The sequence below is a fragment of the Bacillus sp. EU55 genome (assembly GCF_038005925.1).
GTDB lineage: Bacteria > Bacillota > Bacilli > Bacillales > Bacillaceae > Bacillus > Bacillus velezensis.
Map to the genome: position 1 here is coordinate 287,844 of NZ_JBBOUE010000001.1, position 115,343 is coordinate 403,186.

86 protein-coding genes and 2 pseudogenes (2 of these 88 cut by a window edge) are annotated in these 115,343 nt (G+C 48.5%); 58 read left to right on the forward strand and 30 right to left on the reverse strand.

Features of this window, described 5'->3' with window-relative positions:
• The 4 genes from NYE50_RS01560 to NYE50_RS01575 all read left to right on the forward strand — a co-directional run.
• A protein-coding gene (locus tag NYE50_RS01560) for an MFS transporter (RefSeq protein WP_045508657.1) crosses the window boundary here: on the forward strand, positions 1–575 show its 3' end. Its footprint begins 628 nt before the window's first position; only the last 575 of its 1,203 coding nucleotides appear in the window; its start codon lies off the left edge, out of view; its stop codon occupies positions 573–575.
• 381 nt (positions 576–956) lie between these two features.
• Entirely contained in the window at positions 957–2,213 is a 1,257-nt protein-coding gene (gene opuAA, locus NYE50_RS01565) for a glycine/proline betaine ABC transporter ATP-binding protein OpuAA (RefSeq protein WP_003156640.1), read from the forward strand.
• Positions 2,214–3,062, forward strand: a complete 849-nt coding sequence (gene opuAB, locus NYE50_RS01570) for a glycine/proline betaine ABC transporter permease subunit OpuAB (RefSeq protein WP_003156639.1) — start codon at positions 2,214–2,216, stop codon at positions 3,060–3,062.
• Positions 3,062–3,943 carry a glycine betaine ABC transporter substrate-binding protein gene (locus tag NYE50_RS01575; RefSeq protein WP_045508655.1) on the forward strand — a complete coding sequence of 294 codons (882 nt, stop codon included), beginning with the start codon at positions 3,062–3,064 and terminating at the stop codon, positions 3,941–3,943. The genes opuAB and NYE50_RS01575 overlap by 1 nt, the downstream gene beginning before the upstream one ends.
• A gap of 35 nt (positions 3,944–3,978) precedes the next feature.
• Here NYE50_RS01575 and NYE50_RS01580 read toward each other — a convergent pair whose 3' ends face one another.
• Positions 3,979–5,100, reverse strand: coding sequence for a M20 peptidase aminoacylase family protein (locus tag NYE50_RS01580; RefSeq protein WP_224988824.1), 1,122 nt, complete (start codon positions 5,098–5,100; stop codon positions 3,979–3,981).
• Positions 5,101–5,235: 135 nt separating this feature from the next.
• Here NYE50_RS01580 and NYE50_RS01585 point away from each other — a divergent pair, with 135 nt between their 5' ends.
• The 4 genes and pseudogenes from NYE50_RS01585 to NYE50_RS01600 all read left to right on the forward strand — a co-directional run bounded on the left by NYE50_RS01585 (position 5,236) and on the right by NYE50_RS01600 (position 10,663).
• A complete protein-coding gene (locus NYE50_RS01585; protein WP_224988827.1) occupies positions 5,236–6,669 on the forward strand; it encodes a YfcC family protein in 1,434 nt (477 codons plus the stop codon).
• 91 nt (positions 6,670–6,760) lie between these two features.
• Positions 6,761–7,249, forward strand: a complete 489-nt coding sequence (locus tag NYE50_RS01590) for a DUF6773 family protein (protein ID WP_014416849.1) — start codon at positions 6,761–6,763, stop codon at positions 7,247–7,249.
• Positions 7,250–7,481: 232 nt separating this feature from the next.
• Positions 7,482–9,461, forward strand: a pseudogene (gene amyE, locus NYE50_RS01595) (alpha-amylase).
• Positions 9,462–9,709: 248 nt separating this feature from the next.
• Complete coding sequence (locus NYE50_RS01600) at positions 9,710–10,663, forward strand: L-lactate dehydrogenase (protein ID WP_014416851.1); 954 nt, start codon at positions 9,710–9,712, stop codon at positions 10,661–10,663.
• Positions 10,664–10,704: 41 nt separating this feature from the next.
• On the opposite strand, the gene NYE50_RS01605 is transcribed toward NYE50_RS01600, so the two are convergent.
• On the reverse strand, positions 10,705–12,237 hold the full coding sequence (locus NYE50_RS01605; protein ID WP_003156627.1) for an MDR family MFS transporter: 1,533 nt from the start codon (positions 12,235–12,237) through the stop codon (positions 10,705–10,707).
• 111 nt (positions 12,238–12,348) lie between these two features.
• On the opposite strand from NYE50_RS01605, the gene NYE50_RS01610 reads away from it, so the two are divergent.
• The 3 genes from NYE50_RS01610 (at position 12,349) to NYE50_RS01620 (ending at position 14,329) form a co-directional block, all read left to right on the forward strand.
• A complete protein-coding gene (locus NYE50_RS01610; protein ID WP_032872770.1) occupies positions 12,349–12,810 on the forward strand; it encodes a MarR family transcriptional regulator in 462 nt (153 codons plus the stop codon).
• A gap of 63 nt (positions 12,811–12,873) precedes the next feature.
• Positions 12,874–13,503 carry a LysE family translocator gene (locus NYE50_RS01615; RefSeq protein WP_172869365.1) on the forward strand — a complete coding sequence of 210 codons (630 nt, stop codon included), beginning with the start codon at positions 12,874–12,876 and terminating at the stop codon, positions 13,501–13,503.
• Between the two features lie 64 nt (positions 13,504–13,567).
• Positions 13,568–14,329, forward strand: a complete 762-nt coding sequence (locus NYE50_RS01620; protein WP_038456905.1) for a YqcI/YcgG family protein — start codon at positions 13,568–13,570, stop codon at positions 14,327–14,329.
• Here NYE50_RS01620 and NYE50_RS01625 read toward each other — a convergent pair.
• Positions 14,296–15,660, reverse strand: coding sequence for an amino acid permease (locus NYE50_RS01625; protein WP_224988829.1), 1,365 nt, complete (start codon positions 15,658–15,660; stop codon positions 14,296–14,298). The two genes, NYE50_RS01620 and NYE50_RS01625, sit on opposite strands and share 34 nt — an antisense overlap.
• Before the next feature lie 124 nt (positions 15,661–15,784).
• Between NYE50_RS01625 and NYE50_RS01630 the strand changes: the two genes are divergently transcribed.
• The 3 genes from NYE50_RS01630 (at position 15,785) to NYE50_RS01640 (ending at position 19,070) form a co-directional block, all read left to right on the forward strand.
• Positions 15,785–16,381: a DUF1989 domain-containing protein gene (locus tag NYE50_RS01630; RefSeq protein WP_011996295.1), complete on the forward strand. Its 597-nt coding sequence runs from the start codon at positions 15,785–15,787 to the stop codon at positions 16,379–16,381.
• Between the two features lie 134 nt (positions 16,382–16,515).
• Positions 16,516–17,334 (forward strand): ammonia-dependent NAD(+) synthetase, encoded by an 819-nt coding sequence (gene nadE, locus NYE50_RS01635; protein WP_007409061.1) that lies wholly within the window; start codon positions 16,516–16,518, stop codon positions 17,332–17,334.
• Positions 17,335–17,501: 167 nt separating this feature from the next.
• Complete coding sequence (locus tag NYE50_RS01640; protein WP_340762868.1) at positions 17,502–19,070, forward strand: IS1182 family transposase; 1,569 nt, start codon at positions 17,502–17,504, stop codon at positions 19,068–19,070.
• Positions 19,071–19,187: 117 nt separating this feature from the next.
• Here the strand turns inward: NYE50_RS01640 and NYE50_RS01645 are convergent, their stop codons facing one another.
• The 3 genes from NYE50_RS01645 to NYE50_RS01655 form a co-directional block, all read right to left on the reverse strand.
• A complete protein-coding gene (locus NYE50_RS01645; protein WP_007409062.1) occupies positions 19,188–19,472 on the reverse strand; it encodes an antimicrobial peptide LCI in 285 nt (94 codons plus the stop codon).
• 179 nt (positions 19,473–19,651) lie between these two features.
• Positions 19,652–20,245, reverse strand: coding sequence for a tunicamycin resistance ATP-binding TmrB (gene tmrB / locus NYE50_RS01650; protein ID WP_224988783.1), 594 nt, complete (start codon positions 20,243–20,245; stop codon positions 19,652–19,654).
• A 54-nt stretch (positions 20,246–20,299) separates the two neighbouring features.
• Positions 20,300–21,088, reverse strand: coding sequence for a sugar phosphate isomerase/epimerase family protein (locus tag NYE50_RS01655; RefSeq protein ID WP_224988779.1), 789 nt, complete (start codon positions 21,086–21,088; stop codon positions 20,300–20,302).
• 219 nt (positions 21,089–21,307) lie between these two features.
• Between NYE50_RS01655 and NYE50_RS01660 the strand changes: the two genes are divergently transcribed.
• The 9 genes from NYE50_RS01660 to NYE50_RS01700 all read left to right on the forward strand — a co-directional run bounded on the left by NYE50_RS01660 (position 21,308) and on the right by NYE50_RS01700 (position 32,064).
• A complete protein-coding gene (locus NYE50_RS01660; protein WP_127070165.1) occupies positions 21,308–22,618 on the forward strand; it encodes an MFS transporter in 1,311 nt (436 codons plus the stop codon).
• Positions 22,619–22,743: 125 nt separating this feature from the next.
• Positions 22,744–23,304 (forward strand): shikimate kinase, encoded by a 561-nt coding sequence (locus NYE50_RS01665; protein ID WP_003156609.1) that lies wholly within the window; start codon positions 22,744–22,746, stop codon positions 23,302–23,304.
• 140 nt (positions 23,305–23,444) lie between these two features.
• The gene (gene cah / locus NYE50_RS01670; RefSeq protein ID WP_095061466.1) at positions 23,445–24,401 is read left to right on the forward strand and encodes a cephalosporin C deacetylase; all 957 of its coding nucleotides are present in this window, start codon (positions 23,445–23,447) and stop codon (positions 24,399–24,401) included.
• A 65-nt stretch (positions 24,402–24,466) separates the two neighbouring features.
• Positions 24,467–25,252, forward strand: coding sequence for a nucleotidyltransferase domain-containing protein (locus NYE50_RS01675; protein WP_159353753.1), 786 nt, complete (start codon positions 24,467–24,469; stop codon positions 25,250–25,252).
• A 187-nt stretch (positions 25,253–25,439) separates the two neighbouring features.
• Complete coding sequence (locus NYE50_RS01680) at positions 25,440–26,351, forward strand: proline dehydrogenase family protein (protein ID WP_159354690.1); 912 nt, start codon at positions 25,440–25,442, stop codon at positions 26,349–26,351.
• Positions 26,352–26,368: 17 nt separating this feature from the next.
• On the forward strand, positions 26,369–27,916 hold the full coding sequence (gene pruA / locus NYE50_RS01685; protein ID WP_224988778.1) for an L-glutamate gamma-semialdehyde dehydrogenase: 1,548 nt from the start codon (positions 26,369–26,371) through the stop codon (positions 27,914–27,916).
• Positions 27,917–28,007: 91 nt separating this feature from the next.
• The gene (gene putP, locus NYE50_RS01690; RefSeq protein ID WP_023356697.1) at positions 28,008–29,462 is read left to right on the forward strand and encodes a sodium/proline symporter PutP; all 1,455 of its coding nucleotides are present in this window, start codon (positions 28,008–28,010) and stop codon (positions 29,460–29,462) included.
• A 157-nt stretch (positions 29,463–29,619) separates the two neighbouring features.
• Positions 29,620–30,855, forward strand: a complete 1,236-nt coding sequence (locus NYE50_RS01695) for a PucR family transcriptional regulator (RefSeq protein WP_021494194.1) — start codon at positions 29,620–29,622, stop codon at positions 30,853–30,855.
• 198 nt (positions 30,856–31,053) lie between these two features.
• On the forward strand, positions 31,054–32,064 hold the full coding sequence (locus NYE50_RS01700) for an NAD(P)/FAD-dependent oxidoreductase (protein ID WP_224988777.1): 1,011 nt from the start codon (positions 31,054–31,056) through the stop codon (positions 32,062–32,064).
• A 55-nt stretch (positions 32,065–32,119) separates the two neighbouring features.
• Here NYE50_RS01700 and cobA read toward each other — a convergent pair whose 3' ends face one another.
• From cobA to nirB, 5 genes are all read right to left on the reverse strand, one after another.
• Positions 32,120–33,559 carry a uroporphyrinogen-III C-methyltransferase gene (cobA, locus tag NYE50_RS01705; RefSeq protein WP_224988776.1) on the reverse strand — a complete coding sequence of 480 codons (1,440 nt, stop codon included), beginning with the start codon at positions 33,557–33,559 and terminating at the stop codon, positions 32,120–32,122.
• 66 nt (positions 33,560–33,625) lie between these two features.
• A complete protein-coding gene (nirD, locus tag NYE50_RS01710; RefSeq protein WP_007409365.1) occupies positions 33,626–33,946 on the reverse strand; it encodes a nitrite reductase small subunit NirD in 321 nt (106 codons plus the stop codon).
• Positions 33,947–33,966: 20 nt separating this feature from the next.
• Positions 33,967–36,384, reverse strand: coding sequence for an NADPH-nitrite reductase (gene nasD / locus NYE50_RS01715; RefSeq protein ID WP_021494197.1), 2,418 nt, complete (start codon positions 36,382–36,384; stop codon positions 33,967–33,969).
• 119 nt (positions 36,385–36,503) lie between these two features.
• On the reverse strand, positions 36,504–38,636 hold the full coding sequence (gene nasC, locus NYE50_RS01720) for an assimilatory nitrate reductase catalytic subunit NasC (RefSeq protein ID WP_224988775.1): 2,133 nt from the start codon (positions 38,634–38,636) through the stop codon (positions 36,504–36,506).
• A complete protein-coding gene (nirB, locus tag NYE50_RS01725; protein ID WP_159353759.1) occupies positions 38,629–40,956 on the reverse strand; it encodes a nitrite reductase large subunit NirB in 2,328 nt (775 codons plus the stop codon). Before nirB ends, nasC begins: the two co-directional genes overlap by 8 nt.
• A gap of 181 nt (positions 40,957–41,137) precedes the next feature.
• Here nirB and NYE50_RS01730 point away from each other — a divergent pair, with 181 nt between their 5' ends.
• The 6 genes from NYE50_RS01730 to NYE50_RS01755 all read left to right on the forward strand — a co-directional run bounded on the left by NYE50_RS01730 (position 41,138) and on the right by NYE50_RS01755 (position 47,320).
• The gene (locus NYE50_RS01730; RefSeq protein WP_014416869.1) at positions 41,138–42,343 is read left to right on the forward strand and encodes an MFS transporter; all 1,206 of its coding nucleotides are present in this window, start codon (positions 41,138–41,140) and stop codon (positions 42,341–42,343) included.
• Between the two features lie 189 nt (positions 42,344–42,532).
• Positions 42,533–43,735, forward strand: a complete 1,203-nt coding sequence (locus NYE50_RS01735) for a GTP-binding protein (protein WP_159353760.1) — start codon at positions 42,533–42,535, stop codon at positions 43,733–43,735.
• Positions 43,736–43,799: 64 nt separating this feature from the next.
• A complete protein-coding gene (locus NYE50_RS01740; RefSeq protein ID WP_052827030.1) occupies positions 43,800–44,936 on the forward strand; it encodes a zinc-dependent alcohol dehydrogenase in 1,137 nt (378 codons plus the stop codon).
• A gap of 14 nt (positions 44,937–44,950) precedes the next feature.
• On the forward strand, positions 44,951–45,385 hold the full coding sequence (locus tag NYE50_RS01745; protein ID WP_014416871.1) for an RDD family protein: 435 nt from the start codon (positions 44,951–44,953) through the stop codon (positions 45,383–45,385).
• A gap of 116 nt (positions 45,386–45,501) precedes the next feature.
• Entirely contained in the window at positions 45,502–45,780 is a 279-nt protein-coding gene (locus tag NYE50_RS01750; RefSeq protein WP_263612330.1) for a YckD family protein, read from the forward strand.
• A gap of 103 nt (positions 45,781–45,883) precedes the next feature.
• Positions 45,884–47,320, forward strand: coding sequence for a glycoside hydrolase family 1 protein (locus tag NYE50_RS01755; RefSeq protein WP_224988774.1), 1,437 nt, complete (start codon positions 45,884–45,886; stop codon positions 47,318–47,320).
• Between the two features lie 40 nt (positions 47,321–47,360).
• Here the strand turns inward: NYE50_RS01755 and comJ are convergent, their stop codons facing one another.
• The 4 genes from comJ to hxlA all read right to left on the reverse strand — a co-directional run bounded on the left by comJ (position 47,361) and on the right by hxlA (position 49,737).
• On the reverse strand, positions 47,361–47,759 hold the full coding sequence (comJ, locus tag NYE50_RS01760) for a competence protein ComJ (protein WP_007609299.1): 399 nt from the start codon (positions 47,757–47,759) through the stop codon (positions 47,361–47,363).
• A gap of 20 nt (positions 47,760–47,779) precedes the next feature.
• Positions 47,780–48,217, reverse strand: a complete 438-nt coding sequence (locus NYE50_RS01765) for a NucA/NucB deoxyribonuclease domain-containing protein (RefSeq protein ID WP_003156588.1) — start codon at positions 48,215–48,217, stop codon at positions 47,780–47,782.
• Between the two features lie 330 nt (positions 48,218–48,547).
• Positions 48,548–49,105, reverse strand: a complete 558-nt coding sequence (hxlB, locus tag NYE50_RS01770) for a 6-phospho-3-hexuloisomerase (RefSeq protein ID WP_021494205.1) — start codon at positions 49,103–49,105, stop codon at positions 48,548–48,550.
• Positions 49,102–49,737: a 3-hexulose-6-phosphate synthase gene (gene hxlA / locus NYE50_RS01775; RefSeq protein ID WP_014416875.1), complete on the reverse strand. Its 636-nt coding sequence runs from the start codon at positions 49,735–49,737 to the stop codon at positions 49,102–49,104. Before hxlA ends, hxlB begins: the two co-directional genes overlap by 4 nt.
• 231 nt (positions 49,738–49,968) lie before the next feature.
• Between hxlA and NYE50_RS01780 the strand changes: the two genes are divergently transcribed.
• The 6 genes from NYE50_RS01780 (at position 49,969) to NYE50_RS01815 (ending at position 78,511) form a co-directional block, all read left to right on the forward strand.
• On the forward strand, positions 49,969–50,331 hold the full coding sequence (locus NYE50_RS01780; protein WP_007409352.1) for a winged helix-turn-helix transcriptional regulator: 363 nt from the start codon (positions 49,969–49,971) through the stop codon (positions 50,329–50,331).
• Positions 50,332–50,921: 590 nt separating this feature from the next.
• Positions 50,922–61,676 (forward strand): surfactin non-ribosomal peptide synthetase SrfAA, encoded by a 10,755-nt coding sequence (gene srfAA / locus NYE50_RS01785; RefSeq protein ID WP_224988773.1) that lies wholly within the window; start codon positions 50,922–50,924, stop codon positions 61,674–61,676.
• A 21-nt stretch (positions 61,677–61,697) separates the two neighbouring features.
• Positions 61,698–72,458 carry a surfactin non-ribosomal peptide synthetase SrfAB gene (gene srfAB, locus NYE50_RS01800; protein WP_445661851.1) on the forward strand — a complete coding sequence of 3,587 codons (10,761 nt, stop codon included), beginning with the start codon at positions 61,698–61,700 and terminating at the stop codon, positions 72,456–72,458.
• A 34-nt stretch (positions 72,459–72,492) separates the two neighbouring features.
• Positions 72,493–76,329, forward strand: a complete 3,837-nt coding sequence (srfAC, locus tag NYE50_RS01805) for a surfactin non-ribosomal peptide synthetase SrfAC (RefSeq protein ID WP_224988772.1) — start codon at positions 72,493–72,495, stop codon at positions 76,327–76,329.
• 18 nt (positions 76,330–76,347) lie between these two features.
• On the forward strand, positions 76,348–77,079 hold the full coding sequence (gene srfAD, locus NYE50_RS01810) for a surfactin biosynthesis thioesterase SrfAD (protein ID WP_016937291.1): 732 nt from the start codon (positions 76,348–76,350) through the stop codon (positions 77,077–77,079).
• 121 nt (positions 77,080–77,200) lie between these two features.
• Complete coding sequence (locus NYE50_RS01815; RefSeq protein ID WP_016937289.1) at positions 77,201–78,511, forward strand: aminotransferase class I/II-fold pyridoxal phosphate-dependent enzyme; 1,311 nt, start codon at positions 77,201–77,203, stop codon at positions 78,509–78,511.
• 34 nt (positions 78,512–78,545) lie between these two features.
• On the opposite strand, the gene NYE50_RS01820 is transcribed toward NYE50_RS01815, so the two are convergent.
• The 6 genes from NYE50_RS01820 to NYE50_RS01845 all read right to left on the reverse strand — a co-directional run bounded on the left by NYE50_RS01820 (position 78,546) and on the right by NYE50_RS01845 (position 83,293).
• On the reverse strand, positions 78,546–79,220 hold the full coding sequence (locus NYE50_RS01820) for a 4'-phosphopantetheinyl transferase family protein (protein WP_021495133.1): 675 nt from the start codon (positions 79,218–79,220) through the stop codon (positions 78,546–78,548).
• A gap of 98 nt (positions 79,221–79,318) precedes the next feature.
• Positions 79,319–79,930: a YczE/YyaS/YitT family protein gene (locus NYE50_RS01825; RefSeq protein ID WP_014416881.1), complete on the reverse strand. Its 612-nt coding sequence runs from the start codon at positions 79,928–79,930 to the stop codon at positions 79,319–79,321.
• A 117-nt stretch (positions 79,931–80,047) separates the two neighbouring features.
• Positions 80,048–80,791 (reverse strand): cystine ABC transporter ATP-binding protein TcyC, encoded by a 744-nt coding sequence (gene tcyC / locus NYE50_RS01830; RefSeq protein WP_121984539.1) that lies wholly within the window; start codon positions 80,789–80,791, stop codon positions 80,048–80,050.
• Positions 80,792–80,803: 12 nt separating this feature from the next.
• The gene (locus NYE50_RS01835; protein WP_172869974.1) at positions 80,804–81,508 is read right to left on the reverse strand and encodes an amino acid ABC transporter permease; all 705 of its coding nucleotides are present in this window, start codon (positions 81,506–81,508) and stop codon (positions 80,804–80,806) included.
• A complete protein-coding gene (gene tcyA, locus NYE50_RS01840; RefSeq protein ID WP_020955311.1) occupies positions 81,495–82,292 on the reverse strand; it encodes a cystine ABC transporter substrate-binding lipoprotein TcyA in 798 nt (265 codons plus the stop codon). Before tcyA ends, NYE50_RS01835 begins: the two co-directional genes overlap by 14 nt.
• A gap of 128 nt (positions 82,293–82,420) precedes the next feature.
• A complete protein-coding gene (locus NYE50_RS01845; protein ID WP_172869975.1) occupies positions 82,421–83,293 on the reverse strand; it encodes a LysR family transcriptional regulator in 873 nt (290 codons plus the stop codon).
• Between the two features lie 93 nt (positions 83,294–83,386).
• On the opposite strand from NYE50_RS01845, the pseudogene NYE50_RS01850 reads away from it, so the two are divergent.
• From NYE50_RS01850 to NYE50_RS01865, 4 genes and pseudogenes are all read left to right on the forward strand, one after another.
• Positions 83,387–83,988, forward strand: a pseudogene (locus tag NYE50_RS01850) (UbiX family flavin prenyltransferase).
• Positions 83,989–83,990: 2 nt separating this feature from the next.
• Positions 83,991–85,412, forward strand: coding sequence for a phenolic acid decarboxylase BsdC (gene bsdC / locus NYE50_RS01855; RefSeq protein WP_172869976.1), 1,422 nt, complete (start codon positions 83,991–83,993; stop codon positions 85,410–85,412).
• Between the two features lie 17 nt (positions 85,413–85,429).
• The gene (locus tag NYE50_RS01860) at positions 85,430–85,657 is read left to right on the forward strand and encodes a non-oxidative hydroxyarylic acid decarboxylases subunit D (RefSeq protein ID WP_007410250.1); all 228 of its coding nucleotides are present in this window, start codon (positions 85,430–85,432) and stop codon (positions 85,655–85,657) included.
• On the forward strand, positions 85,657–86,118 hold the full coding sequence (locus tag NYE50_RS01865) for a hypothetical protein (RefSeq protein WP_021495129.1): 462 nt from the start codon (positions 85,657–85,659) through the stop codon (positions 86,116–86,118). The genes NYE50_RS01860 and NYE50_RS01865 overlap by 1 nt, the downstream gene beginning before the upstream one ends.
• A 65-nt stretch (positions 86,119–86,183) precedes the next feature.
• Here the strand turns inward: NYE50_RS01865 and NYE50_RS01870 are convergent.
• Both NYE50_RS01870 and NYE50_RS01875 read right to left on the reverse strand, forming a co-directional pair.
• Positions 86,184–87,334, reverse strand: a protein-coding gene (locus NYE50_RS01870) for an IS3 family transposase (protein WP_099721935.1) whose coding sequence is annotated in 2 segments (ribosomal slippage) — positions 86,184–87,061 and positions 87,061–87,334 — 1,152 coding nt in all. Because the reading frame shifts where the segments join, the coding sequence is not laid out codon by codon here.
• A gap of 116 nt (positions 87,335–87,450) precedes the next feature.
• Positions 87,451–88,929, reverse strand: a complete 1,479-nt coding sequence (locus NYE50_RS01875) for a peptide MFS transporter (protein WP_012116786.1) — start codon at positions 88,927–88,929, stop codon at positions 87,451–87,453.
• A 278-nt stretch (positions 88,930–89,207) separates the two neighbouring features.
• Between NYE50_RS01875 and NYE50_RS01880 the strand changes: the two genes are divergently transcribed.
• Entirely contained in the window at positions 89,208–90,953 is a 1,746-nt protein-coding gene (locus tag NYE50_RS01880) for a right-handed parallel beta-helix repeat-containing protein (protein ID WP_172869093.1), read from the forward strand.
• A 91-nt stretch (positions 90,954–91,044) separates the two neighbouring features.
• Here NYE50_RS01880 and NYE50_RS01885 read toward each other — a convergent pair whose 3' ends face one another.
• Complete coding sequence (locus NYE50_RS01885; protein ID WP_007410254.1) at positions 91,045–91,266, reverse strand: hypothetical protein; 222 nt, start codon at positions 91,264–91,266, stop codon at positions 91,045–91,047.
• Between the two features lie 121 nt (positions 91,267–91,387).
• Between NYE50_RS01885 and gerKA the strand changes: the two genes are divergently transcribed.
• The 10 genes from gerKA to NYE50_RS01935 all read left to right on the forward strand — a co-directional run bounded on the left by gerKA (position 91,388) and on the right by NYE50_RS01935 (position 102,175).
• The gene (gerKA, locus tag NYE50_RS01890; RefSeq protein WP_172869090.1) at positions 91,388–93,028 is read left to right on the forward strand and encodes a spore germination protein GerKA; all 1,641 of its coding nucleotides are present in this window, start codon (positions 91,388–91,390) and stop codon (positions 93,026–93,028) included.
• Positions 93,015–94,241: a Ger(x)C family spore germination protein gene (locus NYE50_RS01895; RefSeq protein ID WP_224988908.1), complete on the forward strand. Its 1,227-nt coding sequence runs from the start codon at positions 93,015–93,017 to the stop codon at positions 94,239–94,241. Before gerKA ends, NYE50_RS01895 begins: the two co-directional genes overlap by 14 nt.
• A 24-nt stretch (positions 94,242–94,265) precedes the next feature.
• Positions 94,266–95,384 (forward strand): GerAB/ArcD/ProY family transporter, encoded by a 1,119-nt coding sequence (locus NYE50_RS01900; RefSeq protein WP_025853768.1) that lies wholly within the window; start codon positions 94,266–94,268, stop codon positions 95,382–95,384.
• Positions 95,385–95,552: 168 nt separating this feature from the next.
• Entirely contained in the window at positions 95,553–96,878 is a 1,326-nt protein-coding gene (locus NYE50_RS01905) for an LLM class flavin-dependent oxidoreductase (protein ID WP_094296447.1), read from the forward strand.
• 13 nt (positions 96,879–96,891) lie between these two features.
• Entirely contained in the window at positions 96,892–97,383 is a 492-nt protein-coding gene (locus tag NYE50_RS01910) for a GNAT family N-acetyltransferase (RefSeq protein ID WP_003156352.1), read from the forward strand.
• 28 nt (positions 97,384–97,411) lie between these two features.
• Positions 97,412–98,203 carry an amino acid ABC transporter substrate-binding protein gene (locus tag NYE50_RS01915; protein WP_172869087.1) on the forward strand — a complete coding sequence of 264 codons (792 nt, stop codon included), beginning with the start codon at positions 97,412–97,414 and terminating at the stop codon, positions 98,201–98,203.
• Positions 98,204–98,225: 22 nt separating this feature from the next.
• Positions 98,226–98,900, forward strand: coding sequence for an amino acid ABC transporter permease (locus tag NYE50_RS01920; RefSeq protein WP_007410261.1), 675 nt, complete (start codon positions 98,226–98,228; stop codon positions 98,898–98,900).
• Between the two features lie 13 nt (positions 98,901–98,913).
• Positions 98,914–99,663, forward strand: coding sequence for an amino acid ABC transporter ATP-binding protein (locus tag NYE50_RS01925; protein ID WP_224988909.1), 750 nt, complete (start codon positions 98,914–98,916; stop codon positions 99,661–99,663).
• 17 nt (positions 99,664–99,680) lie between these two features.
• Positions 99,681–100,832 carry a M20 peptidase aminoacylase family protein gene (locus NYE50_RS01930; RefSeq protein ID WP_224988910.1) on the forward strand — a complete coding sequence of 384 codons (1,152 nt, stop codon included), beginning with the start codon at positions 99,681–99,683 and terminating at the stop codon, positions 100,830–100,832.
• Positions 100,829–102,175: an MmgE/PrpD family protein gene (locus NYE50_RS01935; RefSeq protein ID WP_159353773.1), complete on the forward strand. Its 1,347-nt coding sequence runs from the start codon at positions 100,829–100,831 to the stop codon at positions 102,173–102,175. Before NYE50_RS01930 ends, NYE50_RS01935 begins: the two co-directional genes overlap by 4 nt.
• Before the next feature lie 103 nt (positions 102,176–102,278).
• Here the strand turns inward: NYE50_RS01935 and NYE50_RS01940 are convergent, their stop codons facing one another.
• On the reverse strand, positions 102,279–102,962 hold the full coding sequence (locus NYE50_RS01940) for an ABC transporter ATP-binding protein (protein ID WP_022552585.1): 684 nt from the start codon (positions 102,960–102,962) through the stop codon (positions 102,279–102,281).
• A 14-nt stretch (positions 102,963–102,976) separates the two neighbouring features.
• Positions 102,977–104,410: an ABC transporter permease gene (locus NYE50_RS01945; protein WP_224988911.1), complete on the reverse strand. Its 1,434-nt coding sequence runs from the start codon at positions 104,408–104,410 to the stop codon at positions 102,977–102,979.
• A gap of 212 nt (positions 104,411–104,622) precedes the next feature.
• On the opposite strand from NYE50_RS01945, the gene NYE50_RS01950 reads away from it, so the two are divergent.
• The 4 genes from NYE50_RS01950 to NYE50_RS01965 all read left to right on the forward strand — a co-directional run bounded on the left by NYE50_RS01950 (position 104,623) and on the right by NYE50_RS01965 (position 108,130).
• Positions 104,623–105,306, forward strand: coding sequence for a response regulator transcription factor (locus tag NYE50_RS01950; RefSeq protein ID WP_022552587.1), 684 nt, complete (start codon positions 104,623–104,625; stop codon positions 105,304–105,306).
• A complete protein-coding gene (locus tag NYE50_RS01955; protein ID WP_224988912.1) occupies positions 105,293–106,720 on the forward strand; it encodes a sensor histidine kinase in 1,428 nt (475 codons plus the stop codon). Before NYE50_RS01950 ends, NYE50_RS01955 begins: the two co-directional genes overlap by 14 nt.
• A 158-nt stretch (positions 106,721–106,878) precedes the next feature.
• On the forward strand, positions 106,879–108,027 hold the full coding sequence (locus NYE50_RS01960) for a response regulator aspartate phosphatase (protein WP_159353775.1): 1,149 nt from the start codon (positions 106,879–106,881) through the stop codon (positions 108,025–108,027).
• Positions 108,011–108,130 (forward strand): PhrC/PhrF family phosphatase-inhibitory pheromone, encoded by a 120-nt coding sequence (locus NYE50_RS01965; RefSeq protein ID WP_003156334.1) that lies wholly within the window; start codon positions 108,011–108,013, stop codon positions 108,128–108,130. The genes NYE50_RS01960 and NYE50_RS01965 overlap by 17 nt, the downstream gene beginning before the upstream one ends.
• A gap of 149 nt (positions 108,131–108,279) precedes the next feature.
• On the opposite strand, the gene NYE50_RS01970 is transcribed toward NYE50_RS01965, so the two are convergent.
• Together NYE50_RS01970 and NYE50_RS01975 are read right to left on the reverse strand one after the other, a co-directional pair.
• Positions 108,280–108,390 carry a YjcZ family sporulation protein gene (locus tag NYE50_RS01970; RefSeq protein WP_395606235.1) on the reverse strand — a complete coding sequence of 37 codons (111 nt, stop codon included), beginning with the start codon at positions 108,388–108,390 and terminating at the stop codon, positions 108,280–108,282.
• Positions 108,391–108,469: 79 nt separating this feature from the next.
• Positions 108,470–109,834: an aspartate kinase gene (locus NYE50_RS01975; protein WP_159353777.1), complete on the reverse strand. Its 1,365-nt coding sequence runs from the start codon at positions 109,832–109,834 to the stop codon at positions 108,470–108,472.
• Positions 109,835–110,247: 413 nt separating this feature from the next.
• Here NYE50_RS01975 and NYE50_RS01980 point away from each other — a divergent pair, with 413 nt between their 5' ends.
• From NYE50_RS01980 to NYE50_RS01995, 4 genes are read left to right on the forward strand one after another with little or no spacing between them, the layout of a single operon-like run.
• Positions 110,248–111,201, forward strand: coding sequence for an ABC transporter permease (locus NYE50_RS01980; RefSeq protein WP_015239156.1), 954 nt, complete (start codon positions 110,248–110,250; stop codon positions 111,199–111,201).
• Positions 111,191–112,138, forward strand: a complete 948-nt coding sequence (locus tag NYE50_RS01985) for an iron chelate uptake ABC transporter family permease subunit (RefSeq protein WP_014416905.1) — start codon at positions 111,191–111,193, stop codon at positions 112,136–112,138. The genes NYE50_RS01980 and NYE50_RS01985 overlap by 11 nt, the downstream gene beginning before the upstream one ends.
• On the forward strand, positions 112,132–112,890 hold the full coding sequence (locus tag NYE50_RS01990; protein ID WP_022552588.1) for an iron ABC transporter ATP-binding protein: 759 nt from the start codon (positions 112,132–112,134) through the stop codon (positions 112,888–112,890). Before NYE50_RS01985 ends, NYE50_RS01990 begins: the two co-directional genes overlap by 7 nt.
• Positions 112,891–112,911: 21 nt before the next feature.
• A complete protein-coding gene (locus NYE50_RS01995) occupies positions 112,912–113,856 on the forward strand; it encodes a siderophore ABC transporter substrate-binding protein (RefSeq protein ID WP_021495116.1) in 945 nt (314 codons plus the stop codon).
• A 41-nt stretch (positions 113,857–113,897) separates the two neighbouring features.
• Here NYE50_RS01995 and NYE50_RS02000 read toward each other — a convergent pair whose 3' ends face one another.
• Together NYE50_RS02000 and NYE50_RS02005 are read right to left on the reverse strand one after the other, a co-directional pair.
• Positions 113,898–115,322 (reverse strand): MDR family MFS transporter, encoded by a 1,425-nt coding sequence (locus tag NYE50_RS02000; protein WP_017419270.1) that lies wholly within the window; start codon positions 115,320–115,322, stop codon positions 113,898–113,900.
• A gap of 17 nt (positions 115,323–115,339) precedes the next feature.
• A protein-coding gene (locus NYE50_RS02005; protein WP_022552589.1) for a TetR/AcrR family transcriptional regulator crosses the window boundary here: on the reverse strand, positions 115,340–115,343 show its final stretch. The gene runs 872 nt beyond the window's last position; only the last 4 of its 876 coding nucleotides appear in the window; its start codon lies off the right edge, out of view; it ends in the stop codon at positions 115,340–115,342.

The following is a 115,343-nucleotide window of genomic DNA, read 5'->3' on the forward strand; positions in this document are numbered from 1 at the left end:
AACCGTATATCCGGCCGACGGTGCTGCTGTCTGTCGTTTGGTTCTGCGTCGTCTTTTCATATTACGGTATGTTTTTATGGCTGCCGAGCGTGATGCTGATGAAAGGCTACAGCATGATTGAGAGCTTCGAATACGTCCTTCTGATGACACTTGCCCAGCTTCCCGGATATTTCTCTGCGGCGTGGCTGATCGAAAAAGCGGGCCGGAAGACCATCTTAGTCATCTATTTGCTCGGAACGGCGGGCAGCGCTTATTTCTTCGGTGCCGCGGATTCATTGGCCATGCTGCTCACAGCGGGCATGCTGCTGTCCTTCTTCAATCTCGGCGCATGGGGCGTGCTTTACGCCTATACACCGGAGCAGTATCCTGCGGCGATCCGTGCGACCGGTTCCGGCACAACGGCGGCTGTCGGCAGAATCGGCGGCATTTTCGGTCCGCTTCTCGTCGGATCGCTTGCAGCCCGGAACGTTTCGTTTACTGCAATTTTCGCCGTCTTTTGTGCGGCCATCCTGGTTGCTGTCATCACGATTCTTATTCTCGGAAAAGAAACGAAACAGACAGAGCTTGCGCAATGAGCACCCTTTTGGGGTGCTTTTTTTAGTGAGCTGTCTGTTGGCAGACCTATATTTTTCCTTAATATTCCTTATTTTTAGGAGGGGAAAACTTCTTTTTCCGGGACAATGTCGCAAAAAAATTCTTGTATTTGTAAAAAAAGGATAGGAAATCAGTTTGCAGCACATTCGATGGAAACGTTCTCAAGCCTGATAAAAGCCCGGTTTCCTTTATAATTTATCCTCAATAAGGAGGATTAGAGAGTATTTAGAAGCATACCAGAGGAAAATAAGACACAGGGATGTTTTTAAAGTAATGATACAAAATAAAAGGGATTATGATGTTTGTTTGACTTATTACAAACGTGTTACGGTATTAAAGATTGCTTATTATGGAGGGAAAATATGAATTTGGATGAGAAACCAATTAAGATAAAAGTCGAAAATGTATCTAAGGTTTTCGGAAAACAGACAAAAAAAGCCATTCAGATGCTGTCCAGCGGAAAAAACAAAAAAGAGATCCTGAAAGCGACCGGATCAACCGTTGGTGTCAATCAAGCAAACTTTGATGTATATGATGGGGAGATATTTGTCATCATGGGTCTATCGGGGAGCGGTAAATCAACTTTAGTTCGGCTGTTAAACCGGCTTATTGAACCGACTGCCGGGAATATTTATATTGATGGTGACATGATAACAAATATGTCAAAAGACCAGCTCCGGGAAGTGCGCCGGAAAAAAATCAGCATGGTCTTTCAAAAATTTGCACTGTTTCCGCACAGAACGATTCTTGAAAATACGGAATACGGCCTGGAGCTTCAAGGCGTCGACAAAAAAGAGCGTGAGCAAAAAGCGCTTGATTCGCTTAAACTTGTCGGTCTTGAAGGCTTTGAACACCAATTCCCAGATCAGCTCAGCGGAGGAATGCAGCAGCGTGTCGGACTTGCCCGCGCATTGACGAATGATCCTGACATTCTTCTGATGGATGAAGCTTTCAGTGCGCTTGATCCGCTGATCCGCAAAGACATGCAGGATGAGCTTTTAGACCTTCATGACTCTGTCGGCAAGACGATCATCTTCATCACGCATGATCTTGATGAAGCATTGCGCATCGGCGACAGAATCGTGCTGATGAAAGACGGTAACATCGTTCAGATCGGGACGCCTGAAGAAATTCTGATGAGCCCGTCCAATGAATACGTTGAGAAATTCGTTGAGGACGTTGATTTATCCAAAGTTCTGACAGCGGGCCACATCATGAAGCGCGCTGAAACCGTGCGGATTGACAAAGGGCCTCGTGTAGCGCTGCAGCTCATGAAGAATCTCGGTATTTCTTCTATTTACGCCGTTGATAAACAGAAACAGCTTCTCGGCGTCATTCACGCGGCGGATGCGAAAAAAGCGGTGGAATCCGACTTATCGCTTCAGGATATTTTAAATACTGAATTTACGACTGTGCACGAAAGCACATACTTGACGGAAATTTTCGATGTCGTGTCTGATGCGAATATTCCGATCGCCGTCACGGACGATAAGGACCGCATGAAAGGCATTGTCGTAAAAGGCGCATTAATCGGCGCGCTTTCAGGAAATAACGATTATATAAATGTTGAAGATTCTGCTGAACAAGCTCAGGATTCTTCTGTTCAGGGGGTGAAGTAAATGGACAGATTGCCTAGAATTCCGTTAGCAGATATCGTTGACCGGTTTGTTGACTGGCTTACCATGACGTTCGGAGGTTTCTTTGACGGAATCTCAAACGGTTTGGCCGCTTTCGTAAACGCGATTGTGAGCGGTTTGGGTTTCATCCCGTCTATTTTATTGACTGTTATTTTTGCAGCTCTCGCTTGGTGGATCAGTACGAGAGGAATTGCACTCTTTACGTTAATCGGATTCCTTGTTATTGATTATTTGGGCTATTGGTCGCCGATGCTGCAAACGTTGGCGCTTGTCGTCACATCTGTTTTGATTTCCATTATTATCGGGGTTCCGATCGGCATATGGGCGTCTCAGAAAGAAACGGTCCGCCGCATTGTTACACCGATTCTGGATTTAATGCAGACCATGCCGGCTTTCGTATATCTGCTGCCTGCAATTTTCTTCTTTAATATCGGGGTTGTGCCAGGCGTCGTGGCATCTGTTATTTTCGCGATGCCTCCGACGATCCGCATGACGGTTCTCGGTATTAAACAAGTTCCGGCTGATTTGATCGAAGCGACGGAAGCATTCGGTTCAACGACGTCTCAGCGTCTGTTCAAGGTGCAGCTTCCGCTTGCCACAAAAACAATTCTTGCCGGTATTAACCAAAGCATCATGCTTGCTTTGTCAATGGTCGTTATCGCGGCCATGGTCGGTGCGCCGGGCCTCGGTTCTGAAGTATACAGCGCCGTGACACAGTTGAAAACCGGTGTCGGAGTGGAAGCGGGTATCGCGATCGTTATCGTAGCGATTACACTCGACCGTATCACGCAAAACATTAAAGTGAAGAAGAAGAGCAGGGGGAATGCCTGATGCTTAAGAAAATCATCGGTGTCGGCGTTACCGCTGCGCTGGCTCTTTCTTTGGCTGGCTGCGGTTCGCAGACTGATGGTAAGGCAACGGCTGCGGACCAGGTGAACAAAACCATTATCGGTATTGATCCGGGATCGGGGATCATGGCCCTGACGGATGAGGCCGTGAACGATTACGGATTGAAAGACTGGAATGTCGTCACGGCGTCAAGTGCTGCCATGACGGCGACATTGAAGAAATCATATGACCGGAAAAAGCCGATCATCGTAACGGGCTGGACGCCGCACTGGATGTTCTCCAGATACAAGCTGAAGTTCCTTGATGATCCGAAAAAAACGTACGGAACTGCCGAGCAGATTCATACGATTACAAGAACCGGCTTCAGTAAGGAACAGCCTAACGCGGCCAAAGTTCTCAGCCAGTTCAAATGGACGCAGGACGATATGGGAGAAGTCATGATTGCCGTTGAGGAAGGCGAAAAGCCGGCCAAAGCCGCTGCTGAATATGTGAAAAAACACAAAGATCAAGTAGCTCAATGGACAAAAGGCGCTCATAAAGTCAAAGGGGATAAAATCAACCTGGCTTATGTGGCGTGGGACAGTGAAATCGCAAGTACGAACGTGGTCGGAAAAGTATTTCAAGACCTCGGCTATGACGTGAAGCTGACGCAAGTGGAGGCAGGACCGATGTGGACTGCGATTGCGACAGGCAGCGCGGATGCGTCATTGTCTGCTTGGCTTCCGAATACCCATAAGGCATATGCGTCTAAATATAAAGGCAAATATGAAGATGTAGGAACGAGTCTGACAGGCGTCAAGATGGGTCTGGTCGTTCCTCAGTATATGAAAAACGTCAATTCAATTGAAGATTTGAAGAAGTAATGAAGAAAAGCAGCCCTGTAACGGGCTGCTTTTTTTTAAGCTTCAAACGATTTGAGGACGGCGGCCGTTAATATCTCAACGCCAGTAAAGATGGCGCTTCGGTCAAATGTCATATGCGGATGGTGAAGTCCCGGCTCCAGACCGCATCCCAGGCCGAGCATCGTCGTTTTCAAGTTCGGCACCTTTAACCCGTAAAAATGAAAATCCTCTCCACCGGTTGTCACAAGAGGTTCATCCACATGTTCTTCTCCGAGAATGCCGCTTATCGCAGATGCCATGATGGCTTCCGCCTCCTTGTTTCGCTCGGCTGCCGGGAGGCTGTGTTCTTTTTGCAGTTCAATTTTTGCGCCGAATGCGGCAGCAGCCGCTTCGCAGGCTCTTTCGGTTTCGGCGGTTAATTTCTCCATGGCGGCATTGGTCTGTGCGCGGAGATCAAGGCTGAACGATGCTTTTCCCGGAATGATATTGGAACTCTCTCCGCCTGCCTGAAGCTTTGTCATCTTCACGGAATGCGGGATGCCGGGATCAAGATGAATGAAGCTGAGTTTTTGGACGAGAAGAGCGGCGATTTCGATACTGTTAAGGCCGAGATGCGGTCTCGCGCCGTGGGCTTCTTCTCCGATAATCAGGCCGTCAATATGCTGGCTTGAGTCATGCAGAATGGACGGTGCGCATCGGCCGTTTGCCGTTTCCTGTACGGGGCGCACGTGCACGCCGTATAAGAAGTCAACATCATCCAGTACGCCTTTTTCAATCATTTTCAGCGCTCCGCCGCCTTTTTCTTCCGCCGGCTGAAAAATAAAGCGGATGGTGCCCTTCGGAAGTTTCGGCTGACTCTTTAAAAGCGTCATCGTGCCGAGCGCCATCGTCATATGTGAATCATGTCCGCATGAATGGTTCGCCTGAAAGACACCGTCCACTTCCTGCCACAGCGCGTCAATATCCGCCCGGACAGCCACAACGGGCGAGCCTTCTCCGATTTCGCCGACAACACCGGTACAATCATCAAACGTGCGGGTCCGGCAGCCGGTCTCTTTCAGTTTTTCAGTCAGATATTCAGTTGTTTGATATTCTTTCCAGCTTACTTCGGGATTGGCGTGCAGGTGGTCAAAAATATCCATAATGACTTGCTTCTCATGCTCTGTGAGTCTGTTCATGCCGTAAGTCCTCCTTCAAAAGCTGTCTGTTTTTTATTTTTGATATTGAAAACAGGCAATCGGTCTGTATATAATATAGCACACATATCTGTATTTTCTGAATAGTTTATAAATTTAAAGCGGGATGGTGATGGTATGGCTGTTCCCAAGGCCGAACCTGTATTGAAAAAGAAGAAATTGTTTGTGATGCCTGATGCTTATGTGCTGCTGTTCATTGTCGCTTTACTATGCGCGATAGCGTCGTACATCGTTCCCGCGGGGGAATTTGACAGGGTGACAAAGGGCAGTGTGACGTCCGCCGTCCCGGGAAGCTATCATTCTTTAGACCAGTCTCCGGTCAGCCCGATCGCTTTTTTTACCGCGATTCAGGAAGGGATGACAAGTTCCGCGCCGATTATTTTTTTAATCCTGTTTACAGGCGGCACCATTGCGATTTTGGAGAAAACGGGCGCCATCAATGGATTGATCAGTAATGTCATCAGTACGTTCCGCACAAAACAGCTGCTGTTTATTGCGATTGTCGGATCTCTATTTTCGATCCTCGGCACAACCGGCATCGTCGTTAATTCCGTGATCGGTTTTATTCCGATCGGCCTGATTGTCGCCCGTTCGCTGAAATGGGACGCCGTGGCCGGAGCGGCCGTCATTTATATCGGCTGTTATGCCGGGTTTAACGCGACGATTTTATCACCTTCACCGCTCGGGTTATCACAAAGCATCGCGGAGCTGCCGCTGTTTTCCGGCATCGGCCTGCGGATTGCCGTCTACATTTGTTTTCTGCTATCATCTATTTTATATATTTATCGGTATACGAGAAAACTCAGAAAAGCAAAGGAAGCCAGTCTGCTGGGGAACGATTGGTTTCCGGCGGCAGGTTCACTCCCGCAGGTTTCTGAGCCGGAGGACAAGCATGTCCCGTTTACTGTCCGCCATAAACTGATTCTGGCTGTTGCGGCTTTGTCGCTTGCCGGCTTTTTATACGGCGCGCTTACTCTTGGCTGGTCTGATTCAGAGATGGCCGCTGTGTTCATTTTTATCTCAATCGTGTCCGGCCTGATTGCGGGAATGGCGGCAAATGATATCGCAAAAACGTTTATTACAGGCTGTCAGGGGCTCGTTTATGGTGCGCTGATCGTTGGAATGGCGAGAAGCATTTCCGTTATCCTGGAACATGGAAAGCTGCTTGATACGGTAGTCAATGGACTTGCGTCACTGCTGCACGGTTTCAGCCCGATGGCAGGCGCAATCGGAATGTATATTTCCAGCGCCCTGCTTCATTTTCTGATTTCATCGGGCTCAGGGGAGGCGGTCGTATTTATTCCGATCTTGGCGCCGCTTGCCGATCTGATGGGCATCACGAGACAGGTCGCGGTTGAAGCGGTCATGCTCGGAGAAGGTGTTGTAAACTGTGTCAATCCGACTTCCGGCGTGCTGATGGCCGTACTGGCTGCCAGCGGCATTCCGTACGTAAAGTGGCTTCGTTTTATGATTCGGCTGGCGCTGATTTGGTTTGTCATCGGCCTTGTGTTTATTTGCATAGGCGTCCTGATCAATTGGGGTCCTTATTAATATTTTTGTCAATGATATTTCGGTTTATCATTATGAATCGGCAAGATATAATGGGAGTTGTAAGCCATTCTTAATAGTACGGGAGGAAGTCATGAATCAGCGTCGGAACGGACTTTCAAACGTGAATGGAAAGAGTGAGAGTGTGAAAGAGAAAGAACGAATGATTTGGTCAGAAGTCGGAATGCTTGTGGGCACACTGTCTTTGCTTGACATCATCGTACGCGGACTTGTTCTGAACTGTCCGTTTAGGGAATGGGCCGGAAGCTTGGCGGTTTTCTTCATTATAATTGTTTATTATTGTATCAGGGCGGGAGCGTCGGGAATGCTCATGCCGAGAATAGACACCAAAGAAGAACTGAAAAAGCGGGTGAAGCAGCAGCGGATAGATTCAATTGCAGTCACTTTTGCGGCAGCGGCGCTTACGATGTACGACAGGGGGTTTCCCCATACATTCTTTGCTTGGCTGAAAATGATCTTTCTTTTTATCGTCTGCGGAGGCATTCTGTTTCTGCTTCGGTATGTCATTGTGAAGCTGTCTTACAGAAGAGCGATAAAAGAAATAAAAAAGAAATCATCTTGATGGTGGTTTCTTTTTTTGTTTATAAGAGAAAAGTCTTTTTATTTGATAGGAATAAAGATTTGAATTCACTCTGCCGCGTTGCTTTGATAGAGAGTGTGTGATAAGTTCAAATGTAAGTGTTAACAGAATTCTCCAGTCTTCACAACAATTGAAAGGAGGAAGCTGAAGAAAGAGTAAGAGGAATTTTTGACTCCGCAGTCAGTCTTCAAAAATCAAATAAGGAGTGTCAAAAATGTTTAAAAAACGATTCAAAACCTCTTTACTGCCGTTATTCGCCGGATTTTTATTGCTGTTTCATTTGGTTTTGTCAGGCCCGGCGGCTGCAAACGCTGAAACTGCACACAAATCGAATGAGGTGACCGATTCATCGGTCAAAAACGGGACCATCCTTCATGCATGGAATTGGTCATTCAATACGTTAACAGAAAATATGAAAGAGATTCGTGATGCGGGTTATGCAGCTATTCAGACGTCTCCGATTAACCAAGTAAAGGAAGGGAACCAAGGAGATAAAAGCATGTCGAACTGGTACTTGCTCTATCAGCCGACATCGTACCAAATCGGCAACCGTTACTTAGGAACTGAACAAGAATTTAAGGACATGTGTGCAGCCGCGGAAAAGTATGGCGTAAAAGTCATTGTCGATGCGGTTGTCAATCATACCACCAGCGATTATGGCGCGATTTCTGACGAGATTAAGAGTCTTCCAAACTGGACCCATGGAAACACACAAATTAAAAATTGGTCGGACCGATGGGACATCACTCAAAATGCATTGCTTGGGCTGTATGATTGGAATACTCAGAATACTGAGGTGCAAGCCTACCTGAAAGGTTTCTTGGAAAGAGCATTGAATGACGGAGCAGACGGGTTCCGCTATGATGCCGCCAAGCATATAGAGCTTCCGGATGATGGGAATTACGGCAGCCAATTTTGGCCGAATATCACAAATACATCGGCGGAGTTCCAATACGGAGAAATCCTGCAAGACAGCGCGTCCAGAGATACTGCTTATGCGAATTATATGAATGTGACGGCTTCTAACTATGGGCATTCCATCAGATCCGCTTTAAAGAATCGTAATCTGAGTGTGTCGAATATCTCCCATTATGCATTTGATGTGTCTGCGGACAAGTTAGTCACATGGGTGGAATCACATGATACGTATGCCAATGATGATGAAGAGTCCACATGGATGAGTGATGACGATATTCGTTTAGGCTGGGCAGTGATTGGTTCCCGCTCAGGAAGCACGCCTCTTTTCTTTTCCAGACCTGAGGGCGGAGGAAATGGTGTAAGATTTCCCGGAAAAAGTCAAATAGGAGATCGCGGGAGCGCCTTATTTAAAGACCAGGCGATCACTGCGGTCAATCAATTTCACAATGAAATGGCCGGGCAGCCTGAGGAACTCTCAAATCCGAATGGCAACAATCAAATATTTATGAATCAGCGCGGCTCAAAAGGCGTTGTGCTGGCAAATGCAGGATCGTCTTCTGTCACCATCAATACTTCAACGAAATTACCTGACGGCAGGTATGATAATAGGGCCGGCGCCGGTTCATTTCAAGTAGCGAACGGCAAACTGACAGGTACGATCAATGCCAGATCCGCGGCTGTTCTTTGTCCTGATGATATTGGAAATGCGCCTCATGTCTTTCTTGAGAATTACTAAACAGAGGCAGTCCATTCTTTCAATGATCAGCTGACGGTCACCCTGCGTGCAAATGCGAAAACAACAAAAGCCGTTTACCAAATCAATAATGGGCAGCAGACAGCATTTAAGGATGGAGACCGATTAACGATCGGGAAAGAAGATCCAATCGGCACGACATACAACGTCAAGTTAACCGGAACGAACGGCGAGGGTGCATCGAGAACCCAAGAATACACGTTTGTCAAAAAAGACCCGTCCCAAACCAACATCATTGGCTATCAAAATCCGGATCATTGGGGCAATGTAAATGCTTATATTTACAAACATGATGGAGGCGGGGCCATAGAATTAACCGGATCGTGGCCGGGGAAAGCCATGACTAAGAATGCAGATGGAATTTACACACTGACGCTGCCTGCGAATGCGGATACGGCCGACGCCAAAGTGATTTTTAACAATGGCAGCGCCCAAGTGCCCGGACAGAACCATCCCGGCTTTGATTATGTGCAGAATGGTTTATATAACAACTCTGGTTTGAATGGTTATCTTCCGCATTAATGAATAGAGACATCATCACATCAAACCCTTGCTTCTGTTAGGAAATCAATCACGCTGAAAAGATGACAACACCCTAAAACGGTTCCGTTTTAGGGTGTTGTCAACAATCTGGAAACCATCACCGGTATTTTTTTGTCCAAAAATCAAACTTTTCTCTTGCAAAAGTTTGTGAAGTGTTGCACAATATAAATGTGAAATACTTCACAAGATAAAAACAGACACCACGAAACACTGGAGGATGAGCATACATGATGAACGAACGAGTGAACAAAGTAGCATTAATCGGAGCAGGTTTTGTTGGAAGCAGTTATGCATTTGCGTTAATTAACCAAGGGATCACAGATGAGCTTGTGATCATTGATGTAAATAGAGAAAAAGCCATGGGAGATGTCATGGATTTAAATCACGGAAAGGCATTTGCGCCTCATCCGGTCAAAACGTCTTACGGCACATATGAGGATTGCAAGGATGCCGATATCGTGTGCATCTGTGCAGGGGCCAATCAAAAACCGGGCGAAACGAGACTTGAGCTGGTCGAAAAAAATCTCGCCATTTTTAAAAGCATTGTCGGTGAAGTAATGGCAAGCGGATTTGACGGCATCTTCCTCGTTGCCACAAACCCGGTCGACATTCTCACTTATGCGACATGGACATTCAGCGGGCTTCCGAAAGAACGTGTCATCGGCAGCGGCACGACACTGGATTCTGCGCGATTCCGTTATATGCTGAGTGAATACTTCGGAGCCGCTCCGCAAAACGTACACGCCCACATTATCGGCGAGCACGGCGATACCGAGCTTCCTGTATGGAGTCACGCCAATATCGGCGGAGTGCCGGTGCAGCAATTGCTGGAGAAAAATGCAGCTTACAAACAGGACGAGCTGGATCAGATCGTTGACGATGTGAAAAACGCGGCCTACCATATTATCGAGAAAAAAGGCGCGACATATTACGGAGTGGCGATGAGCCTCGCCCGCATCACAAAAGCGATTTTGCGTAATGAAAACAGCATTTTAACCGTCAGCACATATCTGGACGGCCAATACGGTGTAAACGACGTCTTTATCGGCGTTCCGGCCGTCGTCAATCGGAACGGCATCGCAGGTGTGACGGAACTTGAGCTGAATGAAACAGAACAGGCTCAATTCAGCCGCAGCGCAAACGTGCTGAAAGATATTCTCGCTCCGCATTTCGCAGAGTAAACAAAAAAGCAGTACATGACAAACGCCATGTACTGCTTTTTTTAATTCGCTTTTTTCGCCATTTCCTGAGAGGTTTTTACTCTCGCTTTTCCCATAAACAAAATGGTAACGGCGGCAATGACGATCGGCGCCAGCGCAAGCGTAAATACATATGTGATGCTTTGCGACATGGCGTCAATAATGCGATCCAGAATGTGCGGCGGAATATGAGCGCGCGTGCCTGCCTGGAAAATCTCCTGCGGATTTCCGATGTTCTGCATCGCGCCGCCCGCTCCTTTCATGCCGCTGAATGAATCTGTGAGCTTATTGGTAAACACATTCGTCTGGATGGTTCCGAAAATCGTCACACCGAGTGTCATGCCGAATGATCTCAAAAACGAGTTTGTTGAGTTGGCGCTTCCGCGGTAACGCGGCTCCAGATCGTTCATGGACGCAGCCGGCAGCAGTGAGAAGTTGAAGCCGACGCCGAATCCTGAGATCAGCATGAATACCGTCAGCATCGTACGCGCCGTATCCGGTGTCATATTGGAAAGCAGCAGCATTCCGATAAAGAAAGCGACCACGGAAATCAGCATTAAATTGCGGAACCGCACTTTCGTCTGGAAAATTCCGCCGATCATACTTCCGATAACAGAACCGATCATCATCGGCGTCAAAATAAAGCCCGCGCTTGTCGCGGTGCTTCCGTACACAGCCTGAACGAAGATCGGGATAAACACCGCTAAAATGACGAACGTGGCTCCGTAAAGGAACGCCAGAATCTGTGCCGTAGCAAATAAACGGTTTTTAAACATCCAAAATGAGATAATCGGTTCTTCCGCTTTTCTTTCCACAATAAAAAAGGCGATAAAGAACACGGCGAACACAGCGAACAGACCGATGATCTGCACGGAGTTCCAATCATACGTTTTTCCGCCGAGCTCAAGAGCGAACATCAGACCGACAATGGAAACCACCAGCGTGATTGCGCCGGCCCAGTCGATTTTCTGCTTCTTGTGTTCAAGGGACTCTTTATAATAACGCAGAATGAAAAACAATGATAAAATACCGATCGGCACGTTGATGTAAAACACCCAGTGCCAGCTGATGGAGTCGGTAATGAGCGCGCCTAAAAGCGGCCCGAGAACGCTGGACAGGCCGAAAACGGCACCGAACATGCCCGACATTTTTCCGCGTTTTTCCGGCGGAAATAAATCAAAAATGATCGTGAAGGCGATCGGCATCAGCGCGCCTCCGCCGATTCCCTGAATGACGCGGTAAATAATGAGCTGATCCATTGTTTGGGCGATTCCGCATAATGCAGATCCGATTAAGAAAAGAATAAGACCGAATAAAAAGAAACGCTTGCGTCCGTACATATCGGACAGTTTTCCGTAAATCGGCATACCGGCCATAACGGCTACCATGTATGATGCCGTCACCCACGCGAACTTATCGAAACTTCCGAGGTCCGCCACGATATTTCCCATCGCAGTGGCAACGATTGTATTATCCATAGCCGACATTAAAATGCCCAGCAAAAGACCGATGACGACAAACTTCGTCGAGGCGTCCTTCGCGGCTGTTTGTTCCATGCTTTTTCCTCCTACTTACTTTTGATCATTAAATTTGCTATGATCATATTAGATTTGCCGAAAATTATCTTGATCGTCAAGATAAATTGATTTTATAGGGAGGCCTGTCAGTTGTCAACAAGAAATACCAGAAGCGAGACGGAGGAAACCGCCATACAGTTATTCCGGAAGATGGCCACAAGGACGATCCTTTTTCATCAGGCGGCCGCTCAATCTCTCGGTCTGTTTCCGACCGATTTGAAATCAGCTGATATCTTAAATGAAGCAGGCCCGATGACCGCAGGCGAGCTTGGGAAAAAAACCGGCCTCAGCACAGGTTCGGTAACGGCGCTCATTGACCGGCTCGAAAAAGCGGGATATGTCATGAGGAAAAAAGACCCCGAAGACAAACGGCGGGTGATCATCGTGCCGCTGACAGCAGGAAAAGCGAATGTGAAGCAATTGTTCAGCTCCTTATCCCAGTCTACGATCAGCCTTTGCCGGCAATATAAAGAAGAAGAACTGCAGCTGATATTCGATTTTTTAGGAAAAGCGACGGACATGATGGAAGACGAGCTTGAGAAATTAAAATAATGTATCATAGCACGGCCCATTCATGAATAACTTGTACAAGTTGCATGAATGAGGGGGAAGCCAATGAACATCTTTTTAAGCTACATCGTTCTCGGGCTGTCATTGTCAGCACCTGTCGGACCGGTCAATGCGGCGCAAATTGACAAAGGCATCAAAAACGGCTTTTGGCATGCATGGATTTTCGGTCTTGGCGCCATGGCCGCGGACGGGCTGTATATGATTCTGATCTATTTCGGGCTGTCTCAATTTTTGACGGCACCTTTCGTTAAAACGTTTTTGTGGCTCTTCGGTTTTTTCGTGCTGACCTATACGGGAGTCGAAACGTTAAAAAATATAAGGGAAGCCATGAATGTCAGAAGCGGAAAAGGAAAACCGGCTTTTTACAAAACATTCGGCGCGGGTTTTTTTATTTCTCTTTCCAATCCGCTGAGCATTTTATTCTGGCTCGGCATATACGGGAGCATTCTCGCCAAAACCGCTGAATCCTTCGATGCAAATCAGCTTTTGATTTACAGCTCCGGCATTCTTCTCGGCATTTTGATCTGGGAGTTCTGCATGGCGGTCGCCGCGAGCACTTTCAGAAATCTCCTTCATGAAAAAGCGCTCCGCTGGCTGACGGGAGCGGCGGGTGTGTCTTTGATCGTTTTCGGGTTTTATTTCGGATGGCAGGGGATTCAAATGCTCATCTCATAAATAGAAGAGTCACCCATCGCCTATCTCCATCATAACGTATCCTGACGATACTGGAGGTGGGCTGATGGCAAGCGAGCTGTACACAAAAAGTTGCCTTGAGGAAAAGTTATTGGATCTGCCAAATTGGCAGAGAGTCGCTTTTGAGCTTCTATCAGAAAAAGTAGGTGATAAAGCGGACGCGTTTCCGTGCATTCCGGGACGTCAGGGATTTTTGACAGATCAGCTCCGGATATCCTTTGCGGGTGATCCCCGCGAAGAGGGAACCCCGGAGGAAGTGGGGATGCTGCTGTCCGAGTACGGAAAGATCTCAAGGAATACCGGAAAATACGCGTCGCTGCTTGTGATTTTTGATACGCCTGAGGATTTAGCTGAGCATTATTCCGTTGAGGCGTATGAAGAACTGTTCTGGTCTTTTTTAAACCGGCTGAGCGGCTGCGACCCGAAAGACTGGCCGGAAGACATACCGGAGGACCCTGAACATTATAAATGGGAGTTCTGCTTTGACGGCGAGCCGTATTTTATTCTGTGCGCGACGCCTGCGCATGAAGCGAGACAAAGCAGAAGCTTCCCGTTTTTTATGCTGGCGTTTCAGCCGAGATGGGTTTTCGAAGGATTAAATGATTCAACCGCGTTCGGACGAAACATGAGCCGGCTGATCAGAAAACGCTTAGAGGCGTATGATGAAGCCCCTCTTCATCCCCGATTGGGGTGGTACGGAGGAAAAGACAATTTAGAATGGAAGCAATATTTCCTCCGTGATGATGAGACGCAAGTGTCAAAGTGTCCCTTTTCTTATTTGAAAAGACTGTTTAAACCGACGAAATAAGCTATGATCCGGCAGGGCTGTGTCCCTGCTTTTTTTTGTACGATCCATGTCACGATCGCAATGACGGCGAGAAAACAAAGGCTGACCAGAAAACCGGGCCGGCTCGATTTCTCAAACAGCGTCCCGGAGACGGCCGCGACAATCAGCGCAAGGGCGATAACAATCTGTACGGTTCCCATCTTTGTCGTTTCAAACAGTTTCTTGCCCGAGAACAAAATGAACAGCCACGTATAAAGAAGCATCAGGCCCGCCGCAGTTGTCATGTGTTCGTATATATTTTTCGGCAGCACCAATGACAGGATGATGGAGACGATGAGTCCGGCAAACGTCAATCCGAGCGCAGGCCAGCAGATTTTTTTGTTTTCCTTTAATCTGAAGCATTTCGGCGCATCTCCGTCATCTGCCATCGTACAAAGCAATGTCGTCACGGCAAACAGCGAGGCGACGAGCGTGGAAAATCCCGCAATAATAAAAATCCCGTTAAAAATATCAAGAATGATATCTAAATGAAAACCCTTCAGCGATGTAATAAACGGGCTGTCCTGTTCGGTGAATTTGCCCAGCGGCACTAACAGCAGCGCCAGGCCGAGAGAAATGACGTAAATCACCGCAAGAACGGCAAGCATCAGCCGGCCTGATTTTGAGGCTTCCTCCGGCTTTTTTAAATGCACGGTCATCAGCCCCAAGACTTCAATTCCTCCGAAGGCGTAAAACGCATAAATCAGTCCCGTCCATAACCCCATCGCTCCGTGCGGGAACAAATCCTTAGATTCGTTCGGCACCTGCACATCCGGTTTATGAGAAAATATACCGCACAGCGCCAATATGGCGATCACGATAAACATAAAAATCGCCGCTGTCTTGACAACAGCGAGCACATTTTCCGTTTTTTGAAAAACGGACAGCCCCGTAAATATAATCAAAAGACCGAGCACCGCATAGATGGAGGCGAAAATCCACAGCGGCACATTCGGAAACCAATGCTTCGTAAACAGCGAGATCGCTGTCAGCTGGCTTCCCGTGATCAGCATCTCGGACGACCAGTACACCCATCCGTTGCTGAAACCGGCCCAAGTGCCGAAAGCCTTTCTCGCATAAGCGCAAAAAGACCCCTTTTCGGGCTGTTTGGCCGAAAGCTTCGCGAGCTGCTCAAAGACAAAATAGGTGCCAAGCCCGGCAATAAGAAATGAGATCAGCGCGGAATATCCGCTTTTGACAATAGCGATGCTGGACCCGAGAAAAAAGCCCGTCCCGATTGTGCAGCCGACGCCGATTAAGGAGAGCTGCCACCAAGCGAGATTTCCTTTAGGCTGGTCCTGTGATTTACCCATGAAGTTCAACCCCTTTATCAAAGCTTAGATTGCGGCCGTCAGAAGGGGAATATACATCCAATAAATTGCTTTACATGAAACAAACGGCCGAAGTTCATAATAGAAGAAAAAAAGGAGCAGTCTGATGACACAGCAATTTATTGTACCGCCGAAAAAAGGGCTCGGCCTGAAGGTTCACAAAGGGCAGATTATAAAAGTAGTCGATGTGGAAGGACAGCAGGTGGCTGACTTCACGGCGTATCATGCCAAGGACTTTTATGAACATCTTGATCAGGGCGCGACGATTGATGCCAACCAGTCCATTCATGTAAAAACGGGTGATCATATTTATTCGAATTTATACAAGCCGATGCTGACGCTGATTGAGGATACAGTCGGCAAGCATGACCTGCTGCTTCCCGCCTGCCGTCCGGATATGAACAGGCTTTTATACGGAAAGCATAAAGACGAGCTCCAGGATACGTGCTATGACAATATGAGCGGGGCGCTTGAACCGTTCGGGGTGCCGCGGCCGCATATGCATTACCCATTTGCCATCTTTATGAACACGGTGCTCGATGAGAAGGGGAACTTATCAGTCGAAACGCCTCTTTCTGACGCGGGTGATTATGTACGGCTCCGTGCGGAAATGGATCTCGTCGTGGCGTTTTCATCCTGTCCGATTGAAAAAGGAAAATGCAACGGAGACAGCATCACGGCGCTGCGGGTGGAAATCAGCTGATCCCGGTGTATTTGATTCACTTAAAATCTGCACCTGTGCTATATTTAACAGAGAGTCGTACATAGTGGCATGATTCATTTTCAGCATGAACGGGAAATGGATCATAAAGAAACAATGCAGGAGGAGTGATTGGGATGAGCATCCAGAAACAAATTATGAATGATCTCCATGTAAAGCCCTCAATTGATCCGAAACAAGAAATTGAGGACAGAGTGAACTTTCTGAAACAATATTTGAAAAAAACAGGTGCCAAAGGCTTTGTGCTCGGCATCAGCGGGGGGCAGGATTCCACGCTTGCGGGACGCCTCGCCCAATTGGCGGCTGAAAGCATCAGAGAAGAAGGCGGAAACGCTGAATTTATCGCCGTCCGTCTTCCGCACGGCACACAGCAGGATGAGGATGACGCCCAATTGGCGCTCAAATTCATTAAACCTGATAAATCATGGACATTTGATATTAAGTCCGCTGTCAGCGCGTTCGCTGATCAGTACAAAAAAGACACGGGAGATCAGCTGTCTGACTTTAACAAAGGAAATGTAAAGGCCAGAATGAGAATGATCGCTCAATATGCCATCGGCGGACAAGAGGGGCTGCTTGTCATCGGAACCGACCATGCGGCCGAGGCGGTGACCGGTTTCTTCACGAAATACGGTGACGGCGGAGCTGATCTGCTGCCGCTGACCGGATTAACGAAACGCCAGGGCAGACGTTTATTAGAAGAACTCGGCGCGCCGGAGCGCCTGTATTTGAAATTACCGACGGCCGATCTGCTCGATGAAAAACCGCAGCAGACTGATGAGACCGAACTCGGCATCACATACAATGACATTGATGATTATTTAGAAGGAAAGGACGTTTCTTCCGAAGTGATTGAGGCGCTGGAAAAACGCTATCTCAGTACGGAGCATAAGCGCCAGGTGCCGGCATCGATGTTTGATGATTGGTGGAAATAGAATGAAAAAAGGGGCTGGGACAAAACCCACCTCTAAGACGAAAAAAACGGTGAAATTTTACGACGAGTAAACTTTCACCGTTTTTGATTATTTTACAATAAAAAATAAGGACAACTTCTGATAAAATTAAGTTACCATACAAAATCTAATCAGAAAGAAGTGTCCTTATGTTTAAAGATTATACCATGAATCAAATCGTTTTGCCTTTAGATTTAGAAGTAAAGTTACAAAATAATGATATTGCCTACCATGTCCATCATTTAGTGGAAAGTATCCCTCAAGAAGCGTTTGAACCATTTCTTCGAAATGAAGGTTGTCCTGCCTATCATCCACGCATGATGCTTAAAATTATTCTATGTGCCTACACTCAATCTGTCTTTTCAGGGCGTAAAATAGAGGCCCTATTAAAAGACAGTATCCGTATGATGTGGTTAGCTCAAGGGTATGAACCAAGCTACCGTACAATTAACCGATTTCGTGTTCAACCAGTAGTGAAAGATTTAATCCGTCAATGTTTCATCCAATTTCGCTGCCAATTGATTGAAGAAAAACTGATCGATCAAGAAGCGATATTTATCGATGGTACAAAGATTGAAGCGAATGCGAATAAATTTACGTTTGTCTGGAAGAAAGCGATTGAGAAATTTCATCAGCGTTTAATTGATAAGTCAAACCAGTTGTACAATGAGTTGCTTGAGAACGAAATCATACCCCAAATGGAACGGGAAAGTGATGAACAGCTATCATTTGGAGAGCTCACTCAAATGGTTCAAAAAGTAGACGAAGTAGTGACCGAATATGATAAACAAATAGAAGCATCTTCAGACGTTACGGAACGAAAAGCCTTACGAAGGGAACGAAAATACCCGAAACAAGTGCGTAAACAGTTGATTGATTTTATCCTAAGAAAACGGAAGTACCAACAGGATCTTAAAATCTTTGGACCACGTAATAGCTATTCTAAAACAGATCTAGATGCGACATTTATGCGAATGAAAGATGATTATATGAAAAACGGGCAATTGAAAGCTGGTTACAATGTACAAATCGCAACGGAAGGTCAATATGCGCTTGCTTATAGTCTATTTCCAAACCCAACAGATACACGTACGTTAATTCCATTTTTAGATGAGATCGAGCAACATTATTTCGAGTTACCGAAACATATAGTTGCAGATGCAGGTTATGGTAGTGAACAAAACTTTAGTGATATTCTCTCAAACAGAAACCGAGAAGCACTGATAACATATAACATGTTTTTGAAGGAACAAAAGAAAAAGTACAAACAAAATACATTTAATCCTGATAACTGGGTATATGATCAAGAAACCGATACATATACGTGCCCTAATCAGAAACGTTTAGAATTTCAATATCATTCTGTCCGAACGGACGCTACAGGTTTCCAAAGGAGTTTCAAAGTCTACGAGTGCGAAGACTGTTCAGGATGCCCATTCCGTTCATCATGTACCAAGGCAAAAGAAGGAAACAATCGAAAACTAATGGTGAACAAAAAATGGGAACAGCAAAAAGAATATGTGAGAGCGAAGCTTTCAGAAGAGAAAACGAGTGCCATCTATCGAAAACGTAAAACCGATGTGGAACCAGTTTTTGGATTCTTGAAGGCTAATTTGCGTTTCACTCGATTTTCTGTACGAGGAAAATCGAAGGTAGCAAACGAAATGGGTCTCGCATTAATGGCAGTGAATTTAAGAAAATTCACTGCCAACTTCTAAGGTAATAGAAGAATTTATACATAAAAATAAAGAAAGATGAATTTGAGTACCCCCAAATTCACCTTTCTCATTATTTGAAGCTAGTTTTGTCCCAGCCACTTTTTGTTTATCTCATTTTTATTTATCTACACTTTCATAAATCCCTACCCAATACCCTTTGCTGCTGTCGTAGTATTTGCTTTTGAAAATCCATTTTGTCCCATCTAAAACGAAAGAAGCAGCGAAGTTGCCGTTAGGGCTTTGAACGAGTTTGATGGCATTAATGCCGGCATCTGCTTTCGTTGAGATTGGGCTATTTTCCGCGGATGCGGATGCTGTTGGTGATGCGGCAAAGGCAGGAGCGGCAGACATCAGTAAGGCAAGAGACAGCGCAGAACCGGTTAACACTTTTTTGAATTTCATTTCGAGCACTCCCATTTCAAATGAAATGTATTGCAATGTTAATAATTAGATGATTATCCATAAAATCCCTCCTATGTTTCTAAAATTTTTTTCTTCATTTGAAAAAACATCCCTTCAGAGGGGCTTTTTATTTATTGATCCATTTGCATGGATCAGGGACATGTTTTCAAAACGTTTTTTTATTTGATACGGATATGATTCAGCTTCACCATCAATCTGTCGTTGAATCTTCGAAGGCTGCCTCTCGAATCAGGCTCAAGAGGCAGATTTGCTTGGGCAGCGATCGTTTCTGCGGCCTGCTGAATAGACATTTGGTCTGTATGGAGATGTTCTGTGAAGAGGCTATCAGACAGGCTGTTGATGCAGCGGTCGATTTGTTTTGCGGCCCAGGAGTTTTTTCCTTCCGCTCTGGTACGCAGGCGTTTCAGCAATGTTTCCTTTGAAGCCAGCAGGGTAAAGTGGTGAATGGTCCGGCCATCCTGTCTCAGCCTGCTGATCATGTCATGGAAGTATTGATCGTTCGTAATGGTCATGGGCACAATGATGATGCCCTGATATGTATCTGACAAATAGGAAAGCATGCTGTAATTGAATTCCCGCCACAGAGGGTAGCTTTGAAAGTCATCTTCAGCGATATCCGGCGGTATCATCGAACGCATCGCAAACCCCATCTTTTCAGGATCATATATGTAAGACGGTTTCAGTCTTCTGTGCAGTTCAAACGCTGTTTGTGTTTTTCCGGAACCGAAAGCCCCATTTATCCAAATGATCATCATGATATCCCCCTTTTTCTATATGATACAAAAAAAGACCCTTCGATCGAAGAGTCAGCGGGAAAAAACAGACGTATATTCGCGGAGCGATTCCTTTATATGCGTAAAGGCATGTTCCCCAAAATACTCAAGAGAAACAAAACCGTCATATTGTCTGTTCATCAGCTCTTTTAAAAATGCTTTTTGATCGAGATCTCCTTGAAAAATCGGAGTTGGCTTGCTGAGATACCAGTTGTCAAAATTCCAGTGATAGTTTTTCAGATGAATGTGGCTGACGGTATGATACAGTTTTTCCAAAGCGGACATTTGGTCAACGTGATTGACGTGTAGGTTGGAGCCGTCAAAAATGGTGCGGACCCGCGGATGTCCGACATCCTCCAAAAATGCCAGCGCCGCCTCCGGTGTATCCGCGTACGTATCGTAATGAATCTCAAGCCCGATATTGACTTCATAGTCATCTGCGAGCCGTGCCGCCTGCTGAAATTGATCAACCGCACGTTGCCACTTTTCCGGTGACGTCCGGTGCGAAGGAAGATTGCCGGCAAAGACTCTGATCAAGGGACTGTGCAGCTGTCGTGCCGCGCTTAATGCCCTTTGAACATCCTTTAACGCCTGCCTTTCATCCTGAGTGGCGAAGTCAGTGTACAAACTGACGGCAGGCACCCCGATGCCTTCCTCCTGAAGCTGCTGATAAAGCCTGTCGAGCGGGCCGATTTCCTCTATATATTGTTTAGCGTGTCCGTACCACAGTTCGATTCCCTCAAAGGAGTGCTCCTTCGCGAAAGAAATGATGTCAAAAATATGCTTTTTCTTAAATCCTGTTGTGCAAAAACTCAGTTTCATCGGTAATCCTCCCGTAACTGTCTATCATATGTGTACTTTTTCCCCGGGTGCGATACGGATAAACAGGTGAAAAGGGCAGACACTTTTTTATAAGCGGGGTGTGTCTGCATCAGGTCAGTGCGGCACACAAATTGTTTAACGCTTTTTTGCGTCAAAGTATTAAATAATTAACCGAAGTGTTGTACAATTAATTTCATTCGAGTAAGGGGGGAGAAGCCATTGAAAAAAGAAACGGAGCTGAGGGCCTTCAGTCCCGTCCGCAATAAACCGACTCGCGCTCGTTATGTGATATTGGTTCTTTTGTTTTTTATCACTGCGATTAATTATATAGACCGAGCCAGTGTATCTATTGTCGGCCCATCCATTCAACATTCGCTGAACCTAAGCCCCGCGCTTTTGGGCATCGTTTTTTCTGCGTTCAGCTGGACCTATACGGGGATGCAGATTCCAGGCGGGCTCATTTTGGATAAATTCGGGTCAAAACGGACATACGGAATTTCTTTATTTGTGTGGTCGGTTTTTACCGGAGTACAAGCTTTTGCGACAAGTTTCGGGTTTCTATTCGGCTGCCGCCTGCTCATCGGCATAGCTGAATCGCCGGCGTTTCCGGCAAACAACCGGATTGTCACGACATGGTTTCCAAGGAGGGAACGCGCCTTTGCGACGGGTGTTTATACGGCGGGGGAATATGTCGGGCTGGCGTTTGCCACACCGGTTTTATTCTGGGTGTTAACGGCATTTGACTGGCGCGCCGTATTTATTTCCTCAGGGGTGCTCGGAATTGTTTTCTCCATTTTCTGGTTTAAAATGTATCACGAGCCGAACGGGTATCGGAAAGTGAATCGTGAGGAGCTTGATTATATTAAAGAAGGCGGCGGACTGACTGAGGTGTCTGATGCAGCCGGCAGGATATCGTGGGCGGATTTCGTCCAGCTGCTAAAATACCGCAAGCTTGTCGGATTGTATATCGGCCAATTCGCCGTAGCCTCCACGCTGTTCTTCTTTTTGACATGGTTTCCGACTTATCTGGCGGAGGCAAAGCACATGGCTTTCTTAAAAGTCGGCTTCGCCGCATCAATCCCGTATATCGCCGCTTTTTTCGGCGTATTGTTCGGCGGGTATTGGTCTGACGGCATGATGAAACGGGGGGTGTCGGTGAACGTTGCCCGGAAAACGCCCGTCATCCTCGGTCTTCTGCTGACAGGCTCCATCGTGCTTGCGAATGTTACGGATTCTGCTCCCGCGGTTTTGACGATCTTGTCCATTGCTTCTTTTGCGCAGGGCATGTCCAATATATCCTGGACGATGCTGAGTGAGGTCGCGCCAAGCGAAACAATCGGATTGGCAGGGGGCGTCTTTAGCTTTTTCGCCAATATGGCCGGCATTATCACCCCGCTTCTCATCGGGTTTATCGTTTCTGCGACCGGTTCATATAACGGAGCGATTCTGTTTGTCGGCGCTGTCGCATTTATCGGGGCATTTTCTTATATTTTCATTGTCGGAAAGGTGGAACGCATTACGCTCCGATAGAAAGAAAAACTCATCTCTTCTTATAAAGGATGGGTTTTCTTTCATTGCATTATCTCTATATTTCAATATTGAGTTATCATATAATAAACATAACTTTTTCATTTCTTAGGAGGATTTCGCCGAAGATGAACGCAAAACGTGCCATTCCCGTAAGAGAAAGAAATATCGTACTGATCGGATTCATGGGTGTCGGAAAGACAACAATCGGCCAGCTGGTCGCTAAGAAATTATACAGAGACTTCATTGATATTGATCTGCAGATTGAGAAAGATTTCAATATGTCCATCCCTGAAATGTTTGAGAAAAAAGGTGAAGCCTTTTTCCGTCAGACTGAAAAGGACTATATATTAGATATCTGCCGCAATACGAAATTCAAGATCGTGTCGCTTGGGGGCGGTTCGTTTAAACAAGAGGAAATCAGACAGTGCTGCCTTGAAAACTGCCTCGTGCTCCATCTTGATTTATCATGGGAGAATTGGAAGCAGCGGGCTGATCTGCTGATTGAAAGCCGTCCCGTTCTGCATAACCGTTCCATGGATGAAATGCAGCAGCTCTTTAACGAACGCCAAAGCATCTATGATAAACATAATTCAAAAGTGGCGACGGATAATCTGGAACCAGAAGAAATCGCCGATTATATCGTAGAAACGTTAAAAATCGGCTGGGACCTGTATCAGCCGATGTAAAAAGAGCCGTGACGCTGTGAGCGCACGGCTTTTTTGTTTTTAAACAAACGTTTATTAAAATGTTTAGAAAATGAGTGTAAAATCGTGTTAAGATAGAGTCAGAAAATTAAATCTTATAAAACAAAGGAGAATAATCGGATATGCAATTATACGACTTGCCGCTCGACCAACTGCAAACCTATAAACCAAATAAAACCGCTCCTCATGACTTTTCGGATTTTTGGGCATCATCATTACATGAGCTTGCAAAGGAAGAGGCAAAGCCTGAATTGAAGGCTGAAAGCTACCCGGCTGACGGCGTGAAAGTATTCCGGCTGACATACCGAAGCTTCGGCAAGGCGGAAATTGAGGGATGGTACGCCGTTCCCGACCGGCAAGGACCGCATCCGGCCATCGTGAAATATCACGGCTATAACGCGAGCTATGACGGGGATATACATGACATCGTAAATTGGGCGCTTCACGGATATGCCGCGTTCGGCATGCTTGTCCGCGGTCAGCACAGCAGCACAGATACAAGCGTCTCACCGCACGGACACGTTCCCGGCTGGATGACGAAAGGGATTTTAGATAAAGATACATATTATTACCGAGGCGTGTACTTAGACGCCGTCCGGGCTTTGGAAGTCATCAGCGGCTTTGATGAAGTGGATGAAACGAGGATCGCCGTCATCGGCGGGAGCCAGGGAGGCGGACTTTCAATCGCCGCGGCGGCACTATCTGACATTCCGAGAGCGGTTGCGGCCGATTATCCTTATTTAAGCAATTTTGAGCGGGCCATTGATGTCGCTCTTGATGAGCCGTATCTTGAGATTAACTCCTTTTTCAGAAAGAACGGCAGCCCTGAAACGGAGAAGGCCGCGATGAGTACACTGGCCTATTTTGATATCATGAATCTGGCGGACCGCGTAAAGGTTCCGGTGCTCATGTCCATCGGGCTGATTGACCGCGTGACCCCGCCGTCGACGGTGTTTGCCGCTTACAATCATCTGGAAACGGAAAAAGAATTGAAGGTTTACCGGTATTTCGGACATGAATACATACCTTCTTTCCATACGGAAAAGCTGGCCTTTCTGAAAGCGCATCTGAAAGGCTGACAGCAGCGAAAAGCCCAAGTAATTGGGCTTTTTTCAGGAATGATCACGGAAAAGGACGGATACAGATGGAACAAAGGATCATCGAAGAATTAAAACGAATTGAAGCACAGCACGGCGTCAAGGTGCTTTACGCCGTAGAATCAGGGAGCCGCGCATGGGGATTTCCGTCAAGAGACAGCGACTACGATGTGCGGTTTCTCTATGTGCCGAAAAAAGAATGGTACTTTTCGATCGAACCGCATAGGGATGTCATAGAAGAGCCGATTCATGACATGCTTGACATCAGCGGCTGGGAACTGAGAAAAGCGCTTAGGCTTTATAAAAAATCAAATCCGCCTCTTTTGGAATGGCTCTCTTCTGAGATGATCTATTATGAAGCTTTCTCAGCGGCTGAAAAGCTTCGAAAACTGAAAATCCGCGCCTTTTCGCCTGAAGCCGGCATCTATCATTATCTCAATATGGCAAAACGGAATGAAAAAACGGAATTGCGGGGCAGTGAAGTGAAGATTAAAAAGTATTTTTATGTTCTGCGTCCTCTCCTTGCCTGCAGATGGATTGAAACGTTCGGCTCCGTACCGCCGATGTCATTTCCCGTACTGGCCGATGCCTTATTGACGGATGAAGCGCTCATTTCTGAAATCAATACACTGCTTACAAGGAAAAAAAGCGGTCAGGAGCTGGCTCCGGAACCGAGAAATACGATGATTCATGCGTTTATAGAAGAAGAAATAGAACGCATCGGGCACTATGTCAAAACGATCAAAACGCCGAAACCTGACATAACGGAGGAACTGAATCGGCTATTGATTCAGACCGTCGAAGAGGCGTGGGGGGAAAAAGGCGGAAATTGACGATTGCCGTCATTTCCGTCCGCCTTTTTTCGGCATAATCCGCCTGCTATCTAAGAAGCTGATTGTGGTAAAACCACAAAAATTTATCAGAATCTTTGTATTTTTAGAATATTGTGAGAGGATGTTTTGTCCATTTACAATAGACTCATACAAATACTTCTTAGATTGCGGGGTGTTAAGGTTGGAAGTGATTACAAGAGATTTTTTCTTATTTTTATCCAAGAGCAGCTTTCTCAATAAGATGGCGCGAAGCTGGGGAAGCCGTGTGGCAGCCGGCAAAATCATCGGAGGAATGGATTTCCGCAGTTCTATCCCGACAATCCGACATTTGAACAGCCAGGGGCTGTCAGTTACTGTCGATCATTTGGGGGAATTTGTCAACAGCGGTGATGTCGCGAAAGAACGCACCGAGGAGTGCATGCAGACCATCGCCTTAATCGCTGATGAACAGCTGAATTCCCAAGTGTCATTAAAAATGACGTCTTTAGGTCTTGATATAGATCTCGATCTCGTCTATGAAAATATGACGAAAATCCTCCAAACGGCTGAAAAACATAAAGTCATGGTGACGATTGACATGGAAGATGAAACGAGATGCCAGAAGACGCTGGATATCTTTAAAGACTTCCGGAGCCGGTATGAATATGTTAGCACCGTGGTGCAGGCTTATCTATACAGAACGGAGAAGGATCTTGATGACCTCAGCCCGCTGAATCCGTTTCTGCGGCTTGTCAAAGGGGCCTATAAAGAATCGGAAAAGGTGGCCTATCCTGAAAAAAGCGACGTCGATGAAAATTATAAAAGACTCATCCGCAAACAGCTTTTAGAAGGACATTATACGGCAGTTGCCACGCATGATGACAAAATGATCGAGTTTACAAAACAGCTTGCCAAAGAGCACGGCATTCCAAACGACCGTTTTGAGTTTCAGATGCTGTACGGCATGCGCTCGCAAACCCAGCTCAGCTTGGTGGAAGAAGGATACCGCATGAGAGTCTACCTGCCTTACGGGGATGACTGGTACGGCTATTTCATGAGACGGCTCGCCGAACGCCCCTCAAACATCGCATTCGCCTTTAAAGGGATGACTAAGAAGTAAAAAAGGGAGAGATGACAATGACTACACCTTATAAACACGAACCATTCACGAATTTCCAAGATCAATCGAACGTTGAAGAATTTAAGAAAGCGCTTGCGACGGTAAATGAGTATCTGAGAAAAGATTATCCGCTCGTCATCAACGGTGAAAAGGTAGAGACGGAAGCGAAAATCGTTTCAATCAATCCGGCTGATAAAGAAGAAGTCGTCGGAAAAGTGTCAAAGGCGTCCCAGGAGCACGCTGAGCAAGCGATTGAAGCAGCTGCGAAAGCGTTCGAAGAGTGGAGATACACCTCCCCTGAAGAAAGAGCGGCCGTTTTGTTCCGCGCAGCTGCCAAAGTCCGCCGCAGAAAGCACGAATTCTCCGCCCTGCTCGTCAAGGAAGCGGGAAAACCTTGGAACGAAGCTGATGCGGATACGGCGGAAGCCATCGACTTTATGGAATACTACGCGCGCCAAATGGTTGAATTGGCAAAAGGCAAGCCGGTCAACAGCCGCGAAGGCGAGAAGAACCAATATGTCTACACACCGACCGGCGTAACGGTCGTCATTCCCCCATGGAACTTCCTCTTTGCGATTATGGCGGGAACGACGGTGGCACCGATCGTAACGGGCAACACGGTCGTTCTTAAACCGGCAAGCGCGACACCGGTCATCGCGGCGAAATTCGTAGAAGTGCTTGAGGAATCAGGTCTTCCGAAGGGCGTTGTCAACTTTGTGCCGGGAAGCGGAGCGGAAGTGGGAGACTACCTCGTCGATCACCCGAAAACAAGCATCATTACGTTTACGGGATCACGTGAAGTCGGTACGAGAATTTTCGAACGTGCGGCGAAAGTGCAGCCGGGACAGCAGCATCTGAAACGCGTCATTGCAGAAATGGGCGGTAAAGATACAGTTGTCGTTGATGAAGATGCGGACATTGAATTGGCGGCTCAATCCATCTTTACATCAGCATTCGGCTTCGCGGGACAAAAATGTTCTGCAGGTTCACGTGCAGTTGTCCATGAAAAAGTGTATGATCAAGTATTAGAGCGCGTCATCGAAATCACTGAATCAAAAGTGACGGCAAGCCCTGACAGCGCTGACGTGTATATGGGACCTGTCATCGACCAAGGTTCTTACGACAAGATCATGAGCTACATTGAAATCGGAAAAGAAGAAGGCCGTTTAGTAAGCGGCGGCACCGGAGATGATTCAAAAGGCTACTTTATTAAGCCGACGATCTTCGCTGACCTTGATCCGAAAGCCAGACTCATGCAGGAAGAAATTTTCGGGCCTGTCGTGGCATTTTCTAAAGTGTCAAACTTTGATGAAGCTTTAGAAGTGGCAAATAATACTGAATATGGTCTGACAGGCGCGGTCATTACAAACAACCGCAAACATATTGAACGGGCGAAACAGGAATTCCATGTCGGCAACCTGTACTTCAACCGCAATTGTACGGGAGCGATTGTCGGCTACCATCCGTTCGGAGGCTTCAAAATGTCCGGCACTGATTCAAAAGCGGGCGGCCCGGATTATTTGGCCCTCCACATGCAGGCGAAAACAATCAGTGAAATGTTTTAAGAGGGACTGAATGGACATCCTCCTCGCGGGGGGTGTCCATTTCACCATAAACATATAAAGCGGAGGAGGAAATGCCATAGCAAACATTCAGTTGATTATTTCCATTTGTATTTATATGGCGGGCATGCTGTTTATCGGTTATTTCGCCTACAGACGGACGTCAAATCTGACGGATTACATGCTCGGGGGGCGTTCTTTAGGCCCTGCCGTCACAGCGCTCAGCGCGGGAGCGGCGGATATGAGCGGGTGGCTCTTGATGGGGCTTCCGGGTGCTATGTTCTCGACAGGATTAAGCGGCGCTTGGATTGTGCTCGGGCTTGTGCTCGGGGCGTGGGCGAACTGGCTTTTCGTGGCGCCGAGACTGAGAACGTATACCGAAAAAGCGGGGAATTCCATCACCATTCCGGGTTTCCTTGAAAACCGTTTCGGTGATCATACGAAGCTTCTCAGACTGTTTTCGGGTCTTGTCATTCTCGTCTTTTTCACATTTTACGTATCATCCGGCATGGTCTCAGGAGGCGTCTTATTCAACAGCATTTTAGGGTTGAATTACCACACGGGGCTGTGGGTCGTGACAGGCGTCGTTGTCGCCTACACCTTGTTCGGGGGCTTTTTGGCGGTAAGCTGGACGGACTTTGTCCAAGGGATCATTATGTTTGCGGCGCTTATTCTTGTGCCGATTGTGACGATTTTCCATACGGGCGGCCCGGGAGAAACCGTTGCCGATATCCGTTCAGTCAACCCGGAACTGTTTAACATGTTCAAAGGGACGACCGTCCTTGGCATTATTTCTTTATTTGCGTGGGGGCTCGGCTATTTCGGGCAGCCGCATATTATTGTGCGCTTTATGGCGATCACATCTGTGAAAGAAATCAAACGCGCCAGACGGATCGGAATGGGATGGATGATTTTGTCTGCACTAGGCGCGCTGTTTACGGGTCTTGCGGGAATCGCGTATTACCACCAGCACGGACTGAAGCTGGCTGATCCGGAAACCATTTTTATTCAGCTCGGCAACATTCTGTTCCACCCGATTATTACGGGATTTCTCATTTCTGCGATTTTAGCGGCAATTATGAGTACGATTTCGTCTCAGCTGCTCGTTACGTCCAGTTCTTTAGTAGAGGATTTGTATAAGTCCATGTTCAGGCGTTCGGCTTCTGATAAGGAACTCGTATTTCTGGGGAGAATGGCAGTGCTTGCGGTGTCAATCATCGCTTTGGTGCTCGCCTGGGAGAAAAACAACACGATACTTGGTCTTGTCAGCTATGCATGGGCGGGATTCGGCGCGTCATTCGGGCCGGTCGTACTGCTCAGTTTATTTTGGAAACGGATGACGAAATGGGGGGCACTCGCCGGCATGATTGCGGGAGCGATTACCGTAATCATTTGGGCGAATGCCGGTCTTTCAGACTTTTTGTACGAAATCATTCCGGGCTTTGCTGTAAGCCTTGCCGCTGTATTTGTCGTCAGCTTATTGACACAGGCTCCGTCAAAAGATGTCACAGATCAGTTTCATGAGTACCGTGATACACTTTCTCAATAAAAGCAAGGAACGAGAGGAAGAAGGGACCGCCCTTTTTCCTCTTTTCACGATACAGGCTTTCGGATCATTCCGTTTTGGGAATATGTGAATTTTTTTCTATACAAAAAGTCACCCCGCAGAGTATGATAAAGATAAAAAGAGCATAGGAGAAATAGGTATGGAAGAGCTTTTAGAGAGAGTTTTTTCATTTACGGACATTGATAAATTAATTGATTTCATCAGTTATGAATTGCAGAAGCCCGTTATTCTGGAAAGCGCGGATTTCTTTTTGCTTGCCTATAATTCTTATTACATTAATCACTTCGACTCCGCCAACCAGCAGACGATATTTTCAAAAAAATGCCCCGTGCAGATTTTTGAAAGGTTTCTGAAGGACGGGGTGATCGAAAAGCTGAAAACCGTTCCTGAACCGTTCCGTGTCGAAAAAATAGACAGTATCGGACTGAATCAGAGAGTGGTTGTAAGCGCAAAACATAAAGGGGAAGTGATGGGCTACATCTGGATTCAGGAGCTCGACCGAAACTTGACGGACGAGGAGCTCGATTTTTTATATGAAACTTCATTCCATGTCGGAAAAATCATCTATAAAACGAACCGGCTGAAACAGGAAAAAGAAGAGAGAGCGGAAGACCTGGTGAAACGGGCGATCTTTCAGCAATTCTCCTCTGAAAAGGAGTTCAGGCGGGAAGCGGAAAAGATGAACGCCGTGCTGCCGTCGGTTTTTTCAGTAGTCGTCCTGCACGCCGCAAATGGGGATGGGGAGGCAGTCGAAGATGTGAAGGAAAACATCAAATCGTACTTGAATTTGCGGGATAAAGTCAGTCACGTCTTAACCATTGATTCCAATATTGTCATCGTCGTCGCAAGCTTCTCGCAAAAAAGCTCCGGCACTTCGGCAGCATCTGAATTCATCCACAAACTGCTGACTCATTTTCACTTTCAGAAGATCCCCACTCCCATCTATATCGGAATCGGCAATGAATACAGCAGCATCCTGAAGCTCGGCAAAAGTTATATAGAGGCCCTTGAAGTCATAAAGGCCGCCGAAATTACCGGAAACCAGGAAAATATCCCGTACGAATACAGTAAGCTCGGGATTTACCGCTATCTTGAAAGCATCGAAGAAAAAAACGCCTCACTGGAATATGTAAACAATGATTTAGCGTTATTAAAAGCCAAAGACAGAGAAAGCAGTACAGAACTGCTGAAAACGTTAGAAATCTATCTCCTCAATAACTGCAAAACAAAACCAGCCGCAGAACAGCTTTTTATTCATCAAAACACATTGAACTACCGTATCAAACAGATTCTTGACATGACATCAATTAATTTAAACGACTTCAGGACAAGGTGCCAGCTGTATCTCGATATTATGCTGATGAAAAAGAGATAAAAAAGAAACCAGTCGCCGTACTGGTTTCAGTTTTAATACCTTCCCGCTTATCAATCTCAGAACCTCACTTCTGAATCACTCCTTTCCCGCAAGATGAGAAATGAATAAACACTGCTCCTCAATATGTGTTATACTTTCATTGATATTGATTCTCAATTAAAAATTTATGAAGTATAGATATAAACGGGAGGCACAACGATGGCGGAAAATCATGAGGTGTACGACGTCACGATTATAGGCGGAGGCCCGATCGGCCTGTTTGCGGCTTTTTATTGCGGGATGCGCGAGCTGAAAACGAAAGTGATCGAGTTTTTACCGCGGCTCGGGGGGAAGGTGTCTATGTTTTTCCCTAAAAAAATCATCCGTGATATCGGCGGAATACCCGGGATTGCCGGGGAACAGCTGATTAAGCAGCTGAAGGAACAGGCTGCGACATTTGAGCCGGATATCGTGTTGAATCAGCGGGTGACCGGATTTGAACGGCTGGATGACGGAACCATTGTGCTGGAAAGTTCCGAAGGGGAAAAGCACTATACACGCACGGTGATTTTGGCCGTCGGCATGGGGACGCTTGAGGTCAATGAACTTGACAGCGCGGATGGGAGCCGTTATTCGGGAAAGAACCTTCATTATAAGGTGGAGAAGCTTGATGCGTTTCAGGGGAAGCATGTCGTGATTTCCGGAGGGGGAGATACCGCGGTTGACTGGGCGAATGAGCTGGAACCGATTGCGGCGTCTGTTACCGTCTTGCACCGCAGGGAGGAGTTCGGCGGTTTGGAAAGCAGCGTGGCGAAAATGAAGCGGTCTTCCGTGCGGGTGCTTGCGCCGTATCGTCTGAAGCATCTCAACGGCACCGGAGAACGAATCGAGAGCGTCACCATTTGCCAAACTGAGTCCGGACTTTCTGAAGACATCAAGCTTGATGAGCTCATTATCAACCACGGGTTTAAAATTGATCTCGGTCCGATGAAGGACTGGGGGCTTGAGATAGAAGAAGGCAGGATTAAAGCTGACAGACATATGCGGACGAATCTTCCGGGCGTGTTTGTCGCCGGTGACGCCGCCCATTATGAAAGCAAGCTCAGATTGATTGCAGGCGGTTTCACGGAGGGGCCGACCGCCGTGAACAGCGCCAAAGCCTATTTGGACCCGCAGGCGGATCAGATGGCGATGTATTCGACTCACCATAAAAAATTGGTGACACAATAAAAAAGGGCTGACCCCCGATGTTGAGCCTCGGGGGTCAGAAAAGCATTCCGGCGTATCAGCTGTGAACGAGCATGTCTTTCATTTCATTTCGTATAAACGCAAATAACTGCTCCTGGTTTTTCACAGCGGTAAACCCGCAGCCGGCGGGGACGTCTTCGCCCATGCAGATGACGGGAGGGCGGTTTGCCGACGGATCCGGTGATATGCCGATTTGTTTTCCGGCGCTGATCAAATGCTGAGCGGATTCTTTGCCCGTACAGATAATCATTTGCAGAGGAGACTCACTGATCGTGCGTTCGATCATGGAAGTGAACCGCTCATCTGCGATATGTTCATGGGTGATATAAAGCGGGCATGATTTTGAGTCTGACAAGTTTTCTGCTGCTTGACGGCTTCCTACAATGAGTGAATGCGGAGAATCATGTTGACATTCGGATGGGAGAAAGCCCCGTTTTGTCAGTTCCGTCTTTGCGGCCTCAGTTGCTGCATTCAGGCTTGCGGTCACCCGGCGGATGTCGATCTGCTTGAAAGCCAGTGTGTCAAAGAATTCGCATACCGCAAGGCGCGATGTGAAAAATAGTTGTTCAAAGGTGCTGATCTGTTTCAGGATGTTTTCGTTTGCGGTCATTTTTTTAACGATCCGCTTCGGCCATTCAATAACATCGGCGCCATACTCGCGCAGCTTGTCTGTCAATGTATGTTCTTCATCGCCATGAGTGACAACCATGATATGCCGCCCGATGAACGGTTTGCTTTCAAACCAGCTGTGTGTTTGAAAATTGACAATATCACCGATGACGATAATGGCAGGGTTGGTGATGTTTTGGCTTTGAACTTTTTCATGGATATCCTGAAGCGTTCCTTTAACGCTCCGCTGCCGCCCCCACGTCCCCCATTGAATGACGAGTACGGGAACGGAAGGGGATTTTCCGTACTCCGTAAGCTGCCGGCATATAAATGACAGATTTTTAACGCCCATGTAAAACACAAGCGTTTGAACGCTTCGGGCAAGCCCTTCCCAGTCGAGATTCGGCCTGCCTTGCAATGATGTATCATGAGCGGTGATCATCGCGAAGGACGAAGCGAAATCACGATGGGTGACGGGGACTCCCGCATACAGCGGCGCTGCGATTCCCGAGGTGATGCCGGGCACCATTTCGCAGCGGATGCCGTGCTGATGAAGCGCCTCTGCTTCTTCGCCGACTCTGCCGAACACACTTGGGTCTCCGCCTTTCAAGCGGACGACGGTGCAGCCCTCCGCCGCTTTTTCAATCAGCAGGGCATTTATCTCAGACTGTTTCATAAAATGGCGGTCGGGCAGCTTTCCGCAATAAATGAACCGGCAGTCCGGTGAGGCATATTCAAGAAACTTTGGGTTTGCGAGCCGGTCATACAAAATAATATCCGCTTTCTCCAGAGCCTGTTTTCCTTTTACGGTGATCAGCCCCGGGTCTCCTGGGCCGGCACCGACAAAATATACGATTCCGTTTTTCATGATGGCGTCATCCCTTCAGCAATTTAAAAAATGAAGGACCACTTGAAAAAGTGATCCGGTCTTTGCTCAATACAGGAGGTATACATTCTCTCCTTCAATCAGTGTTTCGTATGTTTTGACACAGCCATGATCCGGCTCTTGGACTTTTCCGTCTTCTAAGGAGATTTTCCAGTCATGCATCGGGCAGAAGACGTATTCTCCGCTGACGATGCCTTCAGCCAGGACGCCCCCTTTATGGGGACAGCGGTTTTCGACGGCGCGGACGCTCCCGTCAGAAAGCTTAAATACGGCAAGCTCTTTATCTTCTATATATACGGTTTTTCCTAACTCCTCCGGTAATTCGTTTACTTTGCCTATGCAAACCTTTGTCATATCTTTATTAACCATGTCCGTTCCCCCTTACTGTTTTATGAAGTCGTGACGACATTTTCGAATAGATCTTTAGATGCTTTTTTATCTTTAAGGAAGTATTGCCACGGATCTTTGTGGACAGAGAGTGTTTCATTCATTCTGTCGTTGAGCTCCTGCCGTTTTTCCGGATCGTTTAATACGGATTGGACATGAGATAAACCGACGCGCTCAAGCCATGCGGATGTCCGCTCCAGATAGTTTGCCGTTTCTCTGTAGTACTGAAGGTAAGCACCCGCATATTCTAAGACTTCTTCATTCGTTTTTACTTTCATCAGCAAATCACCGGCGCGCAAATGGGTTCCGCCGTTTCCGCCGACATAAAGCTCCCAGCCTCCGTCGATGCCGACAACGCCAAGGTCCTTAATGCCTGATTCCGCACAGTTCCGAGGGCAGGCGGACACGGCCATTTTAACCTTATGAGGCGTATTGAGCCCTTCGAATGTTTTCTCAAGCGCAATGCCCAGTGCCATGGAGTCTTGCGTGCCGAAGCGGCAGAATTGTTCGCCTACGCACGTTTTTACCGTGCGGAGTGTTTTTCCGTACGCGTAGCCTGACGGCATATCAAGCTCGGCCCATACTTTCGGCAGGTCTTCTTTTTTGACGCCGATGAGATCAATTCGCTGGCCGCCGGTCATTTTAACGAGCGGGATCTCATATTTGTCGACGACATCGGCGATCTTGCGGAGATCCTGAGAGTTGGTCACGCCGCCGTACATACGGGGCACGACTGAGTATGTTCCGTCTTTTTGAATATTGGCGTGCATCCGTTCGTTCACAAAACGGGATGTTCTGTCATCCTCGTATGTAGCCGGATTAATCATGCCTAAGTAGTAGTTGAGGGCAGGACGGCATTTGGAGCAGCCCTCCGGCGTTTTCCAGCCGAGCACGTTCATGATTTCTCTTGTATGGGACAGCCCTTTGGCTTTGATTTCTTCTACGACTTCATCTCTCGACAGTGAGGTGCAGCCGCAAATCGCTTCTTTTTGCGCGGACGCGTCAAATTCTGAGCCCAGTGTATATTGAAGAATGTCTTCCACGAGCGGTTTACAGCCTCCGCAGGAACGGGATGCCCCGGTGCATGCTTTGATTTCGTCCGTTGATGTGCAGCCTTTTTCCTGAATGGCTTGAATAATCGCGCCTTTTGAAACGCCGTTGCATCCGCAGATGATTTCATCGTCGCTCATCGCCGCGGTCATGCTTGCGCCTGCTTCCTGATCAAGAGGCTGTAAGATTGATATTTTGGAGGTTTCAGAGATATCGGCTTCTTTTTGAATCATTGAAAACAGGCGGCTGCCCTCGCTGCTGTCTCCGAACAAAACAGCGCCGACAATTTGATTGCCCCTCAGGACGATTTTTTTATAAATGCCGTCCTGCTCATCGAACACTTTAATCGCTTTTTTGTCCTCTGATTCGTTAAAGTCACCGGCAGAGAAGACTTCGACGCCTGATACCTTTAATTGAGTGGAGAGAACGGAGCCTTCATACGGTTTTGTTTCAATGCCGCAAATATGTTTGGCCAGCACTTTCGCCTGTTCATAGAGCGGCGCCACAAGACCGTATGCGATTCCGCGGTGCTCGGCACATTCACCGACCGCGTAAATGTGCGGAATGTCAGTCTGCATATAATCATTAACAATGATTCCACGGTTTACCGGAATGCCGCTTTCTGTGCCAAGCTGTGTATTCGGGCGGATGCCGACCGCCATGACGACCAGGTCAGCTTCGATGCTTGTGCCGTCTTTGAAGCGTACGCCTTCGACACGGTCAGTACCGAGAATTTCTTCGGTTTGCTTTTCAAGGAAAAAGGTCATGCCTTGTTTTTCTAATTCGTTTTGCAGCAGGCGTCCCGCCGCTGCGTCAAGCTGGCGCTCCATCAGGAATGGGGCGAGGTGGATGACAGACACGTCCATTCCGAGATTCAGCAGTCCGCGTGCGGCTTCCAAACCCAGCAGTCCTCCGCCGATGACGGCTGCTTTTTTATATTGTTTTGACGCGGCGAGCATCGTGTCTGTATCTTTTATGTCCCGGAATGCCGTGACACCTTGTTTGTCTGCGCCCGGAATCGGAAGGATAAAAGGGACAGAGCCTGTCGCCAGGATGAGTTCATCGTAAGGCTGGATTCTGTCTGCATCGGTGATGAGGGTTTTGTTTTCCGTGTCGACTTTGATGACTGTTTCACCGGTATACAGCTGAATGTTGTTTTCTTTGTACCAGTTCCAATCGTTTAACGTAATGTCTTGAATGTCGGTATCGCCTTGCAGCACTTTTGACAGAAGGATTCGGTTATAGTTGGGATGAGGTTCGGCCCCGAATATTGTAATCTCAAATTCGTCTTTTGAAACACGCAGTATTTCTTCAATCGCTCTTACCCCGGCCATTCCATTTCCAACAAGGACTAGCTGTTTTTTTCCCATCAGATGATCCGCTCCTTATCTTTGTTTTTTTTAGCGTAGCACAGCAAAAACAAATATTTAAGATGCATGTTATGAAATGTAACAAAAAATACTAAAAAATCTAAAAATTTTATGAAAAATTATATAGGGCTGATTCGTACCGCGCACATCTTAAAACCGGGCATTTTACAGTCCGGGTCCAAGGCTTCACCAATTAAATCGTTGACGTTTTGCGTGTCAGACCAATGGATGGGGACAAACAATGTGTCTTTTCGTACGTTCTCCGACCATCTGCTCCGCACCGTGATGCTGCCCCGGGGGGATTCTATCTTCACGAGAACACGGTCTTCGATATGATAGTCGGCCGCCGTTTTTGGGTGGATTTCCACAAAGGATTCGAAATGTCTTGCAGCCAAGGCAGAGCTTTTTCTTGTTTGGACGCCTGTTAAGTAGTGAGACATGACTCTGCCTGTCGTTAAATAAAGCGGATAGGCGGCGCTCGGCTTCTCTTTTGGAACAGGTGGTTCGTTTGGAATCACACTTAATGCCGCTTTTTGATCCGGATGAGCAAATGATTCTGTAAACAAGCGCCCAGTTCCGGGATGATCAGATTCCGGACACGGCCAATGAATGCCGCCTTCACGTCTGAGCCTGTCGTATGAGATGCCTGAATAATCGGCAATCCCGCCTCGGCTCGCTTCTCTCAATTCATTAAAAATATCCTCCGCTGACGTATAAGAAAAGTAGCGGCCCTTGCCGAGAGCGGATGCGAGATCACAAATGATCTGCCAATCATGCTTCGCTTCGCCGGGACATGACCGGCTCGCTTCTCTTAATGTCACGCGGCCTTCTGCATTTGTCATCGTGCCTTCGTCTTCCAAATAAGAGGAGGCGGGTAAAATCACATCTGCGAATGCCGCGGTCTCAGAAATAAATAAGTCAACTGCGACAAAAAATCTCAGTTTCTTGATTGCCTGCTTGACGAAATTCGCATTTGGGCCGGAAACAGCCGGATTGGAACACATGAGAAACAGTCCTTTGATGTCGCCGTTATCTATTTTTTCTATCATTTCATAGGCTGAGACACCTTTTCGCGGCAGCTCATCCTGATGAATCCCCCACACCTTCGCAATATGCGCCCGGTGTTCTTCAATTTCGATAGAACGGTAGCCCGGAAGCTGATCCGCTTTTTGGCCGTGTTCTCTCGCGCCTTGTCCGTTGCCTTGACCGGTAATCGCCCCGTAACCTGAGAAGGGCTTGCCGATTTTTCCGGTGATCAGCACCATATTTAAGAAAGCTTTCACCGCCGCGGTACCGTCAGTCTGCTGTTCGATCCCCCGCGCTGTAAACAGCATGCCGGATGTTTCCTTGGCAAACTTCACGGCGGCCTTTCGCATATGCTCCAAAGGCACACTTGTCTGCTCGGAAATCTCTTTCAGATCCAAAGCGTCGGTATGCCGTTTGAGCTTATTGAATCCGTTTGAGCGTGTGCGGATAAAGTCTTTGTCTGTAAGCTGTTCGTCAATGCAGATTTTGACGAGTCCGTTTGCCAGGGCGGCGTCTGTGCCGGGCTTGATTTTCAGGTGAAGATCGGCTATTTTGGTCGTCGCCGTTTCCCGGGGATCAATGGCGATAATGTAAGCCCCGTTTTCTTTCGCTTTATCAAAATACGGCATGATCGTCGGCTGGCATTCCGCGATATTGGTGCCTGCCAGGATGATGACACGTGTATGCGGAATGTCCGATAATGGATTCGTCAGGCCCCTGTCCGCGCCGAATGTCTGGCCGGCCGCCGTTGCTGCGGCAGACATACAGAGCCGCCCGTTGTAATCGATGTATTTCGTCTGTAAGCCGACCCGTGCGAACTTTCCAAGCAGATAGGCTTCTTCATTTGTAATTGAGGCGCTCCCATAGACGGCCATCGCATCATTGCCGTGTTCGGTTTGGATCAGATTGATTTGTTCCTTTATGCGATTCAGTGCTTCAGCCCAAGAGACAGGCACAAATTCACCGTTTTTTTTAAGCAGGGGGCGTGTAATGCGGGAAGAGTGCACGGCATGCTGATGGGCATTCATGCCTTTTGTACATAAACGGCCATGTGTCGTCGGATTATCAATGCCGATTGCAGTGTATTTCTTCCGTGCCGCGAAGGTTTGTTCCGTAAGCTGCATTTTGCATTGCATGCTGCAGAACGGGCATTGCGTCTCATATGTTTTTTCCGATTGGACATCTTGCAGTTTGTCACGGAAATAACGGAGCATCGGTTCAGTCAAAAAGCTTCATCCTTTCGTATGGCGTTTTCCCGGCAGACAGGTTTTGAAGCAGGGATATGTCTGAACGGAGATTTTTCAGAAGCTGTGTCCGCATATCTTCTTCAAACAGCATTTCTCTGATATGGACGAGGCCGAGTCTGTCAACCCATTGATAAATCGCTTCGTTGTAGTGAGCCGTTTCGCGATAATATTGAATAAGGCCTTTCATCATAGCGGCGGTACTGTCTTCGTTATTCGTCACACAAAAAAGGCTGCCGGCGCGGGCTTGTTTTCCGCGGACGCCCCCGATATAAATTTCCCAGCAAGTTTGTGTCTGAAGCGCGCCGATATCCTGAATGTAAACATCGGTGCAATTGTTTTCACATGACAAGCTGACGGATACATAAGCGGGGACGGCAAGCATGTCGGTATCTCGTTCAATCCTGCTTGCCAGCTCTTGAAAGGAGCGATGCTGTCCGCACGTACATGCTTTGATTTGAATCGTCCAGCGGTGCCGGGGGGAGAAAACCGGCATGTTCAGTGCTTTTCTGATGCTTGCAAGGTCATTTGGCCTGATTCCGGAAAGCTTCAGCCGGTGACTGTCAGTAATTGAAACGCCGGGGATGCCGTATGTTTCAATGACGTTTGCGATGTTTTTGAGCTCTCCCGCACTTGTCAGTCCGCCGTACATTTGCGGAATCAGGGTGCATGTCTCTTCTGCCGATATTTCATTGAACTGCATAAAATCAGGCCGCATCCTTTCCAGGTAGTAGTGAAGCGCCGGAATACAAATGCGGCAGCCGTTTTCTGTTTTCCAGCCGATCACTTCCATCACCTCGGCGGTATCAGTGAATGGACGGCGCCGAAGTTCGGCGATGACTTCTTCTTCCGTCAAATCGGTGCAGCCGCAAAACGAAGGCTGGCGGGAAGGTTTTGTGTAATCATCGCTTACCATATACTTCAGCAAGTCTTCGACGAGCGGCCTGCATCCCCCGCAAGACCCGGACGCTTTTGTCATGTGCTTCACTTCCTCCGCGGTTTTTAAGCCATATTTGTTCACCGCTTCTTCAATGGAGCCCTTGGTCACTGAGCTGCATTGGCAAATGGTTTCATGGGGTGGCATGGATTCAAAGGATATACCGCCTTGATCGGGTTCCATGAGCTGTTTTTTCACGATGGAAATGTCCCTTTGCTTCACAAGACTGTCGAGAAGCCGCTGTTTACCGCGCGTGTCCCCGAATAAAATAAAGCCGGCCGGTTTATCGTCCTCAAAGAGCGCTTTTTTGTAGATGCCTCCATGCTCATCATGGAACAATATGCCGGCTGTGTGCTCATCCTCGTGCACCTTTCCTGCCGACCATACATCAATACCGGCTATTTTTAAGGCCGCAGATTGTGCAAAGCCTTGAAACCCTTCACACGGAACGCCGCATAGATGCTGTGCGAGCACTTTTCCCTGTTCATAAAGCGGTGCAGCCAATCCGTATACAATCCCGTCATGCTCCGCGCATTCACCGACGGCATACACATTCGGTTTGTTCGTCTGCATGAATTGATTGACGATGATTCCTCGGTTCACTGAAAGTCCGGCAGATGCAGCGAATCGGATATTGGGCCTCACACCGGCGGCCATGACAATCAGGTCTGCTTCTATGGAAGAACCGTCTTTGAAACGGATGCCTTCCGCCCGTGAGTTTCCTGTAATGGATGCCGTGTCTTTCTCTAAAAGAAAGACTAAGCCTTTTCGCTCCAGTTCTTTCTGCAGCAGATGGGATGCCGTTTGATCAAGCTGTTTTTGCATAATGGCGGAAGAGTGGTGAATGACGCTGACGTCCATGCCGAGCTGCCGTAAGCCGACGGCCGCTTCAAGACCTAATAAACCGGCGCCGATGACCGCCGCCTTTTGATACCGGCCGGCCGCATTGATAAGGGATTGGCAGTCTTCTATTGTCCGAAAGCCGCAGACGCCTTCTTTCTCTGCTCCGGGTATGGGGAGAATATAAGGAGTGGAGCCAGTTGCCGCGATGAAATGATCGTAAGTCATGCTGCGCTTCCGATCCGTTGTGACAACCTGCCGTTCTGTATCAATGTGTACAACCGTTTCTCCCGTGTAAAGCGTAATTCCGTTTTTTTCGTACCATTCGCGGCTATTCAGCGTAATGTCATCAAGCGACACCTCACCTTGTAAAACGGAGGATAAGAGAATGCGATTGTAATTGGGATGAGGCTCGGTTCCGAAAATAACAATCTCAAACATGTCACGGTTCATCTTTAAAATGTGTTCAATACAGCGGATTCCGGCCATTCCGTTCCCTGCTGCAATTAATCGTTGTTTCTTCATTCGCCAAACCTCCTTTGCAGCTGCCTGTAAGTTTTGCTTCTCTATGAGAAATTATGGCACATTGCCTGATTAACGCATTAAATGTGTCGCATTATCTTACACATGTCTTTTCCGGTGAATGCCGGTCATATATTCTTGATTCAGCAATTTGAAATGATAGAAGACCGGAAAGGAGAATGTTATGAAGCTGTCGGAATTAAAAACAAGCGGCCATCCGCTCACTCTGCTCTGTTCCTTCTTATATTTTGATGTGAGTTTTATGATTTGGGTCATGCTGGGGGCGCTCGGCGTTTATATTTCTCAGGATTTCGGGTTATCTTCTTTTGAAAAAGGATTTGTCGTGGCTCTGCCGATCTTATCAGGATCTGTGTTTCGGATCATTTTAGGCGTGTTAACGGACAGGATCGGTCCGAAGAAAACAGCCGTGATCGGGATGCTGATTACAATGATCCCGCTGCTTTGGGGGGCATTCGGCGGCCGTTCTTTGACTGAGCTGTATGCGATCGGCATTCTGCTGGGCGTGGCGGGCGCAAGTTTTGCTGTCGCGCTTCCGATGGCGAGCCGATGGTATCCGCCTCACTTGCAGGGGCTTGCGATGGGGATAGCAGGTGCCGGCAACAGCGGCACTTTGTTTGCGACATTGTTCGGTCCCCGCCTTGCGGAACAGTTTGGGTGGCACAGTGTAATGGGAATTGCGCTTCTTCCGTTGATGATCGTTTTTATACTGTTTATCGTCATGGCGAAGGACTCTCCTGCACAGCCCGCACCGCAGCCGCTTAAAAACTATCTTCACGTTTTCAGGCAGAAGGAGACATGGTGTTTCTGTCTTCTGTACGGCGTCACTTTCGGAGGTTTTGTGGGATTATCAAGTTTTTTGGCGATTTTTTTCGTTGATCAATATCAATTGTCAAAAATCCATGCCGGTGATTTCGTCACAATATGTGTTGCAGCGGGCAGTTTCTTTCGCCCTGCAGGAGGCTGGATTTCAGACCGTGCGGGAGGTGCGAAAGTTCTCGCTGTACTGTTTGTCATCGCGGCTCTGTGTATGGCGGGAGTCAGCAGCCTGCCTCCGCTTTCAACGGTGATCGTTCTGTTGTTTATCGGAATGATGGCGCTCGGTATGGGCAACGGAGCGGTATTTCAGCTTGTCCCTCAGCACTTTGCAAAAGAAATCGGAATGGTGACGGGAATCGTCGGAGCGGCCGGCGGCATAGGAGGTTTTTTCCTTCCCAATATTTTAGGATCATTGAAGCAGATGACGGGAACTTATGCGATCGGTTTTATCTCTTTTTCATGTATCGCATTGCTCGCATTTGTGCTTGTTCTGGCCGCAGGATATTTTTGGAGAAAAAGCTATGGCACTGAAAACAGTCCTGCGGATGTTTAAGTTTGGGCGGAAGACACGTATGACAGCGTGTCTTTTTTATGATTGATTATTTTTCACTTGATTTTAAACGGAGAATATATCAGAATAAATAGTAACGGTTACGATTTATAACAATGTACATCATGATGAAAAAGGGGCAGGTGCGGGATATAAATCGTAATCATTCTATTTTGTCAGGAGGCTATTTATATGAAAAAAATTCCGGTTACAGTATTGAGCGGCTATCTTGGTGCCGGAAAGACGACCGTTTTGAATCATATTTTACAAAACCGCAACGGTTTAAAAATTGCCGTCATCGTCAATGACATGAGCGAAGTAAATATAGACGCGGGATTGGTGAAGCAGGGAGGCGGCTTGTCAAGGACGGATGAGAAACTCGTAGAATTATCCAACGGCTGTATCTGCTGCACGCTGCGTGAGGATCTATTAGTCGAAGTTGAGAAACTCGCGAAAGACGGCAGATTTGATTATATTGTGATTGAATCAACAGGGATCAGCGAACCGATTCCCGTTGCCCAGACATTTTCTTATATAGATGAAGAAATGGGTATTGATCTGACAACATTCTGCAGGCTGGACACAATGGTGACCGTGGTGGATGCAAACCGCTTCTGGCATGATTTCCAGTCCGGTGACAGCCTTCTTGACCGTAAGGAAGCGGCGGGAGAAGAGGATGAACGGGAGATTGCCGATTTATTAATTGACCAAATCGAGTTTTGTGATGTGCTCATTTTAAATAAATGCGACATGGTGGGCGAAAAAGAGCTTGAACAGCTGGAAACGGTCCTTCGCGCATTCCAGCCCCGTGCCAGACTGATCCGGTCCGTCCGCGGAGAAGTGCCCGCCGAATACATATTGAATACCGGTTTATTTGAGTTTGAGGAAGCGAGTTCATCAGCAGGATGGATAAAGGAACTGACGGCAGGTCATGAAGCGCACACTCCGGAAACGGAAGAGTACGGCATCACTTCGTTTGTGTACTCGCGGCGTCTGCCGTTTCATACCGCTCGTTTTGACAGCTGGCTGCATCAATCAATGCCTGACAACATTGTGCGCGCAAAAGGAATTGCTTGGTGCGCAACCCGCAACAGCCTTGCGCTGCTGATGTCTCAGGCGGGTCCGGCGGTTTCGATTGAGCCTGTTTCTTATTGGGTGGCGGCAATGCCGAAACTTGAGCAGGAGCAGATCAAACAGCAGGAACCGGAGATTCTGGAAGATTGGGACGACCAATTCGGAGATCGTCATACGAACCTGGTGTTTATCGGAACAGATTTAGATGAAGCAGCCATTACAAAGGAATTGGATCAGTGCCTGCTCACGCCGTCTGAGTTCGATTCCGACTGGTCGCAGCTTGAAGATCCTTTTCAATGGGATATTCAGCGGGCCGAATAACATACCGGCCAAGTTTAGAAGCAGGTGAAAAGGGAAGGAGTGATGAAAAAGGAGCTGACCAAGTGTGAAAGCACTGACATACCAAGGAAAAGAACATATGGAAGTGAAAGAAGTCCCGGCACCCGCCATTCAAGATGAGAGAGATGTCATCGTTCGAATCACCGCAACCGGGATATGCGGTTCAGACCTTCATTTATATAAAAACGGAATACCCGCCGATCCGGGTTATATCGTCGGGCATGAGCCGATGGGAATCGTTGAAGAAACGGGCAGTCAAGTCAAAAAGCTGAAAAAAGGCGACCGGGTCGTGATTCCTTTTAATATCGGCTGCGGAGAATGTCATTATTGCAAGCACCAGATGGAAAGCCAGTGTGATGAATCTAATCCAAATCCTCATACAGATGCCGGCGGCTTATTCGGTTTTTCGGAGTTTAACGGTAATTATCCCGGCGGGCAGGCTGAATATTTACGTGTTCCTTATGCTGATTTCTCTTCTTTTCTGGTTCCGGCAGACAGTGAGCTTGAAGATGAGCAGGTGCTGCTTCTGTCAGATGTCATGCCGACCGCCTTTTGGAGCGTCCAGCACAGCGGAGTGAAAAAAGGAGATACAGTCGTGATTCTGGGATCAGGTCCGATCGGCTTAATGGCGCAAAAATTCGCGTGGAAAAAAGGAGCTAAACGGGTTATCGCAGTTGATCAAGTCCCGCACCGCCTTGAACATGCGAGACGCATAAACGGAGCAGAGACCTTCAATTTTTCAGAACATGATGAGATCGGGAAACTGCTGCATGAACAAACGTCAGGGGGCGCGGATGTAGTGATTGATTGTGTCGGAATGGACGGCACGCCGCTTTCAAAAGAAAAAGCAGAGCAAAAACCGAATCAGTTCGGAACGATCAGTCCGATTCTTACAGCATCAGAAGCCGTTAAGAAGTTCGGAACCGTGCAGCTCACGGGCGCATACATTTCTGAAGCGGACGGCTTTCCGCTCGGCGATTTTTTCACACGCAACGTTTCTTTAAAAATGGGCCAGGCACCCGTTATTCATCTGATGCCGATGCTGTATCAAATGATCGAACAAAATGAAATTGATCCGACGGATATCATTACACACAAAATGAGTCTTGCGGAAGCTCCTGCTGCATATGATATATTTGACAAAAAAGAAGATGGCAACATTAAAGTGATTTTGAAGCCATAGCGAGGAGAAACACGATGAATATTTACAGACCGGCGGGATTTTGGATCAGATTGGGAGCCGTGGTACTCGACTATTTAATTACTTCAGTGCCTTTGGCGATTATTTTTATGCTGGCAACAGGAAAAGATCCGAATGAGAGCGCAATGATCAGCATTATTTTGACTCTTTATGGTATTTTGCTCCCTGTATACTGGAACGGTTATGTTATCGGCAAAAAGATCTGCGGTATCCGCATCGTCAAAAAAGACGGAACTCAGGTAGGCTTTCTCACTATGATTTTGAGAGTGCTTGTGGGCGGCCTGATATATGGCGTGACGTTTGGAATCGGTGTGATCGTGAGCGCATTCATGGTCGGAATGAGAGAAGACAGACGGTCAATCCACGATTTTGTAGCAGGAACGTATGTCACATACGCGCTGCCGGACGAATCGATTGAAAAGAGCGAATAATTTCGCTCTTTTTTTGCATAAAAAATGGATGGGGGAGCAACATATAACAAACGTTAAAGGAGGAAAGAGTCATGAAAAAAGCTGCATTGTCTTTAGCTGCGTTTTTCATTACAGCAATGGTTTTCACAATGCCGGCACACGCCGCCGGAACAAAAATGCCTTCAACAATGTCACTCACGGAACAGCAGAAAAAAGAAATTGAATCACTTGAAAAAGAAGTGCTCGAAAAACGAAAACATGTCATATCCAAATATGTTGAGTACGGGGTCCTGCCGAAAGAAAAAGCAGAACATATTAAACAGCATATGGACAGGCGCTTTAACATGATGAAACAAAATGGGTTTGTCCCGAAGCCTCCGCCTCATAAATTGGAAAAGCGGCATCATCATTCTTAAGCATCCGGCAAGCCGGATGCTTTTTTGTTTTTATCGGGATTGCTCTGAAACGCGTTTCATAACGTATGATATCAATATCATACGCATCAGGAGGATGAAACACATGATACATAAAAAACAGGGCCTGTTCCCTGATACATTTCTATGGGGGTCAGCCTCGGCTGCCTATCAGGTTGAAGGAGCCTGGAATAAAGACGGTAAAGGACCTTCAGTATGGGACTTATTCACGAAAATACCGGGTAAAACGTTTAAAGGCTCAAATGGTGATACAGCAGTCGGCCATTATGAGCGCTATAAAGAAGATATCGCCTTGATGGCAGAAATGGGTTTGAAAGCTTACCGATTTTCTGTCAGCTGGCCGAGAATTTTTCCGAATGGCAGAGGGGAAATTAACGAATCAGGGGTTGCATTTTACGAAGACCTGATCGATGAATTGATTTCTAACGATATTGAGCCGGTGCTGACTCTTTATCATTGGGACTTGCCTCAGGCGCTGATGGATGAATACGGCGGCTTTGAATCAAGAAAAATTATTGATGATTTCAATGATTACTGCATTGCGTTATACAAAAGATTTGCCGGCAAGGTGAAATACTGGGTCACGTTAAACGAGCAGAATTATAATTTTCATAACGGGTTTATAACAGCTGCACATCCGCCCGGCGTAAAGGACAGAAAACGATTTTATGCAGCGAATCATATCGCATTTTTAGCTAATGCCAAAGCGATTGAATCCTTCAGACAATATGTTCCTGACGGTTTGATCGGCCCGAGCTTCGCTTATTCACCGGCTTATCCGCTTACAAGTCACCCTGAAGACATAACTGCATTTGAAAACGCAGAGGAATTTATGAACCATTGGTGGCTTGATATGTATTGCCGGGGGACTTATCCGCAAATTCCTTTCAATTATTTAAAGGAAAAGGGCTGGGCGCCCGCCATTGAAGCCGGGGATATGGAATTGCTTGCGAAAGGCAAGCCGGATTTTATCGGTGTTAATTATTATCAGACGATTACGTACGAAAGAAATCCTCTTGACGGTGTATCGGAGGGGAAAATGAACACGACTGGTCAGAAAGGGACAAACCAGGATACTGGTATACCGGGGCTGTTTAAAACGAAAAAGAATCCTAATCTCGTGACGAGTAATTGGGATTGGACGATTGACCCGATAGGTCTGCGCATCGGCCTCCGGCGTATAACGAGCCGCTATGAGCTGCCGGTTTTTATAACAGAAAACGGGCTGGGGGAATTCGATAAAATAGAAGAAGACGGCTCAATTCAGGATGACTACAGAATTGACTATTTACGCTCCCATCTTGAACAGTGCAGAGAGGCCATTAGTGATGGAGTTCATCTCATCGGCTACTGCAGCTGGTCATTCACGGATCTGTTAAGCTGGCTGAACGGCTATCAAAAACGCTACGGTTTTGTCTATATCAATCGAGATGAAGAAGATGAAAAGGATTTGAAACGGATCAGGAAAAAAAGTTTTTATTGGTATCAGAATGTAATTGAAACAAACGGTAAAAGTTTTTAAAAGTTCCCTGAGAGAAATATGATTCTCTCAGGGATTTCTTTTACATTGCGGCTGCATCAATAATATACGTATCCGCATGAAGATCGGATATTTCGGCAGGCACTGAATAACAGGTAAGGCTGTATCGGCCTTTCGGAATATGAAAGAAAAGCCGCTTTGACATCACGCTTTCAATCTCAATTCCATCTTTTACAGCCTCAAAGGGAACAGTCGCTTTTTTCTCATAGGATGGTACCGGTTCACTTGTGTTAAGCCTGAGGACGATAAATGCCCTCGTATTTCTCCTTGCTTCAAATGAAACAGCTCCGTCAGCTTCCGCATATCCTTTTTCAATAGCTTCATCGGTCCAATCGATAACAGGCGGTTCTGAATCTTTTTGGAAGATTGTAAATTGATGATAAGAAATGGCCAGTTCTTGCGGTTTCCATGATTTAATCAATGCGCTGTTCCTCCTGTTTTTTACTTGATTTTAAATAATACTCTCGTTCCGTCGGGATCATTGGTAAGCTGGTGTCCGACCCAAGAGCCGGCTCCGCGGTTGTCTGCCGGAGAAATATATTCTACGGAGGCATTATTTCCGCCCTGTTTACAAACCGCCATCGGCCATTCATCCCTATCGTATCCCGTTTTGACAGGCACATGTTTAAGAGATTGCTCACGCCGCTTATGTACTCCGTCTCTGTCAATGGTGCATATGCTGGAATGTCCTTCTTTTATCGCGTCCTTAATATGCTTTGCTGTTTCCGGATATCGATCGGACGGAAATAGGATTACCTTGTCGTAATCACTCTTCTGAACGGTCTGCTCGTTATCTGAGAAAAGATCACCCTTGATCAGGGCCGCGACTGCTCCGGCAATGATGATAAGAACAAGCAGCAGTGCTTTTAATGTTTTCAAGAGTATCAATCACCTCCAGTTATAAATTGCTGTTAAGCTGGTCCAAGAATAAAGCAGAATCGGCCGGCTGTAAAGCTGTTAAAATATATTTCTCAGCCGCAATTCAGCTGAATATCTGTAAAACCATCCGCACAAATCAACTTTATTCATTAAAAATTCGATCAGAAAGTGTTTTTTGCCGTTTCCCTATTCAGAAATGAACGGTTGCGGCCGTATCGTCAATTGACTTATTATAGCGATAAGCTCACCGGCGAGGTATCTTCGTCTGCGAGTGTCGTGCGAAACAGGACGATAAAAAGACGGCCATCTGATAAGAAGGCCGTCAGCAAATCATTCCAGATTCGCATGCTTTGTAAACATGTCTGCTGAATTCAATTCTTTTTTCTCCATGATTTTTAGAATAACCGCATCGTAGAACAGCAGAAGAGTTTGTTCGAATAAAGAACCCATCGGCTGAATCGTCTTTCTGTCTCCGCCGGTCTCTTCCTTAGGAGAGCCGGGAATCGTTATTGTAAGATCCGCAAGTTTGCCGAGACTTGAAGCGGGGTTAATCGTTAATGCAGTGATGATGCCGTTAAGGTTTTTGGCTTTTTCAGCCGTATGAAGCAGACTTTTTGTTTCGCCTGAGCCTGAGCCGATGATGACGAGACCGCCTTCTTGGAGGGGAGGGGTAAGCGTCTCACCGACGATGTAAGCGTTCAGGCCGATGTGCATCATCCTCATGGCGAACGCTTTAGCCATAAAGCCGGAACGTCCCGCTCCGGACGTGAAGATTTGATCTGCCGATAAAATCTGATCCGCAAGCTTGTCAGCTTCACTGTCGGATATTAATGCTGCGGTGCGGGATATTTCATTTAGTATTTCATGTAAGTATTCAGTCGTTTTCATGATCCTTGTGTGATCAGCTGTTTCATTTTAGCAGCAGCATCCGCTTTATTGTCAGCTCCCGTAATGCCTCCGCCGACAATGATTAAATCTGGGTTTTGTTTGATGGCTTCAGGAAGCGTATCAAGTTTGATGCCTCCGGCAATTGCGGTTTTAGCGCTCTTGACCGCTTTTTTAATCGCCGTCAGTTCCTCGAATGAATTTTTTCCTTCTGCTTGAAGATCATAACCTGTGTGAACACAAATATAATCAACACCGAGTTGGTCAATTTCTTTTGCCCGTGTTTCAAGGTTTTTTACGTTAATCATGTCGACGAGGATTTTTTTCTGCTGTTTTTTTGCTTCGGCAACCGCCCCTTTGATTGTTGAGTCGTCTGTCGCCCCTAAAACGGTGATGATGTCGGCTCCCGCTTCTGCCGCTTTCATGATCTCGTAACCGCCTGCATCCATGATTTTAAGATCGGCAAGCACTTTCAAGTGAGGAAAGGCTGTTTTCATTTCCTGCACGGCTTTCAGTCCTTCATTAATGACAACGGGAGTGCCGATTTCTACAACATCTATATATTGTTCGACCTCTTTCACAAGTTCAATTGCTTCCGGGATATTTACTAAGTCTAATGCCAGCTGTAATTCCACTTTATATCCACTCCTCTTTTTCATGTATTTCCATTCTATAGAGTGCCCCGCATGTTGAGAAGTACGCACTTTGAAGTCTAATAGTTACTTTGAGGATACTGTCCCCGCAGGCAATGCGCTTTGTTTCAGCAAAACTGCGTGGTAGTATAAACTGACGAAAGTTGTGTGAAAAAGTAAGCGTGTATGAATAGATGATGACCGTACAAAAAGTAAGAGGAAGGAGAATTGTCCGTGAGCCGAATGGATGAGAAAACGTTTAATTGCGAAAAGGAATTGACGCTTGCCGTGATAGGCGGGAAGTGGAAAATGCTGATTATGTGGCACTTGGGAAAAGAAGGGACGAAGCGGTTTAATGAGCTGAAAGCTTTAATTCCGGATATTACGCACAAAATTCTTGTGAATCAGCTCAGGGAGCTGGAGCAGGATCTGATCGTTCACAGGGAAGTTTACCCTGTCGTCCCTCCGAAAGTAGAGTATTCTTTAACGGCGCAAGGAGAAAGCCTTATGCCGATTCTGGACGCCATGTATAAGTGGGGAAAAGATTATATGGAATTAATCAACATTGATAAAACTGCAATAAAGGAATCTTTTTGAAGTGCTCTATGTAAAATAGAGTGCTTTTTTTGCGGTTTAATGAAATCATATTGCGAACATTCGGGCCGTCTGTTTCGGTTCTTGCGCTGTTTTTTCCGGGTCAGCTTACGTACGTAAATTTTTTTCATTCTGCCATAACTGGATATTCGACAGATTTTCATTATAGTTTAAAGATTTTTAATTTTACGTAAATAATATTTTTGAAAATAAATTGCGGGATGCCGCAAAATACCCTCTGGATTCATCGGATTTTTTTCGGTGTGCCGCATGAAACTTTTCACCCATTTTTCGGTGATAAAAACAATATTTTCATATAAAGTGTACGTAAGTAGATATATAGAAATACATGCAGAAATAGGTAAACCTTTCGTGCTTACAATCAATGGCTTTTTGTCTTGATTTCTCATAAATTTGATGCCGCATTTCGGACTGCGCGGGTGAACGGATGACGGATTTCGGCGGTGATTGAATCGGGATCGTTTTTGGAGGTAAGTGGTTCTTTTGGCTTGAGAATGAGTTAGGGACATAGAGGGAGGCTGTTTCTAAGGGAGAATTGACAACTTTATCTTAAAAAGGGGAGGCGCACACATATGGAAATAACTTTTTATCCTTTAACAAATGCTCAAAAACGTATCTGGTATACAGAAAAATTCTATCCGAACACAAGCATTTCAAATCTAGCCGGTTTCGGGAAACTCATTTCTGAAGACGGCGTACAGGCTCATTACGTTGAGAAAGCGATACAGGAATTCGTCCGGCGGTATGAGTCGATGAGAATCCGTCTGCGGCTTGATGATGAGGGGGAGCCCGTTCAATATGTGAGCGAATACCGTCCGCTCTCTATCGGGCACACGGATATCAGACAAGCCGGCTGCTCTGCGGACGAGCTGTCCAAATGGGGGCGTGAAGAAGCCGGCAAGCCTCTGGCGTTATATGATCAGGATTTATTCCGTTTTTCCGTGCACACGATCAGTGAAAATGAGGTCTGGTTTTACGCTAATGTGCATCACATTATTTCAGACGGGATTTCCATGACGATTCTGGGCAATGCGATTACTGATATTTATTTGGAGCTTTCAGGCGGGACAAGTGAGGAACAGACGGAGATTCCTTCTTTTATTGAGCATGTGCTGACAGAGCAGGAATATGTGCAGTCGAAGCGGTTTAAAAAGGATCGGGATTTTTGGAACGGGCAGTTTGAGACCGTGCCGGAGCTTGTGTCCCTGAAACGGAGCCAGGCAGATGCGGGTCTTAATGCGAAACGGTTTTCTCAAGAAATTCCTCACGACTTATATGGCCGCATTCATTCATTCTGCGAGGAGCATAAAGTCAGCGTACTGTCTCTGTTCCAGTCAGCTCTGATCACTTATCTCTACAAAGTGACCGGTCGTGATGACGTTGTCACGGGTACGTTTATGGGAAACCGGACGAATGCGAAAGAAAAGCAGATGCTCGGGATGTTCGTATCTACGGTGCCTGTGCGGACAAGCGTTGACGGAGGACAGTCGTTCTTGGAATTCGTTAAAGGCCGGATGAAGGATCTGATGAAAATTCTCCGCCACCAAAAGTATCCGTATAACCTGCTTGTCAATGATTTGCGCGCTTCGAAAAGTTCGCTGAGCAGATTGTTTACGGTGGCTCTGGAGTACCAGGTGATGCAGTGGCAGAAAAAAGAGAATCTGTCCTTCCTGACAGACCCTATTTTCAGCGGAAGCGGTACAAATGATATTTCAATTCATGTGAAGGAACGATGGGACACCGGGAAATTGACAATTGATTTTGACTATCGCAGCGACATTTTCAAGGGGGAAGAGATTGAAGCTGTTTCTGAACGTTTGATCACGCTGATTGAAGATGCGATTTCATCTCCTGATCGCATAATTGATGAACTTACTCTTCTTTCTGAATCCGAGAAAGAGCGGGTGCTGAAACGGGCCTCCGGCAATCCGGTGAATTACCGCAAGGAGATGACGATTCCGGGGCTGTTTGAAGAGAAAGTGAAGTCACTGTCTGACAAACCCGCGGTTGTGTATGAAGGCCGAACATTGTCCTATCGCACATTGCATGAACAGTCAGGACGTATTGCCGGACGTCTTCTTCAAGCCGGGATATCAGCCGATTCTCCTGTCGCGGTGCTGCTTGGCCGTTCTGAGCGTGTCATTGCGGCAATATTGGGAATTTTGAAAGCGGGCGGCGCCTATGTGCCGATAGATCCTGACTTTCCAGCGGATCGGATTCAGTACATTTTGGAGGACAGCGGAGCGAAGGCTGTTCTGACGGAAGCCGGAATACAGGCGCCTGCAGCGGATGCCGAACGGATTGATTTTGACGAGGCTGTTCAGTATGAGACGGCTGCGGACGGTGTCAGCACACAATCAGACCGGCTGGCTTACATCATCTACACGTCAGGTACAACGGGGCGGCCGAAAGGCGTGATGATTGAGCACCGGCAAGTTCATCATCTGGTGCAATCACTGCAGCAGGAGATTTATCAATGCGGTGAGCAGACATTAAGAATGGCGCTTTTGGCTCCGTTTCATTTTGATGCGTCCGTCAAACAGATATTCGCCTCGCTTCTTTTGGGACAGACGCTTTATATCGTGCCGAAAACGACTGTAACGAATGGCTCGGCACTGCTGGACTATTATCGTCAAAACCGGATTGAAGCCACTGACGGAACGCCTGCGCATCTGCAGATGATGGTTGCGGCGGGAGATGTCAGCGGAATTGAACTCAGCCACATGCTCATTGGGGGAGAGGGCCTGTCCGCGGCTGTTGCTGAACAGCTGATGACGCTCTTTCATCAATCGGGCAGGACGCCGCGTCTGACGAATGTCTACGGGCCGACAGAAACGTGCGTAGATGCGTCCGTGCATCAGATGTCAGCCGATAACGGAATGAATCAACAGGCGGCGTACGTTCCGATCGGAAAACCGCTCGGCAACGCCCGTCTGTATATATTGGATAAGCACCAGCGGCTTCAGCCCGACGGCACGGCCGGTGAGCTGTATATCGCGGGTGATGGTGTAGGCCGCGGCTATTTAAATCTTCCGGATTTGACCGCAGAGAAGTTTTTGCAGGACCCGTTTAACGGAAGCGGCCGCATGTACCGCACGGGTGATATGGCGCGCTGGCTGCCGGACGGGACGATCGAATATATCGGCCGTGAAGATGATCAGGTGAAAGTCCGCGGCTACCGTATTGAGCTGGGAGAAATTGAAACGGTGCTCAGAAAAGCTCCGGGCGCGGCGCAGGCCGTCGTGCTGGCACGGCCGGATCAGCAGGGCAGCTTAGATGTCTGCGCATATATCGTTCAGGAAAAAGGAACCGAGTTTCACCCTGCCGAGTACAGGGAGTATGTGTCCAAGCACCTTCCTGATTACATGGTGCCCGCTTACTTTACAAAAACGGACGAAATTCCGCTCACGCCGAGCGGGAAGGCGGACCGCAAAAAGCTGTTTGCGCTTGATGTGCAGGCTGTCAGCTCATCCGAATATGCCGCGCCGAGAAATGAAACGGAGGAAATGCTCACCGTCATCTGGCAGGAAGTCCTCGGAATGGACAAGGCGGGCATTTATGATCATTTCTTCGAGTCAGGCGGTCATTCATTAAAGGCAATGACGCTTCTGACGAAAATTCATAAGCAAATGGGCGTTGAAATTCCGCTGCAATACTTGTTTGAGCATCCGACGATTGCGGCGCTTGCCGATTATGCGGAAAACCGAAACGAAGGACCGGCATTCAATGCAATTGAGCCGGCTGAGAAGCAGGCGAGCTATCCGCTTTCGCTCGCTCAGCAGCGGACTTATATCGCAAGCCAATTTGAAGACGCGGGAGTCGGATATAACATGCCGGCTGCGGCCATGATTGAGGGCGCTTTAGACCGTGAAAAGCTTGAGCGTGCATTTTCTGCCTTAATCAGCAGGCATGAAGCGCTCAGAACATCGTTTCAATCAGAGGACGGCACGCCGAGACAAGTGATTGGCGAGCATGTTCCGTTTCATATTGAAATGATCGAAGCGCGCGGAAGAACGAATGAACAGGTCATGAAGGACTTTGTGCGCCGTTTTGATTTATCTGAGGCGCCGCTGTTCAGAATCGGCCTGCAAACGCTCGGTCACAATCGCCATCTGCTGCTGTTTGATATGCATCACCTGATTTCTGACGGGGTGTCTATTTCCATCATGCTGAAGGAACTGGCTGACATCTACGGCGGAAATCAGCTGCCTGAATTGCGCATTCAATATAAAGATTATGCCGTATGGCAGGCGGAACGGGCGAAAGAAGGCTACAAGAAGGAGCGGGCGTACTGGAAAGAAGTCTTCAGCGGGGAACTGCCGGTGCTTCAGCTGCTCCCTGATTATCCGCGGCCGCAGGTGCAAAGCTTTGAAGGTGACCGCGTGTCCGCCAAGCTGCCGAAAATGCTGCGGGAACGGCTGCAGAAGCTTGCCGAGAAAAACGGAGCCACCCTTTACATGGTGCTGTTATCGGCATACTATACGCTGCTTTCTAAGTATTCGGGACAGGAAGACATCATCGTGGGAACACCGTCAGCGGGAAGAAATCACTCCGATACCGAGGGGCTCATCGGGATGTTTGTCAACACGCTCGCGCTGAGAAGCTCCGTGAAGCAGGATCAGACATTTGCCGGCTTGTTAGGTCATGTGCGCAAGCAGGTGCTGGATGCGTTTTCTCATCAGGATTATCCGTTTGAGTGGCTGACCGAGGAGCTGAACGTGCCCCGGGACATGAGCAGGCATCCGATATTTGACACGATGTTCAGTCTGCAAAATGCTTCGGACGGAATTCCGGAGATCGGTAATCTGACGCTGGCTCTTCATGAAACAAACTTCAACATCGCCAAATTCGACCTGACCATGCAGGCCCGGGAAACAGCGGAAGGCATTGCGCTTGATTTGGATTATTGCACGAAGCTGTTTAAGCGCTCAACTGCGGATCGCATGCTTGCGCACTATGTCCGTCTGCTGGAGAGAGCGGCAGCTCAGCCGGATGCGAAAATCAGCGAATATGATCTGCTTTCTGAACGGGAGGCTTTGACTCAATTACAGCGGTTCAACCCGGAACGCACGGTATACCCGAAAGATCAAACGATCGTGCAGATCTTTGAAGAACAGGCCCGAAAGAACCCTGGCCGGACGGCTCTTCAGTTCGAAGGGGAAACCCTGTCGTATCAGCAGCTGAATGAACGCGCCAACAGACTTGCGCGGCATATTCTTTCGGTCGGAGGAGGCGGAAAAACCGCGGCTGTTCTGTGTGAACGGTCAATGGATATGATTGTTTCCATTATGGCTGTGTTAAAAGCGGGGTCCGCCTATGTGCCGATTGATCCTGAGCATCCGGTTCAGCGGATTCAGCATTTCTTCCGCGACAGCGGGGCGAATGTGCTCCTGACTCAGCAAAGCCTCAAGCCGCTTGCGGAAAAGGCCGGTTTTCAAGGCGTCATTGTGCTTGCTGATGATGAGGCGAGCTATGAAAAGGACTCTCGCAATCCCGCATTGCCGTTTGATTCCAAAACGATTGCCAATCTCACTTATACATCAGGCACGACGGGAACGCCGAAAGGAAACATCGTCACACATGCCAACATTTTGCGGACGGTAAAAAATACGAACTATTTGACCGTTTCTGAAGAGGACACAGTGCTCGGTCTGTCAAATTACGTCTTTGACGCTTTTATGTTTGATATGTTCGGTTCGCTGTTAAACGGTGCAAAGCTTGTGATCGTCCCGAAAGATACGGTGCTGGATATGTCACGTCTGTCCCGTGTGATCAAACGGGAGAATGTAAGCATTCTGATGATTACGACGGCCCTGTTCCACCTGCTTGTTGATATGGAGCCGTCCTGTCTGACGACGCTTCGGAAAATCATGTTCGGGGGCGAAAGAGCGTCTGTAGAACATGTCAAAAAGGCGCTGGCGGCAGTCGGAAAAGGAAGACTGCTTCATATGTACGGCCCGTCGGAAAGCACGGTGTTTGCGACATACCATCCGGTGGATGTCATTGAAGAGGATACGCTCTCCGTTCCGATCGGGAAACCGGTCAGCAATACGGAAGTCTTTATTATGAACTCAGCCGGACGCATTCAGCCGGCGGGTATCGCGGGAGAGCTGTGCGTCAGCGGGGAAGGTCTCGTAGAAGGGTACTACAACCGTCCTGAACTGACGGAAGAAAAATTTGTAGAGCATCCGTTTAAGGAAGGTGAACGGATGTATAAAACGGGCGACTTGGCCAGATGGCTTCCGAATGGCGATATCGAGTTTATCGGACGTATCGATCATCAGGTGAAAATCCGCGGTCAGCGGATTGAGCTTGGCGAAATTGAGCATCAGCTCCAAAGCCATGACCAGATTCAGGAATGCATTGTGCTCGCTGTGGATCAGGGCGCGGGTGACAAACTTCTTTGCGCGTATGTTGTCGGCCTCCGAGAAATCTCTTCCCGGGAGCTGAGGGAGCATACGGCGAAGGATCTGCCGGCTTATATGATTCCGTCCGTCTTTATTCAATTGGATGAACTGCCTCTTACAGGGAACGGAAAAATCGACAGACGGGCGCTGCCGATGCCGGATGTGACCGCAGCGAATGCCGTGTCTTATACGGCGCCGCGCAACGAAACAGAACAAAAACTGGCGGATATTTGGGCTGAGGTGCTGCAAATGGAACGTGTCGGCGTCCATGATCAGTTCTTTGAGATCGGGGGCCACTCGTTAGCGGGGATGAAACTGCTGGCCCTTATCCAGAAGACATTCGGCGTGCAGCTTACCTTAAAGGATCTGTTCACTTCTCCGACGGCTGCGGGGCTGGCGCAGCTGATTGAAGGGGCTGAGCGGAAGGCGGCTGAGAGCATCACGCCGGCGGCCGAGCGGGAAACGTATTCGGTTTCTTCACCGCAGAAGCGGATGTTCGTGCTTCAGCAGCTGGAGGGCGCTGAAACAAGCTATAACATGCCGTCTGTGCTCCGCTTAAAAGGAAAGCTTGATGCAGAAAAGCTGAAATCCGTCATGAAACAGCTGACAGAACGCCATGAAGCCTTCAGAACGACATTTGACATAAAGGATGGAGAAACGGTTCAGCGCATATGGGCGGAAGCTGATATCGACATGGAATATTATGAAGCCTCTGAAGAAGATGCTGAACGGATTATTCAGAGCTTTATCCGGCCGTTCCGCCTGGATCAGCTTCCTCTCGTCAGAACGGGACTGGTCAAGCTGGCTGAACATGACCACCTGCTGCTGTTTGATATGCACCATATCATTTCGGACGGCGCTTCAGTCGGCGTGCTGATAGATGAACTGTCCCGATTATATGGCGGCGAAACGCTTGAGCCGCTGCGGATTCATTATAAAGACTATGCGGTATGGCAGCAGAAATTTATTCAATCAGAGCAGTACCGCAAGCAGGAGGAGCATTGGCTTCGGGAGCTTGACGGCGAGCTTCCGGTATTGACGCTGCCGGCTGATTACAGCCGTCCGGCCGTGCAAACCTTTGAAGGAGACAAGCTGGTCTTTTCTCTGACTGAGGAACAGACGTCGGCTCTTCGCAGTCTTGCGAAACAAACGGATTCTACCATGTACATGGTGCTGCTGGCGTCATACAGCGCCTTTCTCTCAAAACTGAGCGGACAGCATGACATCATTGTCGGCTCGCCGGTTGCGGGACGGTCACATGCGGATCTCGCAAACGTCATCGGTGTTTTTGTGAATACACTCGCGCTTCGTACGTATCCGGAGGCGGACAAAACGTTCACGGACTATCTTAAAGAAGTGAAACAAACCGCTTTACATGCATTTGACGCGCAGGATTATCCGCTTGAAGACCTTCTGCAAAAGGTTGAGGTGCAGCGTGATACGAGCAGAAATCCGCTGTTTGATGCGGTATTCTCAATGCAAAATGCAAATGCGGAAGATCTGGTCATGGAAGGAATTGAGCTGAAGCACCATCCGTTTGACAGAAAAACAGCCAAGTTTGACCTGACAATGACGGCTGAGGACACAGACGAAGGCTTAACGTTTGTGCTTGAATATAACACCGCGCTGTTTAAACCGGAAACGGCAGAGACATGGAAGCATTACTGGCTTCATCTGTTAGAAGCCGCAGCGGAAAATCCGGCTGCGAAGCTTTCTGAGCTTTCATTGGTGAATGAAACAGAAAAACAAGCCCTCCTTAATGCATGGAAAGGAAAAACACTCTCTGTGCCGCGGGACAAAACGGTTCACCGTCTCTTTGAAGAAACGGCCGCCCGCTACGCGAACCGGCCGGCCGCGGCATACAACGGCACGAAATGGACGTACGGCGAGCTGAACGCAAGGGCGAATCGCATCGCGCGCATTCTCATGGACTGCGGCGTCACGGCTGACGAACGTGTCGGCATTTTGACGAAACCGTCCTTGGAAATGGCCGCGGGCGTACTCGGCGTCCTGAAAGCGGGCGCGGCATTTGTGCCGATTGATCCGGACTATCCGGAAGAGCGGATCAGCTACATTCTGCAGGACAGCGGCGCGAAGCTTCTTCTCACACAGGAAGCGCTGGACGTGCCGGACAGCTACAACGGAGAAACGATTCTGCTTGACGGCAGCCGCTCCATTCTGAGCCTGCCGCTTGATGAAAATGATGAAGCGAACCCGCAGACGGAAACAACGGCGGATCATCTCGCTTATATGATTTACACGTCAGGAACGACCGGACAGCCGAAAGGTGTCATGGTCGAACACCATGCGCTGGTGAACCTGTGCTTCTGGCATCACGACGCATTCGCCATGACGGCGGATGATAAAAGCGCCAAATACGCGGGCTTCGGTTTTGACGCCTCCATCTGGGAGATGTTCCCGACATGGACCATCGGCGCGGAACTTCACGTCATTGACGAAGCGATCCGGCTGGATATCACCCGCTTAAATCACTATTTCGAAGAGCACGGCGTGACCATCACCTTCCTGCCTACGCAGCTCGCCGAACAATTTATGGAGCTGGAAAATACCTCTCTCCGCATGCTTCTCGTCGGCGGCGATAAGCTGAAGCGGGCGGTGAAACAGCCGTACACGATCGTCAACAACTACGGCCCGACGGAAAACACCGTCGTCGCGACAAGCGGCGTCATCAATCCGGAGGAAGGGTCGCTTTCGATCGGACGGGCGATTGCCAATACGAGAGCTTATATTCTCGGCGACGGCGATCAGGTGCAGCCGGAAGGCATTGCCGGTGAATTATGCGTGGCAGGCCGCGGACTTGCGCGCGGATACCTGAACCGTGAAGAAGAAACGGCGAAGCGGTTTACCGCCGATCCGTTCGTGCCCGGCGAGCGCATGTACCGGACCGGCGACCTCGTCAAATGGAACGCGCAGTGCGGCATCGAATACATCGGGCGTATCGACCAGCAGGTCAAAGTGCGGGGCTACCGGATCGAGCTTTCAGAAATCGAAGTCCGCCTCGCCCAGCTTGCGGACGTTCATGACGCAGCGGTGACGGCGGTGGAAGACAAAGCGGGCAATACCGCGCTTTGCGCCTATGTCGCGCCTCAGCAGGACGATATCGAAACGCTCAAAGCCGCGCTGAAAGACACGCTGCCTGACTACATGGTGCCGGCGTTCTGGGTGGAGATGGACGAGCTTCCGGTCACCGCAAACGGAAAGATTGACAAAAAAGCCCTGCCGGAACCGGACATTGAAGCGGGAAGCGCCGCGTACAAAGCGCCGGAAACGGAGATGGAGACGCTGCTTTCTGACATTTGGCAGGAAGTGCTCGGTCTTGACCAGATCGGCGTAAGCGATAATTTCTTCACGCTCGGCGGCGACTCGATCAAAGGCATCCAAATGGCGAGCCGCCTGAACCAGCACGGGTATAAATTGGAGATGAAAGACCTCTTCCAGCACCCGACCATCGAAGAACTCGTCTCTTATGTGGAGCGGACGGAAGGAAAGCAGGCCGACCAGGGCCCTGTCGAAGGTGAAGCGGACTTAACGCCGATCCAGCGCTGGTTCTTTGAGAAAAACTTCACGGACAAACACCACTGGAATCAATCCGTCATGCTTCATGCAAAAGACGGCTTTGATCCGGAGATAACAGAAAAAACATTACATGTCCTGACGGTGCACCATGATGCGCTCCGGATGATTTATCGTGAACAAAAACCGTATTACAGAGGACTTGAGGATGTGTCTGTTGAACTGAACGTCTTTGAGCTGAACGGACCTGCTGAAGACCATGAGGACCGTATCGAAAGGGAAGCAGACCGTCTTCAAAGCAGTATTTCACTGGAAACAGGACATCTCTTGAAAGCCGGGCTCTTCCGGGCTGAAGATGGAGACCACCTTCTTCTCGCAATCCATCACTTAGTCGTGGATGGTGTATCTTGGCGGATTTTACTGGAGGACTTTACGTCCGTTTATACGCAGCTGAAGCAAGGCAATGAACCCGCGCTGCCGCCGAAAACACATTCATTCGCCGAATTTGCCGAGAGAATCAAAGAATACGCAAATACGAAGGCGTTTCTGAAAGAAGCGGATTACTGGAGAGAGCTTGAGGAAAAAGAGGTATGCACTCAGCTTCCGAAAGACAGGCAGTCTGGTGATCAGCGCATGAGACATACGAGAACGGTCAGCTTCTCTCTGACGCCTGAACAAACTGAACAGCTGACGACAAACGTACATGAAGCCTATCACACCGAAATGAACGACATCCTGCTCACGGCGCTCGGACTGGCGCTGAAAGAGTGGACGGGTGAAGACACGATCGGCGTTCATTTGGAAGGCCACGGGCGCGAAGACATTCTTGACGGCCTGAATATCACCCGGACGGTCGGATGGTTTACGAGCATGTATCCGATGATCCTTGAGATGAAGCACGCCGACGATCTTTCATATCAGCTGAAACAAATGAAAGAAGACATCAGACACATCCCGAACAAAGGAGTCAGCTACGGCATTTTGCGTTATGTAACGGCGCCTGAGCATAAAGAGAATCTTTCATTTGAGATTGATCCGGATATCAGCTTTAACTACTTAGGCCAGTTTAATGAGATGTCGGATTCCGGCTTATTTACAAGATCCGGGATGCCGTCAGGACAATCGCTGAGCCCTGACACAGAGAAGCCGAATGCGCTTGATATTGTCGGATTTATAGAAAATGGGCAGATGACGATGACGTTTGCCTATCATTCTCTCGAATTTCATGAAAAAACCATTCAATCGTTCAGTGACAGTTTTAAAGGGCACCTCTTGAAAATCATAGATCACTGCCTGGCCCAAGACGGACCTGAGCTTACGCCTAGCGATCTTGGCGATGATGATCTGACGCTTGATGAACTTGATAAATTAATGGAAATTCTCTAACAGAAAAGACAGAGGTGACATATGAGCAAAAAATCGATTCAAAAGGTGTATGCACTCACACCGATGCAGGAGGGAATGCTGTATCATGCGCTGCTTGATCCGCATTCTTCCTCCTACTTCACACAATTAGAGCTTAGGATTCACGGAAGCTTTCAGCTGGAGCTTTTTGAAAAAAGCGTCAATGAGCTGATCCGGACATATGACATTTTGCGTACGGTATTCGTGCACCAGCAGCTTCAAAAACCGCGCCAAGTCGTATTGGCGGAGCGGAAGACGAAGGTGCACTATGAAGATATCAGTCAATTAGATGAATCGCGCCAAACCGAATATATTGAACGCTATAAACGCGGCGTGCAGCAGCAGGGCTTTCATCTGGCGAAAGATATTCTCTTTAAAGCGGCGGTGTTCAGACTCAGTGAGAAGGAGCTGTATCTCGTCTGGAGCAATCATCATATCGTCATGGACGGCTGGAGTATGGGCGTTTTGATGAAAAGCCTGTTCCAAAACTATGAAGCGCTTCGTGCCGGCCGGCCTGCCGGGGGAAGCCAAGGCAAACCTTACTCTGACTATATCAAATGGCTCGGAGGCCGGGATTATGAGGAGGCGGAACAATATTGGAGCAGCCGACTGGCGGATTTCGAACAGCCGAGCCTGCTCCCGGGCCGTCTGGCATCAGAAAAGAAAGACTACCAAAATGAAGAATATTCTTTTGTCTGGGATGAAGAGCTGGTCGCGCAGATTCAGCAGACCGCCAACCGGCATCAAGTCACGGGACCTAACCTGTTTCAGGCCGTTTGGGGTGCGGTGCTCAGCAAATACAACTATACAGACGATGTGGTGTTCGGCACCGTCGTATCAGGCCGTCCTTCAGAAATCAACGGCATAGAAACGATGGCGGGGCTGTTCATCAATACAATTCCCGTCAGAATCAAGATTGACAAAGATGCAGCCTTTTCGGACGTGATGGCGGCAGTTCAGAAAAACGCCGTGGAAGCCGAGCGCTATGATTATGTGCCGCTCTATGACATTCAAAAGCGCTCCGCCCTGGACGGCAGCCTCTTAAATCACTTGGTCGCGTTTGAAAACTATCCGCTGGACAAAGAGCTGGAAAACGGGGGTATGGAGGAAAGACTCGGCTTTTCCATTAAAGTTGAACATGCTTTTGAGCAGACGAGCTTTGATTTCAATCTCATCGTGTATCCGGGAAAAACGTGGACTGTCAAAATCAAATACAACGGAGCGGCTTTCGCTCATGATGCCATCGAACGAACGGCGCACCATCTGACCCGCATGATGAAAGCCGCGGTCGGAACGCCTGACGCGCCCGTGCGGGAACTCGGCCTTGTTTCAGGCGAAGAAGAGCGGCAGATTGTTGAGGTATTCAATGATACGAAAACGGCGCTTCCGGAAGAGGAGGCCGTTCACCGTTTGTTTGAAGCACAGGCAAACCGGACGCCTGCAAGCATCGCGATAAAAGAAGCGGGACGCGAATGGACCTACCGTGAAGTGAACGAAGCGGCCAACCGCCTGGCGAGACACCTTGTGAAGAGCGGGCTGGAAAAAGGCCGGACCGCCGCTATTATGAACGACCGGTCTGCGGAAACCGTTGTCGGAATGCTTGCCGTCCTAAAAGCAGGCGGCGCATATGTGCCGATTGATCCGGCTTTTCCGGAGGACCGTCTCCGCTTTATGGCGGAAGACAGCTCGATTCGGCTCGTGCTGACAGTTCAGGACTATCAAGAACAAGCGGGCGCATTGCAAGTCCCGGTCGTCATGCTGGATGAAAGCGCGGATGAAACGGTAAGCGGAACAGACTTGAATCTTCCGGCCGGCGGCAACGACTTGGCGTATATCATGTATACATCCGGATCGACCGGCAAACCGAAAGGCGTCATGATTGAACACAGAAATATCATCAGGCTCGTCAAACATTCGAATTACGTGCCGGTTCATGAAGAAGACCGGATGGCGCAAACGGGAGCCGTCAGCTTTGATGCCGGAACCTTCGAAGTCTTCGGCGCATTGCTGAACGGAGCGTCATTGCACCCGGTGAAAAAAGAGACGCTGCTTGACGCCGGACAATTCGCCCAATTTCTGAAAGAGCAGCGGATCACGACCATGTGGCTGACGTCTCCGCTGTTTAATCAGCTTGCCCAAAAGGATGCCGGCATGTTTAACACGCTCCGGCACCTCATCATCGGCGGTGATGCACTTGTGCCGCATATCGTCAGCAAAGTGAGGAAGGCATCACCGGAGCTGTCGCTTTGGAACGGATACGGGCCGACGGAGAATACGACGTTTTCGACGAGTTTTCTCATTGATCAGGATTATGACGGTTCGGTCCCGATCGGGAAGCCGATCGGAAATTCCACTGCGTACATTATGGATGAAAACCGCAATCTCCAGCCGATCGGCGCGCCCGGTGAGCTGTGCGTCGGCGGAAGCGGAGTGGCAAGAGGCTATGTGAACCTGCCTGAATTAACGGAGAAACAGTTTGTCCGCGATCCGTTCAGACCGGATGAAATGATATACCGGACGGGGGACTTGGCGAAGTGGCTTCCGGACGGCACGATCGAGTTTCTCGGCAGAATTGACAACCAAGTAAAGGTCCGCGGTTTCAGAATCGAGCTCGGCGAAATCGAGGCGAAAATCAGCCAGGCGGAGAATGTGACGGAATCTGCGGCTGTGATCCGGAAAAATAAAGCGGATGAAAATGAAATCTGCGCTTACTTTACGGCAGACCAAGCCCTTTTGCCGGAAGACCTGCGCAAAACGCTTTCGGAATCACTTCCGGAATATATGATTCCCGCGCACTTCATCCAGATGAATCAGTTTCCGCTGACGGCGAACGGAAAAATTGATAAAAAAGCGCTGCCTGAGCCTCAGGCTGAAGCCGTTCAAAAAGAATACGTAGCGCCGAAAACGGAAGCGGAGCAGAAACTCGCGGACATTTGGGAAGGCATTCTCGGTGTGAAAGCGGGTGTGACTGACAATTTCTTCACGATTGGCGGACATTCTTTAAAAGCCATGATGATGACCGCTAAAATCCAGGAGCACTTTCAAAAAGAAGTGCCGATTAAAGTGTTATTTGAAAAGCCGACCATTCAGGAGCTTGCGCATTATTTGCAGCATGAGAGCGAGGAGGAGCAGCAGTTTGAACCGATCCGACAAGCGCCTTATCAGAAGCATTATCCTGTTTCCTCAGCACAGCGCAGGATGTATATCCTTAATCAGCTCGGACAGGCAAGCACGAGCTACAACGTCCCTGCTGTACTTTTGCTGGAAGGGTCAGTAGACAAAAAGCGTCTTGAGGAGGCCATGCAGGCATTAATCAACCGTCATGAGACACTGCGTACGTCGTTTGACATGGCAGAGGGAGAAGTCGTGCAGACCATTCACAAAAATGTGTCGTTTGAGCTTGAAACCGCCGAGGGCCGGGAAGAAGATGCAGAAGAGCTGACAAAAGCCTTTATCAGGCCGTTTGCGCTCAACCGCGCGCCGCTTGTCCGTTCGAAGCTGATCCGGCTTGAAGAAGACCGGCATCTTCTGCTGATTGACATGCACCACATTATTACGGACGGAAGCTCAATGGGCATTTTCATCGGTGATCTTGCGAAGCTTTATCAAGGCACGGAGCTTGCGCTGCCAAAGATTCATTATAAGGATTTTTCAGTCTGGCAGCGTGAAAAAGCAAATCTCGAACAGCACGAAGCCTACTGGCTTGAGACGTTCAAAGGCGATCTGCCGGTGCTGGATCTGCCGCTTGATTTCCCGCGTCCTGCCGAGCGCAGTTTTGAAGGGGAACGCGTCATCTTCGGGCTTGATAAACAGGTGACGGCGCAGATTAAGAAGCTGCTGGCTGATACGGATACGACGATGTACATGTTTTTGTTAGCCGCTTTTCAAGTGCTGCTGTCCAAATATTCGGGGCAGGAAGACATCGTAGTCGGGTCTCCGGCGGCCGGTAGACAGCATCCTGATCTCCAAGACGTGCCGGGCATGTTTGTCAACACAGTTGCGCTTCGGTCGCATCCTGCCGGCAAAAAAACGTTCAAACAATTTCTGGATGAGGTGAAAACAGCGAGCCTTCAAGCTTTTGAGCATCAAAGCTATCCGCTTGAAGAATTAATTGAAAAACTGCCGTTAACGAGGGACACAAGCCGGAGTCCGCTGTTCAGCGTGTTATTTAATATGCAGAACATGGAGATCCCGGCCCTGCGGCTCGGAGATTTGGAGATTTCTTCATACTCCATGCATCATCATGTCGCTAAATTTGATCTTTCCTTAGAAGCGGCTGAACGCGGAGAAGAGGTCGGATTGAGCTTTGATTACGCGAAAGCCTTATTTGCGGACGAAACCATCCGCCGCTGGAGCGCTCATTTTGTCAATCTGATTAAAGCCTGCGCTGAAAATCCGGATATTCAGCTGTCCGACGCAAGCCTGCTGTCCGCTCCTGAACGGGAAGCGCTCCTTTCTGATGAAAAACGTACGGAAGCGGATCTGCCTGAGGGCACTTTTGTTTCGCTGTTTGAACGCCAAGCGCAAAAAACGCCTGATCTCACGGCGGTTGCGGGCGGAATAAGTCTGACATATCGTGAGCTTGATGAACGCTCGAACCGGTTTGCCCGCCACCTTCAGTCTTGCGGAACGGGCAGTGAGGACATCGTGGCCATTATGATGGATCGTTCGGCCGACTTGATTCCCGCGATTCTCGGCGTCATGAAAGCCGGAGCGGCATTTTTCCCGATTGATCCGGAGACTCCTGAAGAGAGAATCCGCTACTCTCTTGAAGACAGCGGAACGAAGCTTCTGGTCGTCAATGAGAGAAACATGACCGCGGCCGCCGTTTATAAAGGAAAAACGGTCGTAATGGAAGACGGAGAATGGCAGAACGAAAGCGCCGGCCGGCTTGAAACGGAGCCCGGCGCCGACCAGCTTGCCTATATCATTTATACCTCGGGAACAACGGGCAAACCGAAAGGCGTCCAGCTGGAGCACCGCAATCTAATCAATTATGTCACATGGTTCAGCCGTGAAGCCGGTTTGACTGAAGCTGACAAATCTGTGCTGCTGTCTTCTTACGCATTTGATCTCGGATATACGGCTATATTCCCGATTCTTCAGGCGGGCGGAGAGCTGCACATTGTGCCGAAAGAGACGTACACCGCGCCTGATCAGCTTGGTGAGTATATACAGAAAAACGGCATTACGTATATGAAATTGACGCCGTCATTGTTCCATATGATCGTCAATACAGCCCGTTTTACGTCAGAACGCCGTTTCAGCCCGCTTCGTTTAGTGGTGCTCGGCGGAGAAAAGATCATCACGTCCGATGTCCGCAAGTTTCATGACGTATACGCCCATACCGACTTCATCAATCACTACGGGCCGACGGAAACGACGATCGGCGCCATTGCCGGACGGATCAATATGGAGCGCCTTGATCAATATGAGCAGCGTCCCGTCATCGGCCGCCCGATCGCGAATACCGGCGCGCTTGTATTGGACGGAGCAATGCAGCTCGTGCCTCCGGGCGCAAGCGGCGAGCTTTATATTACCGGAAGGGGGCTTGCCAGAGGATATCTTCACCGTCCGCAGCTGACGGCGGAGAAATTTCTCTCAAATCCTTTTTCACCGGACAGCCTGATGTACAAAACGGGAGATGTCGTCCGCAGGCTTTCTGACGGGACGATTGAATTTATCGGCCGTGCGGATGATCAGGTGAAAATCCGGGGCTACCGCATTGAATTAAAAGAGGTTGAAACCGTGCTGTTAAGCGTAAACGGCATTCAGGAGGCGGTCGTTCTCGCAGTTAGCGAAGGCGGGCTGCCGGAACTGTGCGCGTACTATAAAGCCGGCAGCGAGCTGAAAGGCTCTGAGCTTCGCAAACGGCTTTCCGAAACACTGCCGTCTCATATGCTCCCGGCCTATTTCGTGCAAGTAGACCGCATTCCGCTCACAGCCAACGGAAAAACCGATAAAAACGCCCTCCCGAAACCGGGCGTCAGCCAAACGGCGCAAACAGCTTCAGCCTTGCCGGAAACGGAATTGGAGGAAAAACTGTGCCGCATTTGGAAACAGACACTCGGTACGGATACGCTCGGCATCGACGATAATTTCTTCGATTACGGCGGGCACTCTTTAAAAGGCATGATGCTCCTCGCCAATATTCAGGCTGAACTGGACAAAACGGTTCCGTTAAAAGCGCTGTTCGAACAGCCGACTGTCCGCCTGCTTGCCGCATATATCGAAAAATCAGCGGTATCTGAGGGATATCGGATGATCTCACCGGCAGACAGTGCAGACGCGTACCCGTTATCATCCGCCCAAAAACGGATGTACGTCCTGAACCAGCTTGACCGGGAGACAATCAGCTATAATATGCCGTCCGTTCTTCTGATGGAAGGAGAAGTCAATATTTCAAGGCTTCAGGAAGCGCTCAATCAGATGATCAATCGCCACGAGTCTTTGCGGACGTCCTTTATCGATCAAAACGGCCGCCCGATGCAGCAGATCGCAGAACAGGCTGACATCGACCTGCACATCTTTGAAGCAGCAGACGAGGAGAAAGCGGATCTTATCATTCAGGCATTCATTAAGCCGTTTGATCTGAGCGCGGCTCCGCTCATTCGGGCCGCTCTTGTCAGACTGAATGAAAAGAAACACCTGCTGCTGCTGGATATGCATCATATTATTGCCGACGGCGTATCCAGAAGCATGCTGGTCAAAGAGCTCGCTCATCTTTACAAAGGCGGGAGCCTGCCGTCGCCGAACCTGCACTATAAAGACTTCGCCGTCTGGCAGAATGAACCTGAGCAGGCCGAACGGATGAAAGACCATGAGCGTTATTGGCTCTCCGCATTTTCCGGCGAGCTTCCTGAATTGAATCTGCCGACCGATTTCCCCCGTCCGCCGGTTCAAAGTTTTAAAGGACAATCCGTCCGTTTCAGAGCGGGGCGTGAAACGGAAAAAGCGGTGCGTGAATTAATGGAATCATCGGGAGCGACTCTTCATATGGTGCTTCACGCCGCGTTCCATGTCTTTTTGAGCAAAATCACGGGGCAGCGCGATATCATTATCGGCTCGGTGACCGCCGGAAGAACGAGCGCCGAAGTTCAGGAAATGCCGGGGATGTTTGTCAATACGCTTGCGCTTCGCAATGAAACGCGCAAAGAGCAAACCTTCGCCGGGCTGCTCGAACAGGTGAAACAAACCAATCTCGACGCGCTGGCGCATCAGGATTATCCGTTTGAGGATCTGATCGGAAAGCTTGACCTGCCGAGAGACATGAGCCGCAACCCGTTGTTCCAGGTGATGGTGACGACAGAAGATCCGGATAAAGAAACACTGGAACTGGAGAACCTGCGCATCACTCCGTATGAGTCGAACCAAGGCACGGCGAAATTCGATCTGACACTCGGCGGGTTTACGGATCAAGAAGGCCTCGGCCTTCAGTTTGAATATGCGACTGATCTGTTTAAAAAAGAAACAATTGAAAAGTGGAGCGCCGGGTTCCTGCGGATTCTGAAGCAAGCGGCAGAAAGTCCGGACAGAAAGCTGCCTGAGCTTTCACTGATCAGCGATGCTGAAAAACAAGCTCTCCTCAACGCATGGAAAGGAAAAACAATTTCTGTGCCGCAGGACAAAACGGTTCACCATCTCTTTGAAGAAACGGCCGCCCGCTACGCGAACCGGCCGGCCGCGGCATATAACGGCGCGAAATGGACGTACGGCGAGCTGAATGCAAGGGCGAACCGGATCGCGCGCATCCTCATGGACTGCGGCGTCACGGCTGACGAGCGTGTCGGCATTTTGACGAAACCGTCCTTGGAAATGGCCGCGGGCGTACTCGGCGTCTTGAAAGCGGGCGCGGCATTTGTGCCGATTGACCCTGACTACCCGGAAGAGCGGATCAGCTACATTCTGCAGGACAGCGGCGCCAAGCTTCTTCTCACACAGGAAGCGCTGGACGTGCCGGAAAGCTTCAAAGGAGAAACGATCCTGCTTGACGGCGGACGCTCCATTCTGAGCCTGCCGCTTGATGAAAACGATGAAGCGAACCCGCAGACGGAAACAACGGCAGATCATCTCGCTTATATGATTTACACGTCAGGAACGACCGGACAGCCGAAAGGTGTCATGGTCGAACACCATGCGCTGGTGAACCTGTGCTTCTGGCATCACGACGCATTCGCCATGACGGCGGATGATAAAAGCGCCAAATACGCGGGCTTCGGTTTTGACGCCTCCATCTGGGAGATGTTCCCGACATGGACCATCGGCGCGGAACTTCACGTCATTGACGAAGCGATCCGGCTGGATATCACCCGCTTAAATCACTATTTCGAAGAGCAAGGCGTGACCATCACCTTCCTGCCGACGCAGCTCGCCGAACAATTTATGGAGCTGGAAAATACCTCTCTCCGCATGCTTCTCGTCGGCGGCGATAAGCTGAAGCGGGCGGTGAAACAGCCGTACACGATCGTCAACAACTACGGCCCGACGGAAAACACCGTCGTCGCGACAAGCGGCGTCATCAATCCGGAGGAAGGGTCGCTTTCGATCGGACGGGCGATTGCCAATACGAGAGTTTATATTCTTGGCGACGGCGATCAGGTGCAGCCGGAAGGCATTGCCGGTGAATTGTGCGTGGCCGGCCGCGGTCTGGCGCGCGGATACCTGAACCGTGAAGAAGAAACGGCGAAGCGGTTTACTGCAGATCCGTTCGTGCCCGGCGAGCGCATGTACCGGACCGGCGACCTCGTCAAATGGAACGCGCAGTGCGGGATCGAATACATCGGGCGTATTGACCAGCAGGTCAAAGTGCGGGGCTACCGGATCGAGCTTTCAGAAATCGAAGTCCGCCTCGCCCGGCTTGCGGACGTTCATGACGCAGCGGTGACGGCGGTGGAAGACAAAGCGGGCAATACCGCGCTTTGCGCCTATGTCGCGCCTCAGCAGGACGATATTGAAGCGCTCAAAGCCGCGCTGAAAGACACGCTGCCTGACTACATGGTGCCGGCGTTCTGGGTGGAGATGGACGAGCTTCCGGTCACCGCAAACGGCAAGATTGACAAAAAAGCCCTGCCGGCGCCTGACATTGAAGCGGGAAGTGCCGCGTACAAAGCGCCGGAAACGGAGATGGAGACGCTGCTTTCTGACATTTGGCAGGAAGTGCTCGGTCTTGACCAGATCGGCGTAAGCGATAATTTCTTCACGCTCGGCGGGGACTCGATCAAAGGCATCCAAATGGCAAGCCGCCTGAACCAGCACGGGTATAAATTGGAGATGAAAGACCTCTTCCAGCACCCGACCATCGAAGAACTCGTCTCTTATGTGGAGCGGACGGAAGGCAAGCAGGCCGACCAGGGCCCTGTCGAAGGCGAAGCGGAGTTAACGCCGATCCAGCGCTGGTTCTTTGAACGAAACTTTACCGACAAACACCACTGGAATCAATCCGTCATGCTTCACGCGAAAGACGGCTTTGATCCGGACCTGGTGGAAAAAACCCTGCAAGCATTGATTGAACACCATGATGCGCTCCGCATGGTTTACCGTGAAGAAAGGGAAGGCATCATTCAGACATACCTCCCTGTCACAGAATGCAAGGCAAGCTTTGACATCGTTGATCTGTACGGAACTGACGAGGATATGCTGAAAAGCCAGATTCAGCGGCTTGCCGATCATCTTCAGGGCAGTCTTGATCTGGAGAACGGCCCGCTGTTAAAAGCGGAGCAATACCGGACAGAACAAGGCGATCATCTGTTAATCGCGGTTCACCATCTCGTCGTGGACGGGGTTTCATGGAGAATTCTGCTTGAGGATTTCGCTTCAGGTTATAAACAGGCGCAGCAGCAAAACAGCATCGTCCTCCCGCAAAAAACCCACTCCTTTAAAGATTGGGCGGAGGCGCTGAACACATTTGCGCAATCAGAAGAGCTGAAAAAGCAGGCGGATTATTGGGCACAGGCAGATGCGGAAGAACTCCGGCCGCTGCCGAAAGACCATGATCCGAACAAACGGCTCGTCAAACATACGGCGGCCGTGAAATGTGAATTAACTGAGGAAGAAACGGCGCAGCTGCTTACAGATGTTCATCATCCGTACGGAACGGAAATCAACGACATTTTGCTTAGCGCGCTCGGCTTAACGATCGGTGAATGGACGGAAAACGGTAAAGTCGGCATCAACTTAGAAGGACACGGCCGGGAAGAAATCATACCGAATGTCAATATTTCACGGACGGTCGGCTGGTTTACGGCTCAATATCCGTTGATTCTGCAGATCAGCAAAGAAGACGGCGTCTCTTCCGTCATTAAAACGGTAAAAGAGACGGTGCGGCGCGTTCCTGATAAAGGCGTAGGATACGGGATTCTCCGGTATCTGTCATCCGATGAAACAGAAAAAGGCGCCACGCCTGAAATCAGTTTTAACTACCTAGGGCAGTTTGACAATGAAGTGAAAACTGAATGGTTTGAACCGTCTCCATATGATATGGGGCGTCAAGTCAGCGAAGAGTCAGAGGCGTTATACGCACTGAGCTTCAGCGGGATGGTTACAGGCGGCCGCTTCGTCATTTCCTGCTCATACAATCAGGAAGAATATGAAAGAAGCACAGTCGAAGCACAGATGCAGCGATTTAAAGAAAACCTCTTAATGATCATCCGCCATTGCACGGCCAAAGAAGAGAAAGAATTTACGCCGAGCGACTTCAGCGCGCAGGATCTTGAGATGGATGAAATGGGAGACATCTTTGACATGCTTGAGGAGAATTTAACGTGATAAAAACAGTTAACAGAAGGGGGGAGCGGAGCAGATGAGCCAGTTCAAAAAAGATCAAGTTCAGGACATGTATTATTTGTCGCCGATGCAGGAGGGAATGCTGTTTCATACTCTCCTGAATCCCGGCCAAAGCTTTTATATCGAACAAATGACAATGAAAGTAAAAGGCAGCTTGAATATCAAATGCCTTGAAGAAAGCATGAATGTGATCATGGACCGGTACGATGTATTTCGTACCGTGTTCATTCACGAAAAAGTAAAAAGGCCGGTCCAAGTCGTATTGAAAAAACGGCAGTTTCAGATAGAAGAAATCGATCTGGCACACTTACCGGGCAGCGAGCAAGCAGCCAAAATCAATGAATACAAAGAACAGGATAAAATCAAGGGGTTTGATTTGACGCGGGATATCCCGACGCGTGCGGCTATTTTTAAAAAAGCTGAAGAAAGCTTTGAATGGGTGTGGAGCTATCATCACATGATTTTGGACGGCTGGTGCTTTGGCATCGTCGTACAGGATCTGTTTAAGGTATACAATGCCCTGCGCGAACAAAAGCCATACAGCCTGCCGCCGGTCAAACCATATAAGGACTATATCAAATGGCTTGAAAAGCAGGATAAACAAGCATCACTGCATTACTGGCGCGAGTACTTAGAGGAATTTGAAGGACAAACGACATTTGCGGAGCAAAGAAAGAAACAAAAGGACGGCTATGAGCCGAAAGAGCTGCTCTTCTCACTGCCGGAGGCGGACACAAAGGCGTTTAACGAGCTTGCAAAATCACAGCATACCACTTTGAGTACGGCGCTGCAGGCAGTGTGGAGCGTATTAATCAGCCGCTACCAGCAGTCCGGCGATTTGATCTTCGGCACAGTCGTTTCCGGACGTCCCGCAGAAATCAAAGGCGTTGAACATATGGTCGGGCTGTTTATCAATGTAGTCCCGAGGCGGGTGAAACTGTCTGAGGATACCACATTTAACGGATTGCTCAAGCAGCTGCAGGAACAATCGCTGCAGTCTGAGCCGCATCAATACGTGCCGCTCTATGACATCCAAAGCCAGGCCGATCAGCCAAAGCTGATTGACCACATCATTGTGTTTGAAAATTATCCGCTTCAGGATGCAAAAAATGAAGAAAACAATGAAAACGGCTTTGAAATGGAGGATGTCCATGTTTTTGAGAAGTCGAATTACGATCTCAACCTGATGGCTTCCCCGGGTGATGAGATGCTGATTAAGCTTGCCTATAATGAGAATGTGTTTGATGAGGCATTTATCCAGCGCTTAAAATCACAGCTTCTCACAGCGATTCAGCAGCTCATCCAGAAGCCGGATCAGCCTGTTCATACGATCAGTCTTGTTGATGAAAAGGAAAGAGAGTTTCTGCTTACAGGCTTAAACCCGCCTGCTCAAAACCATCAGGCGAAGCCTCTGACGGATTGGTTCAAAGAGGCGGTGAATGTTCATCCTGATGCGCCGGCGCTTACGTATTCCGGCCAGACTCTTTCCTATCGCGAATTAGATGAGGAAGCGAACCGCCTTGCACGCCGTTTGCAAAAGCAAGGTGCGGGTAAAGGCTCCGTTGTCGCGTTGTACACGAAGCGCTCGCTTGAACTGGTGATCGGCATTCTCGGCGTACTAAAAGCAGGAGCGGCTTATCTCCCTGTTGATCCGAAGCTGCCGGAGGACCGAATCTCGTATATGCTGACTGACAGTGATGCAGCCTGTCTGCTGACACATCAGGAGATGAAAGAAAAAGCGGATCAGCTGCCGTATACAGGAACAACACTTTTCATCGATGATCGAGCACGGTTCGAAGAGCAGGCAAGCGACCCTGCAACCGCAATTGAACCCGATGATCCGGCATATATTATGTATACGTCCGGCACAACCGGAAAGCCGAAGGGCAATATCACCACTCATGCCAATATTCAAGGATTGGTCAAGCATGTAGACTACATGGCATTTTCTGAAAAAGATACGTTCTTATCCGTTTCGAATTACGCCTTTGACGCATTTACCTTTGATTTCTACGCGTCAATACTGAATGCGGCACGGCTCATTATCGCAGATGAACAGACACTGCTTGATACAGAACGGCTGACTGACCTGATCCGGCAGGAGAATGTCAATGTCATGTTTGCGACGACTGCACTTTTCAATCTTCTCACCGATGCGGGAGAGGATTGGCTGAAAGGGCTTCGCTGCGTGTTATTCGGAGGTGAGCGCGCGTCTGTGCCTCACGTCAGAAAAGCGTTTGAGATCATGGGGCCGGGCAAGCTGATTAATTGCTACGGGCCGACTGAGGGAACAGTGTTTGCGACAGCTCACGTCGTGCATGATATGCCGGATTCCATCTCTTCATTGCCGATCGGAAAGCCGATCAGCAATGCCAGTGTTTATATTCTTAACGAGCAAAACCAGCTTCAGCCATTCGGAGCTGTCGGTGAACTGTGCATCAGCGGAATGGGTGTATCAAAAGGGTATCTGAACCGTCATGATCTGACGGAGCAAATGTTTATCCCAAACCCGTTCAAGCCGGGAGAAAAGCTTTACCGCACAGGGGATTTGGCACGCTGGCTGCCGGATGGGACGATTGAATACGCCGGCCGTATTGACGATCAGGTCAAAATTCGCGGACACCGGATCGAGCTTGAAGAAATTGAAAAGCAGCTGCAGGAATACCCGGGTGTGAAAGATGCGGTTGTTGTTGTTGACCGCCATGAGTCTGGAGATGCATCAATCAACGCCTACCTCGTGAACCGAGCGCAGTTATCAGCCGAAGACGTAAAAGGGCACCTGAAAAAACAGCTTCCTGCTTACATGGTGCCGCAAACCTTTACTTTCTTAGAGGAGCTTCCTTTAACGACAAACGGGAAGGTCAATAAACGGTTGCTGCCAAAACCGGATCCCGCTCAGCTGGCGAAAGAATGGATTGGGCCCCGAAATGCGACGGAAGAAACGATTGCACACATCTGGTCCGAAATTCTCGGCAGACAGCAGATAGGCATTCATGATGATTTCTTTGCACTCGGCGGGCACTCCTTAAAAGCGATGACGGCTGCGTCCCGTATTAAAAAAGAGCTCGGTACGGACATCCCGGTGAAGCTGTTGTTCGAAGCGCCGACAATCGCAGGCATTGCCGATTATCTGCTTCACGGTGAAGAAAAAGGGATGAAAGACCTCACCATCATGAATAAAAATCAGTCTGACACACTGTTTGCGTTCCCGCCTGTTCTCGGTTACGGGCTGATGTACCAGCCGCTGGCAAAACATCTGTCCGGCTATAGAATCTGCGCGTTCGATTTTATCGAGGAAGACAGCCGTATCGAACGCTACACAGAGCTGATCAATCAGCTGCAGCCGGAAGGCCCGGTCAAGCTGTTCGGATACTCGGCAGGATGCACGCTTGCCTTTGAAACCGCCAAACGGCTTGAAGCCGGGGGACGTAAAGTGGAGCGGCTGATCATGGTTGATTCCTATAAAAAACAAGGCGTCAGCGACTTGGAAGGCCGCACCGTAGAAAGTGATGTCGAGGCGCTGATGAAGGTAAACAGGGACAATGAAGCACTGAATAACGAAGCCGTCAAAGAAGGGCTCGCCAAAAAAACAAATGCATTTTATTCTTATTTCGTGCATGCCGTCAGCACCGGCACCGTCAATGCGGACATAGATCTATTAACATCAGAACCGGACTTTGCGATGCCGCCATGGCTCGCTTCGTGGGAGGAAGCTACGGCAGGTGAATACCGTGTGAAAAAAGGCTGCGGCACTCACGCAGAAATGCTTCAGGGTGAATGTCTCGAAAGGAATGCGGCATATTTGCTCGAATTCCTAAGAAGTGAACATCTGAAGCTGACAACTTCACGATAGAAAAGGAGGAAGCCGCTAATGGTCCAGCTCTTTAAATCGTTCGATACCACAGAAAAAACGCAGCTCATCTGTTTTCCGTTCGCAGGAGGCTATTCAGCATCATTCCGCCCGCTCCACACCTATCTCCAAGGTGAATGTGAGATGCTTGCCGCGGAACCGCCTGGACACGGGACAAATCAAATGTCAGCCGTTGAGGATTTTGAACAGCTCGTCAGCTTGTACAAGCAGGAGCTGAATCTCCGTCCTGACCGTCCGTTTGTGCTGTTCGGGCACAGTATGGGAGGCATGGTCGCTTTCAGGCTGGCGCAAAAGCTGGAGCGGGAAGGCATCTACCCGGAGGCCGTGATCATCTCAGCCATTCAGCCGCCGCATGCGGAAAGGAAAAAGGTTTCTCATCTTGATGATGAAAAATTTCTCGCCCATATTATTGAGCTTGGCGGAATGCCGCAGGAGTTAGTGGAAAATAAGGAGGTCATGTCATTTTTCCTGCCTTCTTTCAGATCCGACTACCGCGCGCTTGAAAGCTTCCGGCCGTCTGATCTTCATACCATTCAATCACCCGTCCATATTTTTAATGGGCGGAAGGATAAAAAATGTATCAAAGATGCGGACGGATGGAAAAAATGGGCCGCAAATCCCGTATTTCACGAGTTTTCCGACGGTCACATGTTCATATTAAGTGAAACTGCAAAAGTGGCGGAACGAATCTATGAGATTATTAACAGGAGCACTGCAGGCCAATTGTTATAGGTTATGACAGACAGCATTCGCTGTCTGTTTTTTGTAACAAAATCTGCCCGATCGTTTTCTCATTTATCAAAAATTTTATGTTATGATTTGATGGAATATAATTTTGAAGGGATTGTCGTACATGAATGATGCAGCAAAAGAGCTGAACAGAACATTATCTGAAGAAAACCCGCACGTGCTTCATATGCTTTCTGATTTGGGCAAAGATTTGTTTTATCCGAAAGGGGTGCTGACGCAATCAGCGGAAGCGAAAGCCAAGGCCGGAAAGTATAATGCCACGATCGGAATCGCCACCTCACAAGGGGAGTCCATGCACTTTTCCCATATTCAAGAGACATTGTCCGCCTATAACCCCGATGATATCTACGATTATGCTCCGCCGCAGGGAAAAGAGCCGCTCAGACAGGAATGGCTGAAAAAAATGCGTCTCGAAAATCCTTCATTAGCCGGCAAAGACATCAGCACGCCGATCGTGACAAACGCTTTGACACACGGGCTGAGCATTGCCGCCGACTTGTTCGTCAATGAAGGGGATACGCTCCTTCTCCCTGATAAATATTGGGGAAATTACAACTTCATTTTCGGTGTCCGGCGCAAGGCATCTATTGAGACGTACCCGCTCTTTCAGCACGATGGGCGTTTTAATGCGGCAGGGCTGTCCGAACTGCTGAAAAAGCAGGAAGAGAAGGCGATTGTCGTGCTGAATTTCCCGAATAATCCGACAGGCTATACGCCGGGAGAAGAGGAAGCGTCAGAAATCGTCAGCGTGATCTTGGAAGCGGCGGAGGCCGGCAAAGAGATTGTCGTGCTCGTAGATGATGCGTATTACAATCTGTTTTACGATGAAACGGCCATTCAGGAATCCATCTTCAGTAAACTCGCCCAAGTGCACGACCGGGTGCTTTGCGTGAAAATAGACGGCGCGACGAAGGAAAATTACGCATGGGGCTTCCGCGTCGGTTTTATTACGTACAGCACAAAAAGCGAAAAAGCGCTGCGCGTGCTCGAGGAAAAAACAAAAGGGATTATCAGGGGAACGATTTCAAGCGCCCCGCACCCGTCCCAAACATTCATGCTTCGGGCGATGCAGTCACCGGAATACGAGAAAGAAAAATCGCTGAAATATAACATTATGAAAAAACGGGCTGACAAAGTGAAAGCCGTTCTTGCAGAAAACAAGCATTATGAAGACGTATGGACGCCTTATCCGTTTAACTCGGGTTATTTCATGTGTGTCCGGCTGAAAGACATAAACGCCGGCGAATTGAGAGTGTCGTTGCTTGAAAAGAGAGGAATCGGAACGATATCCATTAATGAAACCGATTTGCGAATCGCATTTTCATGTGTTGAAGAAGAACACATCGCGGATCTGTTCGAAGAAATTTATCAAGAAGCAAAGCAGCTGCAGAAACAGGCGGAAATATCAGGCTGACAAAAAAGGAGGGGACACCCTCCTTTTTCTATGCTTACAGCAGCTCTTCATACGTTTTCATCTCAATCCCGTCACAAAAATCGGGATGCGCCGCACAAACGGCCAGCTTATACTCCTCGTCCGCCTCATATGTGCGGATGAAACAAGGTTCATGCCCGTCCGGGAGCTCAATGGACACATGGCCGTCGTCTTTAAGGCGGACGCTGAATGAATCAAGCGGCAGGGAAAGCCCTTTTCCGGCCTGCTTGATAAAGCTTTCTTTCATCGACCACAGGTGGTAAAAATAATCGGTCTGCTGATCGGGGTGTTTCGCTTGCAGATCACTGTATTCCGTCGGTGAAAAAAACCGTTTGGCGATATCAATCGTGCCGGGCTTCATTTTTTCAATATCAATGCCGATCGGTTTTGAATCAACAGCACACACGATCCAGCGCCCGGAGTGGGAAATGTTAAAGTGCATGTCCGGAAGCGCGGGGATGTACGGCTTTCCGTATTCCTGGACGCTGAATGAAATCCCGGCCGGATCAAGTCCGTAAGCCTTCGCCGCAGCGGTGCGGATCAGCATGTCGCCGATCAAGGTGCGGTGAGCATCCTCCTTATGGTAAAAGCGCCGGCATTTTTCCCGCTTTTCGGCGGACACGGCCGCCATCATCCGATCCTCTTCCTCTGCAGAAAGCGGGCGGTCCATATATACTCCGTAAATCTTCATGTCCAGATCCTCCGTCTGAAAATATTGTCAAAACCATCCTATCATATCAGACGAAAGCTGTCCGAAAATAAAAAAACAAAACCGTTTCGGCTTTGTTTTTAATGAACGGACGTTGCCCGCCCGGAGATCGCGTATGTTAACAGTTTAGAGGACTGCGGCAAAGAAAAACGCAGAATCAGCCCCGTCAAAACAGCCGTAATAATGGTACCGGCGCCGATCGGTCCGCCCATCATCCAGGCTGCGGCAAGAATCGTCAGCTCAATGCCGTTCCGCACCCATTGCACGTTCCAGCCCGTTTTTTCAGATATCAGCATCATCAGAGAGTCCCGGGGGCCCGCGCCGAGCCCTGCTGATACGTAAATACCGACGCCGCAGCCGATCAGCAGCAATCCGATAGAAAAGAACACGGCCGCTAAGGAAAAAGCGTGCGCCTCAGGAAGCAGAAACGAAAAGAAATCAATAAACATTCCCATCAGCACCATGTTTAAGATAGCGCCGATTTTCGGGAGTGTCCTCGTGAACAGGCAGGTTAAAGCGACGATGACCGCGCCGACCACGATGGACCATTGGCCGACAGAAAGCCCGAAATGCTGAAAAAGCCCATAATGAAAGGCATCCCAAGGGCTGATGCCGAGAGCTTTTCCTTTAATGGTTAACGATACCCCGAAAGACAAAATCAACAGACCGGCAAAATAAAACGTCCAGCGCATCAAGAATTCCCGCTTCAAAGAGGTCCCTTCTTTCATAAAATTTCATTAATTGTCATTGTAGCATAACCGCCAAAAAAAAGAAGAAGCGAAATCAGTGTTTCGCTTCTTCTCCCGCTCCTACAAAGGATTCAGTATTCGATTTAAAAACCGCTGCGTGCGTTCTTCTTTCGGCGCGGAAAAAATGTGTGCCGGCGGTCCTTGTTCCACAATGACGCCGCCGTCAATGAAGATGACTTCATCGGCCACTTCCTGCGCGAATTTGATTTCATGCGTGACGACAACCATCGTCCAGCCTTCGTTCGCCAGATCCTTAATCACTTTGAGCACCTCGCCGACCAGCTCCGGATCAAGCGCTGATGTCGGTTCGTCAAACAGCATCAGCTCGGGCTGAATCGCAAGCGCGCGGGCGATGCCGACACGCTGCTGCTGACCGCCGGAAAGCTGGAACGGATATAAATCCATTTTGTCTTTCAGTCCGACTTTTTCCAGAAGCTCCATCGCTTCTTTTCTGACTTGCTCCTTGTCGCGCTTTTGCACTTGAATGGGTCCTTCCATGACGTTTTCAAGCGCCGTGCGGTGAGGAAACAGATGATACGCCTGAAAGACCATGCCTGATTTGCGGCGGAGGCGAAGAATATCAGCCTGCTTCACTTTTTTGGAGAAATCTATTGAAAAATCGGAGAATGCCAGCTCGCCGCGATTGGGGATCTCAAGCGCGTTCAGACAGCGCAGAAGCGTCGTTTTTCCTGAACCGGACGGCCCCAGAATGGCGATGACTTTCCCTTTTTCTATCTCCATATCTATCTTTTTTAAAATTTCATTCTGTCCGAATGATTTATTTAATCCTTTGACGGAAAGCATATCGAAACCTCCTTATTTGGCCACATAACGGTCGAGACGCCGTTCGATCACGTGCTGTACGATTGACAGCAAGAAGCAGATGATCCAATAAATAAAGGCGGCTTCAATATAGATGACCAAGATTTGATCAAGGTTTTGCGCGCCGATTTCCTGCGCTTTTCTGAACAGCTCCGCGACGAGAATCTGTGACGCGAGAGATGTATCCTTGATCAGGCTGATAAATGAATTTGATAATGGCGGAATGGACACGCGAAATGCCTGCGGCAGGATCACGCGGAACAATGTCTTGCGATAGGTCATGCCGATCGTATAACCGGCTTCCCATTGCCCTTTCGGCACGGATGAAATAGATGCCCGGATGATTTCAGAAGCGTAGGCGCCCACGTTTAATGAAAACGCGATGACTGCGCTTGGGAAAGGGTCCAGCGTAATATTAAATGTCGGGAACAGATAAAAAATGATGAACAATTGAACGAGAAGAGGAGTGCCGCGCACCGCTGATACGTATACGCTGAACACCCATCTCAATGGTTTCATATTTGACATTCTGGCGAGCGCCGTAATCAGCGCGATGATCATTCCGAAAATAAAGGAAAGAATGGTAAGGGGGATCGAGTAATAGATTCCCCCGGAAAGAATCGGCCAGAATGACTGCTGCACCAAATCCCATGGAATGGCTGTTGCAATCACGGGCTCCGGCAAGTTACTTAGAAACATCTTCGCCGAACCATTTTTTCGCTATTTTAGAAAGAGTCCCGTCCTCTTTCATTTCTTTTAACGCTTTGTTGACGTGAGTCACAAGTTCGCCGCTTCCTTTTCGGAATGCGAAATACGTCTGCTGCGGCTGGCCTGCTTCAAACGCGATTTTCACGTTTTTATTGCCGGACGTTTTTAAGTAGTTCAGTACGGCAAGCTTATCGTTGTAAGTCAGATCAGCGCGGCCCTGCTGAATGAGCTGAAGGGATTGAGCCATGCCTTCAACGCCTTCAATTTTCGCGCCGGCTTCTTTCGCTAATTTATTGTAATTGCTTGTTAATGACTGAGCCGCTGTTTTTCCTTTGACATCAGCCTCTTTCGCAATCGTGCTGTCTTTTTTCGTCACGACGACTGCATTTGACGTTGTGTATTTATCAGAAAAATCATATTGGTTCTCACGGCCTGTTTTGCCGACTTGGTTGGCGACGACGTCAAACCGTTTCGCGTTTAATCCGGCAAACATGCTGTCCCATTGCGTTTCTTTGAAGTCAGCTTTCAGACCGAGGCGTTTCGCGACTTCTTGAATCACTTCAACATCATATCCGGTCAGTTTGTCACTCTTTTTATCATGGAAGGTAAACGGTTCGTACGTTCCTTCTGTGCCGACGGTCAGTACGCCTTTTTTCTTGACAGAAGCCCAAAGATCGCCGTCTTTTGACTTAGATCCGCTGTCCTGTGAGTTTCCGCAGGCTGCAAGCATTGCGATGCTGACCATCATGAACAAAGCGAATAATGCTTTTTTCATCTTCTTTATTCCCCACTTTTCTGAGTAGTTTTATTGAGAAAAATAGCTCCCAATTGTAAAGGATAACTTTTTTTTAGTATGAGTCAAGTAATTGGTTTTCATAAGCGGGAATTCTTCGTGTTCTGAGATCAAAATAATTCCAAAAACTGTCTGACAGGCTTCGGCAGGTAGCTGTCTTTCCTCCAGATGACGGCCGGTGTCATGACAAACGGGTTGTCCTCGATGATAACCGTTTTGACATGCGAGCGCATATGGACGGGAATCATCGTCAAAGGCAGAATCGTGGCGCCGAACCCTGACGATACGAGGCTCAAAAGCGTCGCGGAGTCATGGCATTCACATACAACCTGAAGGTCGAGACCGTACTGTTCACAAACTTGGAGGACTTGGTCATACACACCTCTTCCATTGACGGTACGCAAAAGGATCAGAGGCAAAGAGGCGATATCATTCAGTTTAATCGTTTCTGCGCACAGTCGTTTTGAATGCTCGGACAGCACCAATACACACGGAATGTCTTCAAGCTCCTTCGATTCAATGCCGTCGTTTTTAATCAAGGTGGTGGTCACGGCGGCGTCAATCTGCCGGGTTTCCAGAAGCTCAAGCAGTGAGACGGGTTCATCTTCCCAAATGTTAAAGGTGAGATGCGGAAACCGCTCTTTCATCTGTGACACTTTCTCAAGCATGAGCGCTGCGCAGTAAATGGTTGACCCGACGGCAAGTGTCCCGGCCACCTCCTCCTTCAGCTCTTGTACCTCGATAATGGCATCCTCAAACTTATGAAGAATCTCTTTCGCTCTTTTCAAAAAGACATTTCCTTCATATGTAAGGGTCATTTGTTTCTTTTTATTGCGGTCAAACAGAATGACGCCCAATTCTTCTTCGAGCTGTTTCAGCTGTCTGCTTAAAGGCGGCTGTGCCATATGAAGCTTTTTGGCGGCCGTCGTGATTTTCTGCTTTTGGGCAATGGTGATGAAATAACGCAATTGCCGGATATCCATGAGAACGCTCGCTCCTTTCTTTTATACCTTTAAGGTATGATACATAGATTTAACGAATATTTTTCATATGGATATATCAGGAGTATGATGGTTTTGACACCACATTTCAAGCGTAAAGGAGGGGTCAATATGAAGCTCGTCATCGGAATGACCGGGGCAACGGGAGCCATATTCGGGATCAGGCTTTTAGAATATTTAAAAGCTGCGGAGATCGAAACCCATCTTGTCGTGTCTCCTTGGGCAAATGTCACCATTACACATGAAACCGATTATACGTTAAAAGATGTCGAGAAACTCGCATCCTATACGTATTCTCACAAAGACCAGGCGGCGGCGATTTCAAGCGGTTCGTTTGAAACGGACGGGATGATCATCGCTCCGTGCAGCATGAAATCACTGGCAAGCATCCGCACCGGAATGGCTGACAATCTGCTGACGTCATCCTGAAGGAGCGGAAAAAACTTGTGCTGCTGACTAGAGAAACGCCGCTCAGCCAAATCCATTTAGAAAATATGCTAGCGCTTACAAAAATGGGTTCCGTCATTCTTCCGCCGATGCCGGCATTTTATAACAAGCCGGCTGACATGGATGAATTGATAGATCATATTGTGTTCCGGACGCTCGATCAGTTCGGCATCCGTCTGCCGGAAGCGAAACGGTGGTACGGAATTGAAAAACAAAAAGGAGGAATCTGATAATGGCCTATCAGGATTTTAGGGAATTTCTCGCCGCTCTTGAAAAAGAAGGGCAGCTCTTAACAGTCAACGAAGAGGTAAAACCGGAGCCGGATCTGGGTGCCGCTGCGCGTGCAGCCAGCAATCTCGGGGATAAAACCCCTGCGCTTTTGTTTAACAATATTTACGGACATCACCATGCGCAGGTGGCTCTGAATGTCATCGGCTCGTGGCCGAATCACGCGATGATGCTCGGCATGCCGAAAGATACGCCTGTAAAAGAACAATTCTTTAAGTTTGCCAAACGGTACGATGCATTTCCGGTGCCGGTCAAACGGGAAGAAACCGCGCCGTTTCATGAAAATGAAATAACGGAAGATATCAATCTTTTTGACATCCTTCCGCTATTCAGAATCAACCAGGGGGACGGCGGCTACTATTTGGATAAAGCGTGTGTCATTTCCCGCGATCTTGAAGATCCGGACAATTTCGGCAAGCAGAATGTCGGTATTTACAGAATGCAGGTAAAGGGAAAAGACCGCCTCGGCATTCAGCCCGTGCCTCAGCATGATATTGCGATTCATCTTCGCCAAGCTGAAGAACGCGGCGTGAATCTTCCCGTTACGATCGCGCTCGGCTGTGAGCCGGTGATTACGACAGCTGCATCAACTCCGCTGTTATACGATCAATCCGAGTATGAAATGGCCGGCGCAATTCAAGGGGAGCCCTACAGAATCGTCAAATCTAAATTGTCTGATTTAGACATCCCTTGGGGCGCTGAAGTCGTTCTGGAAGGAGAGATCCTTGCGGGAGAACGGGAATACGAAGGGCCTTTCGGTGAGTTCACGGGCCATTATTCCGGCGGCCGCAGCATGCCGGTGATCAAAATCAAACGGGTATATCATAGAAACAATCCGATTTTTGAACATTTATACTTAGGCATGCCGTGGACGGAGTGCGATTATATGATCGGCATTAATACGTGCGTGCCGCTTTACCAGCAGCTCAAGGAAGCTTATCCGAACGAAATTGTCGCCGTGAACGCGATGTATACGCACGGGCTGATCGCCATTATTTCCACGAAAACGCGCTACGGCGGCTTTGCCAAGGCGGTCGGCATGCGCGCCCTGACCACGCCGCACGGACTCGGCTACTGCAAAATGGTCATTGTCGTGGATGAGGATGTCGATCCGTTTAACCTCCCGCAAGTCATGTGGGCGCTCTCAACGAAAATGCATCCGAAACACGATGCAGTCATCATTCCTGACCTGTCCGTCCTTCCGCTTGACCCGGGGTCTGATCCGGCAGGGATGACACACAAAATGATTCTTGACGCGACAACGCCTGTCGCGCCGGAAACAAGAGGCCATTATTCTCAGCCGCTTGATTCTCCGCTGACAACGAAAGAGTGGGAACAAAAACTGATGGACTTGATGAATCAATAAGAAAGGATGAGATTGCAATGAAAACATGCCCGCGCTGTGAATCGAAAAAAGGAGAAACTGTCAGCCAATCGCCGGTCAAAGGCGCTTGGGAAATATACCAATGCCAAACCTGCTTTTTCACATGGAGATCCTGTGAACCGGAAAGCATCACGAATCCGGCGGCATTCAACCCGGCATTTAAAATTGATCCGAAAGAAACGGAGACGGCCGCACATGTTCCCGCTGTTCCGGAAAGAAAAGCGTAATGCTGACGGAGCAGCTGCCGGAGGCGCTTTACACGCTTTTAGACGGGACGGAGCTTGAAAAAAAGCAGCACGACGCATTTGTGCTCCAATCCGTGACAAAAGAAGGCCGTCCGCACGCGGCCATGATCAGCGCCGGTGAAATCGTGGCCGTGAGCAGAACAAATCTCCGGCTCGCCTTATGGAAAAACACGACGACCGTAAGCAGCCTGCTGCATTCGGGACAAGCGCTTTTCATCGCCTGGCACGGAGGAGCCGCATATTACGTCACATTGGAATGTGAGGCGCTTCCGCCGCTGAAAGAGGCGAAACACGAGCGGGAACGGTTCAGCTGCCGCGTGATCACCGTCAAGGAAGATCGGGCGAAATACGCGGATCTGACATCCGGACCGGCCATCCAGCTCCACGAACCGGAAGATGTCTTGAAGAGATGGAGAGAAACACTTGAGGAGTTAAAACGATAGACGCATAAAAAAAGCCTGCGGACGAGGGACTGACCCCTGTTTTTGAGACAGGGATCAAAACACCTTCATACAGCCAATTGCCGATATTGTATCGGCGATTGGCTGTTTAGTTTCGTTTGAATACGAATATTGTTATAATAATGAATGTATTCTATGGCAGTGCGTTCTACGATGGTCGTCGTAGTTCGATCAATGCTGTTAAGATAGAACGTTTCAGACTTTAGTGAGGAATGAAACGATTCGATGGAGGCATTATCAGCGGGCGTCCCTTTGCGGGACATGCTCATGGTAATGCCTTTTGTTTTAACAGCTTTCTGATACTCATAAGATGTATAAACAGAACCTTGGTCACTATGTAACACGCAGTTCTCTGGCAGTGCGGGCAGCTGATCAAGTGTGTGTAAGACAAAGTCTGTGTCCTGTCTATCGCCAATTGTAAAAGCAATCACTTCTCCATTGTATAAATCCAATATACTGGAAAGATACAATTGTTTCTGCCCATAAGGCAAATATGTGATATCCGTTACTAGCTTTTCCAGAGGGCGTTCAGACTGAAAGTTTCGATCCAATATATTCTCGGCCACGGCATATGGCTGCCCATCTTTCTTGCGCTTTTTCACCTTAACCCGGCATTGCCACTGATTCTTCTGCATAATGCGCTGAACCGTTTTATGATTCACACGCATTCCCTTTTTTAATATGGCTGTGATTTTCCGATAGCCATATCGAAACTTGTGTTCTCGGCACAACGTGCCGATTTGTTTTTCTAAATGGTATTTAGGGTTATCTTTCATCAGATTCTTCTTCCAACGATAATAAGATGCTCGTGAGATACCTAAATGAATACAGATATCCTGTATGGTCATTGTGCCGCGCAATGCTTCTACAAGCTCGACTGGCGTTTCGCTATCAGCTTCCTTTCCAATTCGTTGCACTTTTTTAAAACTTCATTCTGTTGTCTCAGATAACGATTTTCTGCCTGCAGTTTCTCTAATTCGGAAGAATACTCCGGGCCTTTTCCGTAAGTGTATTGCTTTCCGACAGGCTGTTCGAATCGATGTGTATCCCCAGTCTTATGCCATCTAACCCATGTCTGAACCTGTGTCTTATTCTTAATATTCAATTCCTGCATGATCTCTTTCATAGGCACGCCTGCCAATCTCATTTCTACAGCCTTCTGTTTCACTTCAACCGGATAACTCACTCTTGTCCCCATAGAAAAAACACCTCCAAGTCTAATTTCGGCTAACAATCATCCGTTTTCAAACTTGAAGGTGTTTTTTGTTTGTCTCATCTTATGGGGTCAGTCCCACGATTCCGCAGGCTTTTCTTTTATTGTACGCCTTTCATCGCCCGTTTAATGACGGGAGACAGAAGAATCAAAATAATACCGAGAATGATCGAAACAAGACCGATTGAGCCGAAGTAGGCCGCTTCAGAAATCTTATCAAACAAACCGACTACTTTTGCGTTCAGGGCTTGACCGCAGGCGTTTGTTAAAAACCACATGCTCATCGTCTGCGCTGAGAAAGCGGCAGGCGCAAGTTTTGTTGTGACGGATAAACCGACCGGTGAAAGGCAAAGCTCACCAAGCACAACCAAAAGGAAGCTGAGCACAAGCCAAAGCGGGCTCACAAGCTCGCCGCTTCCGCCCATAACCGGAAGCACCATGACTAAAAATGATAATCCGGCAAGGATAATGCCGATCGCGAATTTAATCGGTGTTGAAGGCTGGCGTTTGCCGAGCTTCATCCAGATCCAGGCGAACACCGGCGCGAAAATAACGATGAATAATGGATTCAGAGACTGGAACCATGAAGACTCAAGATGCATGCCCGCAAAGGAAAGTCTCGTGCGCTGATCCGCATATAAAGCAAGAATCGTCGCGCCCTGCTCCTGAATCGCCCAGAACATTGCCGCTGCAACAAACAGCGGAACATAAGCCGCAAGCCGTGATTTTTCCGTTTTCGTCGCTTTTTTGCTTGTGAACATCACGATAAAGTAAATAACCGGAATGACAATGCCGAGGATACTGACGGTGTCAATCACACGCTGGATCGTCAGCCAGCCGGTTTGGATCAGAACGATGATAACGGCTGCTGCGATGACCACTCCGATTCCCGTGCCGATCACTGATGATTTAGAAATCGGATTCGGTACATTGGAGCCTGCTTTGCCGAGGTATTTCTTTCTCGTTAGAGCGAAAACAATCAGTCCGAGGAACATACCGGCCGCGGCGCATCCGAAGCCTAAGTGGTAGTTGTACTTCTGTCCGAGTGTTCCGACAATTAGCGGCGCAAGCAATCCGCCGAGGTTGATCCCCATGTAAAAGATGCTGAAACCTGAGTCGCGGCGCTCGTCTTCCTTCGTATATAAATCTCCGACAACGCTGGATACGTTTGGTTTAAGCAGGCCGGTTCCGATAATGATCAGAGCCATGCTGGTAAAAAACGCCGCTGTGCTGCCAGGGAAGGCAAGAGCGATGTGCCCGAACATAATTAAAATTCCGCCGTAAAATACGGTGTTTGCCGTGCCGAATACCCGGTCGGCCAGCCATCCGCCGATGACGCTCGACATGTATACGAGAGACCCGTATATGGACATGATGGCAACTGCGGTCGTTTTATCAAAGCCGAGACCGCCATGAGCGACTTCCGTGTATAAATAGTAAAGCAATATGGCTCTCATACCATAGTAGGAGAAACGCTCCCAAAATTCGGTGAAAAACAGTGTGAACAAGCCGCGGGGATGACCGAAAAAGCCTCGTTGCGGCACAGTTTCTGTTATAGAGTCCTTATCAATAGATGCCACCTGAGCCAACCCTTTCTTAAAAAAGTGTATTACAAAAATCATATTCTTATATAATACTTGTGTCAATATAATTTATACTGAATTCAAAAAATTCCAGAATGAAAAGATATTAAAACGTTGAATATAGACGGATTTTCCTAATTCCAATGACTTATTTTGTTATATTATCTGACTAAACTATCTTTATAAACTTTTTTTAAAAAATTTAAAGTATGTACAGGCGGAGCGGGATATGGCGGAATAAGATGACAATAAGAGAGGAAGGAGGAGATTATCACTTGCCGAATCGTATATTGGATATTACGGATTGCGGTGTGGCGGCAGACGGAAAAACCGACGTGACGGGCGCCATCAACCAATGCTTGGCCAGGGCCGTCAGCGAAGGCTGTCATACGGTGTTTTTTCCGCCCGGAACGTATAAAATCAACGGCACGCTTGGCGGGGACAGAAGCCAGCCGTTTCGGAACGCCGGGATTAACGTGCCGAGCCATCTCACCATCGTTTTAGATCCGGAATGCACGATTAAAGTGGCGCCGAACAGCTCCTGGGGCTACTCGGCTTTCTATATAGGCAGGCGTGAAAATGTCACCATCACCGGCGGCCGGATCATCGGGGAACGGGATGAACACACGTATACCAATGTCCCTTTGCGGTCGACCCATGAATGGGGGTTTGGAATCTGTATTGAAGGCAGCAGCAATGTGCTGATCGAAAATGTGAAGATTTCCGATTTTACGGGAGACGGCATTATTGTCAGCCCGCTCGGGTTAAAAACAAACAGTGATTACGAAACTTCAGAACAGGTGACCATCCGCCGCTGTGAGATCAGGCAGTCAAGGCGGAACAACATTTCAATCACCGGCTGCCATACCGTTACGGTGGAAGAATGCGTGATTGAAGACGCCGGGCAAGGGAACGGAACGGCTCCGAAATTCGGAATCGATATTGAATCGTACGGAGAAGGCGATATTGATTATGAAGAAGCTCTTCATATTACGGTCCGCAACAACTTCTTTTCCGGAAACGCCGCAAGCTCAGTCACCAATTTTAACGGATATCATGTGTTAATTGAAGGAAATCATTCCGATAACACAATCAGCTACGGGTATGGGGCACATACCGTCATTTCGGGGAATGTCTTCTTTCGGTCAGACGGCGGCTCAAGAACCGCAGTCGCCGGACAAGGTGTGTCACAAGGGCAGGACAGCAGCAATGCCGTCATTTCCAACAATCTGATTACCGGCTTTTCCACCGGAATAGATGTAAGGGGAAAAAGCGTCCTCGTCACCCATAACAAAATCAGTCAATTTGAAAATACGGGCATTTCCGTCTATCAGGCGGAAGATGTGACCGTTGACGGCAATGTCATTGAAAACGGACGTTCCGAAACGAGACGAAGCACGGGGATGCGGGCGACGCTGTCGGAAAACGCCGTCTTTATGAATAATACTCTGAATCAGGTAACGGACGGGATCAGCATGTCGGCCGGCAATATCACCGTAAAACAAAATGTGCTGAAATCGTTCAGCCGGGGCATATGGGTCACAGGCGGAAATGCCGTTATTGAAGGAAATACGCTGATTCCGAATGCGTATCAAGGCGCCGCGGAGTCCTATGCCGTATCTGTGACAAATGACGCCAGGGCTGTCATCAAGGGAAATCTCTTCAAAAGCTACAAAAACTATCCCATTTTCAGTTCAACATCCTCGGGAACCTCTGTCATCAGCAACCGCTTTGAATCATCACCGCTTATCGTTACCGTGTATCTGAATTCAGGCACGCATGAAGTCCTAGACAATACGCTCACGATCAACCGAACGGCGGGCAGCCCGATCGGCATCTATCTGAACGGAACCTCAAATTCCCTCGTGTCGGGCAATACCATCAACAACCTTTCCGCCACTTCTGCTTCCGCCATCCAAACCAATTCCTCCGCAAGTACTAAAATCATCGGCAACCGCATTATCAGAGGCGTCATTGTGAAACACGCGACAGATACGGACAGCGGAAATATCGTCATCTGAAAACGGTCCCGCCGGAAAAATAAAAAGAACACATGAACTCCGAAAGAAGGAGGGATGTGTTCTTTTTTGACACAATACAGCCGTGCGCCTGTCAGGCATCTTTTTTACCTGATTTATATAAAACGATCATTTCTCTGATTAAAAAGAGGGCGAATAAAAACAGCATCAGCCATTCTGAGAAGGTGGTCAATTTAAAAGCGGACAGGTTGTTTTGGACCGCTCCATAGAAACTGAAACCTTGCAGCATATCTATCGTTACTGAAATGATCAGACAGGCAGCAAGCAAAAAAAATGAAACCCCCAATATTTTCATGCGCATCACTCTCCCTTTTTATCCTTTTCGATTACGCAGAACTTATACAGACTTTCCGCCGTGCATAATCTTTTGCCGTACAGGAAGAATATGAAAAAAACGAGGAAAGGTTTTTTGCGATATGCCGCCATTTTTTAAGCAGAAGAAACAAAAAAAAGCCGATCAAAACGACCGTGACAATGAAGGCAGAAAAGAAGCGGACAGCCAGCCGGACAAAGAGCGGGATGAGCCGATCTCCCTCAGCTTAAAGCAAAATATGAAGAAACTGTCTGAGAGGTTCGGCAACAGTGCCGATGTCGTCATCCGCCGGCTGAAAATCGGAAAAGAAGAGCTTCCGGCCGCAATTGTGTATATCGCCGGTTTGGTAGACGAACAGCTCGTCAGCCAATCCCTTCTGGAGGATTTAATCGACATCCCGTCCGTTCAGCCGGAACAAGCAGTCTGCCTGATATACGATAAAACGCTTGCGATCGGCGGGGTGAAAGAGGAAGAAAAATGGAAAAGTCTTTATGCCGGGCTGGTGGCGGGCAGCACGCTCATTTTTGTCGACGGGGCTGACAAGGCGCTGATCGCCAGCACGGAAGGGGGAGAGCACCGGTCCATTCAAGAGCCGAGCACCCAGGTCTCTTTCCGCGGCCCGCGGCAGGGATTCACTGAATCTCTGCAAACCAATATTTCCATGATCCGCAGGTATGTAAAAACGCCTGATGTATGGGTTGAAAAAATGGAGATCGGACACGAAACGAATACGGATGTCGCGCTGATGTATATTAACGGAATTTGCGATAAAAAGCTGATTAAGGAAGTCCGCAAGCGGCTGAAGCACATTGACATCGACAGCATTCTGGAATCCGGCTACATTGAACAGCTCATTGAAGACGCGCCGTTTTCTGTGTTCCCCACCGTATATCATACGGAGCGGCCGGACGTCGTGGCGGGGAATCTGCTGGAAGGACGATTTGCGATTATCGTGGACGGAACGCCGTTCGTTCTCCTCGCGCCGGCATTATTTATTCAATTTTTTCAATCCGTTGAGGATTATTATTCACGATTTGATATCGCCACCAGCATCAGGGTGCTGCGGGTTTTGATCTTCTTCATTTCACTGGTGGCGCCGGGGATTTATGTGGCGGCGACGACTTTTCACCAGGAAATGATTCCGACGCAGCTGCTGATTGTCATCGCGGCTCAGCGGGAGACGGTGCCGTTCCCGGCCGTGATTGAAGCGCTGACGATGGAAGTGGCCTTTGAGATTCTCAGGGAGGCGGGTGTCCGGCTTCCGAGAGTTGTCGGCTCCGCCGTTTCCATCGTCGGAGCGCTTGTCATCGGCCAGGCCGCCGTGCAGGCCGGCATCGTCTCCCCGGCCATGGTTATCGTCGTCGCGCTGACGGCGATTGCCAGCTTTGCGACCCCGGCTTTTGACATGGCGATATCTGCGCGGCTGATCCGGTTTCTCTTTATTCTGTCAGCGGTGGTTATGGGATTTTACGGACTGATTCTGGGCATTATCATGATGTTTGTCCATCTGTGCGGCCTGCGTTCATTCGGATTTCCGTATATGTCCCCGCTCGCTCCTTTAACCCCGGGCGGACTGAAGGATTCCCTCCTCCGCGCTCCGTTATGGGCGGATGAAAAAAGGCCGGGACTGCTCGTGCAGGAAAACAACAGGCGCCAAGGGGAACATCAAAGACCGAAACCGGAGACATCCAGAGGAATGGTTAATAAAGATGTAGAAGAGGGCGACGGTAATGAAAAGACGTAAATGGATGCTTATCCTTTGTACGATGGTTTCCCTTATGTTTGTATCCGGATGCTGGGATAAAAGGGAGCTGACCGATTTAGCGGTGATCTCCGCCATCGGTATTGACCGGACCGAAACGGGAAAATACGTCCTTCATTTCCAAATTATCAATCCGGGAAATGTGGCCGGCGGTCTGCAGGGCGGCGGAGCGGGAGACCGGCCTCCGGTTTCCGTCTATTCGGTGTCCGGAGACAATATGACGGAAGCTTTGAGAAAAGGCTCGATGAAAGTGTCCAGAAGGCTCTATTTTGCCCATACGAATCTCGTGGTGTTCAGTGAAAAACTGGCGAAAGAGGAAGGGCTCAGTTTTATTCTGGACAATCTTGACCGCGACACCGAATTCAGGAGGACCGCAACCGTTGTGATCGCGCATAATTGCAAGGCTGAAGACATTATTAAAGTGCTGACGCCGATTGATAAAATCCCTTCCAATAAAGTGAACAAGACGCTCAGCTTCACGCAGGAACAATACGGCAGAGTCATTAAAACCAGCCTTCAGGATGTTCTGATTGATCTCGCTTCTCCGGCCGGGTCTCCGTTTATTCCGGGTTATGAAATGCACGGAGACGATAAAGCCGGTCCTACGATGGAAAATACGCAGACAACTGAACCGAAAGCAGTGCTGTCAGCGGACGGACTGGCGGTGTTCAAAAAGGATGGGAGGCTGGATTACTGGATTGAGGATGACGACAGTGTGGGGGCTGTATGGCTGCTCAATAGGATCAAGCATACGTTCATCAATGCGGATTGGAAGAACGTGAAGCATGCAATCAGTCTGCAGGTCACCCGCCAGAATACAAAGGTGACGGCCACTTTTCCGAACGGAAAACCGCATATTCACGTGCATGCTCAGGTCGAGGGGCTGGTGGACGCTGTCAGATACCCTTTCCATCTGTCTGATCCGCAAGTGCTGATGACGATGCAAAAGGCGCTCAGCGTGCAGCTTGACAAAGATATCACCAAATCAATTGAAGATATAAAAGCCCGTAAGAATGACTTCGTCGGCTTCGGAGACCTGATCTATCGGAAGCATCCGGACAAATGGAAAAAGTTCAAAGGGAAGTGGGAGGAAGAATATTTCCCCAATCTCCCCGTAGATGTCAAAACGGAAGTCATTATCAGAAGAACGGGCTTGCGGAATAATCCTCTCTCAGACAAGCTTGAGCATAATTGATGTGAGGGGAAAGGAGCGAAGCGTATGGAAAATGCGAAAATCGGCACGCGTCAGCTGTTTATTATGATCATTTTGTTTGAATTGGGCAGTTCGTTATTGATCCCGCCGGGCACGATGGCCGGGCGGGATGCGTGGCTGTCCGTGCTTCTCGGGTGCGTTACCGGTCTCGGACTTTTCTACGTTTATCAGGCGCTGTATCAATTTTTTCCTGAGTCTTCTCCGAGAGATTACATGAACGAATTGATCGGCAGACATCTGAGCTGGGCGGTCTCGCTTCTTTATATTCTCTATTTTTCTTATATCGCGGCCCGCGTATTGCGGGATTTTGGCGAAATGCTTGTCACCTTCGCCTACCAGGACACGCCGCTTTTAATTGTGAATGCCATGCTGATGATCGCCGCGATATTTGCGGTCAGAAAGGGTATTGAAGTGATAGCGAGAGCCGGCGAGCTGCTGTTTGGCATTATGTATTTTCTGACAGCCGTCGGGCTGATCCTCATTATCAGCTCAGGCACGATCAACCTCAGATTTCTCCAGCCCGTTTTAGCTGAGGGTGCAGGAACGGTCATTTATTCCGTGTTTAAACAGACGATGTTCATCCCGTTCGGTGAATTAATCGTGTTTGTCATGATTTTCCCTTATTTAAAAGATCGGAAAAAGGTGAAGAAAACCGGATTTCTGGCGATTATCATCAGCGGCCTGTTTTTGGCAATGTCAGTGGCGATTAATATTTGTGTGCTGGACGTCAACTTAATGCTCCGCTCTCAATTTCCGCTGCTGAGCACCATACAGACAATTAAAGTGGAAGAGTTTTTAGACCGGCTGGATGTTTTTTTCATGCTCGTGCTCGTCATCGGCGGTTTTTTCAAAGTCAGCCTTTTTACATATGCGGTTGTCGTGGGCGTGTCCACGCTGTTTAAAGAAAAAAATCCGTCCCAGCTGGCCTTCCCGGTCGGATTGGGGGTGCTGATTCTCTCCATCAGCATCGCAAGCAATTTTTCGGAACACATGAATGAAGGCTTAAACATTGTGCCGATCTATATTCATCTTCCGTTTCAAGTGCTGTTCCCCGTTTTGCTGCTTATCATTGCCGTTATTAAGAAAAAGGTCAAAGGGACCGTCTATACAGTTTCGAAGAAATAACCCGGCCGGTGCGCCGGGTTATTTTAAAAATCATGATTTTTGTCTTAATGCATTGACAAACTTGCCTGACAATTGTACATTTTGATTTATTCTTATAAAATTACTAGGAAATATAGGTTTAATGGTGTTAATATGTTCCGAACCGTATTTCAGAATAGAAGGAGATCCATCATGACAAAGAAAAAAGAAATCAAACTCGGTGTGTTTCTCGCGGGCACCGGCCATCATGTCGCTTCTTGGAGACATCCTCAGGCACCGGCGGACGCGAGCATGAATTTGGATTATTTCAAAGAACTGGCGAAAACGGCTGAGCGGGGGAAATTGGACATGCTGTTTTTGGCGGACAGTTTATCAATAGACGGCAAATCACATCCGAATGTGCTGACGCGCTTTGAGCCGTTTACGCTGCTGTCGGCGCTCGCTCAGGTCACATCCCGCATCGGTCTGACGGCGACCGCATCTACCACATACAGCGAACCGTTCCATATCGCGAGACAATTTGCATCGCTTGATCATCTTTCCAACGGCCGCGCGGGCTGGAATGTCGTCACATCATCGATTGAATCGACCGCGCTTAATTTCAGCGGCGAAAAGCATCTTGAGCACCATCTCAGATATCAGCGCGCGGAAGAATTCGTTGAAGTCGTCAAAGGATTATGGGATTCGTGGGAGGAAGACGCCTTTATCCGTGACAAAGAATCAGGAGCATTTTTCGATAAAGACAAAATGCATGAATTGAACCATAAAGGAACATATTTCTCCGTGAGAGGGCCGTTAAATGTCGCCCGCACACCTCAAGGGCGCCCGGTCATTATTCAGGCCGGATCATCAGGAGACGGAAAAGCGCTGGCCGCCAAAACGGCGGAGGTCATTTTCACCGCGCAAAATCATTTGGAATCCGCGCAGGAATTCTATCAATCTATTAAAGAACAAGCGGCTTCTTTCGGCCGTGATCCTGAAAAAATCGCGATCATGCCGGGAATTTTTCCCGTTATCGCCGATACCGAAGAAGAAGCAAAGGCAAAATATGAAGAGCTCCAAGACCTCATCATTCCGTCTGTCGGCCTGAACATTCTGCAAAACTATCTGGGCGGCGTCGACCTTTCCGCCTGCCCGCTTGACGGCCCGCTGCCTGAATTGGATGCGGATGCGTCGAATGCCGTTAAAAGCCGGTTCAAGCTCGTTCAGGAGATGGCCAAACGCGATAACATGACCATCCGCGAACTTTACAAATATGTGGCGGGTTCAAGAGGCCATCATATCTTTGTCGGAACGCCGGAACAGCTTGCCGATAAGATGGAAGAATGGGTCGGAAAACAAGCTTGTGACGGTTTTAACATCATGCCGCCGCTTTTGCCTGAAGGTCTCACTCTTTTTGTAGACAAAGTGATTCCGATTTTACAAGAACGGGGCGTGTTCAGAAAAGAGTATGAAGGAACGACGCTCAGAGAACATTTCGGACTGGAAAAACCGGCAAACCGATATGCCGGCTAAAGGAGGGCTCATCATGTCAAGACAATACCGGCTCGCAACGGAGGCAGACGCTGATGAGCTGCTTTCACTGACACTGCGGGCGTATGAACCGATCCGCAAGCTCGGTATCAATTTTGCCGCTGCCACGGCGGATAAAGAACTCGTTTTGAATAACATACAAAAAAACGCCTGTTACGTTTTGGAGGAAGACGGCCGGATTCTGGCGACGATTTCTCTGCGGATGCCGTGGGGGCCGAATCCCGGGCCGTACGGTGTTCCTCATATTTGGTGGTTTGCCGTCGATCCTGAAACCGGAAAAAAAGGGACGGGCTCAGACATGCTGGAGTGGCTGGAGAATACAGTGCTCCGCGACACATTAAAAGCGCCTTTCGTGTCACTGGGCACAGCGGACAAGCATCCGTGGCTGATCGGCATGTACGAGCGAAAAGGCTACGTCCGTGCAGGCGAAAAGGATCTAGGAAAAGGGCACATCACCATCTATTTAAAAAAACAATTGCAGGATTAACATTTTAATAGGAAAAGGCGGGATTTCAATGAAGAAGAAAACATGGGCTTTACTGCTGTCTGCCGCACTTTTGGCGGTCTTATCAGCATGCGGAAACGGAAAAGAAAGCGAAGGCGGCGATAACGTACTGCATGTTGGCGCCACGGGACAAAGCTATCCGTTCGCATATAAAGAAAACGGCAAGCTGACCGGCTTTGACGTGGATGTCATGGAAGCCGTTGCAAAAAAAATCAACATGAAACTGGACTGGAAGCTGCTTGAATTCAGCGGTCTGATGGGAGAGCTCCAGACCGGCAAACTCGACACCATCTCTAACCAGGTCGCTGTCACGGACGAACGCAAGAAAACGTATAACTTCACAGAACCGTATTCGTATGCGGGCACTCAAATCGTCGTCAAAAACGATAACAAAGACATCAAATCAGTCAACGATCTAAAAGGAAAAACAGTGGCGGCCGTTCTGGGCTCAAACCACGCGAAAAACCTTGAGAGCAAGGACTCGGATAAAAAAATCAACATGAAAACGTATGAAACACAAGAAGGCACGCTGAAAGACGTGGCTTACGGACGGGTTGACGCTTATGTAAACAGCCGCAGCGTCCTGATCGCCCAGATCAAAAAGACCGGTCTGCCTCTGAAATTAGCAGGAGACCCGATTGTCTATGAAAAAGTCGCTTTCCCGTTTGCGAAAGATGCGGCTCACGATAAGATTCGCAAAAAAGTAAACAAAGCCATTGAAGACCTGCGAAAAGACGGCACGCTGAAAAAGCTGTCTGAAAAGTACTTTAAAGAAGATATCACAACGGAAGCAAAGCATTAAGAAACGGCGGTGAAAATCGAGAATGAACAGCATTGATTGGGGATTTATGTTTTCAGCTTTTCCCGCGTTAATCGAAGCCTTGCCGATCACATTACTAATGGCCGTCGCGGCCATGGTATTTGCCGTGATCGGCGGCCTTATATTAGCGCTTATCACAAAAAATCGTGTTCCTGTGCTTCACCAGCTGTCAAAGGTGTATATTTCATTTTTCCGGGGCGTGCCGACGCTCGTCCAGCTTTTCTTAATTTATTACGGCCTGCCTCAGCTGTTTCCCGGAATGAGCAAGATGACGGCGTTAACTGCGGCGATTATCGGGTTAAGCCTGAAGAATGCCGCCTACTTGGCTGAAATCTTCCGCGCGGCGCTCAACTCAGTAGATGAGGGGCAGCTTGAAGCCTGTCTGTCTGTCGGAATGACAAAATCCCAGGCGTACAGACGGATCATTTTCCCGCAAGCCGTCAGAAACGCGCTTCCCGCGACGGGAAATACGTTTATCGGCCTGTTAAAAGAAACATCGCTCGCCTTTACATTAGGAGTGATGGAAATGTTCGCCCAAGGAAAAATGTACGCATCAGGCAACCTCAAATATTTTGAGACGTATTTAGCCGTCGCGGTCATGTACTGGATTCTTACGATTATTTACAGTGTGCTGCAGGATCTGCTCGAACGGGCGATCAGCAAGCCTTATCGCACATAGGAGGAGGCTCAGGATGATACAAGTCAGACATATTCGAAAAGCATTTAAAGACCTTACCGTACTTGACGGGATCGACCTTGAGATCAAAAGCGGCGAAGTCACGGCCATCATCGGCCCGTCAGGCTCGGGAAAATCAACGCTCCTCCGTTGTTTGAATCTGCTGGAGCGCCCGGATGACGGCATCATTGAAATCGGTGATGCAAAGCTGAATGCAGCGTCCTATTCGCGCAAAGACGTTCATAAGCTTCGCCAGCAGACGGCGATGGTGTTTCAGAATTACAACCTGTTCAAAAACAAAACCGCCCTGCAAAATGTGACAGAGGCGCTGATCACCGCGCAAAAGAAACCGAGAAAAGAAGCGGAACAGATCGGTATGGATCTGCTGCGGCAAGTCGGTTTAGAACACAAAGCGGACAGCTACCCGATTACGATGTCAGGCGGACAGCAGCAGCGGATCGGGATTGCGCGCGCCTTGGCCGTTGATCCTCACGCGATTTTACTGGATGAACCGACTTCGGCCCTTGACCCTGAGCTTGTAGCCGGGGTGCTCCAAGTCATCAAATCAATTGCCGAAAAACAGACAACCATGATCATCGTCACGCATGAGATGGCTTTTGCTCGTGAAGTGGCCGACAAAGTTATTTTTATGGCGGACGGACGCATCGTCGAACAGGGAACGCCGGAAGAGCTGTTTGACAATCCGCAGAACGAACGGACGAAAAAATTCATTAAGCAAGTGGGAGAGCCTGCCGAACTTGTCTAAGAAGGGAAGAAGAAGAAATGGCAAATGAAACGTATGAATCATTAAACAAACGTTTAATCAATATCCGCCGCGACCTTCATGAACACCCTGAGCTGTCAGGCGAGGAATTCGAAACGACGAATAAAATCCGCCGCTGGCTGGAGGAAGAAGGAATTACGGTTCTTGATATGCCGAAACTTCAAACCGGAGTGATCGCTGAAATCAAAGGAGACAAAAGCGGCCCCGTCATCGCCGTCAGAGCGGACATCGACGCATTGCCGATCGAAGAGAAAACAAACCTTCCGTTTGCTTCGCGCAACAGCGGCGTGATGCACGCCTGCGGCCATGATTTCCATACGGCATCTATCCTCGGCACGGCTTTTTTATTAAATGAGAGAAAGCATGAGCTGAAAGGAACGGTGCGGTTTATTTTTCAGCCCGCGGAAGAAATTGCCGCCGGAGCAAGACAGGTCATTGAAGCCGGCGCGCTTGACGGTGTATCGGCGATATTCGGCATGCATAACAAACCTGACTTCCCCGTCGGCACGGTCGGTCTGAAAGAAGGCCCGCTGATGGCGAGTGTCGACCGCTTTGAAATCACTGTTAAAGGAAAAGGCGGCCACGCCGGAATCCCTGATAACAGCATTGATCCGATTCAGGCGGCAGGACAGATCATCGGCGGCTTGCAATCAGTTGTCAGCAGAAATATCAGCTCGCTTCACAATGCCGTCGTCAGCATCACAAGAGTTCAGGGCGGCAGCTCTTGGAATGTCATCCCGGACCATGTTGAAATGGAAGGCACCGTCCGGACGTTTCAAAAGGAAGCGCGTGACGCTGTTCCGAAACATATGAAGCGGGTTGCCGAAGGAATCGCGGCAGGGTTCGGGGCAGAAGCCGAATTCCGCTGGTATCCTTACCTTCCGTCAGTGATGAACGACGCCCGTTTCATTCAGGCGGCGGAACAAACGGCTGAAGATCTCGGGCTTCAAACCGTTCGGGCAGAACAGTCGCCCGGCGGCGAAGACTTCGCGTTATATCAAGAAAAAATCCCCGGCTTCTTCGTCTGGATGGGAACAAACGGAACAGAAGAATGGCACCATCCCGCCTTCACACTCGACGAAAAAGCGCTCCCGGCAGCGGCTGAGTTTTTCGCCCGGCTGACCGTCAACGTATTGGAGCAGACGGATTGAATACGGAAAATCTGACGGCCGGGCTTGCTCAGGCCGTCATGTCGTCTGTGCCGGAAACATCCGCTGAAGCGATGAAAGAAGCGCGCAAAGGACTGCTTGATTTTACAGCGGCAGCCTTTGCGGGGAGACGGGATAAAGGAGTTGAAAAGCTGGTAAAACTGGCCGAAGAAGAAGGCGGGGTGCCGATAGCGCCGCTTATCGGCAGAAATCAAAAAACCGCGCCGTCCCAATCCGCGCTCATTAACGGCTTCATCGCACATGCGCTTGATTTTGATGATGTTCATTCTGATGTAAGAGGACATCCGAGCGCAGTCATCCTTCCGGCTTTGATTGCAGCCGCATCAGCCGGCCGTATAGACAAAAGCCGTTTTCTCGGTGCTTATGTGACGGGAATCGAAGTGATGGCGCGGCTCGGCGAGTCAGCTGGAAGGCATCATTACGAGAAAGGCTGGCACAATACAGGAACGTTAGGTGCCATTGCGGCCGCATGCGCCGTCGGATTCGCGGAGAATCTGAATCAAACCCAATTGCAGAAAGCAATCGGGTTTGCGGCTGCCCGCTCCGGAGGCATGAGAGTGCAATTCGGGACAGAAATGAAGCCGCTCCACGCCGGACTGGCCGCTCAAGCCGGGTTGTTCGCCGTAAAGCTTGCAAAGGCCGGTTTCGGCGGCTCAGTTCATGCGCTCGACGGGGAGAAAGGTTTTTTCGGACTGTACGGCGATCTTGAACGGGCAGAAACCCTGCTTGTAAACGGGTGGGGAAAACCTTGGCGGATTGTGAGCCCGGGACTTTGGTTTAAGGTTTATCCGTTTTGCTCGGCGGCTCATCATGCGGCGGACGCCATTCTCAAGCTGAAGGCCGAACATGGTCTCACTTTCGGCCAAACGGAACGGATCGAAGTGATTTATCCGCCGGGCGGGGACGCCGCATTGACAGAACGGCGTCCGAAAACAGGCGAAGCGGGACGGTTCAGCGTGGAATATGTGATCACCTTAGCTTTGCACGGTAAGGATTTTTCAGTTGAACATTTCACATCCGAGCCGATTCCGGAATCCTTTCAAAAAGGATTTGAGCGGATTCACCGCAGCTGCGATGACCAAATTCAGCCGGCTGAAAACGCCGTTCCGAAGGGCCGTTTTACAATTGTACGGGTTACGGCTTCCGGCGGTCATGTCTATGAAACACGTATCGACTGTCCGAAGGGAGCGCCGGGAAACGGCCTTTCTGAAAAAGACATTGAAGACAAACTCCGGCTCGCTTTGCCGGGGGAAGAGGAAAAGGCGGAAGAATTGATCAAAGCAGCCCGACAATCAAATATGGACCGTTATTTACAGCTGATATAAATAAAAAGAGCGGGGGGATGCAGCCCTCGCTCTTTTTACGTTCACTTCTATTGAATAGGGGGATATAGGGTGCGCCCCTGTCTGCGCTGGCAGGGGCGCGGTATCAGGAAACGGCCGTGCCGTTTTCTTTTACCGTGAAACCTCCTCTTGATAAGCGGATGTTGATATCCGAAACTTTGGCAATTTGTTCGTCGTGCGTAACCATGATGACGCATTTGCCGTCTTTATGCGCCAAGTCCTGAAAGAGCCGGACGATTTCCTTTGACGTATCCTCGTCGAGATTTCCCGTCGGCTCGTCCGCGCAAATCAAATCCGTGTCACAGCAGAAAGCCCGCGCAATTGAAACGCGCTGCTGCTGTCCGCCGCTTAATGTCAGCACCCGCTGACGGGCCTGCTGTTCGGTGAAGCCGACTTTTTTCAGCATGCTGAGCGCGAACGCATCTTTGTTGTTCTCCTTAGAGCCGGTGATCTCCATCGCCGTTGTGACATTCTGGAGCGCCGTCATATACGGGATCAGATGATAAGATTGAAAGACGATAGAGACATATTGATTTCTGAATTTGGTTAATCCGATTTTGGAGATGTCTTCTCCGTTATAAAGGATGCTTCCCTCTTTAGGTGTGTCAAGGCCGCCCGCCAGAGACAGAAACGTTGTTTTTCCCGTTCCGGAGGCGCCGACAATTGTATAAAACTTCCCTTTTTCAAAGCTGATCGTTATATCCTGAAACAGCGGCTGTGATTTGTCTTGGTACCAGTAGCCGGTCTGTTGAAAGGTTAATAGGCTCATTATGCTGCCTCCTCTTATTCCTGCTTGGTCAGGATCGTTTTAGGGTGAAGCCGCATGACTGATACAGACGGCAGTAATGTGGCAATGACGGCAATTGCGACGCCGATCCCGCCAAGAATCAGAAGGTCATTCAGCGAGACGTTTACCTGCATTGTACTGATGACATCCGCGCCGGATGAATGCTGACCGAACATGCCGCCTCCCCGCAGCATTTCTCCTCCGCCCCAGCCGCTTGTTTGCTGCGAATCACCGGCTGAGCTGACCTGCTGGGAAAGAAGCTGATTTCCGAGCTGATTCGCCACAAGGCTGCCCGTGACGGATGCGATCCCGATGGCAATAACGGCGACAACCAGAATTTCCGTTAAGAATTGTCCGATGAGCTTCCAGCGCTTTTCGCCGATCGCCATCAAGACACCCATTTCATACTTGCGTTCCCTGATCGACATCATCACGATCAACCCGAGAATGACCGCGCCCGCGATGGATACAAGGTATACTACGTTTTTAGAAAATGACGCGACATTTTCAATCGGGCCGGCCATTTGCTGATACACCTGATCATTTGTCGTCAGCGCGTAGGTTTTATCATCTACAGATGTTTTTTTCGCAGCCGCAACGAATGAGTCAATATATTTGGCATCATCCATATAATAAACGGCTGAGCTGATTTTGTTTTTGTTATCAGACCCTTTTAACGCCGCCGCGGCGGTGTAAGGCGTATAGATTTTATTGTCAGGATTTAAGAATGAAAAATGCTGTGCCTGATCGTCTCCTGAGGATGTTGTTTTATAGATTCCCACAATTTTAAGCTTCGTTTTCACAGAATCATCCGCTGCTGAGGAAACGGTAATGGAGCCGCCGACTTTCAGCTTGTTTTGATCTGCCAGCGTTTCATTAATCACGGCGACTTTTGCGTCCGCATCTGTTTTTGTGATGGCGCGGCCGTCAGTGATTTTTGAGCTCCCGCCTGTGAAATCGTCAAGCAATGCCGTAGAGAGCACGCCTTCGATCGAGATATCAGCTGAAATCATCTGTCTTCCGCCGCCTTGAAAACGGCCGGCGCCGGAACGGTTATCTGCTGATTCGCCTGAGCTTTTTATCGCATCAAAGCTTTCTGCATTTGCTGACGCTGTCGTGAGGAAGTTGTAATTTTTAACATGCTGTAAAGATGTAAGCTTCTTGGCATCTGAGACGGAAATCGGCGTTGATTCAAACGTCCGCTTTTCACCGTCTTTTTGCTGCTGCGCCATTTGCTTTTGGCGGTCAGCCTGGAGTGTGACGCTCCCGCCGAGCTGCTGCCTTGCCAGTTCGCTTGATTTCTTTGCCGCTGACTGGATCGTAAGACCGGACAGGACAAAAATGCAAATCACTGAAAACACAACCAGCTGCAAAAATGTTTTTCCCTTTTTTGCCTTCATGCTCCAAAAGGCTCTTTTTATAAAGTTCATGTCTGTTCCTCCGTATGGATGTCAGATCTTGTGAAACCGGCCTCCTTTAGCACCGGCCATCCGATATGTATATAGTAGGAGAAATGTATGAAAAAAATATGAACAAACTATTTCCGGGTGATGAAATAAAAACTAACATTTGTGAAACCCGAAAACATCCGGGTAAAATGGTGCTATTATAAGAAAAAGCGTCAAGATAAGCGGAGGAACAAATGAAGATATTAATGATAGAAGATAATATAAGCGTATGCACCATGACGGAAATGTTCTTTTTTAAAGAAGGATTTGAAGCCGAATTTGTCCATGACGGAGTGGAAGGCTATCAGCGGTTCACGGAAGAGGACTGGGATTTGGTCATTCTGGACATTATGCTTCCATCCATGGACGGAGTGACGATCTGCCGGAAAATAAGAGAGACGAGCAGTGTGCCGATTATTATGCTGACCGCAAAGGACACGGAGTCTGATCAGGTGATCGGGTTTGAAATGGGGGCCGACGACTATGTCACCAAGCCGTTCAGCCCGCTGACACTAGTAGCGCGGATTAAAGCGGTGATCAGAAGATACCGGGCGACGGGGCAGGCCGTAAAAAGCGACGACTTGATCGAAACGGCGTGTTTTTCAATCAATAAGAAGACGCGGGAAGTGTTTCTGCACGGAAAACCTGTCGAGAATCTGACGCCGAAGGAATTCGATCTGCTCTTTTATCTCGCACAAAACCCGCGCCAGGTTTTTTCGAGAGAGCAGCTGCTTGAGCAGGTGTGGGGCTATCAATTTTACGGCGATGAACGTACGGTTGATGTTCATATTAAACGGCTGCGCAAAAAACTGTCCAGTGTCGAAAAACCGTTTTTATACACGGTGTGGGGGGTAGGATACAAATTTGATGAGGATTAAATACTTATATCAGCTGCTGTTAAGCCATGTCAGCATTTTGATTTTGGCCTTTTTCATCATCATTTCCCTGTTTTCGCACTTTGTGAAAGATTTTGCGTATCAAAATAAAGTGGATGAGCTGTCATCTTACGCCCAACAGATCACAAGTGAGCTGAACAGCCGCGATCTTGATCTGCGCCGCCTGTATCCGTATCAGGACATGTTAAAAACGCGAGAGACCAGGTTTATTATTTTTGATGAACATCAGCAGCCTTACTTTTTTCCTGACGATATGCCGCCGCGCGAGAAGCTGAAAAGTAAAGAGTGGCACATGCTGAAGCAAGGGAAAACCGTTCAGATCAGAGCGGAAATGAACCGTTTTAATACGGAAGGCTTGGAAGTATCGCTTGTCGCAAAACCGCTTTTTATCAACGATCAATTTAAAGGCGCGGTGCTGCTCGTGTCTCCCGTCAGAGGGGTCGAGCAGATGATCAGCCAGGTCAACCGCTATATGATTTACGCGATCATCAGCACCCTTATCATCACGATTCTGCTGAGCTGGCTTTTATCTAAATTTCACGTCAAGCGGATTCAGACATTGCGGGATGCGACCGGAAAAGTGGCATCCGGTGATTACGATATTTCGCTCAAGAACAGCGGCGGCGATGAAATCGGCATGCTGGCGTCCGATTTCAACATCATGGCCAAAAATCTGAAGCAATCGAGAGAGCAGATTGACCGCCTCGAAAAACGGAGGCGCCAATTTATCGCCGATGTCTCCCATGAGCTGAGAACGCCTTTGACGACCATTAACGGACTTGTGGAGGGGCTTAACAGCAACACCATCCCGGAAAAAGATAAAGAGAAATGCTTCTCGCTGATCAGCGAAGAAACGAAGCGGATGCTCAGGCTCGTGAAAGAAAACCTGGATTATGAAAAAATCAGATCCCAGCAAATCAAACTGGACAAGCTCAGCCTGCCGCTCATCGAGGTGTTTGAAATTATTAAAGAGCATCTCAATCTGCAGGCGGAGGAAAAACAAAATCAGCTGCGTATTCAAGTGGAGGACGGCGTCAAAGTGTTCGCCGATTATGACAGGCTGATCCAGATTCTCGTCAACATCACGAAAAACAGCATACAATTTACGCAAAAGGGAGACATCACGCTGCGCGGGTATGAAGGCTATAAAGAAACGGTGATTGAAATCGAAGACACCGGGATCGGCATCTCCAAAGAGGAAATTGAGCATATATGGGAGCGGTTTTATAAGGCGGACGTGTCCCGGAGGAATACGGCATACGGCGAATACGGACTCGGCCTGTCCATCGTCAGGCAGCTCGTCGAAATGCACAAGGGTACGATAGATATTAACAGCGAAAAAGGAAAAGGCACGACCTTTACAATCCGCCTTCCGCTGAATACGAAAAATGAATAATCTTGAAACCGGCGGTCTCGTCTGGCCGCCGTCTGTTTTAACTCCACTCGGAAAATTGCGCTCTGCCGAAACAAAGTTTGCGTGTTTTTCGGGATGGAAAGAGACGGAAACGTGATAAAATAACTGGTAAACAGGTCTTGGATGGGGAGGGTGAAGGAATGAAGAGCGGGTTAATTCCTTCTTCAGCAGTCGGGCAGAAAATTAACGAGTGGTATCGATACATCAGAACATTCAGCGTGCCGGATGCGGAGATCTTGAAAGCCGAGATCAAACAAGAGCTTGACCGTATGGAGCCTGATTCGAACTTAGTGCTTTATTATTCCCTCATGGAATTTCGCCATCAGCTGATGCTGGACTACTTGGAGCCGCTGGAAAAATTGAAGATAGAAGACCAGCCGACCCTGTCGGAAATTCTTGATAACATTGATAACAGCCAGGCCGGCCTCAAAGAGCTTCTCGATTATTATGTCAACTTTTTCAAAGGCATGTTTGAATTTGATAAAAGAGAATTTATCTCAGCGATTACATATTATAAACAAGCTGAGAAAAAACTGGCCTTCGTATCGGACCACGTGGAACGGGCGGAGTTTTATTTTAAAGTGGCCGAAGCTTATTATCATATGAAACAAACGTATTTTTCTTTGATACATATAAAAAACGCTTATGAAATTTACGTAGAGCAGGACACATATAACGTCCGGATCATTCAATGCCATTTTGTATTCGGCGTCAATTTAATGGATGAAAGGCGCTTTGAACAGGCGGCCAAACATTTTCAGCACGCTCTGCAAATGGCCGAAAAAGAACAAAAAGCGCAGCTTGTCGGGAGGGCGCTGTATAACCTCGGACTGTGCTACTACAATCAGGACCGCATCGGTGAAGCGATTCCGTACTTTGAACGGGCGGTCGATACATTTGAATCACAAAGAATCGTCAATTCTCTTCCTCAAGCATATTTTCTAATCACACTCATTTACTTTAAACTCGGAAAAAAAGAAAAAGCGTCGGAATATCACAAGCGGGGATATGAATATGCTAAAGAAACAGACGATCCCGTTTACACGGTAAAATTCGAATGGCTGCAGGCTCTGTATCAGGCGAAACCGGATGAGGAAACAATCAGCGCGTGTTTCCGTTACCTGGAAGATAAAAATTTATACGCCGATATAGAGGATTTAGCACTAGAAGCAGCTAAATATTACTATGAACAAAATTGCTTTAAAATTTCTTCTGACTATTTTCTGAAAGTCGAAGAGGCAAGGAAACAAATACAAAGGAGTGAGGGTTTGTATGAAATTGAAATCTAAATGGTTTGTTATTTGTTTAGCAGCCGCCGCGATTTTTACAGTGACAGGTGCAGGCCAGACAGATCAGGCTGAATTCCATGTAGCTGAAAGAGGAATGACGTGAGAAGAAAATAACCTGAACAAAGGAAAAGACTGCCTGGGAATATTCCCGGCAGTCTTTTTTTTGCGCGGCCGGGCTCGGACAGCGGCGGAAAACAAAAGAAAACGCCGCAGGTCAAAACCCGCAGCGTCCTCATATAGACGGAGTGATGCTTAGAAACCGCCAACGAAGGCAGTACCAACAATAATCAACAGGATAAATAAAACAACGATCAAAGCGAAAGAGCTGATTCCAGAATATCCTGACATGAGCTTCACCTCCATATTGTCTATACCATACAATATGTAAAAGAAGCTGCTTTGTAAGGGATATTAGTGGACAAGAGAAAAAAGAGGCGGTGTCCTATGAGAGTAAGACTCCGGCGAAAAATTCGTCATACAGCGCCCGCACCGCGTGTTTTTCCTGTTCTTCTTTCACTCCGAACATCATGCTGGCTTCCGATGACCCTTGATTAATCATCTCGATGTTGACGCCGGCTTCAGACAGTGCTTTGGATGCCCTGGCGGTTGTGCCGACATTATGGCGCATCGCTTCCCCGACGACCATAATCAGCGCCAGATTGTGCCTGACTGTGACTTCATCTGCTTGAAGTTCCTGCTTCAGACGGGTGACGAGCCTGTGTTCCAGTTCTGAGTCCATCTGATTGTGCCGAAGGATGATCGTGATGTCGTCAATGCCGGATGGAACGTGTTCATACGTCAATCCTTCTTCCTCCAAAATGTGAAGGGCTTTGCGGCCGAAACCGATTTCCCGGTTCATTAAATATTTGCTTATGTAAATGCTGCAAAAGCCCGTGTCGCTTGCGATGCCGATGACTGGACCGTTCGTATTGTCACGGCTGCTGACGACACGTGTTCCTTTCGCATCCGGATTATTCGTATTCTTAATCTGAACGGGGATGCCGGCCCGAAATGCGGGAATCAGCGCTTCATCATGAAAAACGGAAAATCCGGCATAGGAGAGCTCACGCATTTCCCGATACGTCAGTTCGTTAATTTCTTTCGGATGCTGCACGATTGACGGGTTGACGGAATAGACGGCATCCACATCAGTAAAGTTTTCGTACAGGTCGGCTTTTAAGCCGCTGGCGAGAATGGAGCCGGTAATATCAGAACCGCTCCGGGAAAACGTCACAATCTCATGCTCCTTCGTGTAACCGAAAAATCCCGGAAAAATGATCAAGCCTTCCCGGTTTCTCAGGCGGTACAAATGATCATAAGACTCAGGGAGCACCTGCGCGCTTCCGGGTTCATTCGTCACAAACAGCCCCGCTTCTTTCGGACTTACGTATTCCGCTTTCACGCCCTGCCGTCGGAAGTAGGCTGCGATCAGCTTCGCGTTGTTGTCCTCGCCGCTCGCCTTCACCGCATCCATATATTGTTCAGGATTGGTTTTACAGCTGTTTAAGAGAGCGAATAGGTCACTGCGGATTCTTTCTATAATAGAGAAATCCAGGTTCAGCTCACGCGCGATGGCGGCGTACCGTTCAATGACCGTTTCGGCAAGCCCGGGTGCTGCACCTTTTTGTAAATAATGCTCCGCACAGCGGATTAACAGATCCGTCACCTTTGTATCGTCCGAGAAGCGTTTTCCCGGTGCCGATACGACGACGGCTTTCCGCGCGGGATCAGCCGTCACGATTTGAAACACTTTCTCAAGCTGGGCTCCTGACGCAAGAGAGCTGCCTCCGAATTTTACAACTTTCATGATTTACATCCCCTAATATTTAAATTTTCTCACAAATTTAATTTTTATTATCTCTCTTTCAAACATGTAAATCAAGGATTTTTTCTACGTGGGGAGAACATTTGTATTTTCATGGAGGAATTTTGCCGCTGTTTGTCAGATTTGTTTCCCTCAAGCGTGTCATCATGTGCAAAAAATGATAAGCAGCCAAATGAAGGTTATAGAAAATCCTGCAAATTCTTGATAGACTGATTGTAAGACAATTTAGTGTACGGCCCGCGGATGACCGCTTTTGAAAGCAAAACTGTATTGACTGCGCTTGGAAAGATGATAAGATTATAATTGTTGTTGATAATGATAATCATTACGAGTGGGATATATGGGAGTTGTTTGGCAATCAGTCATACCGTTTGTGATGGGTGCAGGGAGGCAGCATGAAGCTACGTTACTTACTTTTGCTACTGGCGGTTTTGGCGTGTACTTCTATATTTATCGGTGTAGAAGATTTGTCGCCGCTGGATATTTTTCATTTAAATAAAGAACAGGCAGGTACATTATTTGACAGCCGGCTGCCGCGTTTGGTGAGCATTATCATCGCCGGCATGAGCCTGAGCATCTGCGGATTAATCATGCAGCAGATCAGCCGGAATAAATTTGTATCGCCGACGACTGCGGGAACGATGGACTGGGCAAGGCTCGGAATTTTGATTTCATTAATGCTTTTTACGTCAGCGAGTCCGCTTGTGAAAATGTCTATCGCTTTCGTTTTCGCGTTGGCGGGAAATTTCCTGTTCATGAAAATCCTCGAGAGAATCAAATTCAATGATGCGATTTTTATTCCTCTCGTTGGTTTAATGCTTGGGAACATCGTCAGCTCAATCGCCACGTTTATCGCATATAAATACGATCTGATCCAAAACCTGTCATCTTGGCTGCAGGGAGATTTTTCACTGGTCGTCAAAGGCCGGTATGAGCTTTTATATCTGAGTATCCCGCTGGTGATCATCGCTTATGTGTATGCGGATAAATTTACGGTGGCGGGAATGGGAGAGAGCTTTTCCGTCAATCTCGGCCTGAAATACAAACGCGTCGTTAATATCGGTCTGATTATCGTGTCGCTCATCGCTTCACTGGTGATCCTGACCGTCGGGATGCTGCCGTTTCTCGGTTTGATCATTCCCAATATGGTGTCGATTTACAAAGGGGACAACCTGAGGAGCAGCTTGCCCCACACCGCTCTGCTGGGCGCTGTTTTTGTGCTGTTTTGCGACATTTTGGGAAGGGTGATCATCTTCCCGTACGAAATTTCCATCGGCCTGATGGTCGGTGTTATCGGCAGCGGCATCTTCCTGTATATGCTGTTAAGGAGAAAAGCATATGAGTCATAATAAAAAAATTACGCTGCTGGCGGCGCTCGCCATGATATGTATCGGATTCTTCCTGTTCTACGGACTGGGCAATTGGGAATACTCCCTGCCGAGACGATGCTTCAAAGTGCTTGCCATGATGCTTACCGGAGGAGCGATCGCGTTTTCAACGGTCATCTTCCAGACGATTACAAATAACCGCATACTGACACCGGGCATTTTAGGCCTCGATTCCCTGTATATGCTCATTCAGACCGTCATCGTGTTCCTGTTCGGTTCAATGAATATCGTCATGATGAACAAAAATCTTAATTTCGTCATCTCCGTCGGGCTGATGGTGCTCTTGTCACTCGTTTTGTATCAGCTCATGTTTAAAGGCGAGGGGCGGAACGTGTTTTTCCTTCTGCTTGTCGGCGTCGTGTTCGGCACGCTGTTCAACAGTCTGTCATCCTTTATGCAGATGCTGATTGATCCGAATGAGTTCCAGGTTGTTCAGGACAAAATGTTTGCCAGCTTTAACAATATCAACACCGATCTTTTATGGTTTGCCGGTGCTGTCTTTCTTCTGACGGGCATTTATGTCTGGCGGTTCACGCGGTTTTTTGACGTGCTGTCGCTCGGCAGGGAGCACGCCGTCAACCTGGGGATTGACTACGATAAGCTTGTGAAACAGATGCTCATTGTCGTCGCCATTCTTGTGTCTGTCTCTACGGCTCTTGTGGGGCCGATTATGTTTTTAGGACTGCTTGTCGTCAATCTGGCGAGAGAGTTTTTAAAAACCTACAGGCACACGTATTTAATCGCGGGTTCTGTCCTGATCAGCATCGTCGCGCTCGTCGGAGGCCAGTTCGTCGTGGAGAAAGTGTTCACGTTTTCCACGACGCTGAGCGTCATCATTAATTTTGCCGGCGGGATTTATTTTATCTATCTGCTGTTAAAGGAGAATAAATCATGGTAGAGGTCAAAAATGTAAGCAAACAATACGGAGGGAAAGTCGTCCTTGAGAAAACGTCTCTATCCATTCAAAAGGGCAGGCTCACCTCATTTATCGGTCCGAACGGCGCGGGAAAAAGCACGCTGCTGTCTATCATGAGCCGGCTGATTAAGACGGATTCCGGGGAAATCACGGTCGACGGGCAAGAGATCGGGGCCTGTAAAAGCAACGATCTGGCGAAAAAAATCAGCATCTTGAAGCAGACGAACCAAATCAATATCAGACTGACAATTAAAGACCTGGTCAGCTTCGGCAGATTTCCGTATTCCCAAGGGAAACTGACGGATGAAGATTGGGTGCATATCAACCAGGCCCTCAGTTATATGAAGCTGGATGATTTAAAGGATAAATACCTCGATCAGCTCAGCGGAGGCCAGTGCCAGAGGGCATTTATCGCGATGATCATCGCTCAGGATACCGACTATATTTTTCTCGATGAGCCGCTGAACAATTTAGATATGAAGCATTCCGTTGAAATGATGAAGCTGTTGAAGCGGCTTGTGGAAGACTTCGGAAAAACGGTCGTCGTAGTGATTCACGATATCAACTTCGCATCCGTATATTCAGACCATATCGTCGCACTGAAAAACGGCCGGATCGTCAAAGAAGGGCCGGCGGAGGAGATCATTGAAACCTCCGTGCTTGAAGATATTTATGATATGACCATCCCGATTCAAGAGATTGACAGTCAGCGGATCGGTGTGTACTTTTCTTAAAAACCAGATGAGGTGAAAACCATGAAAAAAATCGCATTGCTATTCATTGCGCTAGTTACGATTTTTGTTGTTTCTGCATGCGGAAACGGGGACAAAACATCAGGCAAATCAAAAGAAACAATCACAATCAAAGATGACCTGAACAAAGAAGGAGTCAAAGTGCCGAAGAATCCGAAAAAAGTCGTCGTATTCAACTTCGGAATGCTGGACACGATGGATGAACTCGGTTTACAGGATCACGTGGCGGGACTTCCGAAACAAAACCTTCCAAAATACTTATCTTCATATAAAAGTGATAAATACGCCAATACCGGCGGTTTAAAAGAACCGGATTTTGAAAAAGTCGCGGATATTGATCCGGATTTAATCATTATCGCCCACAGACAATCTGATTCTTATAAAGAGTTCTCAAAAATCGCGCCGACGATTTATCTTGATGATGACTATACAAACTACGTTGACAGATTCAAGCACAACACCGAAGTGATCGGCAAAATCTTTAACAAAGAAAATGAAGTGAAAGATAAGCTTGCGAAAATTGACAAATCTATTGCGGATCTGAAGAAAAAGACAAGCAGCACGGATAAAAACGGGTTAGTGGTGATGGCGAACGACGGCAAAATCAGCGCGTTCGGATCTAAATCAAGATACGGCTTCATTCATGATGTGTTCGGCGTCAAACCGGCTGACAAAAACATTGAAGCCTCACTGCACGGACAAAGCATTTCCTATGAATATATTGCCAAAACAAACCCTGATTACATGTTTGTCGTTGACCGCGGAACAGCGATCGGCACAAAATCTTCAACAAAACAAGTGGTTGAGAATGATTATGTAAAATCGGTGAAAGCCGTGAAAAACAACCATGTTGTCTACCTTGATTCAGCTACATGGTATTTATCAGGAGGCGGCCTGGAATCCATGGCGCAAATGGTGAAAGAAGTAAAAGACGGAATCGAGAAGTAAAAAAAGAACCCGGTCACATACGTGATCGTGTTCTTTTTGGTTTACCGCGTAACGGCCTGCTGCTGCTCGGGCTGACGCGGTTTTTTCTTCAATATAAAAGATAGGAGGAAGCCGGCCAGCGCGATGCAGGCGGCTACGACAAATGCCGCATTCATGCCGTGCAGGGCGGCGTTTGCCGGAGTTGACGCATTTGCGTGCGCGGCCTGGCTGCTCATCACGGAAACTAAAAGCGCCGTACCGATAGAACCGCCGACTTGGCGGACGGTATTGTTCATGGCTGTGCCGTGCGGAATTAAGTGGCGCGGCAGGGCGTTGATTCCCGCTGTCGTTACCGGCATCATAATCATGGCTGTTCCCAAAAGCCGCGCGGTATAAACGACGACAATCCAAATGAGAGACGTCGAGTCCGTCAGATTCATAAACGGCAGGGACGTGAGCAGGATGATGAAGAATCCGGTCATCGCAAGGCCTTTTCCGCCGATTTTGTCAAACACCCGGCCGATAAACGGAGACATCATCCCCATCACAATCGCGCCCGGCAAAAGCATTAATCCGGTATCAAACGCGGATACGCCCCGGACTTTTTGCGTGTAAAGCGGGAGAATGGTTTCCGTTCCGATCAGCAGCGCGAAAACAAGCGTTCCGAGCAGGGTGGTCAGGCTGAAAATCCCGAAAGAAAACACGCGGAATTCCAGCATCGGTTTTTTGAGCTTCATCTGTCTTGCGATAAAGAAAATCAGCGCGACCGCTCCGACAAGCAGCGAAGTCAGCACTTCAGTACTGGTCCACCCTGATGAACCGGCGCTTGAGAAGCCGTAAAGCAGACCGCCGAATCCGAGGGTCGATAAGATCACAGATAAAATATCAATCTGTGTTTCTCGTAATGTCGTGACGTTTTTCATCAGAATAATCGCTAAAAGCAAATCGATGACTGCGATCGGGAAGATAATATAAAACAAAGACCGCCAAGAGAATGCTTCGACCGCCCATCCGGAAAGCGTCGGGCCGATCGCCGGCGCGAACGAAATAACCAAGCCGACCATACCCATGGCGCGGCCGCGCTTTTCCATCGGGAAAATCGTGAGAAATACCGTCTGCATGAGAGGCAGCATAATTCCGGCGCCGGCCGCCTGAATAATCCGGGCCGTTAAGAGCACCGGAAAGTTCGGGGCGAATGCGCCGACAATGGTGCCCGCCGTGAAAATACTCATGGCGGAAATCAAGAGGGTGCGGCTTGTAAATTTCTCTATTAAAAACGCGGTAATCGGAATCAAAATCCCGTTCGTCAGCATAAACGACGTTGTCAGCCATTGCGCTTTGTTGGCGTCTATATTGAAGTCATTCATAATGTGCGGCAGCGCCGTGATAAGCAGTGTCTGGTTCAAAATGGCGACGAACGCACCCGCCAAAAGAATCCCGACGATGACAGAGCGGTTGTATGGTGCAGTTTTAATACTCTTATTCAAGCTGATTCCTTCTTTCTTTAT

Excerpts from the sequence above, each read along its gene's own strand:
- opuAA (WP_003156640.1), top strand. The coding sequence starts at position 957 with ATGAATTTGGATGAGAAACCAATTAAGATAAAAGTCGAAAATGTATCT.
- opuAB (WP_003156639.1), top strand. The coding sequence starts at position 2,214 with ATGGACAGATTGCCTAGAATTCCGTTAGCAGATATCGTTGACCGGTTT.
- NYE50_RS01575 (WP_045508655.1), top strand. The coding sequence starts at position 3,062 with ATGCTTAAGAAAATCATCGGTGTCGGCGTTACCGCTGCGCTGGCTCTT.
- NYE50_RS01580 (WP_224988824.1), bottom strand. The coding sequence starts at position 5,100 with ATGAACAGACTCACAGAGCATGAGAAGCAAGTCATTATGGATATTTTT.
- NYE50_RS01585 (WP_224988827.1), top strand. The coding sequence starts at position 5,236 with ATGGCTGTTCCCAAGGCCGAACCTGTATTGAAAAAGAAGAAATTGTTT.
- NYE50_RS01590 (WP_014416849.1), top strand. The coding sequence starts at position 6,761 with ATGAATCAGCGTCGGAACGGACTTTCAAACGTGAATGGAAAGAGTGAG.
- NYE50_RS01600 (WP_014416851.1), top strand. The coding sequence starts at position 9,710 with ATGATGAACGAACGAGTGAACAAAGTAGCATTAATCGGAGCAGGTTTT.
- NYE50_RS01605 (WP_003156627.1), bottom strand. The coding sequence starts at position 12,237 with ATGGAACAAACAGCCGCGAAGGACGCCTCGACGAAGTTTGTCGTCATC.
- NYE50_RS01615 (WP_172869365.1), top strand. The coding sequence starts at position 12,874 with ATGAACATCTTTTTAAGCTACATCGTTCTCGGGCTGTCATTGTCAGCA.
- NYE50_RS01620 (WP_038456905.1), top strand. The coding sequence starts at position 13,568 with ATGGCAAGCGAGCTGTACACAAAAAGTTGCCTTGAGGAAAAGTTATTG.
- NYE50_RS01625 (WP_224988829.1), bottom strand. The coding sequence starts at position 15,660 with ATGGGTAAATCACAGGACCAGCCTAAAGGAAATCTCGCTTGGTGGCAG.
- NYE50_RS01630 (WP_011996295.1), top strand. The coding sequence starts at position 15,785 with ATGACACAGCAATTTATTGTACCGCCGAAAAAAGGGCTCGGCCTGAAG.
- nadE (WP_007409061.1), top strand. The coding sequence starts at position 16,516 with ATGAGCATCCAGAAACAAATTATGAATGATCTCCATGTAAAGCCCTCA.
- NYE50_RS01640 (WP_340762868.1), top strand. The coding sequence starts at position 17,502 with ATGTTTAAAGATTATACCATGAATCAAATCGTTTTGCCTTTAGATTTA.
- NYE50_RS01645 (WP_007409062.1), bottom strand. The coding sequence starts at position 19,472 with ATGAAATTCAAAAAAGTGTTAACCGGTTCTGCGCTGTCTCTTGCCTTA.
- tmrB (WP_224988783.1), bottom strand. The coding sequence starts at position 20,245 with ATGATCATTTGGATAAATGGGGCTTTCGGTTCCGGAAAAACACAAACA.
- NYE50_RS01655 (WP_224988779.1), bottom strand. The coding sequence starts at position 21,088 with ATGAAACTGAGTTTTTGCACAACAGGATTTAAGAAAAAGCATATTTTT.
- NYE50_RS01665 (WP_003156609.1), top strand. The coding sequence starts at position 22,744 with ATGAACGCAAAACGTGCCATTCCCGTAAGAGAAAGAAATATCGTACTG.
- cah (WP_095061466.1), top strand. The coding sequence starts at position 23,445 with ATGCAATTATACGACTTGCCGCTCGACCAACTGCAAACCTATAAACCA.
- NYE50_RS01675 (WP_159353753.1), top strand. The coding sequence starts at position 24,467 with ATGGAACAAAGGATCATCGAAGAATTAAAACGAATTGAAGCACAGCAC.
- pruA (WP_224988778.1), top strand. The coding sequence starts at position 26,369 with ATGACTACACCTTATAAACACGAACCATTCACGAATTTCCAAGATCAA.
- NYE50_RS01695 (WP_021494194.1), top strand. The coding sequence starts at position 29,620 with ATGGAAGAGCTTTTAGAGAGAGTTTTTTCATTTACGGACATTGATAAA.
- NYE50_RS01700 (WP_224988777.1), top strand. The coding sequence starts at position 31,054 with ATGGCGGAAAATCATGAGGTGTACGACGTCACGATTATAGGCGGAGGC.
- cobA (WP_224988776.1), bottom strand. The coding sequence starts at position 33,559 with ATGAAAAACGGAATCGTATATTTTGTCGGTGCCGGCCCAGGAGACCCG.
- nirD (WP_007409365.1), bottom strand. The coding sequence starts at position 33,946 with ATGGTTAATAAAGATATGACAAAGGTTTGCATAGGCAAAGTAAACGAA.
- nasD (WP_021494197.1), bottom strand. The coding sequence starts at position 36,384 with ATGGGAAAAAAACAGCTAGTCCTTGTTGGAAATGGAATGGCCGGGGTA.
- nirB (WP_159353759.1), bottom strand. The coding sequence starts at position 40,956 with ATGAAGAAACAACGATTAATTGCAGCAGGGAACGGAATGGCCGGAATC.
- NYE50_RS01730 (WP_014416869.1), top strand. The coding sequence starts at position 41,138 with ATGAAGCTGTCGGAATTAAAAACAAGCGGCCATCCGCTCACTCTGCTC.
- NYE50_RS01735 (WP_159353760.1), top strand. The coding sequence starts at position 42,533 with ATGAAAAAAATTCCGGTTACAGTATTGAGCGGCTATCTTGGTGCCGGA.
- NYE50_RS01745 (WP_014416871.1), top strand. The coding sequence starts at position 44,951 with ATGAATATTTACAGACCGGCGGGATTTTGGATCAGATTGGGAGCCGTG.
- NYE50_RS01750 (WP_263612330.1), top strand. The coding sequence starts at position 45,502 with ATGGTTTTCACAATGCCGGCACACGCCGCCGGAACAAAAATGCCTTCA.
- NYE50_RS01755 (WP_224988774.1), top strand. The coding sequence starts at position 45,884 with ATGATACATAAAAAACAGGGCCTGTTCCCTGATACATTTCTATGGGGG.
- hxlB (WP_021494205.1), bottom strand. The coding sequence starts at position 49,105 with ATGAAAACGACTGAATACTTACATGAAATACTAAATGAAATATCCCGC.
- srfAA (WP_224988773.1), top strand. The coding sequence starts at position 50,922 with ATGGAAATAACTTTTTATCCTTTAACAAATGCTCAAAAACGTATCTGG.
- srfAB (WP_445661851.1), top strand. The coding sequence starts at position 61,698 with ATGAGCAAAAAATCGATTCAAAAGGTGTATGCACTCACACCGATGCAG.
- srfAC (WP_224988772.1), top strand. The coding sequence starts at position 72,493 with ATGAGCCAGTTCAAAAAAGATCAAGTTCAGGACATGTATTATTTGTCG.
- srfAD (WP_016937291.1), top strand. The coding sequence starts at position 76,348 with ATGGTCCAGCTCTTTAAATCGTTCGATACCACAGAAAAAACGCAGCTC.
- NYE50_RS01815 (WP_016937289.1), top strand. The coding sequence starts at position 77,201 with ATGAATGATGCAGCAAAAGAGCTGAACAGAACATTATCTGAAGAAAAC.
- NYE50_RS01820 (WP_021495133.1), bottom strand. The coding sequence starts at position 79,220 with ATGAAGATTTACGGAGTATATATGGACCGCCCGCTTTCTGCAGAGGAA.
- NYE50_RS01825 (WP_014416881.1), bottom strand. The coding sequence starts at position 79,930 with ATGCGCTGGACGTTTTATTTTGCCGGTCTGTTGATTTTGTCTTTCGGG.
- tcyC (WP_121984539.1), bottom strand. The coding sequence starts at position 80,791 with ATGCTTTCCGTCAAAGGATTAAATAAATCATTCGGACAGAATGAAATT.
- NYE50_RS01835 (WP_172869974.1), bottom strand. The coding sequence starts at position 81,508 with ATGTTTCTAAGTAACTTGCCGGAGCCCGTGATTGCAACAGCCATTCCA.
- tcyA (WP_020955311.1), bottom strand. The coding sequence starts at position 82,292 with ATGAAAAAAGCATTATTCGCTTTGTTCATGATGGTCAGCATCGCAATG.
- NYE50_RS01845 (WP_172869975.1), bottom strand. The coding sequence starts at position 83,293 with ATGGATATCCGGCAATTGCGTTATTTCATCACCATTGCCCAAAAGCAG.
- bsdC (WP_172869976.1), top strand. The coding sequence starts at position 83,991 with ATGGCCTATCAGGATTTTAGGGAATTTCTCGCCGCTCTTGAAAAAGAA.
- NYE50_RS01860 (WP_007410250.1), top strand. The coding sequence starts at position 85,430 with ATGAAAACATGCCCGCGCTGTGAATCGAAAAAAGGAGAAACTGTCAGC.
- NYE50_RS01865 (WP_021495129.1), top strand. The coding sequence starts at position 85,657 with ATGCTGACGGAGCAGCTGCCGGAGGCGCTTTACACGCTTTTAGACGGG.
- NYE50_RS01885 (WP_007410254.1), bottom strand. The coding sequence starts at position 91,266 with ATGAAAATATTGGGGGTTTCATTTTTTTTGCTTGCTGCCTGTCTGATC.
- gerKA (WP_172869090.1), top strand. The coding sequence starts at position 91,388 with ATGCCGCCATTTTTTAAGCAGAAGAAACAAAAAAAAGCCGATCAAAAC.
- NYE50_RS01895 (WP_224988908.1), top strand. The coding sequence starts at position 93,015 with ATGAAAAGACGTAAATGGATGCTTATCCTTTGTACGATGGTTTCCCTT.
- NYE50_RS01900 (WP_025853768.1), top strand. The coding sequence starts at position 94,266 with ATGGAAAATGCGAAAATCGGCACGCGTCAGCTGTTTATTATGATCATT.
- NYE50_RS01910 (WP_003156352.1), top strand. The coding sequence starts at position 96,892 with ATGTCAAGACAATACCGGCTCGCAACGGAGGCAGACGCTGATGAGCTG.
- NYE50_RS01915 (WP_172869087.1), top strand. The coding sequence starts at position 97,412 with ATGAAGAAGAAAACATGGGCTTTACTGCTGTCTGCCGCACTTTTGGCG.
- NYE50_RS01920 (WP_007410261.1), top strand. The coding sequence starts at position 98,226 with ATGAACAGCATTGATTGGGGATTTATGTTTTCAGCTTTTCCCGCGTTA.
- NYE50_RS01925 (WP_224988909.1), top strand. The coding sequence starts at position 98,914 with ATGATACAAGTCAGACATATTCGAAAAGCATTTAAAGACCTTACCGTA.
- NYE50_RS01930 (WP_224988910.1), top strand. The coding sequence starts at position 99,681 with ATGGCAAATGAAACGTATGAATCATTAAACAAACGTTTAATCAATATC.
- NYE50_RS01940 (WP_022552585.1), bottom strand. The coding sequence starts at position 102,962 with ATGAGCCTATTAACCTTTCAACAGACCGGCTACTGGTACCAAGACAAA.
- NYE50_RS01945 (WP_224988911.1), bottom strand. The coding sequence starts at position 104,410 with ATGAACTTTATAAAAAGAGCCTTTTGGAGCATGAAGGCAAAAAAGGGA.
- NYE50_RS01950 (WP_022552587.1), top strand. The coding sequence starts at position 104,623 with ATGAAGATATTAATGATAGAAGATAATATAAGCGTATGCACCATGACG.
- NYE50_RS01960 (WP_159353775.1), top strand. The coding sequence starts at position 106,879 with ATGAAGAGCGGGTTAATTCCTTCTTCAGCAGTCGGGCAGAAAATTAAC.
- NYE50_RS01965 (WP_003156334.1), top strand. The coding sequence starts at position 108,011 with ATGAAATTGAAATCTAAATGGTTTGTTATTTGTTTAGCAGCCGCCGCG.
- NYE50_RS01970 (WP_395606235.1), bottom strand. The coding sequence starts at position 108,390 with ATGGAGGTGAAGCTCATGTCAGGATATTCTGGAATCAGCTCTTTCGCT.
- NYE50_RS01975 (WP_159353777.1), bottom strand. The coding sequence starts at position 109,834 with ATGAAAGTTGTAAAATTCGGAGGCAGCTCTCTTGCGTCAGGAGCCCAG.
- NYE50_RS01980 (WP_015239156.1), top strand. The coding sequence starts at position 110,248 with ATGAAGCTACGTTACTTACTTTTGCTACTGGCGGTTTTGGCGTGTACT.
- NYE50_RS01985 (WP_014416905.1), top strand. The coding sequence starts at position 111,191 with ATGAGTCATAATAAAAAAATTACGCTGCTGGCGGCGCTCGCCATGATA.
- NYE50_RS01990 (WP_022552588.1), top strand. The coding sequence starts at position 112,132 with ATGGTAGAGGTCAAAAATGTAAGCAAACAATACGGAGGGAAAGTCGTC.
- NYE50_RS01995 (WP_021495116.1), top strand. The coding sequence starts at position 112,912 with ATGAAAAAAATCGCATTGCTATTCATTGCGCTAGTTACGATTTTTGTT.